This is a genomic window from Marinicella gelatinilytica (assembly GCF_026410405.1).
In the GTDB taxonomy this organism is placed as follows: Bacteria; Pseudomonadota; Gammaproteobacteria; order Xanthomonadales; family Marinicellaceae; genus Marinicella; species Marinicella gelatinilytica.
Genome location: NZ_JAPMLN010000011.1, coordinates 1 through 103,626, shown reverse-complemented (window position 1 = coordinate 103,626; position 103,626 = coordinate 1). Strand labels below are relative to the sequence as shown.

At 42.2% G+C, this 103,626-nt stretch carries 95 protein-coding genes and 1 tRNA gene; 54 read left to right on the top strand and 42 right to left on the bottom strand.

Features of this window, described 5'->3' with window-relative positions; all coding sequences use genetic code 11:
* Positions 1 to 257: 257 nt before the first annotated feature.
* Both OS173_RS08680 and OS173_RS08675 read right to left on the bottom strand, forming a co-directional pair.
* Positions 258 to 776 carry a response regulator transcription factor gene (locus OS173_RS08680; protein WP_267183885.1) on the bottom strand — a complete coding sequence of 173 codons (519 nt, stop codon included), beginning with the start codon at positions 774 to 776 and terminating at the stop codon, positions 258 to 260.
* Positions 773 to 1,927 carry a sensor histidine kinase gene (locus OS173_RS08675; protein WP_267183884.1) on the bottom strand — a complete coding sequence of 385 codons (1,155 nt, stop codon included), beginning with the start codon at positions 1,925 to 1,927 and terminating at the stop codon, positions 773 to 775. The genes OS173_RS08680 and OS173_RS08675 overlap by 4 nt, the downstream gene beginning before the upstream one ends.
* 574 nt (positions 1,928 to 2,501) lie before the next feature.
* Between OS173_RS08675 and OS173_RS08670 the strand changes: the two genes are divergently transcribed.
* Positions 2,502 to 3,374 (top strand): hypothetical protein, encoded by an 873-nt coding sequence (locus OS173_RS08670; RefSeq protein ID WP_267183883.1) that lies wholly within the window; start codon positions 2,502 to 2,504, stop codon positions 3,372 to 3,374.
* A 304-nt stretch (positions 3,375 to 3,678) separates the two neighbouring features.
* Here the strand turns inward: OS173_RS08670 and OS173_RS08665 are convergent, their stop codons facing one another.
* The 3 genes from OS173_RS08665 to OS173_RS08655 all read right to left on the bottom strand — a co-directional run bounded on the left by OS173_RS08665 (position 3,679) and on the right by OS173_RS08655 (position 9,453).
* On the bottom strand, positions 3,679 to 4,854 hold the full coding sequence (locus OS173_RS08665; protein ID WP_267183882.1) for a ribonucleotide-diphosphate reductase subunit beta: 1,176 nt from the start codon (positions 4,852 to 4,854) through the stop codon (positions 3,679 to 3,681).
* Positions 4,855 to 4,875: 21 nt separating this feature from the next.
* Entirely contained in the window at positions 4,876 to 7,731 is a 2,856-nt protein-coding gene (locus tag OS173_RS08660) for a ribonucleoside-diphosphate reductase subunit alpha (RefSeq protein WP_267183881.1), read from the bottom strand.
* 357 nt (positions 7,732 to 8,088) lie between these two features.
* Positions 8,089 to 9,453: an MATE family efflux transporter gene (locus OS173_RS08655; RefSeq protein ID WP_267183880.1), complete on the bottom strand. Its 1,365-nt coding sequence runs from the start codon at positions 9,451 to 9,453 to the stop codon at positions 8,089 to 8,091.
* 55 nt (positions 9,454 to 9,508) lie between these two features.
* Between OS173_RS08655 and OS173_RS08650 the strand changes: the two genes are divergently transcribed.
* Positions 9,509 to 10,495 (top strand): NAD-dependent epimerase/dehydratase family protein, encoded by a 987-nt coding sequence (locus OS173_RS08650; protein ID WP_267183879.1) that lies wholly within the window; start codon positions 9,509 to 9,511, stop codon positions 10,493 to 10,495.
* A gap of 21 nt (positions 10,496 to 10,516) precedes the next feature.
* On the opposite strand, the gene OS173_RS08645 is transcribed toward OS173_RS08650, so the two are convergent.
* The 6 genes from OS173_RS08645 to kynU all read right to left on the bottom strand — a co-directional run bounded on the left by OS173_RS08645 (position 10,517) and on the right by kynU (position 16,960).
* Positions 10,517 to 11,056 (bottom strand): hypothetical protein, encoded by a 540-nt coding sequence (locus OS173_RS08645; RefSeq protein WP_267183878.1) that lies wholly within the window; start codon positions 11,054 to 11,056, stop codon positions 10,517 to 10,519.
* Positions 11,057 to 11,067: 11 nt separating this feature from the next.
* The gene (locus OS173_RS08640) at positions 11,068 to 12,804 is read right to left on the bottom strand and encodes an OPT family oligopeptide transporter (protein ID WP_267183877.1); all 1,737 of its coding nucleotides are present in this window, start codon (positions 12,802 to 12,804) and stop codon (positions 11,068 to 11,070) included.
* Between the two features lie 104 nt (positions 12,805 to 12,908).
* Entirely contained in the window at positions 12,909 to 13,637 is a 729-nt protein-coding gene (locus OS173_RS08635; RefSeq protein ID WP_267183876.1) for an SGNH/GDSL hydrolase family protein, read from the bottom strand.
* A gap of 6 nt (positions 13,638 to 13,643) precedes the next feature.
* Positions 13,644 to 14,276: a uracil phosphoribosyltransferase gene (upp, locus tag OS173_RS08630; protein WP_267183875.1), complete on the bottom strand. Its 633-nt coding sequence runs from the start codon at positions 14,274 to 14,276 to the stop codon at positions 13,644 to 13,646.
* A gap of 48 nt (positions 14,277 to 14,324) precedes the next feature.
* Positions 14,325 to 15,692 (bottom strand): FAD-dependent oxidoreductase, encoded by a 1,368-nt coding sequence (locus OS173_RS08625; RefSeq protein WP_267183874.1) that lies wholly within the window; start codon positions 15,690 to 15,692, stop codon positions 14,325 to 14,327.
* The gene (kynU, locus tag OS173_RS08620; protein WP_267183873.1) at positions 15,689 to 16,960 is read right to left on the bottom strand and encodes a kynureninase; all 1,272 of its coding nucleotides are present in this window, start codon (positions 16,958 to 16,960) and stop codon (positions 15,689 to 15,691) included. Before kynU ends, OS173_RS08625 begins: the two co-directional genes overlap by 4 nt.
* Before the next feature lie 188 nt (positions 16,961 to 17,148).
* On the opposite strand from kynU, the gene OS173_RS08615 reads away from it, so the two are divergent.
* Complete coding sequence (locus tag OS173_RS08615) at positions 17,149 to 19,431, top strand: carboxypeptidase regulatory-like domain-containing protein (RefSeq protein ID WP_267183872.1); 2,283 nt, start codon at positions 17,149 to 17,151, stop codon at positions 19,429 to 19,431.
* Positions 19,432 to 19,478: 47 nt separating this feature from the next.
* Here OS173_RS08615 and OS173_RS08610 read toward each other — a convergent pair whose 3' ends face one another.
* Genes OS173_RS08610 through OS173_RS08590 form a run of 5 tightly spaced genes read right to left on the bottom strand, consistent with a single transcriptional unit; the run spans position 19,479 to position 23,405 of the window.
* Positions 19,479 to 20,594 carry a DUF748 domain-containing protein gene (locus OS173_RS08610; protein WP_267183871.1) on the bottom strand — a complete coding sequence of 372 codons (1,116 nt, stop codon included), beginning with the start codon at positions 20,592 to 20,594 and terminating at the stop codon, positions 19,479 to 19,481.
* Positions 20,595 to 20,629: 35 nt separating this feature from the next.
* On the bottom strand, positions 20,630 to 21,445 hold the full coding sequence (locus OS173_RS08605) for a cyclase family protein (protein ID WP_267183870.1): 816 nt from the start codon (positions 21,443 to 21,445) through the stop codon (positions 20,630 to 20,632).
* Positions 21,438 to 22,451, bottom strand: coding sequence for an amidohydrolase family protein (locus OS173_RS08600; protein ID WP_267183869.1), 1,014 nt, complete (start codon positions 22,449 to 22,451; stop codon positions 21,438 to 21,440). The genes OS173_RS08605 and OS173_RS08600 overlap by 8 nt, the downstream gene beginning before the upstream one ends.
* Positions 22,451 to 22,981: a 3-hydroxyanthranilate 3,4-dioxygenase gene (locus OS173_RS08595; RefSeq protein WP_267183868.1), complete on the bottom strand. Its 531-nt coding sequence runs from the start codon at positions 22,979 to 22,981 to the stop codon at positions 22,451 to 22,453. The genes OS173_RS08600 and OS173_RS08595 overlap by 1 nt, the downstream gene beginning before the upstream one ends.
* A complete protein-coding gene (locus OS173_RS08590; protein ID WP_267183867.1) occupies positions 22,974 to 23,405 on the bottom strand; it encodes a RidA family protein in 432 nt (143 codons plus the stop codon). The genes OS173_RS08595 and OS173_RS08590 overlap by 8 nt, the downstream gene beginning before the upstream one ends.
* Before the next feature lie 155 nt (positions 23,406 to 23,560).
* Here OS173_RS08590 and OS173_RS08585 point away from each other — a divergent pair, with 155 nt between their 5' ends.
* From OS173_RS08585 to OS173_RS08575, 3 genes are all read left to right on the top strand, one after another.
* Entirely contained in the window at positions 23,561 to 25,378 is a 1,818-nt protein-coding gene (locus OS173_RS08585; RefSeq protein ID WP_267183866.1) for a DUF885 domain-containing protein, read from the top strand.
* A 191-nt stretch (positions 25,379 to 25,569) separates the two neighbouring features.
* Positions 25,570 to 25,827: a hypothetical protein gene (locus OS173_RS08580; protein WP_267183865.1), complete on the top strand. Its 258-nt coding sequence runs from the start codon at positions 25,570 to 25,572 to the stop codon at positions 25,825 to 25,827.
* Between the two features lie 139 nt (positions 25,828 to 25,966).
* Complete coding sequence (locus OS173_RS08575) at positions 25,967 to 26,278, top strand: EthD family reductase (protein ID WP_267183864.1); 312 nt, start codon at positions 25,967 to 25,969, stop codon at positions 26,276 to 26,278.
* 63 nt (positions 26,279 to 26,341) lie between these two features.
* Here the strand turns inward: OS173_RS08575 and OS173_RS08570 are convergent, their stop codons facing one another.
* Entirely contained in the window at positions 26,342 to 26,668 is a 327-nt protein-coding gene (locus tag OS173_RS08570; RefSeq protein ID WP_267183887.1) for a SpoIIAA family protein, read from the bottom strand.
* Positions 26,669 to 27,143: 475 nt separating this feature from the next.
* Here OS173_RS08570 and OS173_RS08565 point away from each other — a divergent pair, with 475 nt between their 5' ends.
* On the top strand, positions 27,144 to 27,560 hold the full coding sequence (locus OS173_RS08565) for a hypothetical protein (RefSeq protein ID WP_267183863.1): 417 nt from the start codon (positions 27,144 to 27,146) through the stop codon (positions 27,558 to 27,560).
* 59 nt (positions 27,561 to 27,619) lie between these two features.
* Here the strand turns inward: OS173_RS08565 and OS173_RS08560 are convergent, their stop codons facing one another.
* Positions 27,620 to 29,032 carry an NHL repeat-containing protein gene (locus OS173_RS08560; protein WP_267183862.1) on the bottom strand — a complete coding sequence of 471 codons (1,413 nt, stop codon included), beginning with the start codon at positions 29,030 to 29,032 and terminating at the stop codon, positions 27,620 to 27,622.
* A gap of 394 nt (positions 29,033 to 29,426) precedes the next feature.
* On the opposite strand from OS173_RS08560, the gene hemE reads away from it, so the two are divergent.
* Genes hemE through OS173_RS08545 form a run of 3 tightly spaced genes read left to right on the top strand, consistent with a single transcriptional unit; the run spans position 29,427 to position 31,190 of the window.
* Positions 29,427 to 30,473 (top strand): uroporphyrinogen decarboxylase, encoded by a 1,047-nt coding sequence (gene hemE, locus OS173_RS08555; RefSeq protein WP_267183861.1) that lies wholly within the window; start codon positions 29,427 to 29,429, stop codon positions 30,471 to 30,473.
* Complete coding sequence (locus OS173_RS08550) at positions 30,473 to 30,808, top strand: Rieske (2Fe-2S) protein (RefSeq protein WP_267183860.1); 336 nt, start codon at positions 30,473 to 30,475, stop codon at positions 30,806 to 30,808. Before hemE ends, OS173_RS08550 begins: the two co-directional genes overlap by 1 nt.
* Positions 30,798 to 31,190 (top strand): GtrA family protein, encoded by a 393-nt coding sequence (locus OS173_RS08545; protein WP_267183859.1) that lies wholly within the window; start codon positions 30,798 to 30,800, stop codon positions 31,188 to 31,190. Before OS173_RS08550 ends, OS173_RS08545 begins: the two co-directional genes overlap by 11 nt.
* 304 nt (positions 31,191 to 31,494) lie before the next feature.
* On the opposite strand, the gene OS173_RS08540 is transcribed toward OS173_RS08545, so the two are convergent.
* The 9 genes from OS173_RS08540 to rpmH form a co-directional block, all read right to left on the bottom strand.
* The gene (locus tag OS173_RS08540; protein WP_267183858.1) at positions 31,495 to 32,049 is read right to left on the bottom strand and encodes a hypothetical protein; all 555 of its coding nucleotides are present in this window, start codon (positions 32,047 to 32,049) and stop codon (positions 31,495 to 31,497) included.
* Positions 32,049 to 32,633: a DNA-3-methyladenine glycosylase I gene (locus tag OS173_RS08535; protein WP_267183857.1), complete on the bottom strand. Its 585-nt coding sequence runs from the start codon at positions 32,631 to 32,633 to the stop codon at positions 32,049 to 32,051. The genes OS173_RS08540 and OS173_RS08535 overlap by 1 nt, the downstream gene beginning before the upstream one ends.
* Positions 32,634 to 32,732: 99 nt before the next feature.
* A complete protein-coding gene (locus OS173_RS08530) occupies positions 32,733 to 33,083 on the bottom strand; it encodes a hypothetical protein (RefSeq protein WP_267183856.1) in 351 nt (116 codons plus the stop codon).
* A gap of 67 nt (positions 33,084 to 33,150) precedes the next feature.
* A complete protein-coding gene (locus tag OS173_RS08525; RefSeq protein WP_267183855.1) occupies positions 33,151 to 33,813 on the bottom strand; it encodes a response regulator in 663 nt (220 codons plus the stop codon).
* The gene (locus OS173_RS08520) at positions 33,806 to 35,155 is read right to left on the bottom strand and encodes an ATP-binding protein (RefSeq protein WP_267183854.1); all 1,350 of its coding nucleotides are present in this window, start codon (positions 35,153 to 35,155) and stop codon (positions 33,806 to 33,808) included. The genes OS173_RS08525 and OS173_RS08520 overlap by 8 nt, the downstream gene beginning before the upstream one ends.
* Before the next feature lie 171 nt (positions 35,156 to 35,326).
* Positions 35,327 to 36,646 (bottom strand): tRNA uridine-5-carboxymethylaminomethyl(34) synthesis GTPase MnmE, encoded by a 1,320-nt coding sequence (gene mnmE, locus OS173_RS08515; RefSeq protein WP_267183853.1) that lies wholly within the window; start codon positions 36,644 to 36,646, stop codon positions 35,327 to 35,329.
* 2 nt (positions 36,647 to 36,648) lie between these two features.
* Positions 36,649 to 38,382, bottom strand: coding sequence for a membrane protein insertase YidC (yidC, locus tag OS173_RS08510; protein ID WP_267183852.1), 1,734 nt, complete (start codon positions 38,380 to 38,382; stop codon positions 36,649 to 36,651).
* 9 nt (positions 38,383 to 38,391) lie between these two features.
* Positions 38,392 to 38,724: a ribonuclease P protein component gene (gene rnpA / locus OS173_RS08505; protein WP_267183851.1), complete on the bottom strand. Its 333-nt coding sequence runs from the start codon at positions 38,722 to 38,724 to the stop codon at positions 38,392 to 38,394.
* A 60-nt stretch (positions 38,725 to 38,784) separates the two neighbouring features.
* Positions 38,785 to 38,919 (bottom strand): 50S ribosomal protein L34, encoded by a 135-nt coding sequence (rpmH, locus tag OS173_RS08500; RefSeq protein WP_267183850.1) that lies wholly within the window; start codon positions 38,917 to 38,919, stop codon positions 38,785 to 38,787.
* 291 nt (positions 38,920 to 39,210) lie between these two features.
* Here rpmH and dnaA point away from each other — a divergent pair, with 291 nt between their 5' ends.
* From dnaA to OS173_RS08465, 7 genes are all read left to right on the top strand, one after another.
* Positions 39,211 to 40,521, top strand: a complete 1,311-nt coding sequence (gene dnaA / locus OS173_RS08495) for a chromosomal replication initiator protein DnaA (protein WP_267183849.1) — start codon at positions 39,211 to 39,213, stop codon at positions 40,519 to 40,521.
* Positions 40,522 to 40,697: 176 nt separating this feature from the next.
* The gene (gene dnaN / locus OS173_RS08490) at positions 40,698 to 41,798 is read left to right on the top strand and encodes a DNA polymerase III subunit beta (RefSeq protein WP_267183848.1); all 1,101 of its coding nucleotides are present in this window, start codon (positions 40,698 to 40,700) and stop codon (positions 41,796 to 41,798) included.
* Between the two features lie 3 nt (positions 41,799 to 41,801).
* Positions 41,802 to 42,887: a DNA replication/repair protein RecF gene (gene recF / locus OS173_RS08485; RefSeq protein ID WP_267183847.1), complete on the top strand. Its 1,086-nt coding sequence runs from the start codon at positions 41,802 to 41,804 to the stop codon at positions 42,885 to 42,887.
* A 99-nt stretch (positions 42,888 to 42,986) separates the two neighbouring features.
* Positions 42,987 to 45,368, top strand: coding sequence for a DNA topoisomerase (ATP-hydrolyzing) subunit B (gene gyrB / locus OS173_RS08480; protein WP_267183846.1), 2,382 nt, complete (start codon positions 42,987 to 42,989; stop codon positions 45,366 to 45,368).
* Positions 45,361 to 46,272, top strand: coding sequence for a Grx4 family monothiol glutaredoxin (gene grxD, locus OS173_RS08475; protein ID WP_267183845.1), 912 nt, complete (start codon positions 45,361 to 45,363; stop codon positions 46,270 to 46,272). Before gyrB ends, grxD begins: the two co-directional genes overlap by 8 nt.
* A complete protein-coding gene (locus OS173_RS08470; RefSeq protein ID WP_267183844.1) occupies positions 46,265 to 46,696 on the top strand; it encodes a DUF3465 domain-containing protein in 432 nt (143 codons plus the stop codon). The genes grxD and OS173_RS08470 overlap by 8 nt, the downstream gene beginning before the upstream one ends.
* Before the next feature lie 116 nt (positions 46,697 to 46,812).
* Positions 46,813 to 46,888: transfer RNA gene (locus OS173_RS08465), tRNA-Lys, on the top strand.
* Between the two features lie 266 nt (positions 46,889 to 47,154).
* On the opposite strand, the gene OS173_RS08460 is transcribed toward OS173_RS08465, so the two are convergent.
* The 3 genes from OS173_RS08460 to xth are packed head-to-tail and all read right to left on the bottom strand — an operon-like array spanning position 47,155 to position 49,069.
* The gene (locus OS173_RS08460; RefSeq protein WP_267183843.1) at positions 47,155 to 47,718 is read right to left on the bottom strand and encodes a YceI family protein; all 564 of its coding nucleotides are present in this window, start codon (positions 47,716 to 47,718) and stop codon (positions 47,155 to 47,157) included.
* Between the two features lie 12 nt (positions 47,719 to 47,730).
* Entirely contained in the window at positions 47,731 to 48,252 is a 522-nt protein-coding gene (locus OS173_RS08455) for a cytochrome b (RefSeq protein WP_267183842.1), read from the bottom strand.
* Positions 48,253 to 48,301: 49 nt separating this feature from the next.
* Positions 48,302 to 49,069 (bottom strand): exodeoxyribonuclease III, encoded by a 768-nt coding sequence (gene xth, locus OS173_RS08450; protein WP_267183841.1) that lies wholly within the window; start codon positions 49,067 to 49,069, stop codon positions 48,302 to 48,304.
* A 164-nt stretch (positions 49,070 to 49,233) separates the two neighbouring features.
* Between xth and ruvC the strand changes: the two genes are divergently transcribed.
* From ruvC to OS173_RS08395, 11 genes are all read left to right on the top strand, one after another.
* On the top strand, positions 49,234 to 49,749 hold the full coding sequence (gene ruvC, locus OS173_RS08445; RefSeq protein ID WP_267183840.1) for a crossover junction endodeoxyribonuclease RuvC: 516 nt from the start codon (positions 49,234 to 49,236) through the stop codon (positions 49,747 to 49,749).
* A complete protein-coding gene (ruvA, locus tag OS173_RS08440) occupies positions 49,746 to 50,348 on the top strand; it encodes a Holliday junction branch migration protein RuvA (RefSeq protein WP_267183839.1) in 603 nt (200 codons plus the stop codon). Before ruvC ends, ruvA begins: the two co-directional genes overlap by 4 nt.
* 30 nt (positions 50,349 to 50,378) lie before the next feature.
* Complete coding sequence (gene ruvB / locus OS173_RS08435) at positions 50,379 to 51,392, top strand: Holliday junction branch migration DNA helicase RuvB (RefSeq protein ID WP_456085710.1); 1,014 nt, start codon at positions 50,379 to 50,381, stop codon at positions 51,390 to 51,392.
* A gap of 1 nt (position 51,393) precedes the next feature.
* Complete coding sequence (ybgC, locus tag OS173_RS08430) at positions 51,394 to 51,795, top strand: tol-pal system-associated acyl-CoA thioesterase (RefSeq protein WP_267183886.1); 402 nt, start codon at positions 51,394 to 51,396, stop codon at positions 51,793 to 51,795.
* Positions 51,796 to 51,870: 75 nt separating this feature from the next.
* On the top strand, positions 51,871 to 52,539 hold the full coding sequence (gene tolQ / locus OS173_RS08425; protein ID WP_267183837.1) for a protein TolQ: 669 nt from the start codon (positions 51,871 to 51,873) through the stop codon (positions 52,537 to 52,539).
* Positions 52,540 to 52,541: 2 nt separating this feature from the next.
* Positions 52,542 to 52,955, top strand: coding sequence for an ExbD/TolR family protein (locus OS173_RS08420; protein WP_267183836.1), 414 nt, complete (start codon positions 52,542 to 52,544; stop codon positions 52,953 to 52,955).
* A 6-nt stretch (positions 52,956 to 52,961) separates the two neighbouring features.
* Positions 52,962 to 53,834, top strand: a complete 873-nt coding sequence (locus tag OS173_RS08415) for a hypothetical protein (RefSeq protein ID WP_267183835.1) — start codon at positions 52,962 to 52,964, stop codon at positions 53,832 to 53,834.
* Between the two features lie 5 nt (positions 53,835 to 53,839).
* On the top strand, positions 53,840 to 54,238 hold the full coding sequence (locus tag OS173_RS08410) for a cell envelope integrity protein TolA (RefSeq protein ID WP_267183834.1): 399 nt from the start codon (positions 53,840 to 53,842) through the stop codon (positions 54,236 to 54,238).
* 5 nt (positions 54,239 to 54,243) lie between these two features.
* Positions 54,244 to 55,524, top strand: coding sequence for a Tol-Pal system beta propeller repeat protein TolB (tolB, locus tag OS173_RS08405; protein ID WP_267183833.1), 1,281 nt, complete (start codon positions 54,244 to 54,246; stop codon positions 55,522 to 55,524).
* Between the two features lie 9 nt (positions 55,525 to 55,533).
* Positions 55,534 to 55,962, top strand: coding sequence for an OsmC family protein (locus OS173_RS08400; protein WP_267183832.1), 429 nt, complete (start codon positions 55,534 to 55,536; stop codon positions 55,960 to 55,962).
* Between the two features lie 146 nt (positions 55,963 to 56,108).
* Complete coding sequence (locus OS173_RS08395; protein WP_267183831.1) at positions 56,109 to 57,950, top strand: GGDEF domain-containing protein; 1,842 nt, start codon at positions 56,109 to 56,111, stop codon at positions 57,948 to 57,950.
* Here the strand turns inward: OS173_RS08395 and OS173_RS08390 are convergent.
* The gene (locus tag OS173_RS08390; RefSeq protein ID WP_267183830.1) at positions 57,917 to 59,719 is read right to left on the bottom strand and encodes an ABC transporter transmembrane domain-containing protein; all 1,803 of its coding nucleotides are present in this window, start codon (positions 59,717 to 59,719) and stop codon (positions 57,917 to 57,919) included. The two genes, OS173_RS08395 and OS173_RS08390, sit on opposite strands and share 34 nt — an antisense overlap.
* Positions 59,720 to 59,878: 159 nt before the next feature.
* On the opposite strand from OS173_RS08390, the gene OS173_RS08385 reads away from it, so the two are divergent.
* The 6 genes from OS173_RS08385 to OS173_RS08360 all read left to right on the top strand — a co-directional run bounded on the left by OS173_RS08385 (position 59,879) and on the right by OS173_RS08360 (position 64,560).
* Positions 59,879 to 60,724: an alpha/beta fold hydrolase gene (locus OS173_RS08385; RefSeq protein WP_267183829.1), complete on the top strand. Its 846-nt coding sequence runs from the start codon at positions 59,879 to 59,881 to the stop codon at positions 60,722 to 60,724.
* A 7-nt stretch (positions 60,725 to 60,731) separates the two neighbouring features.
* On the top strand, positions 60,732 to 62,258 hold the full coding sequence (locus tag OS173_RS08380; RefSeq protein WP_267183828.1) for a B12-binding domain-containing radical SAM protein: 1,527 nt from the start codon (positions 60,732 to 60,734) through the stop codon (positions 62,256 to 62,258).
* On the top strand, positions 62,251 to 63,150 hold the full coding sequence (locus tag OS173_RS08375; RefSeq protein ID WP_267183827.1) for a 1-aminocyclopropane-1-carboxylate deaminase/D-cysteine desulfhydrase: 900 nt from the start codon (positions 62,251 to 62,253) through the stop codon (positions 63,148 to 63,150). Before OS173_RS08380 ends, OS173_RS08375 begins: the two co-directional genes overlap by 8 nt.
* A gap of 257 nt (positions 63,151 to 63,407) precedes the next feature.
* Complete coding sequence (locus OS173_RS08370) at positions 63,408 to 63,758, top strand: DUF4870 family protein (RefSeq protein ID WP_267183826.1); 351 nt, start codon at positions 63,408 to 63,410, stop codon at positions 63,756 to 63,758.
* On the top strand, positions 63,758 to 64,243 hold the full coding sequence (locus tag OS173_RS08365) for a methylated-DNA--[protein]-cysteine S-methyltransferase (RefSeq protein ID WP_267183825.1): 486 nt from the start codon (positions 63,758 to 63,760) through the stop codon (positions 64,241 to 64,243). The genes OS173_RS08370 and OS173_RS08365 overlap by 1 nt, the downstream gene beginning before the upstream one ends.
* Positions 64,240 to 64,560, top strand: coding sequence for a DMT family transporter (locus OS173_RS08360; protein WP_407659814.1), 321 nt, complete (start codon positions 64,240 to 64,242; stop codon positions 64,558 to 64,560). Before OS173_RS08365 ends, OS173_RS08360 begins: the two co-directional genes overlap by 4 nt.
* 12 nt (positions 64,561 to 64,572) lie before the next feature.
* Here the strand turns inward: OS173_RS08360 and OS173_RS08355 are convergent, their stop codons facing one another.
* Positions 64,573 to 67,134: a serine/threonine-protein kinase gene (locus tag OS173_RS08355; protein ID WP_267183823.1), complete on the bottom strand. Its 2,562-nt coding sequence runs from the start codon at positions 67,132 to 67,134 to the stop codon at positions 64,573 to 64,575.
* Positions 67,135 to 67,289: 155 nt separating this feature from the next.
* On the opposite strand from OS173_RS08355, the gene OS173_RS08350 reads away from it, so the two are divergent.
* From OS173_RS08350 to tnpC, 11 genes are all read left to right on the top strand, one after another.
* On the top strand, positions 67,290 to 67,673 hold the full coding sequence (locus OS173_RS08350; RefSeq protein WP_267183822.1) for a DUF302 domain-containing protein: 384 nt from the start codon (positions 67,290 to 67,292) through the stop codon (positions 67,671 to 67,673).
* Between the two features lie 227 nt (positions 67,674 to 67,900).
* Positions 67,901 to 70,399, top strand: coding sequence for a heavy metal translocating P-type ATPase (locus OS173_RS08345; protein ID WP_267183821.1), 2,499 nt, complete (start codon positions 67,901 to 67,903; stop codon positions 70,397 to 70,399).
* Between the two features lie 129 nt (positions 70,400 to 70,528).
* A complete protein-coding gene (locus OS173_RS08340) occupies positions 70,529 to 70,687 on the top strand; it encodes a hypothetical protein (protein WP_267183820.1) in 159 nt (52 codons plus the stop codon).
* A gap of 253 nt (positions 70,688 to 70,940) precedes the next feature.
* A complete protein-coding gene (locus OS173_RS08335; protein ID WP_267183819.1) occupies positions 70,941 to 71,312 on the top strand; it encodes a helix-turn-helix transcriptional regulator in 372 nt (123 codons plus the stop codon).
* Between the two features lie 609 nt (positions 71,313 to 71,921).
* Positions 71,922 to 72,368: a single-stranded DNA-binding protein gene (gene ssb / locus OS173_RS08330; RefSeq protein WP_267183818.1), complete on the top strand. Its 447-nt coding sequence runs from the start codon at positions 71,922 to 71,924 to the stop codon at positions 72,366 to 72,368.
* Between the two features lie 247 nt (positions 72,369 to 72,615).
* The gene (locus tag OS173_RS08325; protein WP_267183817.1) at positions 72,616 to 74,100 is read left to right on the top strand and encodes a 3'-5' exonuclease; all 1,485 of its coding nucleotides are present in this window, start codon (positions 72,616 to 72,618) and stop codon (positions 74,098 to 74,100) included.
* The gene (locus OS173_RS08320; protein WP_267183816.1) at positions 74,097 to 74,780 is read left to right on the top strand and encodes a DarT ssDNA thymidine ADP-ribosyltransferase family protein; all 684 of its coding nucleotides are present in this window, start codon (positions 74,097 to 74,099) and stop codon (positions 74,778 to 74,780) included. The genes OS173_RS08325 and OS173_RS08320 overlap by 4 nt, the downstream gene beginning before the upstream one ends.
* On the top strand, positions 74,777 to 76,312 hold the full coding sequence (locus OS173_RS08315; RefSeq protein WP_267183815.1) for an ADP-ribosylglycohydrolase family protein: 1,536 nt from the start codon (positions 74,777 to 74,779) through the stop codon (positions 76,310 to 76,312). The genes OS173_RS08320 and OS173_RS08315 overlap by 4 nt, the downstream gene beginning before the upstream one ends.
* A 230-nt stretch (positions 76,313 to 76,542) precedes the next feature.
* Complete coding sequence (gene tnpA, locus OS173_RS08310; protein ID WP_267183814.1) at positions 76,543 to 76,839, top strand: IS66 family insertion sequence element accessory protein TnpA; 297 nt, start codon at positions 76,543 to 76,545, stop codon at positions 76,837 to 76,839.
* The gene (gene tnpB / locus OS173_RS08305; protein WP_267183813.1) at positions 76,836 to 77,186 is read left to right on the top strand and encodes an IS66 family insertion sequence element accessory protein TnpB; all 351 of its coding nucleotides are present in this window, start codon (positions 76,836 to 76,838) and stop codon (positions 77,184 to 77,186) included. The genes tnpA and tnpB overlap by 4 nt, the downstream gene beginning before the upstream one ends.
* A 47-nt stretch (positions 77,187 to 77,233) precedes the next feature.
* Positions 77,234 to 78,757 carry an IS66 family transposase gene (gene tnpC, locus OS173_RS08300; protein WP_267183812.1) on the top strand — a complete coding sequence of 508 codons (1,524 nt, stop codon included), beginning with the start codon at positions 77,234 to 77,236 and terminating at the stop codon, positions 78,755 to 78,757.
* Between the two features lie 163 nt (positions 78,758 to 78,920).
* Here tnpC and OS173_RS08295 read toward each other — a convergent pair whose 3' ends face one another.
* Together OS173_RS08295 and OS173_RS08290 are read right to left on the bottom strand one after the other, a co-directional pair.
* A complete protein-coding gene (locus OS173_RS08295; protein ID WP_267183811.1) occupies positions 78,921 to 80,162 on the bottom strand; it encodes a PD-(D/E)XK nuclease family protein in 1,242 nt (413 codons plus the stop codon).
* Between the two features lie 40 nt (positions 80,163 to 80,202).
* Entirely contained in the window at positions 80,203 to 80,754 is a 552-nt protein-coding gene (locus OS173_RS08290; RefSeq protein WP_267183810.1) for a hypothetical protein, read from the bottom strand.
* Between the two features lie 294 nt (positions 80,755 to 81,048).
* Between OS173_RS08290 and OS173_RS08285 the strand changes: the two genes are divergently transcribed.
* The 6 genes from OS173_RS08285 to OS173_RS08260 all read left to right on the top strand — a co-directional run bounded on the left by OS173_RS08285 (position 81,049) and on the right by OS173_RS08260 (position 87,802).
* The gene (locus OS173_RS08285) at positions 81,049 to 81,390 is read left to right on the top strand and encodes a hypothetical protein (RefSeq protein ID WP_267183809.1); all 342 of its coding nucleotides are present in this window, start codon (positions 81,049 to 81,051) and stop codon (positions 81,388 to 81,390) included.
* Between the two features lie 306 nt (positions 81,391 to 81,696).
* On the top strand, positions 81,697 to 82,401 hold the full coding sequence (locus tag OS173_RS08280) for an ion transporter (protein WP_267183808.1): 705 nt from the start codon (positions 81,697 to 81,699) through the stop codon (positions 82,399 to 82,401).
* A gap of 63 nt (positions 82,402 to 82,464) precedes the next feature.
* Entirely contained in the window at positions 82,465 to 83,208 is a 744-nt protein-coding gene (locus tag OS173_RS08275; RefSeq protein ID WP_267183807.1) for a hypothetical protein, read from the top strand.
* A 133-nt stretch (positions 83,209 to 83,341) separates the two neighbouring features.
* Complete coding sequence (locus OS173_RS08270; RefSeq protein ID WP_267183806.1) at positions 83,342 to 85,261, top strand: KAP family P-loop NTPase fold protein; 1,920 nt, start codon at positions 83,342 to 83,344, stop codon at positions 85,259 to 85,261.
* Positions 85,262 to 85,305: 44 nt separating this feature from the next.
* A complete protein-coding gene (locus tag OS173_RS08265; RefSeq protein WP_267183805.1) occupies positions 85,306 to 85,644 on the top strand; it encodes a hypothetical protein in 339 nt (112 codons plus the stop codon).
* Between the two features lie 172 nt (positions 85,645 to 85,816).
* Positions 85,817 to 87,802 (top strand): alpha/beta hydrolase family protein, encoded by a 1,986-nt coding sequence (locus OS173_RS08260; RefSeq protein ID WP_267183804.1) that lies wholly within the window; start codon positions 85,817 to 85,819, stop codon positions 87,800 to 87,802.
* Positions 87,803 to 87,927: 125 nt separating this feature from the next.
* On the opposite strand, the gene OS173_RS08255 is transcribed toward OS173_RS08260, so the two are convergent.
* The gene (locus OS173_RS08255; protein ID WP_267183803.1) at positions 87,928 to 89,460 is read right to left on the bottom strand and encodes a hypothetical protein; all 1,533 of its coding nucleotides are present in this window, start codon (positions 89,458 to 89,460) and stop codon (positions 87,928 to 87,930) included.
* A 215-nt stretch (positions 89,461 to 89,675) separates the two neighbouring features.
* Between OS173_RS08255 and OS173_RS08250 the strand changes: the two genes are divergently transcribed.
* Positions 89,676 to 91,760 carry a sensor domain-containing protein gene (locus OS173_RS08250; RefSeq protein ID WP_267183802.1) on the top strand — a complete coding sequence of 695 codons (2,085 nt, stop codon included), beginning with the start codon at positions 89,676 to 89,678 and terminating at the stop codon, positions 91,758 to 91,760.
* Between the two features lie 194 nt (positions 91,761 to 91,954).
* Here the strand turns inward: OS173_RS08250 and arfB are convergent, their stop codons facing one another.
* Positions 91,955 to 92,374, bottom strand: a complete 420-nt coding sequence (arfB, locus tag OS173_RS08245) for an alternative ribosome rescue aminoacyl-tRNA hydrolase ArfB (RefSeq protein WP_267183801.1) — start codon at positions 92,372 to 92,374, stop codon at positions 91,955 to 91,957.
* A gap of 188 nt (positions 92,375 to 92,562) precedes the next feature.
* On the opposite strand from arfB, the gene OS173_RS08240 reads away from it, so the two are divergent.
* Together OS173_RS08240 and OS173_RS08235 are read left to right on the top strand one after the other, a co-directional pair.
* A complete protein-coding gene (locus tag OS173_RS08240) occupies positions 92,563 to 93,144 on the top strand; it encodes a biotin transporter BioY (RefSeq protein ID WP_267183800.1) in 582 nt (193 codons plus the stop codon).
* A gap of 134 nt (positions 93,145 to 93,278) precedes the next feature.
* Positions 93,279 to 95,516: a winged helix-turn-helix transcriptional regulator gene (locus tag OS173_RS08235; protein WP_267183799.1), complete on the top strand. Its 2,238-nt coding sequence runs from the start codon at positions 93,279 to 93,281 to the stop codon at positions 95,514 to 95,516.
* 58 nt (positions 95,517 to 95,574) lie between these two features.
* Here the strand turns inward: OS173_RS08235 and OS173_RS08230 are convergent, their stop codons facing one another.
* The 6 genes from OS173_RS08230 to tehB all read right to left on the bottom strand — a co-directional run bounded on the left by OS173_RS08230 (position 95,575) and on the right by tehB (position 103,353).
* A complete protein-coding gene (locus OS173_RS08230) occupies positions 95,575 to 96,903 on the bottom strand; it encodes a hypothetical protein (protein ID WP_267183798.1) in 1,329 nt (442 codons plus the stop codon).
* Between the two features lie 277 nt (positions 96,904 to 97,180).
* Positions 97,181 to 98,842 (bottom strand): acetolactate synthase large subunit, encoded by a 1,662-nt coding sequence (locus tag OS173_RS08225; protein ID WP_267183797.1) that lies wholly within the window; start codon positions 98,840 to 98,842, stop codon positions 97,181 to 97,183.
* Complete coding sequence (locus OS173_RS08220; protein ID WP_267183796.1) at positions 98,839 to 99,999, bottom strand: L-lactate dehydrogenase; 1,161 nt, start codon at positions 99,997 to 99,999, stop codon at positions 98,839 to 98,841. The genes OS173_RS08225 and OS173_RS08220 overlap by 4 nt, the downstream gene beginning before the upstream one ends.
* The gene (locus tag OS173_RS08215; RefSeq protein ID WP_267183795.1) at positions 99,996 to 101,624 is read right to left on the bottom strand and encodes an FAD-dependent oxidoreductase; all 1,629 of its coding nucleotides are present in this window, start codon (positions 101,622 to 101,624) and stop codon (positions 99,996 to 99,998) included. Before OS173_RS08215 ends, OS173_RS08220 begins: the two co-directional genes overlap by 4 nt.
* A gap of 3 nt (positions 101,625 to 101,627) precedes the next feature.
* Complete coding sequence (locus tag OS173_RS08210) at positions 101,628 to 102,758, bottom strand: NAD(P)/FAD-dependent oxidoreductase (RefSeq protein ID WP_267183794.1); 1,131 nt, start codon at positions 102,756 to 102,758, stop codon at positions 101,628 to 101,630.
* A 22-nt stretch (positions 102,759 to 102,780) separates the two neighbouring features.
* A complete protein-coding gene (tehB, locus tag OS173_RS08205) occupies positions 102,781 to 103,353 on the bottom strand; it encodes a tellurite resistance methyltransferase TehB (protein ID WP_267183793.1) in 573 nt (190 codons plus the stop codon).
* Positions 103,354 to 103,626 lie beyond the last annotated feature (273 nt).

Genomic DNA, 103,626 nt, shown 5'->3' with positions numbered 1-103,626 from the left:
AGCCGCTGCCTTCAACTTTGCTAAGTTGTTGAAGGCTTTTTATTGGGCCTTGAATAAATTCACTACAAATACCCGCCAATGTCTAATTTATTCACCAAGTTCATTGGTGCTGAAGTGAATTCTTCAGGTTCGACTATTTATTATTAGGATCGCTGCTGTTATTGACCGGCGGTATTTTCCAAAAACGTGCTTTCCATACACAGCGATTAAAGAACAAGCCTTAACCACTCCAACAAGATAAATCCCAAAAATAGCAGTTATTCTGATACCGGTTTTTTTTGTAATTTTCTTTGTAGGGTTCGGCGGTGCATATTCAGGGCCTTGGCGGTTTGGGTTATGTTGCCGTTATGGTCTTGCAGAACCCGTTGAATATGCTCCCATTCGAGGCGTTTTGGGGACATGGTTTGGTTGTCAATGTCGGTGCCGGGTCTGGTTTCGTTGAAGGCATAGAGAATCTCTTCGGTGCTGACCGGTTTAGTGAGGTAATTGATTGCGCCCAATTTAATGGCATTAATGGCGGTGGCAATAGAGGCGTAACCGGTCATCACCACAATATGCATGGTCGGGTCATGATTTAACAAATCCGCGGTTAACACCAAGCCCGATTCCTCACCCAGTTTTAAGTCCACCAAAGCCCGATGAATACGGTGCTGTTTACAGATTGCGAGTGCACTGTGACTGTCGGCGGCTTCATAAACATGATGATAACGGCTCATAACCCGTTTTAACGTGGCTCTCAGCACCTGATCATCATCGACAATCAACAGGGTTTTCATGACGGCATCCGAGCTAAAGTGATGGTGGTTTCTGCACCGCTTGGGTGCCGTTGAAAACGTAAACTGCCACCCGCTGAGCGCAAAATTCGGCGACTTAGTTTAAGACCAATACCTAAGCCGGAGGTTGGATTAAACTGCTCTCCGAGACCATTATCACGAATGCTCAACTGTATTTGATTCACCTGTGGTTCGACCCGGATGGTAATGTGCTCAGCCTGTGCCGCAGCTGAATTATTAAGCACATTTAATATCGCCAGTTCCAATAAAGCGTCAGTCATCACAGGCTGCTGGCAATCGCCATCAATCCTGACACGAACTTGCCGATGGTTGTCACAGAAACGGTCTTTAATATCATGCAAAAGTAATCCTAAATCGGTGATGTGGGAATTTAAATAATTCGGATCATTGGCCAACTCAACCATTTCACGGATGATGCCCTGACAGCGTTGTACTTGCTCATCAATCACCTTTAAATCGGCCTGTCTGTCCTTCGCTGTAAGATCCGGCGAAGCCAATTCAGCGGCCAGTAATTTTATGCTGTTCAGCGGTGTGCCCAGTTCATGAGCCAGTCCGGTGGCCATGGTGGCCATGGTCATGATGTGCTGATCTTCAGCACGCTGTTGTTCAATGGTCAATAATTGGTGGTTTTTATCATGAATGGTTTTCATCATTTGAGTGGTGATATAAGTCAACAAACTCGAAATCAAAACAAAACCAACCCACATACCCAAAACATGGGCATTAAACGGCTCATGTGCGCTGTGCATACCGGTATTGGTCATCGGGGTCAGCGCCCATAGCACCACATAACTGAGGTTGCTCAATAAAGTGATGACCCAGGTAAAGCCGATGCTTTGACTGATGCCCGATAACATAATCGGCAACATTAAACACCAAATCAACGGATTTGAAATGCCATTCAATATCGCAAAAAACACAACCCAGACCAACAAATCAATCAGTAAAAGCCACTTGCCCCGGTGCTTGGCCAACAACCAAAAATGCCCGCCATAAACCAGCAAAACATAAACCACCGGCACCAACCAAACCCAGGGATTTTCAATTGAAAACCCCAACCAATCACCAAGCCACAACAGAATTAACTGACCCAGGCCGGTGAGGCTGCGGAATATGAGTAATTGGTTGAGCATAACTATCTTGGCGACTTGACTGAAAATCCTTCATTATAATCAAAACAGCCCACCACCTCATCCACTGCGACACGATGTCGCATTAATGTGCGCTTATAGGGATATATTTTTAGACTTTACTCAGAGAAATGGATGTGTCGCATTAAACAACGAACAACGACTTCGATAGCTGCGGTTTTAGCAAGTTAGGTTGGGCTGAGCAAAAACAAGTTTTCCTACGTACATTGGCAACCACCTAAAATCTAAAATATACTGAGATTTTAGGTGGTTTAAGACAATTCAAGTCGATGCCCTTGCTAAATCGAGGGTTTTTGTTATGAATACAGTGACTTACAGGAGTTTATTTTGTTAACGTTGGGACAGAAGTGGTATTGGGCTTCGCGTTACTCAGCCCAACCTACCTTGTTGACACGATACATAAAATAAGAATATGGATTAATAAAATCACATTTATTAATTTTGCTTTTGTTAAACTTGTTGAGATTCTAAAGTTAACATTTAAGTGAAAAAGTCAGTTTTAATTATTTCGAGCATATTGTTGTTTGTCATTTTCACATTGATAAGTGAGCACTATGTGAGTAATAAAACTCAGACTTGGCCAACGGAAATAGATAGAACAACAAATAAACCAATCAGCTCCTTCTTTAATGATTTTTACAAAGCCGCTACAAGTGATTACAGCCCGCCAAATGATGGATTAAAAAGAGTTGGTTCAGCTTTTCCTGATGCTAACCGAAGTAAATGTAAAGGCGTTACTAAATCATCAAATGATTTCATGACTGTCAACTTTGCGGGCTATGTTTTCGAATTTCCTTGCACTGTAAAACCCACAGGCTCATACAAGGTGGGGTATAACCCAGATGATTCAATTAACTTTCAGGAGTACAGCTTATATTTTGGAGTTAACTTAGGTCAAAAAAACTACGATGGAATCTGGTGGCAAGGTGATTTTAAAGACCGAGGAACAATAGGATTTCATGTTAATTTACACAGTAATGGCTTACCTGTTTCCAGAGATCCAATTAAAAAATGGTTAGATAATGCCGAACAAATCAACGACATCCCTAAACAAAACCTGATTATTTTTTACAACAAAGATCGAAGAAGAGTTCGCGGATTTATAAAAAACAAATTCGAAAATGATGAATATATCAGCATTAGTTGTGATTTGTACGGCAATCCTGATCCTCATGAAATTTTTATGCCCTTACATAATATTGGCGATAAATCCATATGTAACGCTTATTGGAGCTTAACTGACACTATTAAAGTCAGATTACTTAACATCAAATCAAAAAACGCTTATCACTTCGATTTATTTTACAAGGCTATTAATAAGGGCTTAAAAGAAGCCATAATAAAAATACCAGAAGTAACTATAAACCAACCAACGACCCACGAAATTAACTCAGGAGAAGATGGCGTTTCAACCTCAATAAGGGAATAACCTACATTCAAGGCGAGCGCCATTGGAATAGAAGGTTCACTGATTTTGGCAATACAACTGTGGTCTATGAAATGTTAGCGAGGTAGGTTAGCGCTGAGCTTGCGAAGCCCAACATCAATGGTTGATTTAACGAAATTATTTGTTTTTAGGGCTGATTGTTGATTCTATAAATTGAACATTATGGTGTAATTGAAGCTTGTGGTGTTGGGCAGCGCGATACTCAGTCCAACCTACCTTGCTTTTAAAATCTGAAAGACAAAAAGGCCGTTATCGGATATAACGGCCTTGAATTTTTATGTGCTTTTTAATCCCAACTCAACGCCCCACCGGTTTGGTATTCAGTGACCCGGGTTTCGAAGAAATTCTTTTCTTTGCGTAAGTTGGTTTGTTCATCGAGCCAGGGCAGGGTGCATTTTGCACCTGGGAATGGTTCGTCGATGCCTAACGAGCGGGCGCGGCGGTTGGCGATGTATCTGAATTGTTCGCAATGGTCTTCGGCGGTGTAGCCGAGGATGGGGCGTTTGAGAATGTAACCGGCGTAGATTTTTTCGGCGGCTTCGGATTCTTCCCACATATGTTTAACCGCGGCCGGATCGAGTTTAATGTCGTTTTCTTCAATCATTTGCTTAACCACGCGAATACCGAATGAACAGTGCATCACTTCATCGCGCATGATGTACTGGAGCTGTTCGGCGGTGCCTTTCATCAAACCGCGGCGCTGCAACGCGAAAATTGGGCTGAAGCCATTATAAAACCAACAACCTTCAAAAATTGCGGCAAAAAACATATACGACAGGGTAAAGTTGTGTAATTCATCACGGTCGCGTAAGTCAATGTCCGGCCGCATCACGGAATTCAGACGGCGATTGGCCACTTGAATCTTTTGGTTGATTTCCGGCACCACCCGATAGCGGTTATAAATTTCACTTTGGTCGAGGCCAATGGTTTCAATGCAATGCTGATAAGTCCAGGTATGCAGGGCTTCTTCGTACACCTGACGTGCCTGATAAATCTGTAATTCAGGTGCCGCCATTTTTTCCATCACCGCAAGGCCAATGTTGCGCATCGCTAAAATATCGGAGGTGGTCAGATAAGACAACACATTTTGATAAACGTGTTTCTCGTCGTCGGTGAGTTTTTTGTGATAGTCATGGACATCCTGGGTCATATTAATGTCCAGGGGCGTCCAATGATTTTTATTGGCATTTAAAAAATATTTCCATGCCCATGGGTATTTGAAGGGTGCCAGTTGGTTAATATCGGCCATACCGTTGACAATGCGTTTGTCTTCTGCGCGCACCGGTGCAAAGTTATTTTCGCCGATTTCCATCCGATATTCACCGGTGACGCCTTCAATAACGCGGGTATTACTACTTTCTGGCTCTGCGTCGATAGATTCATTTTCAGGCGATGCACTTTCCGGTGGCATCGGCTTTGTGTCATTGTGTTGATTTAATCCTAAGGGATCGTCCCAATTCATTGTTCTCTCCTCATTAAATGTTTACTGACAGGCATCACAATCCGGCTCTAAAATCGAGCAGGCGCTGGGGGCTTGTGAACCCGGTACGGTGTTGGTTGTTTGGTTAGAGCTGGATTCCACACTTTTTTCCATGTGGGTGGCGCCCATGGAGCGTAAGTAGTAGGTGGTTTTTAAACCCCGGACCCAAGCCAGTTTATATAAATCATCCATTTTTTTGCCCGATGGATCGAGCATATAAAGGTTTAAAGACTGGCCCTGATCGATCCATTTCTGGCGACGCGAGGCGGCTTCCACCAACCACCTGGGATCAAGTTCAAAAGCGGTGGCATATTTGCTTTTTAAATTATCCGGAATGCGGTCAATTTGACGCACACTGCCTTCAAAATATTTCAGATCATTGAGCATCACATCATCCCATAAATCCAGGGCTTTTAAATCGTCCACAAGTTGCGCGTTGATGACTGTAAATTCACCGGATAGATTGGATTTAACAAACAGGTTTTGAAACACCGGCTCCACTGATTGTGACACGCCACAAATGTTAGAAATGGTGGCGGTGGGTGCGATGGCCATGGTGTTGGAATTACGCATACCCTGATGTTTAACTTTTTCACGCAATCCATTCCAGTCCATTCGCATGGACTCATCTTGCACCAAGAACTTTCCGCGTTGCTGTTTCAATAAGGCAATGGAATCGATCGGTAAAATACCCTGTGACCACAGTGACCCATCGTAACTGGCATAACTGCCACGTTCTTCGGCCAAATCACTGGAGGCCTGAATGGCGTAATAGGACACGGCTTCCATACTTTCATCGGCGAATTCAATCGCGGCTTCGCTGGCATAGGCCAAATCCATTTTAAACAACGCATCCTGGAAGCCCATTAAACCCAAACCAACCGGCCGGTGCCGTAAATTAGAACGGCGTGCCTGTGGTACAGAATAGAAATTATAATCAATGACATTGTCCAGCATGCGCATCGCCGTGGTAATGGTTTTTTCTAATTTGCTATAATCAATACCATCCGCTGAGATGTGCTGGGGCAGATTAACCGAGCCCAGATTACACACAGCGATTTCCTCATCAGAGGTATTTAAAGTGATTTCTGTACATAAATTTGAGCTGTGCACCACACCGGCATGTTGTTGTGGTGAGCGAATATTACAGGGGTCTTTAAAGGTAATCCATGGATGACCGGTTTCAAACAGCATACCCAACATTTTGCGCCATAAATCCACGGCTCTGACGACTTTAAAGTTATTGATGTGGCCTTGTTCGGCTTGTTGCTCATAATATTGGTAGCGTTCTTTAAAGGCTTGACCGTATAAATCATGTAATTCCGGCACTTCTTCCGGTGAAAACAAGGTCCATGATTCATCCAAGGCCACCCGCTCCATAAACAAGTCCGGCACCCAATTGGCGGTATTCATGTCGTGGGTGCGGCGGCGATCATCACCGGTGTTTTTGCGCAGCTCTAAAAACTCTTCGATGTCCATGTGCCAGCTTTCTAAGTAAGCACACATGGCGCCTTTGCGTTTACCGCCCTGGTTAACGGCAACCGCGGTGTCATTGGCGACTTTTAGAAACGGCACCACCCCCTGGGATTCGCCGTTGGTGCCTTTAATATGCGCACCCAATGCCCGCACCCGGGTCCAGTCATTGCCTAAACCACCGGCATATTTACTCAATAGGGCATCGTCTTTTATGGCGCTAAATATGCCATCCAAATCATCGGGTACGGTGGTTAAGTAACAACTGGATAATTGTGGTCGTAACGTGCCTGAGTTAAATAAAGTCGGTGTTGAACTCATAAAATCAAATGAACTCAGCAAATCATAAAACTCAATGGCGCGCTCTTCACGGTCCACTTCATTAATGGCCAGACCCATGGCCACCCGCATAAAAAAGGCTTGCGGCAATTCAATCCGGGTTTTTCCGACATGAATAAAGTAGCGGTCATACAATGTCTGTAAACCTAAATAGGTAAAGCGTTTATCGCGTTCTGGTTTAAGCGCTGAAACCAGTTTATCTAAATCATATCGTCCCAATTCCGGGTCTATTAAGTTTAAGTCGATGCCGCGTTGTAAATACTTTTTAAAATACACCGGGTAGTCTTCCTGCATGTCTTTTTGGGTGGCTTCATAGGTCTCGCCGTAAATAAACGACAGGGCTTCGCGGCGAATACCATCCATTAATAAACGGGCACTTACGTACGAATAATTCGGATCTTTTTCAATTAAGCCTCGCGCCGTCATCACCAGCGCCGCATTGACATCTTTGGCGGCCATACCATCAAACAAATTACGCCGTAAACCTTTTAAAACTTGTTCCTTTTGTACGCCTTTTAAACCGCGAGTGGCTTCGCTAATTACTGTTTCTAAGCGCGACATATCCAAAGGCTGTTTTTCGCCGCTGTCAGAAATCACATGTAACACATCTTCAACCGCCGGTTTGTTTTTATCTGTTTTGGCGGTGGCTTTGGCGCGTTTTTCTGCTTGCTTCTCACGATACAGAACATAATTTCGTGCCGCTTTATGCTCACCAGCCCGCATCATGGCTAATTCCACCTGATCTTGAATGTCTTCAATATGGACCGTACCACCGTCATCCATGCGTCTAAACAGCGATTCAAAAACCTCTTCGCTGAGTCGTTCAACGGTTTCACGGATACGAGAAGAAGCTGCGGCTTGGCCACCCTCCACCGATAAAAAGGCCTTAGTTACAGCGACTTTGATTTTACTTAAATCAAAGTTGGTGGTTTGACCATTGCGGCGGATAACGCGGTAGCGGCTTGTGGTTTGTGTTTCGCTGGTGGTTTTATCTATATGCTCTGAGTGCGGCGGCATGTTTTGTGGTTGCTGATCGGTATATTCCATTGTTTTTTGGCTCTATAAAAAAATGACAATAATTTAAAAAATAGTATCAAATTGATAATTATTAATAATATTTTGCAAAGAGGATGATACGGATTTTTAAATGTTATGCCAAGCGCTATTTTGTCAAAACCATCAGTAATATTTTTAATGTTATTTAATATCAGTTACTTAATCGCATAATTAGAAATAAAATATAATACAAACATTAAAACAATCGTTTTATACGATGTATTAATATTGTTATATTTTTTTTTAATTTCTAAATTCGCAGTAACTATATTGTTATACGCTTCTTAATGATAATCATCCGCATTTAGGAGCTGTCTGATTTAATTCCTAAACTTAGATTAATTTGATTTATGTGATGGATTCTGGGATTTTATGCTGTTTAAATTGTCTGGTTTTGTACCAAAACCGCAACAGATTCAGCACCGCAGCAGCCGATAATCCGACGATTATGCCAATCCATAAACCCGGCGCCCCCATACCCATGGGGAAACACAGATACCAGGAGGCAACGAAGCCCAACAACCAAAATGAAAACAGATTACTGTTCATGATAAAGGTCATGTCTTTAATGCCACGTAAAGCACCGGCAGCAGCCACCTGAATACCGTCTGACAATTGAAAAACGGCCGCATAAAACAATAAACTGACGGCAATGGCCGCCACTTCACTGTCATCGGTATAAAGATTAACAATATCTCCTGCGAACAGCAATGTCACTGACGCCGAGAACAATTGGGTGAATAACACCAGGCCAACACCTAAAAATCCGGCGTTGGTGATGTCGTTGGTGTTTTTTCGGCCAACGGCATTACCAACTCGAATGGTGATACCCATGGACAAACCCAAAGGCACCATAAATAATAAAGAAGAAAAGTTCAGAGCTATTTGATGCGCGGCCACCACCATCGTCGCTAAGGATGATGACAACAGAGTAATCACCGAGAAAAAACCCACCTCCGCGAACATCGACACACCCACCGGTAAACCCATTTTTAGTAACCGCATAATCACGTTCCAATTGGGTGGATCAAAGCGACTAAAAATTTGGTAACTGCCGATGATTTTATGTTTTTTGATGATTAACACGTACACCAGCATTTGGCTGATGATTACCAGAGCGGAGGCATAGCCGGTACCGGCGGCACCCAATGCCGGAAAACCAAAATGTCCGAACATCAGTATCCAATTCAAAGGAATGTTCAGTAACAAGCCAACAAAGCTCACATACATGGTGGTCTTGGTGATCGATAAGCCATCCGCTAAATAGCGAAAACACACAAAAAACGACAACGGTAAAACACCCCAGCCAATGGCGTTTAGATAAGCAATCGCCTCCGGAATGACCTCTTCTTGGGTTTTAAATAGGGTAAAAATCGGATCGACCATGCGAATCACAACACTAAACAACAAGCCCAATAACAAGGCCAGCCATAAAGCCTGCCTAAAAAAAGGCGCCACCTCGTGATGCATTCGCGCACCATCCTTTTCCGAGACAATCGGTGGAATCACCATTAAGGTGCCAAACACAAATAAAATCACTGTTGACCACACGGAACTGCCCACCGCCACCGCAGCTAAGGTGGTGGCACCTAATTGACCGGCCATCACGGTATCAACAAAGGTCATACCAACCATCATCACCTGACTGATAATTAACGGCAGTGACAGGCGAATGGTTTGTGTCAGGTGGTGTTTAACGGATAAAGATTCCATATTATTAACAAGTAAAGTGTTAAACTGCGTATAGATTTATTGGACTGCTATGTTTATGGACACAAATCACCCACAAAAAGCGTTTGTCACCGGTGCCACCGGTTTTTTAGGCCGTCATTTATGTCGTGAATTGACGCACCAAGGTTGGCAGGTGGTTGCTCTGTGTCGAAGCTTACCAGAAAATCCCTTACCTGAGGTTAACTATGTGAAAGGAAATATTCTTTCACTGGCTTCATTAACAGAAGTCATCCCAAAAGACATTGATGTCCTGTTTCACACCGCTGCTGATACCGGCACCTGGTCAAAAAACAATGCCCGACAAACCCTCACTAACGTTACCGGCACACAACATATTTTACAGTGTTTAAGCGACATGAAAAACACCCGCTTAGTGCATGTTTCTTCGGTAGCCACCTATGGCATTAACCACCGTGATATGGTTACCATCAGCGAAGACACGGCGGCTGAAGGTTTTGTCAGTGATGTCAATTATGTCCGTTCCAAAGCCCAGGCCGAACGCTTAATAGCACAACATCAAAAACTTGATTGGGTGATTGTTCAACCTTCCCACATAATCGGCCCGCACGATCACCACAATTGGATTCGGCTGTTTAAAATGATTATCAATAACAACCTGCCAAGCATTCCACGTGGTGCCGGCTCCTTTGCCGATGTTCGTGATGTGGCAAAAGGTTGTGTGTTAGCGGCCACCAAAGGTCAGTGTCATAACCGCTATATTTTGGCAGGTCATAACCTCAGCTTTGAAGCTTTTATTGCCCATGTGGCGAAAACTTTTGGTGTGAATGTGGACTATAAAAAGAAGCCGCAATGGCTGCTTAAACTGGCAGCAAGAATCCAGAGTTTAATGTCTTACTTTAGTAACCAACCTCCGGATCTCACGCCTGAATCTTTGCAGCTAATTACGCATCGTTATGCCGCAGATTACAGCAAAGCCATCACCGAACTGGGCTATGAAACCACACCCCTGAATGCCAGCTTAGCCGACATAAAACAAGACCTACAAAACAGGGAAATATTGTAGGTCAGCTATCCTCTTAATAAGCTAAACAACTTTAGTTTGCGCTGAATCAAACACTTCTTGGGCGTGTTTAAATTGGGCATTGGCTTTTGACACATACAATAAAACTTCGTCCACATAACCATCGGTTGAGGCCGACCAGATACGGTTAATATAACGCTCACCGGCAGCAAAAGAGCTCATAATATCAGCAAAAGCCTGAATGCCGAACAGGTGTTTCATGCTGTCACGGGCGTCAGCAAACTGCATCAAATCTTCGCGAAATAAACGATCTATTTCAAACCGCATATCATAGGTTGGAATACTGTCTTTACGGCCATCTAATGCTTCTAAATTTGCCACAATTTTGTGCAATGACTGACTCAAAATAACTTGGTTATTTTTTAGGATGTCACCATGGGTGGCCGCTTTTTTGGCTTCTTTAATGTACAAAAAAGCACCAATAAAACCAAGTGTCATAATGGGCACAAAATAAGTCCAATTGACTTCAGTTTCATCCAAAGAAGTGATAAATGCACCGCCTAAAAAGGCCAGCACCACAAAACTAAAAGAAATATTTTTCATCTGTATGCTCCTTATGAGGCTGTTGCAATGACATAAACGGCGTTACCGACACCCACCAGCGCTTCACCGACAATCAGACCGGCGGCAATCGGAATGCCTTTACCTTCTGACCATGATTTACCTTTGGTGCGATCAACGACTTCGCGGATTAAAGTACCGATGGCATAGGTTAGAACAATACTGAATGGCAGATAAAAACCTAAACCGACGGTAATCCCTAAACCCGCTTGTAATAAAGACAAGAGACCACCGAGGACCGCGCCGGCAATGTATTTCGCCGTCGGCACATCACCACCGGTAATACCTTCAACCATCGAGGCCAGAGCCTGGCCTTGCGGTGCCGGGAATTCTTTACCACCGAGACCAAAGGCCTCATGCAACATAAAGATTAGGATAATCACCACAATCGGGCCTAACCAAGCGCCCATAAACTGACCCAGCTGCTGCTGGCGTGGTGTGGCACCGACCAAATAGCCGGTTTTTAAATCCAGCATTAAATCTGTCGCCTGACTCATCGCCACACAAGTCGCTGCCCCCACGGTCACCGCTGCCACAATCGCCGGACCGGTACTCATACCGCCAAACATCTGGGTGATCATAATGAGTAAAGTCACCGCAATTAAAGTCATACCCGATAACGGCGACCAGTTGGTGCGACCAATGGCTTCAGACAATATAATTCCTGCCATCCAAATCCATAAAGTGCCTAATACCGCCATTAAAACACCGCGTGCTAAACCGACTTCCTGAGCAGAAGTCACTGCCATCACACCCAATAATATGGCCGCACCCACCACCGCAAAATACAGTAATTTAATGGGCATTTCATCTTTACTTAAAGCCATGTTATCTTTACCTGATGATTGCATGGATTTAATCGCTGATTTAATCAAAGGCAAGGCAAACAGTACACCAACGATGGCGCCGCCAATTAACATACCAATGCCCGTGGGTCTAAATAACATCAGGCGCAATTGATCAGGGTCGGTAACCGCGACACCATCGACCACCGGGAACATGCCGGTGACATCTAATAACGGCGCCAACACCCAATAACAAACAAAACCACCGATAATAAAGGCCAAGCCACCGCGACCGGCAATAAAAGCAACACCAATGGTCATTAACGACAAGTACCAGGTGCCGTTAAGATATTCGGGTAAACCCAATTGTTCAAACAAAGGCCAATATTCGACCCCTGAGGCCAGAGAAATCACATGTACCACACCGGAAAACACCATGGCACCCACCAATAACATGGCTTTACGGATACCGGCACCGGGTGATTTTAGAATCGACGCCACCGCCACACCGCCGGGATAGGTCAGGCGCTCATAATCAATCATCTGTTTACGCAAGGGGATAATAAAGGCAATCCCCAAAAACGCACCAGCAATGGCACCAAAGGTTAACACATAGGGATTAAAATCCATGCCGTAGCCGAGAATAAATATCGCCGGTACTGAAAACATCATGCCCGATGAAGCACCGTTAACGCCCGAAGCCACAGTTTGTGCGACGTTATTTTCGACGATCGAACGGCGGCGCATCATACCCCGTAAAATACCAAAACCCAATATCGCCGCCAATTCCGAGCCTTCAATCGAAAAGCCCAGTTTCAACGAAGCATAACCAATGGATATCGCTAAAATAACCCCCAGGAAATAACCGACAAGCACCGCATGGGGTGTCAGTTCCGGGTAAGGTCCGCGGGTAATGGGACCGGCGGCGGTTTGCTTTTCAGACATGCTGTTCTCCCGTTTTTTTGATTAAATTAACTGGCCATTGTCTTTAATGACCCAAAAAGGCAAAAATTATAGCATAGCAAAACAACCACCAGTTGACGAATTAATTAACTGAGGTTTTTAATCAAATCCGCCACCGCCTGAGCCCACTTTTGATACGTTTTAGGCCCGGGATGAAAACCGTCATTCGCCACATCTAAGGGTTGCGGTAAATTACGCACAGCTAAAAATGAGGTTTGCGGAAATTTTCCTGACAATGTTTGTAACTCATTATTAAACAACGTTGCCCATGACCCAAGGTATTGGCGCAATGGCGTGGGCAAAGCCGGAAACAAGTGCATCGGCGGTAATCCAGAAATAATGACTAATTTTGGTTTTAGTTTGTTATGAATGGTTTTTATCAGTAACTGTTGTTGCTGACGCCATTTTTTTACACTAATTTGACCGGTCACATCATTAACACCCAAGGCTGTGACCACCACATCAAAAACCCGGTCATCTGTCCATTGCTTGTCGATGGCGTACTGTAAACCCATTAATGCATCACCGGTTTTGGCACCGGTTTTTGCCTGAAGTTGGTAGCTGATTTGAAAATCTGCTTGTAACGTCTGTAGAATCTGACCCAATAAAGCGTGTTGTTGTATATCCACACCGACCCCGGCAGCGGAAGAATCACCCAGAATAAGCAACCGCATAGATTCACCGCTACCAACTTGGCCGTTTCTGGCTCCGGTTGGCTCAGGTAAAATAAGCGTGCGTTTTCTGACTTGTTGCCCTTGTAACCATAAAATCGGGCCTAAGCTATATTTTAAGCACGACAGGCCAACGGCTTTCATCAGGTTTTATTCAGCCACGGTGTTAAAAATCCGATCACCGGCATCACCTAGACCGGGCAGAATATAGCCCACATCATTTAAACGCTCATCCACCGCCGCAACGGTCACTTTAACATCGGGATGTTGGTCGATTAGCTTTTTCAGACCTTCGGGCGCGGCCAATAAAAATACACCATGAATGTGTTCACAGCCCACCGCTTTTAAACGCTCAACTGTGGCCAGAAACGTCCCGCCGGTGGCCAGCATCGGATCAATCACCAAAGCCTTTTTATCGGTCACATTCGGTGCCCACTTTTCATAATACGCATGTGGTTTCAGGGTTTCTTCATCACGTTCAAAACCGACCACCGACACCGAAGCACCCGGCAACAGATCTAAGACGCCATTGAGCATACCTAAACCGGCGCGCAAAATCGGTACCACGGTAATGCCACTGTCATCTAATCGTTGAACCTGGGTTGATCCCGACCAGGTGGTGATGGTTTCCTGTTTAAGGTGATATCCGGAAATCGCTTCATAACACAACAAATAACTGAGTTTATCCACCACCGGACGAAATTGTGCCGGTGAGCGGTTATGCTCTCGAAGCTGGCCGATTAAGTGTTGTACTAAGGGATGTTTTATTTCATTAACTTGCATAAGCCATTAAACGATGAAAACAAGTATTGTAGCAAATGATTGTTCAATTTATGTCTCATTCAATATCGGCGACAAACTACCTTTAATTAATCGCTCAACCCGTTCAAAATCTAATGCATCCACAGTGTCTATATCGTGGCACAAACGATCTAATAAGCGGGCTTGTACCCGACCTCGGGCATAGGCTTCGGCATAGGGTATGCGATGAAACATGACCATTGAATAGCGTGGAATAAAGTAATGAGGCCACCTTTGTTCTAAGGCAAAGGCCACTTGTTTTTTAAAATGAAACTGCGGATCATTCACTGAAGCGCGCATTTCCACATAGTTTTCTAATGACATATCCGCAATGGCGTCGGCATTAGCTTGACGCGCCATTTGCACCGTTGCAAATAAGCCCGACCAATCATGATTGCTGTGCGCGAGTGCTTCCATTACCGCCACACAATCTTCAAATCCGGCATTCATGCCCTGAGCGTGAAAGGGCACCACCGCATGCGCAGCATCACCCAACAATAAGACATGATCCTGATACCATTGTTGACATCTGACAGTACCTAATTTGCCCGTTGGGTTGTTAAAATAATCCTGTTCTAATTTCGGAATAAACGGTTTGATATCCGCAAATTGCTGATCAAACAAGGCATGTAAAGCCGTGGCATTATCAATGGATGCAAAACTTACCGGGCCGGTTTTTGGCATAAATAGGGTCAGAGTGAAATCACCGCCCGGATTGGGCAGGCCAATCATCATATAATCATCGCGCGGCCACACATGCAAAGCGTTTTTGTCCAATTGAAAATCACCCTTTTTATCCGGTGGCAGATACAATTCTTTATAGGCGTGATCGAGCAATTCGCTGTTAAACGCGGTGGCGTTATCGGTATTTTGTTGCATCTGCTGGCGCGTCATACTACCGGCACCATCACAAGCCAGCAAATAATCAAAGTCAATGTGCAAATCGACATCACGGTGACTGAATTGACAGCGGTTACCGTTAAAATCAATGCTGTCGCAACTGTGCTCAAAATAGAAGGTCACCAAACCGGTGGCCTCAGCTTCATCGCGCAGCAAACTCACCAGTCCGGCTCGTGAGACCGAATAAATGGCTTCATGATCACGCGAACCATATTTCTGTAAGGTTTGTTCACCCTGCTGATTGTGCAACATGCGACCACGCATCGGAATCAAGAGAGACTCCGCTTTGTCCAATACATCGGCTTGTTCCAAGGCATGGCGACCACGTGAAGCCAGTGCCAAGTTAATAGAACGACCGGCGGACATTGCCTGTTGACGAATATCGGGTAATTTGTCGTAAACCCGAACACGATAACCTTTCTGTGCCAACAATAAAGCCTGTAAGGACCCCACCAAACCGGCACCCAGGATGACAATGTTTTCAGATCGTTCGCTCATAATTCAGCCACCAATGTTTCGACAAAACGATAGGCGTCAAGAAAGCTGTTATACAACGGTGTCGGTGCCACTCGGATCACATCAGGTTCACGCCAATCCACCACAATACCGGCATCCGTTAAGGCCTGATAAACCGCTTTACCCGGTTTGTCAGATTTGATAACCAATGATAATTGGCAACCCTGGGCGTCTTCGGGGGTTAAGATTTGCACTTTATCACCACAACAATCTTCCAGCATCTGCCGCAAAAAGCTGGTTAACTGCTTCGATTTAGCAGTTAACGTCTTCATTCCGCCGGCTTCTTTAAAAACTTCCAGGGAAGCCCGTACTGCCGCCAGCGATAAAATCGGCGGATTCGATAACTGCCAGGCATCGGCACCCGGTGCCGGTTTAAATTGATTGTCCATATCAAATCGACTGGTTTTTTCATGCCCCCACCAACCCTGTAATCTGGGTAAATCCTTATCATGGTGTTTCTCATGCACAAAAGCACCGGCCACCGCACCAGGCCCACTATTAAGGTATTTATAAGAACACCAGGCGGCAAAATCCACCCCCCAATCATGTAACGCCATGTCAATATTTCCGGCCGCATGGGCCAAATCAAAACCCACAGGAATAGCGTATTGCTGCGCCTTTTTTGTAATGGCTTCCATATCCAGCACCTGACCGGTGTAATATTGCACACCCGGCAGCAAAATCAAGGCCAGTTCATCGGCATTTCGTTCAATGGTTTTGAGAATATCTTCGGTCTGCAAAGTAACTTCACCTTCACGTGGCTTTAGTAACAGCAGGTCAGTTTCGGCATGATAACCATGCCAAGCCACCTGCGAAGCCGCGGCATAATGATCAGAGGGAAACGCATGGTCCTCAATAAGAATTTTTCGCTTTTGGCCTTGCGGTCGATAGAAGCTGGCCATTAAAAAATGTAAATTGGCCGTCAGCGAATTCATATACACCACTTCCGACGGTTTTGCTCCGACTAAATCGGCACCGGTTTCCTGTAAAAACTCATGGTAAGTCATCCAGGGGAAATCCCCACTGAAATGCCCGTTAACTGCATCTTGTTGCCACTTCTGCATCTCCAATTGCATGGCTTCTTCAGTTTTTTTAGGCTGTAAACCCAGGGAATTACCACAAAAATACACCACCGCTTCATCTGCATGTCTGGGAATGTGGAATTGACTTCTGAAACCAGACAGACCGTCTGTGGCATCTAATTGATCGGCCTGTTGTCGGGCTTTTGTCAGGTCTTGAGATAAAGTCATGGCGCATTCAATTTTTAAAAAACTCATTATAAACCATGCGTTTAAAGGGTGCGATAGTTGACTGGTCTTGGAGCTTTGTTTTTTTGTGACAAGACTATTTATAAAAAACATGTCATTTTTTTGTATAAAAACCGTAATATAATAGTAGTAGACCTCAAAAATGAGGCATCACATTTATGGAGAGGACCATGAAGCACATGACAATTTTTCTTATGCTTACACTTTCACTGGTATTTAGTGGCTTACAAGCCAAACAAATACTTTCAGCAGAGCAGCAATTACAAATTTACCAGGATTTAAACGCTGAAAACTTGATTACTGAAGAACAATTTAAGCACAGAGCCAAGCAACTAAAAAACCAATTAGCCAAACAAAAACCTTTTGTAAAAGGTTCAGGTACAGCTAAAATCACCGGTCAAGTATTCAGCAGCGGCTCTTTGGTAAGTGGCTTACTTGTGAGTTTGTATAACGCTGATAGTGAAAGCTTCATTGAATCACAAAACACAGATTCACTTGGCGGTTATTCCTTTGAAAACTTAGTTGCCGGTAATTATTATGTGGGCGCTTTTGATCAAGTTGATAATTTCGTTAATGCCATTTGGACAACAACCGGAACACAATTCCATAATCACTACGACCCACCAGCTGATAGTCATATTTCCTTGGCTTCCGGCGAAAGCTCTGTCGGTCATAATTTAAACTTAACAATTGGTGCAACCTTGACCGGATACATTGTCGATAGTATCACCAATGACCAGGTCGATACCCTGGATCTTGTCATTATTAAACCCAATGATCCATCATTTTATTGGGATTTGGATGGTGCAATTCAATATGATGGATTAGGGAAATATACAATCAGCGGCATTCCTGGAGGTACTTACCAGGTTTTCTTAGATCGCTGGTCACAGAATACCCAGCATATTCCAGAAGTATATAAAGGCATTCAATGTAATAGCTGTTTATACTCAGCTTTAGAAGGTATCGGTGAGCCGGTGACTTTAATCAATGGTGTCACCAAATCTGATATTGATTTTACTTTGGAAATAGGCGCTAAAATACAAGGCTTCGTTTTGGATGCAAGCTCGTCACTACCTTTGGAAGATCCGGGCGTTGTGTTGTTCACTTCTGATAATGGTTATCATGTCCAATATATAGCGGTAGAGGGTACTAATTCAAATCCTTCTGCAACCGGTGCCTATTCAATCGGTGGCTTATTACCCGGCACTTATTTTGCTGAGGGCAGTAACTCTAATCCCAATGCTTTTCATGTAAGAGAGCTTTATGCCGATAGACCTTGTCCTTTTTCGGGTTGTGACCGGATGAGTGGAACACCGATTACTGTAGGCTCAAAAGAGCAACGAGGCGGCATTGACTTTTTGCTGGATCATGGCGGTCTTATTACGGGAACCGTTACTGATGAAATCAGTGGATTGCCAATCACTGGAGAGCGGCCTTTTGTACAATTTTATGATATGAACGGTCATGTGGCCGGTGGCGCTTACGCTAACCCAGTCACTGGTGTCTACACGTCAGCAAAGGCTTTACCTGCAGGCAACTATTCAGCCCGCACAGGTGATATGTTTGCCGGTAACTTTATCTCCGATTATATTATGCAAAAATATGAAACCACCGGCAATATTGACTGCCCGGGTGTGACCTGTGATTTGACCGCGGTTAACATAACCGTTAATGCTTATGACCCTCTGTCGGGATCACCTGATCCGGAAGGGGATGCCACCACCACGGGTATTGATTTTGCGCTCAACACAGGTCTGAGCTTTTCCGGTGCCATCACTGATTTAAGCACCGCAGCACCTTTAGCAGGTGTCCACGTTTTAGTATATGATGACAATGGCTTGTTTGCCCATTGGGCCACCACAAATGTCAATGGCAATTTCACTGTTCCAGGTTTACCAGCCGGTACTTATTACGCCAAAACCAACAATGGTTCGAACTTACCTTTCCCTGGAATTCATCCTGCAGCAGCGGGCTCTTGGGTCGATATACTTTATGACGGCATAAGTTGCCCCGGATCCGGCTGTGATGTCACCACCGGTACGCCCATTGTTTTGGGTGGCAGCCCAGATGCCGGCCAGAAAAGTGGTGCTTATTATTCCTTTGGTTTAGCGCAAGGTGGTAGCCTGGCCGGTCGATTATTTCACAGCGAAACCACAGTCGGCCTTTCCAACATTGATGTCAATGTATATAACAGTCAAGGTGAATTCTACGGCAGCTATGAGTCAAATAATGGTAAATGGAAAACTTCAGGTTTACCCTCGGATACTTACTTTTTGGTCACCCAAGGCCGTGGCGCTCTGGTCGATGTCAAGTACGGTGGCGATTATTGTTTTGATGGACTATGCAATCCATTAACCGCAGATCCTATTGTTCTCAGTGGCAATTATGACATCACCAACATCAATATGATTTTGAAACCGGACTTTATTTTTCGATCCGGATTAGATTAAGTTTTTAATCCCTGTTCACGATAAGCCGCCGAACAAGGCGGCTTTTTTTATGGCTTATCTTGCTGTGCTTCGGCTTCTTCTTTCACATCTGAAAACTCGATGTCTTCATCGATGTTTTCCTGAAACGCTTTAACCCATGCGTTTCTTAAAATATTCACAAAGGTTTGCCAGGCGCCGGCTTCGACATTATTTAAATCACCCTCGAAGGGAATTTTTGTGGCAACTTTGTCGGTGGACTGGTTTTTAAGAATAAATTTAAAAACACCGACCACGCCTTCCCATAAGCGCCTGAAAAAACCATCACCCTGATCAATCAGTTTGGCGTCGGTTAACAGCGGTTTTAAATAGCCTTTCATATAACCATCCGCGATTGCCACTTCACTAAATACATCCAGCTGTCCAGAGGCAAAATCGACATTGGCATAATGCAGGGTCAGGCTGTTTAAGGCAGTTACATTAATCTTCTCAATACTGAGACTGACATCCATATCAGGAACCTGTTTAACGATGTTAACCCGACCTTCTAAGGCGGTTCGGCCTTGACCGATGGTGACAGCCGTGGCTTTAATCGGCGAGGGCAGATTTTGTTCGTCGCTTTTCACCAACTGTAAATTATCCGCCGTTAACTGCAGTTGATCCATGTAAATATCTAAGGTCGGTTCGGCTTTAACTTTAACCAGACCCAGGCGCCCGTTTTCAATGTTTAAATGGTTAATATCAATCGGCACCAAATCATCCAGTGCGTCAGTCCAATCCTTGGTATCGGGTTCTTCTTGGTTGTCTTGAAGCTGGTCTTCAAAGACGTAAATTAATTGCGGTTCATTGAGGTATATTTCACTGACAATTTTACCGTTGAACAGGGCGCGCCATTGAATGGAAATATCGGCCTGTGGGATGGTTAAAAATGGCACGTCAGTTTTGGCATCACGTCGCTGTAAACGTAAATCATTGACCACATAAGCACCACGAATCAGGGCAATATCAATATCCGCCACCGAACCTTGATAACCGGGCAAGTCATTGAGCACCTGATTGACATGGTTTTTAACTAAAGTGGGTAAATACAGCCGAAAACCAATAAACACAACCAACAGCAGCAACAAAAAACCCAACCATCCGGCTTTTCGCTTTTTTTTCTGTTGACTGAACATATTGCGACGCATGTTCAGGATTATAGCAATACTCTGTTAACAATCCATTAACCCAAATCCAGGGTTGAGGCATGAGTTAGTGGCAACAGCACCGGATTGGCCGGTACCGCATTAAGCTGCCAGGCTGCCACTTGCAAGTTTAAACAATACAAACCATCGACCACCTCATCCGGCACATAAATCATTTCTGTGATGGTTTTATGACGTTGATCACCCTTTAACCATCGGCCCTGTTGGTCAATCTGCCAGAACAGGCGATGATTACTGAGCATACCGTCATCATACATTTTATCAATACTGGGCATATCCACCAATAAATGTTCAATATCAGTTTCATTAACCAACCACTGCATCGCTTGGTGGGTAAAAAAGGGCGGTTGCCATTTGTCCCCGTATTGTCGCCATTTTTTACTGTTATCATTAGGTAGGGTTCTGATAATCAAAGCTTTTACGACCTGTAAGTAATTATGGACACCCGACAACATATCTTGACAAATCACCGCATCCCGGTCGCTGATTGCCGGGGTATAGCTTTCACTACCTTGATAATTCTGAGTCGGTTGTACGGTCAAGACATAGGCTTTGACTAAAGGAGACTGAATCACCTGATAAGGCGCGAATTGCTGATTATTATCTTCGATAATATGGCCTATGGTCTCTGTGTGGGTACCATTACAATGTGGATTTAACGTCACTTGCTCCGCGTTACAAGAACCACCTTGTGCGGTATCGCCAATAAATTCACCGCTTTGCATGGCTTGTGCCGTTGCCGGCGGGGCGCCGAAATGGTTTGGCTGTGGCCCATTAAACTGGAGCGGAATGGCCAGAGAAATACCCGATGGCGCCATGGTGTTGTCAGTCATTAAATTGCGTGGCGCTTAAATTGAGCCACTCCAAGGCCGTGCCGGCCAACAAGCGTTGTTTTATGCTGTCATCATACGGCATGGAATGAATCAGTTGCCCCGGTTGTAACTCACCCAAAGGAAACGGGTAATCGGTCCCCAAGGCCAAGCGATCAGGCCCCATTAAATTCACCACATAATCCAGCATCTGAGCTTCATGTACCAGGGTATCCAGATAAATCCGGTCTAAATACTGCTCCGGTGAAATGTTATTATCCACCGCCACCAGATCCGGGCGCACATCAAATCCGTGTTTAATGCGCCCCAAAGTGGCCGGAAACGAACCACCACCATGGGCAAAAGCAATTCGCAAATTCGGCAAACGTTCTAACACGCCGCCAAATATCATCGAACAAATGGCACGCGAGGTTTCTGCCGGCATGCCCACCAACCACGGCAACCAGTAATCGCTCATGTCTTTTTGTCCCATCATATCCCAGGGATGCACGAACACCGCTGCACCCAATTCCTCGGCGGCGGCGAATACTTCGAACAATTCCGGGGCATTGAGATTCCAGTCATTAACATGGCTGCCAATTTGCACACCTGCCAGTCCCAGTTCTTTGACGCAACGAGTCAATTCTTTCACCGCCAAATCCGGCGCTTGCATCGGCAAAGTGCCTAAACCGACAAATCGCCTGGGGTTGCCGGCCACTGTGACAGCCATATCATCGTTTAACAATTGTGATAAATCATGGGTATCGCGGCCTTTGGCCCAATAGGAAAACATCACCGGTACCGTGGATAAAACCTGCACATGAACGCCATGGTCATCGCACTCCTGTAAACGGGTTTTGGGATCCCAGACATTGGGCTCAACATCCCTGAAATGACGGCCATCTTTCAACATCTTCGCACAACCGCAGCCATCGTGCTGTAATTGTACAAAACCGCCATAACCATAACGTTCGGCTAAATCAGGCCATTCTTTGGGTAAAATATGGGTGTGTATATCGATGGTTAACATTATAACTCCAATTGATTGCTGTCCGGCATTACTGTACCGCACTGGTCACAGGCGCGTAATTGTTCATCGGCAAAAAAGCGGTCAAACACCGGCAAAAAGTCTTTTTCAATACTTCGTAAATGAAAATATTCTTCGTACAACTTATGGTTACAGTGTTCGCAGTACCATAACAACCCATCTTGTTCGTCGGCCAGCCGTTTACGCTCAACCACTAAACCGATGGAATCGGCATATCGTACCGGCGAGTGGGGCATTTTCGGCGGCAATAAGAAAATCTCCCCGGCTTTAATGGGATAATCCACCACCTGACCGTTTTGCTGGGTTTTAAGACACATCTCACCTTCGAGCTGATAGAAAAACTCAGGACCTTCATCATAGTGGTAATCCCGTCGACCATTGGGCCCGCCAACCACCATAATAATAAAATCGTCTTGTTCATAGACCTGTTTATTACACACCGGCGGTTTAAGCTGATCACGGTGTTCCTCAATCCAGGCTTTAAAATTAAACGGCGGTAGCGGTTTAAGCATGGTTTGTTCCTCCGGGTTTGTAGGCCATACATTTTAATTCAACAGCAATCGGCGTTGGCAGCTTATTGACCTCAACTGTGGTGCGACAAGGCTTGTTATCGGTGAAGTACTCAGCATAGACACGATTAAAGGTCTTAAAATCATCATCCATATTGGTTAAAAACACCGTAATATCCACCAAATCAGACCACTGGGCTCCGGCGGATGTTAACACCGCATTTAAATTAGTAAATAGTTGACGGGTTTGGGTTTCAATACAATAGTCAGCAATCTGCCCCTGATCATCCAGCGTCACCCCCGGAATGTCTTTTTGCCCCGCAGCCCGTGGCCCCATACCTGATAAAAACAGAAAATCACCCACTTGCCGCGCATGTGGGTAAGGACCAACCGGTTCCGGGGCTTTCTCAGCCATGACTTCTTGCATATTTTGCACCTCATTTAACATTGTTACTGGACTTAAACTTATCAGAAGCAGACAATAAAACGACATTTTTCAGCGACTGTCTTCATAAGCATTGTAAAAGATAGCCCGCTCAAATGCCAAATTAAAGCACACTGACAAAAAAGAGGTCATCAATCATGAAACGCGTTTTTAAATATATTGGGTTTTTTCTACTCACCATGCTGCTGTTGGCAGGCTTGTTCTTTATTCATGTCTGGTATTTTAAACCTTATGACATCAATTTATTCTTTGGTAAAACAGCCATTAAATTTGTTAAGGATAGCCCCGAAACCTTATCCTCGCTAAGGGTACTGGAACCACTTGGCATTGATGGTCACAACGCCAAACTTGATGATGCCAGCATTGAATCCGGTGATAAATTGATGCGTGATCTTCAACAAACTTACGACACCCTCATGTCATATGAAGATGCCGATTTAGATCCCGCTGATAAAATGTCAAAAGACGTCATGGCCTCCTTACTGGGTCTGATGGTGGAAAACCAACGCTTTCGTTTTCATAACTATCCCGTGAATCAATTATTCGGCGTACAAAGTAATTTCCCTTCTTTTATGGAGAGTACCCACCAGATTGAAGACAAAGGTGATGCTGAGGATTATATTGCGCGCTTAAAAGCCGTGGAGTTAAAATTTTCACAAGTGCTCGAAGGCTTGAAACACCGTGAACAACTGGGCATTTTACCACCCCAGTTTGTGGTCACAAAGGTGGTGGATGAAATGCAGGGTTTTGTTGAGACAGCGCCTGAAGACAATATTTTAATGATCAGCCTGTTAAAGAAAATGGAGAAAGCCAAACTGGATGAGTCAGCACAACAAAAATTGGCGCAAGAAGCCAAAAAAGTTATCGAAACCGCTGTTTATCCTGCCTATCAAAATCTAATTGATTACTTTATTCATTTAGATAAAAAGGTTGATGAGAATAATGGTGTTTGGGATTTACCGGACGGTGATGCTTTTTATAAAACAGCCTTAGAATTATTCACCACCACACGAACCTCTGCCGATGAGATTCATCAATACGGACTCAGTGAGGTGGATCGAATTCAGGCCGAAATTCTTGCCGTGCTTGATCAGGAAGGCTGGGACACCACCCGGGGCTTTTCAGCCAGCATCGAAAATCTGGCCAACAGCGAACAATTCTATTATTCAGATTCCAAAGAAGGCCGGATGCAAATTCTGGCCGATTATGAAACCATCTTAGATGACATTCAACCGGAGTTGGCTGCGGTATTTTATGACCTGCCAAAAGCCGACATGGCAGTACAACGCATCCCTGAATTTAAAGAAAAAACCTCACCGGGCGCTTACTACCAAGGACCGGCCATGGATGGTTCACGTCCCGGCATATTTTATGCCAATCTCTACGACATCAAAGCCACACCAAAATACGGTATGATGACTTTAGCCTACCACGAAGGCATTCCCGGTCACCATTTTCAAATTGCCATTCAACAGGAACAAGAAGATTTACCATTTTTCAGACGTCTTATTCCGTTCACCGCTTATTCAGAAGGCTGGGCCCTTTACGCCGAGCGCCTCGCTTATGAAATGGGCTTGTACGAAGGCAAGCCTTACGACAACATCGGCCGTTTACAAGCCGAATTGTTCCGCGCGGTTAGACTGGTGGTCGACACCGGTATCCACGCCAAACGCTGGAGCCGCGAACAAGCCATTGATTATATGCTGACCAACACCGGCATGGCCGAATCCGATGTCATCGCTGAAATTGAACGCTACTTCGTCATGCCCGGCCAGGCAACTGCCTATAAAATGGGCATGCGCCATATCCTGATGCTTCGCGAACGAGCCCACAAAGAACTCGGCGATGAATTCGATATCCGCGACTTCCACCGCGTTATCCTCACCAACGGCGCCGTGCCACTGACCATTATGGAACAGTTGGTGGATGAGTATATTGAAGAGAAAAAAGCGTAAATTTAAAGTCAAGCACAGTGGTTTGTTTGTCAAACCACTGAGATGATTTACACTTAACCACCACAAGCAGCCTGAGCGTGTCGAAGGCGGTGTATTTTTTATTAATAACTTGGGCACCTCTAAATAGTGGCTTCGACAGATTCAGCCAACTGAAATTTTTCCTGAGTCGCCGTCATTATCGGACTGCCTTCATGGCCCCTACTTTTGATGACCCTCACAAGGAGGTGAGAGGTAGAACCGAGACGGGATCAGAGGTCAATACCGATAATCTCATTAAGTTAAACTCTCATTTAAAATTTATAGTCGATATTGATATCAACGCAGAAGCTTCAACACCTTTTTTCGGACTGAATAAAACAACTATCCGTTTTTTAAGCAGCACCGATACAGAAGTTAGTTTTGACCCACATAAAGCAGATACAATGAATTTATTGAATTATCATGAATAACAAATAACATGATTTAAACCCAATTTCATGTATCTGTTAAAACTAAGACTGAGCAAGGACAGACCTTCAAGCAAACAAGTTTATTTATGACACTGTCTAAAAACGTCTATAATAATGTGACTTATCATCGAGCAAAACAATGATGAATCTCACCGTACTGTATCCTCAACCTAACGATGTCGATCAATTTGAATCTGATTACGCGGATCACATAAAACTTTTGCATGAGAAAACAGGTTTACCCAATGACGCTAAACCTTACGCAGTAACCCGGTTTTTATCCGGCCCGGAAGGTAAGCCGCCTTATTATTTGATGTTTTGCATGCCTTTTGATTCGGGCGAAGCGCTGAATGCGGCCATGACCAGCCCCGGAATGCAAACGGTGGCGGCAGACGCCGGACGAATTTCAACAGGTGGTGCACCAATGGTTTTAATCGGTCAGCCAAATTGAGATCAAAAGTCCGGTAAAACAATCAGCCTTGATTGCCAATAGGTGAGTTTTTAGGTTGTAACGCTATGATTCTTGTAACCAATCATAAGCCGCCTCCATATCAGCAAAATGCTTAACTTCGCCGGAGACGAACCAGCTGCCGACTTTGGCGGCCAGTTTTTGCCATTTTTGGTTGCCGACGATGGCGACTTTTGTGAATTCACCGCGGTATTTCATGCCCAGTTTAAAATCATCCCAGGCAGCGCGTAGTTCCCAGCCGTCCATTTGCCGACCGTCGAAAAGAACCTTAATACGGGGTTCTTCAATGCCGGCGAGAGCGGATTCGATCATCGGAGTGATGATCCGGTAATCTTCATGGGTGAGTTTGCCGATGGCTTTAAACCCGAATATTTCATGTAAGAATGGAATTTAGGGATAAAATGGCAAAATAGATTGTTAAATATCGCTTCAAGCATAGTTATTCATATGTTGTAAGCGATTTTATGCAAGATATGAAGCCATTTTTTTCATAAAACCATTCAGGTACAAACTGAAATTTCTCAGAACTACCCAAAGCCTCTGATGTGTCTTCTAATATGGGTTTTTTACCGGTTACATGAAAAATTCGGGTTTAGCGTTAGTAAAAACGTGTTGTTATATTGTTCGATACCAATGGCTAAACCGTGTCGTTCAGCAGTCATGGCGCATTCCTCGTTAAAAATCTTATCTTAGCAGGTAAACTTTAAAAAAATGTAAATGATACAGCTACGAAATTTAGCTGATTTTTAGTTGTGCTTACACTTAATTTGCTCAACAAATTTCGCTTCATGGCCGATTCAGCCATACAGGCTATAATTATCTTATTAGAAATCTAAGGAGATAACCTATGAAAACAATCTTTATGATGGTAATTATTTCGATTCTTTTGATGTTTTCTAATTCGAGTTTTGCTGAGAACTCAGATAAAGCACACATGGTGATGGTTGATTTATCACCCAATAAGCCGGTACAGAAACTGTTTCCACTTACTGTACTGTCCGTTGATGGTGAACCTATTATGCACAAAGATAACACCATCATGTTAGAAGTTGGTGAACATACCTTAACGTTTGCTGCCAATATTGATTTTAACTATTTATCTTCAAATGATAAAATTTTGAGAACTCAAATCAATCAGCGCAAATACAGTGACACTTTAGCGTTAAATGTAGAGGCGGGTAAAACCTATCAATTGGCATTCGACGCCAGACCTGTCAAGGTAGAGGATTGGAAGCCCATTGTATTAGGCGTTTCTGAAAAATAAATTCGAAACATAAAAAAACCGGCCACAATGGGCCGGTTTTTTTGGTACCGTCGAATGAATTATTTTATACCGCGTTTCTTTTTGATTTCTTCCATGCGTTTTTGGCTTTCCATGTGTTCTTCTAATCGATAAGCAAGCGGTGATTTCATTATTTTTAAAGGCTGCCATTGTTCGCCTTCGATTAAATTACCGCCAAGATCCATTTTTTCCCACTGTGAATTGGCGACGTAGTAAATAGAATCATCAGCTATGGTGCCGTTGCCTAATGTGACAAAAGCCTCATGGGAAGCTTCTAAGGGAAAACTCATTTTAATGGCCAGGTCTTGAGCCAAATCAAAACGCATTAAACGTGCCGGAGAAATCCCGCTTTGGATACCGATTAAATCACCATCCACATAAAACAAATCATTGATGCCGGTAAAAAAGCGTTCACCTTGTGGATCCAAGGTTCCGATTTTGGAAGTACTGGTATCAACAATAAACAATCCTTTTTCAAAATCAGCGACATATAAGTAACTGTCATCTGCATTAGATGTGATGGCTTTGACCGCAGAAAGCCCGGGTATTGCAATCACTTTTACCGGCTGTTCACTGTTCGGGTTTAGCTGATAGATGGTTTGATCAAAAACATTGAGAAAATATAAGATGCCTTTTTGACCAACATGCAATGCCGATAATAACTGGGGTGTTTCAATGTTTTTAAATTCATACCGTTTAATTAGTTCACCATCACTCAAGCGATAATGACTCATCATGGCAGCGCCCATGTTTTGTTCGCTGAAACCGTTGTATTGTGGCATCGCTGCTGAAGCAACCCACAGCGACTTATTATCCTGAGATAACACCATGTCCACGGCACCCCAGGGTCCTTTTTCAGCGTTGGCATCCGTGATAAAGGAGCTCAACTTACCTTGTTGATTGATTTGATAAATTTCGCCGCTGCGAATACTGGCCAATAAAAATCGCTGATTATTTTTATCATAAACAATGTTTTCAAATAGCATACCTGAAAAACTGTCATCGACCGTGGCCACCACTTTGCCTTCACCATAATGTGCGGCATTATCCGCCATACCATCGACAATGTAGTCATAGACTTTGGTGCCTTGAATATTGGTAAAAGCATCAACTTCATCCACCTCATAACTTAAACCGGCATTTTGTAGTTTAACCAAGGCATTATAGGCACCGGTTTTATCATCCATCAGGGCGTAGGCTTTGGCCAGCTGATACTGAAATTGGGGGTTATTCGGTTGTAAGGCTGCCAAGCGTTGCCACACCATCAGATGACGTTTGAGTTCATCTTTTTTTAAAGTACCTTCAGCTACTTGTAATAATTGCGGGATGTGATTGGCACGCATGACTTCTTGTTGGAACGTTTTATCGGCTTCGGACAGCTGGTTTTTATCCAAAGCTTGTGCTGTGACTAATTGAGAGAGCAATAACAAGCTCACTAACATTAAATTTTTCATTATTAATTTTTGTTTTATCATGGGCATAGTCTGACCGTTTCGGTTGTGATAGGTTCAAATGAAAGAATGCTCTTGGGACTTAATTCACTTTTGCTATAGTTAAATGTATATGTCAGAAAAGTGAAAGCAGCCACGACGAGCATATCATATTATCTCGCGCTCTTCGCCTCTGATTCGCTTCGCTCACAGCCTTAACGGACATTAGTCATGCTTCTTCGCCTCAGCGTGCCTACTTTTGGAACCTTCGGCAAAACCGCAAGACTGCATTTACTGGCCTAACCGGCTTGGCGGGTCAAGCTGCTTCGCAGTTTTCCGCAGGCATTTTAACAAACATTCGTGTTTATCCTCGAGGTAACTGCTAAAATGGCTGTTTTTTTTGTATTTCTCAAAACCCATGCAATTAAAGAACGATTTATATTTACGGGCGCTGCGCCGTGAACCAACGGAACGCACCCCGGTGTGGCTAATGCGTCAAGCCGGACGCTATTTACCTGAATACCGTGAAGTTCGCGCCAAAGCCGGTGATTTTATGACCTTAGCCGGGACACCCGAAATGGCCTGTGAAGTGACCATTCAACCCTTGGAACGGTTTCCACTGGATGCGGCGATTATCTTTTCGGATATTTTAACCATTCCTGATGCCATGGGTTTGGGTTTACACTTTGTGCAGGGAGAAGGCCCACGGTTTACTGATCCAATCACCGATGCCGCTCAAATTGCGCAATTGCCGGTTCCGGATGCCGAAGATTTACAATACGTGATGGACGCCATTAGTTTGACGGTGAAAACCTTAGACGGCCGAGTACCGTTGATTGGTTTTGCCGGTAGTCCCTGGACTTTATTCACCTACATGATTGAAAATGGTGGCAGCAAGACGTTTGCTAAGTCAAAAGCCATGCTTTACAAAAACCCAGAAGCAGCTCATCAGTTACTGGATAAACTGGCTCAATCAACTGTTAAATACTTAATTGGCCAAATCCAAAGTGGTGCATCTGCCGTTCAAATTTTTGACAGTTGGGGTGGCGCGCTGTCTCCGGCTGATTTTAAAACTTTTTCTTTACGTTATATGCAACAAATTGTCGATGGCATTAAAGACGCTGGCTACAGTGACACACCGGTGGTGCTATTTAGCAAAGGCGCCAATCAAAGTCTCACCGCTTTGTCAGAAACCGGTTGTCATGGTTTAGGTGTTGATTGGACCATTAATTTAGATGATGCTTTGAAATTAACCGGTGGTCAGGTTGCCCTTCAGGGTAATTTAGATCCGGCCACATTGTATGCCCCTGACGATCACATTGATCAAGCGGTTAAACAGATTTTGGACAGTTATGGCAACCAACCCGGTCACATCTTTAATCTCGGACACGGCATGCAGCCGGATATGCAACCTGAAAAAGTGGCGGTACTGGTTGATGCCGTCAGGCGTCATTCACAACGCTAATGTCTGTTTTTCTTTGCAACCTCAGCGACTTAGTTGAAGACAAGTGGATGACTTTTACGGCAGCCGATGGTGATGAAGAGGATACCTATATGGTCAAAAAACAAGGTGAAAGCATCTATGTCTATCGTAACTTTTGTCCCCATCAGGGTCGACGTTTAGATTACGCACCGGGTGAGTTTTTGGAAACGCCGGATAAACAAGTGGTGTGTCCCGCGCATGGCGCCACCTTTAAAACCGAAGATGGCTTTTGTACCGGCGGACCGTGTGCCGGCGATTCTTTAAAAGCCATTGCAGTGACCACACGCGACAACAAACTGTATATTGATGCTAACTAAAGACACCTTCGCGCTATTGTTCCGCTATGGTTTGGTGGGTGTGCTGGCCACCGTGGTTCACTTCAGTGTCGGTTATTTCATGCATGAAATCATCGGCTTGACGCCATTTAATGCCCATGCTTTGGGATTTGTTGGTGGTTTATTCACAGCTTATCTGGGGCATTATCACTTTTCTTTCAAAGACACCGGTGATCACAAAAATCGCTTTCCAAAATTTGTGGTGTCTTCATTAATAACGTTTTGCCTGCATCAAGGCGGTGTATTACTGTTGGTTAATTATTGGCAACTTGATTATTCTTTTCAAGCCCTGCCATTGCTGCTGGTAACCGTGCCTTTGGCCAGTTTTTTAATGGCTCGGTTTTGGGTGTTTGGGGATCGATAAAATTGATATCAAAAGGCACCAGTTCAGCATCTTTTGGTAACTTCTCCAAGTCATCATCCGTTAAAAAATAAAAGGCTTTCATAAATCAATCACTGTTTGAAAACCTTCATTCTAATCACAACTTATGACTTAAATAGGGCGTTTTTAGGATGTTATATGATGGCTGTTTTTGGCAGCAATTTAGCGTCTAAACACATAAACAAGGAAGCCAAACTTACAAGACAAAATAACCGATAATCTGGACTTAGCCGATTATCGGTTTTTAACAATGTAGCTGTTTTTTCTATTGAGTCAGCCTTCGATATTACTCTTTTGGTGTTAACTGAGCCTGATAACGGGGTTCGCTATGACGTTTAAGATCATAGGTTAATACCTTCGATTCAGGGTCATAAGACAGCATCCAAACGTTGGTTGAAGCCTCCGGAATTAATTCAGCGGTTTCTTTATCGGCTTCAAAATATTGTTGAAATGCACTACCGGCTTGATTCGCCCAGCCGCCATAATTGGTGACTTCATCCGGGGTGCCATCGGGGTTGCGATGATCATGTTTCAGTAATAGGCCTTTATCGGATTTTGTGATTACCCAGGTTCTGGAGTGGTCTTCGCCCACAGCAAACTTAATGCGGATTTCAGCATCACTGCAATCGGCGAAATCAGCCACCAGTTTTTTGCCGGCAAAATCATGATCAGGATCATCGGGGTAGGTGCTGGCACCTTCAAAAACTTCTCCGCACAGATTTTTCATGTTATTAAAAAACCCGTCATGGGCGCTTTCTTTACCGACTTCACCAGCCTGGGCGGTAAAAATAAGTGACAGTGAACTTAAGGTTATTAATGAAAGACTACGAAACTTATACATTATTTATCTCCTGGTGGGTTAACCACCTCTTTATAGCAAAAACAATCGGTGGTGTGGTCATTGACCAATCCGGTGGCTTGCATCAGCGCATAACAAATGGTGCTTCCGACAAATTTAAAGCCGCGTTTTTTTAAATCTTGGCTTAAAGCATCGGATTCGCGGGTGGTTACCGGTACTTGCGAGGCCATAGACCACTGATTAATTATCGGCTTGCCGTTAACAAACCGCCAGATATAATCATTAAAGCAACCGAATTCTTTACGCACTTGAATAAAAGCTTGGGCATTGGTTACTGCAGAGGCGATTTTTAATCGATTTCTGACAATCGCCGGATTGTCTTTTAATCTGGCTTGATCGGATTCGCTAAACTCAGCCACCTGGTTAAAATCAAAATCAGCAAAGGCCTGACGATATCCTTCACGCTTATGTAAAATGGTGGACCAACTTAAGCCGGCTTGGGCGCCTTCTAACAATACAAACTCAAACCATTTTTTATCGTCATAAACAGGGTGTCCCCATTCATGATCGTGGTAATCCTGCTCTAATTGACTGGCATTTTCTGCCCACTGACAACGTGTTTTCATGGTCATATTGTAACCAACCAACAACAAAAAGGTGAATCTTTCAGGTATCAACAAAAACGCCGCTAAATAGCGGCGTTTTTGTTGAATCGAGTGATTAATTTAGTCGGTGGTATTTTCCGACTGTTTATCCATCTTGCCTTTCTTATATTGACGTTTGTGCTTCATTTTTTTATGGCGTTTTTGCATGCGCTGTTGTTTTTCTGCTTTCATTTCTTGCCATTGCTGCATTTGCTCTTCGCTAAGAATGTCAGCCAATTTATCGTGGGTTTCGGTTTTCACTTGTTCACGGGCATCGGCCATACGTTTATGATGGTCAGCCATCAATGTTTCAACTTCGGTGCGTTGCTGTTCTGTGAGGTTCAGTTCATCGAACATGGCTTTGCCGCGTTCTGCGCTGGCCATACCGGCGAATAGTAAAAGGCTTAAACTTAATAGTACTAATTTTTTCATGGTTAATCTCCTGTTGGTTTAAAGTCATTTTAACCAATAATCGTGCAAAAATTATGAACCTTTAATTTTATTTGGGTACAAATTGATAACCAAGGCCATATATTGACTGAATATAATCATAATCATCCAGTGATTTTAGTTTTTTGCGTATTTTTTTAATATGACTGTCAATGGTGCGATCGGAAATAATGCGGTAATCCTGGTAAGCCAGATCCATCAACTGATCACGAGTCAAAACTTGACCGGCATGTTGATAGAGTACTTTTAACAGATTAAATTCCACCACCGTTAGTTGCAATGATTGCTGATTAATTTCCACCGAAATCTGGGACTTATTTAAAACAAAATCACCTCTGATTTGTTGCGGATTATTGCGTCGTAACTGAACCTGTACTCTGGCAACCAACTCCCGAGGGCTATAAGGTTTACATACATAATCATCAGCACCAATTTTTAAACCCAATAATCGGTCAATTTCACTGATTTTTGCAGTGGTAATAATAATCGGAACTTCTGAAAATTCACGGATGGCTTTGGTTAGCGATATACCATCTTCTCCGGGCAGCATTAAATCCATCAGTACCACGTCAGGCTGATGTGTTTTAACCCAAGGGATTACTTCGCTGCCATCTTCTATGATGGTGGTCAAAAAATCAGCTTTTCTTAAATATTGTGCCATTAATTCAGCCAAAGCCGGTTCATCTTCAACAATTAAAATATGCTTATTCATGGTATTTATTTATGGCGGGTAAGCTAACTGTTATTTTTAAGCCACCCAAGGATGAATCTGAGGCGTGAATTGTACCTTGGTGTGCCTTGACAATATTTTTTGCAATGGCCAAACCAATCCCAAAGCCGCCAAGACTTTTATTTCTGGCGGTATCGGGGCGAAACAGGCGTTCAAATAATTGCTCATGATATTGTGAGTCCACGCCCGGTGCACTGTCTTCAATATTGATAATGGCTTGTTGCTTGTCTGTTTTCAAACTGACTTTAATAACGCCACCTGTATCAGTATAACGCAATGTATTGTTAATTAAATTAGTCAATAATTGCTGTAGTCGCAATGCATCACCCGATATGAAAACCTGTTCTTTTACTGTTATTTGTAGTGTTAATTCAGCCTTGTTTATTTTTGATGAAAATACACTTATCAGGTCTGTTAATAATTGACTTAAATTGATGTCTTGCATTTTATATTGCATGGCACCCAATTCTGTACCGGCTAAATCTTGAATATCATTAATTAACAACGATAACGTCATGACCTGTTGGTGCAATTGGTTGAGCTGTTTTTCATCGGCTTCTTGAATACCATCTTGTAAGGCTTCAATTTGTGCCTGCAGTACCGCCACGGGTGTTCTGAGCTCATGAGAAACATCGGTAAAAAATGTCCGTTGGTTTTCTGTGTTGGCTTGTAATGTTTGACTGAGGTGATTGATATTATCCGATAATCGTCCCAATTCATCACCGCGATTAATGTTAATTCGATGACCGTATTGACCTTGGCTGAGTTTTTTTACGTGGTTATTTAACTCCCGTATAGGTCGGGTAAAATAAATAGAAATCGGCCAACTGAGTAATAAGGTAAATAACAACGCAACACCAAACAACAGCAAAAACCACTTTTGCATGTTCTGATTGAATTTTTTATCCAGATGATTATTGATTGCTTGTCTATCAGGTATGCGTAAATACCCAACCGTTTGACCTTTGACTTCAATGGCCAACAAATTAAACGGCTTATGGGTTGGTGCCTGCCGACCTGTGACAAGAATTTTATCGGCAGTCAAAAGGGCATGGTATTTAAACATTTTCCAACGGCGTTGATGTCGGTGATTTTCATCGGTATGATCGGTTTTCTCAATAAGGCTGCTTATGAGAAGATCTTGCCACAAAACACGGTCTGTTTTAAACGCCTGCCAATGACCATTTTGTTGATAATAATCGGACAGTTGTGCAACCATATTTTGATTGATGTCGTCGTATAGTGACTGTTTATAACGACTAAAACCACGGTCAAAACCCAGAGAAACTGCAAGCACCAACAATAAAGCCATGCTTAATGTCATGCTCAGTAATAACAAAAATGTTTTGGTTCTAATTGATTTTATCGCCATAGCGATATCATGACATAACAATAAGGAAGAAAAAAGAATCCGGATAGGTTTTGGAATTTATGCTGAGCAGCACGGTCTGGCCAGTGGGTTAGGCCGTGAGCGTAAGTCTCAGGAACACAACTTTTACTTGCCGATGCAAAAACTGGAGAAAATTTCGCCCAATAAATCATCCGATGTGAATTCACCGGTAATGGCATTGAGGCTATTTTGGGCGAGCCGTAATTCTTCGGCCGCCAATTCACCCACATAATTTTTCAGATGTTGCTCTGCGTAATTAACGTGTTGCTGTGTCATATTCAATTGTTCAATATGACGTTGCCGTGCGGTAAAACTGTTTTCATTGATATCACCACCCTTAACACTGTCTACAATGCGTTGTTTTAAGCTCTCTATACCGTCGCCTGTTTTGGCGGACAACCATAAATCCGGCGATAATCTTTCATTATCCGGATGTAATTGATCAATTTTATTAATCACACTCAGTTCTGACTCATCGGTTTTTACGATTTCAGAGATTTTTTCACTGCCGTCATAAACGGTTAGTATCACATCACAACTGGCTTGAATGGCACGGGCTTTTTCAATGCCTTGTTGTTCAATTGGATTATCACTTTCTCTGATGCCGGCGGTGTCCACTAATCGCACCGGAATACCATGAATTAAGACATCGGCTTTGATGACATCTCGGGTGGTGCCGGCAATATCAGAAGTAATGGCGGTGTCTTCTTCGGTCAGGGCATTGAGTAAGGATGATTTGCCGACATTGGGGGCGCCGATAATGGCAATACTGATGCCTTTATTTAACACCACGCCGGATCGGCTTTTTTGGCGTAATTTCTCAATACTAAGTTTTAATTCAGTTAATTGTTGATGAAGTTGTTGGTCTGCCAGAAAATCAATTTCTTCTTCAGGAAAATCAATGGCGGATTCTAACCAAACCCGAATTTCAATTAATTGCGCTAAAATGGCATTCACCTGTTTGGAGAAGTCACCTTGCAAAGACCGCTGTGATGCGAATACAGCTTGTTCAGAACCGCCGGCAATCAAATCTGCAATGGCTTCTGCTTGTAACAAATCAATCTTGTTATTCAAGAAAGCCCGTTCAGAAAATTCACCCGGCCGTGCCATGCGGGCACCTAAACGAATCACTTCTGCCAGTAACATGTGCATCACCACATGACCGCCGTGGGCTTGTATTTCCACCACATCTTCACCGGTGAAGGAGGCGGGATTGGGGAAAAACAGCAATAAGCCGGTATCAATCAGCTGCTTATCAGCATGGTAAAAATGCCTAAAATGAGCGTATCGCGGCTGGAATGACGCGTTGTGAGATAATTTTTTCGCAATATCAAAAGCATCCGAACCCGATATTCGAATGATGCCGACACCACCGGTGCCCGGCGCTGTGGCGATGGCGGCGATGGTGTCGTTATGTGATGCCATAATTATTTTTCGTCGGTTGTGTCTTTACTTTTTTTCGTCATAACCGGCTTATTGTCATCTTGGGCGTCTATACGGCGCGTAATGACCCACTGTTGTGCCAATGACAACACTGAGTTAAGTGCCCAATACAACACCAAACCAGCTTGGAAGAAAGCAAACATCACTGAAAATGCAATCGGCATAAATTTCATGATTTTTTGTTGCATCGGATCCATACCCGGTGTCGGTGATAAGCGTTGGGTCATGACCATGGCGGCGGCATTGATCGCCGGCAAGATAAAGTAGGGATCGGGACTGGATAAATCCTGTATCCATAAAATAAAGGGTGCCTGACGTAACTCCACTGACTCAAGTAATACCCAATACAAGGCAATAAACACCGGAATCTGTATTAATATAGGCAAACAACCGCCCAAAGGATTCACTTTTTCCTTTTGATACAAGGCCATCATTTCCTGATTAAATTTCGGCTTATCGTCTTTATATCGCTCTTTTAACGTGGTAATCCGCGGTTGTAATTTACGCATCCTTGCCATCGATTTATACTGCGCTTCAGACAACTTGAAAAATACAAGTTTGATTAAAATGGTTAATAACACAATGGCCCAACCCCAATTACCAACAAAGCCATGAATCTTTTCCAGTAACCAGAACAAGGGTTTGGATATGGCGGTAAACACACCATAATCGACCGTTAAATCTAAACCTTTGGCAATGGCCGGTAATTCGTCTTGTAATTTTGGCCCCACAAACCATGTGGAATTAAAGACTTCACTGGTGTCTTGAGCGATGTTTTTTGCCGGTGTTATATAACGTATTAGATAGGGGTACTGGCTCCCGGCGGTATATTGTGTTTGAACACTAACCTGACTGGCTTCAGGGACAATACCGGTAAAAAAGTAATGCTGTACCATAGCAATCCAAGCACCCGGTCCCATGGTTTTGTTAATTTTTTCTTCTTCTAAATCGCTAAAATCAAGGGTTTCGTAGCCATTTTCAGTGTCAAAATATCCGGCACCTTTAAATGAATAACGACCCGGGTTGGTGAATGAGGTGGAGACATTTTCCCAAGGGTTGTTGCGTTTTATTTGTTGATAATCACTTAAACTTATGGATTGCCCGGTTTGGTTGGTGACGCGCTGACTAACTTTAATGGCATAACTATCTGGGCTTATTTGATAGGTTTTAGTTAGGGTGGCACCATCTTTACGACTGGTGAATACCAAATCAACCGGTTGTTCTGAAACCGACAGAGCGGCCTGTTCAGTGGTGAAAATATCTTTATGGGTAAAATTAATTTGTGAACCTACTAAACCTGATTCAGCACGGTAGGGTTGATTTCTATAGTCCATCAAAATGACATTTTTCGCTTCATTTTTTTTCAATGGATATTGTTTTAATTCCGCGTACACCAGCGCCCCACCTTCTGCGGAGAATTCCAATTTTAGCAAAGGTGTTTCGACTCGGCTTATAACATCTGTGGTGGCTGCCGGACTGTTATTAACTTGCGGTGTTTCAGTTTGACTGACCGCAGCAGTTGGTTGTGGAATATCCGCATCGTTTGATGCCATCGGAGTTTCATTGGGTAATTGTGGAGTATCTTGGTTTTGCTCATGGGTGGTTTGTACAGTGGTTGTACTTTCATTTGGTTGGGCATAATCTTTTTGCCATTGAACATATAACAAAAACCCTAAAAACATCATGATAATGAGGTAAATATTTTTTTGATTATTCATCACTTACTCTTAAATCCGCTGCCATAAATGTTGTAAACTTTCAAACACTTGCTGGTTTGTTATTTGATTAACCGAAGGCTTTGCTATCACCACATAATCTGCTGATTTGAGCGATTTTAGTCGTCGAAATGATTCTCTCACGAGTCGTTTAATTCGGTTTCTATCCACAGCTTTAGGTGCTGCTTTTTTACTGATAATCAAACCCAATCTCGCCGGTTGGTCTGGTTTAGTCCAGTGAACCAATAATGTAAAATGAGGGGAGTGAATTTTTTTGGATTGATTAAAAACCCGACCATACTCCGGTCGGGTTCTGATTTTTTGGTGTTTTGTTAAACGTTGCAAGGCACACCCTTTAATGTAAAGCCTTTTATTCTGACCCAGATGAAGTCAGATGGCTTAATGTTATGCAGCCAGTCTTTTTCTGCCTTTAGCACGTCGTGCATTAATCACAGCACGGCCACCACGGGTTTTCATGCGTGCTCTGAAACCATGGGTTCTGGCACGTTTAGTGTTGCTTGGTTGGTATGTTCTTTTCATTTTATTTCACCTAAATTATCTTACTTTGAGTACATCACGTACTTGACACTGCACAGCCGAATAGACAAGTCAATTTATCTAGCAGCTAAAAAGGCCGGCAAGTTTAAAGCTTTTTGTCTTGATTTTCAAGCCATTTAAAGCTTTATTTAACAGGTCTTTCACTGCATTTTACCAAGTGTCGCTAAAATAAAGTGAAGTCCAATAAAATATCAATTTTAACCCAATCTTGCTATACTTAGCAGGCTAAACGCGCCTTATTTTTTATTTCTTTTTTTATTTAATAATTAAACCATGTGGGAAAATTGTCTTAAGCGGTTGGAAACTGTTTTACCTAAAGATCAAGTGACTTTATGGATTAGGCCGCTGGATGCCACCATCATGGAAAACACTGTTATTTTAGAAGCATCTAATGATATAGTTCTCAATAAGATTAAAGACCAATTCCTCACTTATATTAAAGCTGTCTTAAAGGAAATATCTGGTCAAAATATGGATGTTGAATTGGCATTAAAAAAAGTTATTAGTGAACAACCCACTCAACAAACCAATCAAAAACCCAAAAAAACAGCACTTAAAATTAACGATCATTTAGATCCCCGTTTTACTTTTCAAAATTTCATTGAAGGTCGCTCAAACACCATCGCTTTAGCGGCATCACTTCAAACCGCGACAGCTTCCCGTGTTGAAGAAAACAACCCTTTACTGATTTATGGCAGTACCGGTTTAGGCAAAACACATTTGCTGCATGCCATCGGTAATGAAATCAAAAAAAGCAATCCCAAGGAAGTGGTTTGTTATTTGCATTCAGAAATTTATGTCAATCAAATGGTGAAAGCCATTCAACAAAAATCCATGGATGCCTTTAAGCAGAAATATCGCTCTGTGACTGCATTATTAATCGACGATATTCAGTTCTTTGCACGCAAAGAACGCTCTCAAGAAGAATTTTTCCATACTTTTAATTATTTATTAGAAGGTCAAAAAAGGGTTATTATTACCTGTGACCGCTACCCAAAAGAAGTCAATGGATTGGAATCTCGGCTTAAATCTCGCTTGGGATGGGGTATATCTGTTCCCATTGATCCACCTGATTATGAAACCAGGGTTGCCATTTTGAAAGAAAAAGCGGCTCTTATTAAAGTTGATATTTGTGATGAAGTGGCCCACTTTATTGCGAAACAATTAAATTCCAATATCAGAGAGCTGGAAGGGGCTTTGAGCACTTTAAAGGCCAATGCCAATTTCACCCGTAAAAAAATTGATTTACAATACACCAAACAAATTTTAAAAGAATTATTCAAAGTTAACCATCAGATTGTTTCTGTTGAAAATATACAAAAATCAACAGCACAGTATTACAATGTAAAACTATCTGAACTTTTAGGCAAAAGCAGGAAACGCTCCATTGTCAGACCAAGACAAATGGCGATGTTTCTGAGTAAAGAATTAACCGATAAAAGTTACCCTGAAATTGGGGAGTTATTTGGTGGTCGTGATCACACCACAGTTTTACATGCATACCGTAAAATGAATGATTTATTAAACCAAGAATCAGAACTATCTGAAGATCGGCAAAAGATTGTGAATATACTCATTGAATAAGTTGTTAACAAGCTGTGGATAAGCTGAGTATAACTTTTTCAAGCCATTTTTAAGCACAGGTTATCCACAGGTTATAAAGATTAATTAGTAATTTTAAATCTATATTAATCAATAACTTAGAAAGGTTAATCAGTAAGTTATTCACTATAATAATAACTATTTTTATATATTATACTATGTTATTTAAAATACAAAGAGAGCAGTTATTGGCACCGTTAAATCAGATTTGTGGTGTTGTTGAAAAGAAAGGCACATTACCCATACTGAGTCATGTTCTTTTTTCAATTAATGAAGATGAGTTACGGTTGACCACCAGTGATTTAGAAGTCGAAATGAACAGCTTCACCAGCGTAGATACTGAGTTTCAGGGAGAAATGACTTTACCGGCTCAAAAATTACTGGAAATTTGTAAATCATTACCTGATGGTTCTATTATGGAATTCAGTCTTGACGACAATCACTGCGTTATTAAATCGGGAGACAGCCGATTTAGTTTAAGCACATTGCCGGCCAATGACTACCCTCTACTAGAGGATGTTGAGACATTCGAAACAGTCACCATTCATAGCACGCATTTATCACGAATGCTCAAACAAACAATTTTTTGTATGGCGAGTCATGACGTTCGCTATTTTCTTAATGGTTTGTTATTTGAAATTCTTAATGACAAAATTCGTTGCGTGTCTGCAGACGGTCACCGATTGGCACTATCAGAAACTGATTATGTTAATCAGGCAGGTATCAGTAAACAAATTTTAATTCCGCGCAAAGGTGTGATGGAATTGAATAAAATGATTCGTGATGTCGATCAAGACATTGCCATTCATTTAGGGAAAAATCATGTCAGTATTGAGGTGGAAGGCACTCAGATGACATCAAAATTGATAGATGGTAAATTTCCTGACTATCAAACAGTTATCCCATTAGACATGGAAAATGATTTTATTGCCGATAAAGTCCAGCTTGAAAGGGCATTACGGCGGGTTGCTATTTTATCCAATGAACAATACAAAGGTGTTAAATTTAAAATCTCAACCAATCACTTGCAAATTCTCGGTCATAACCCTGATCAAGAACAAGCCGAAGATTCCATTGAAGTGCAAACCAGTATTACTGACATGGAGACCGCGTTTAATGTTGGTTACTTATTAGATGCCATAAATGTTATTGAGAGCGATCAAGTTCAGTTTAGTTTTAAAGACCCGTTATCCAGCTGTTTAATTAAACACCCTGATCGACTGGATTGTCGTCTTGTTGTTATGCCGTTGCGTATTTAGTTTGTGTTTCTTAGCAGACTTTTGCTTGAAAATTTTCGCTGCTATGCCGCGTTAAATCAGACATTCAATACACCCATATCGATTATTGATGGCGACAATGGCAGTGGTAAAACGGCTCTTATTGAAGCCATCTACTGGCAATCGACAGGACGATCTTTCCGTCACCATAAAAGCAAACAGTTGATTCAGCATGAACAAAATCAATTGTCAGTTTTTAGTGAGTATATTTCTTCCGATAATGGACAATCGCATAAACTGGGTGTTGGTTATACCCGTGATAATAAAAAAACCATAAAGCTCAATAACCAACAAATAAAAAGCCAAACTGACATTGCCCAGCATTTTCCGGTTGTTAGTATTGATCCAAATGCCTTTCTATGGATTGATCATGCGCCTGGATTTCGAAGGTCTTATTTAGATTGGTTGGTGTTTCACGTGGAACCAAATTATTTGCCCATTTGGAAGAAAACCCAAAAAATCCAGCAACACTTGAATAAACTACTTAAAAATGGGGGCTTGGATGAGTTGCCATTATGGCAAGAAAAATATAGCCAGTTAGCGGAACAAACCCATCAATACCGGTCGGCGGTTGTTGCTAGGATTGAACAAAAGTTTAAACAACTGGCTCAATATTTTTTACCTCATGTAAATGGGTTGACCATTTCATATAACAAAGGTTGGTCAAGTTCTGATTTGTTTGCAGAATTAATTCAAAAACAAAACATTCATTTAAAACAGGGGTTTGTTGGTTTGGGTGTCAATAAAGCTGATTTGATTTGTTTAAACAATAATAAATCCGCGCATGTGATTTTATCCAGAGGCCAAAAGAAATTATTAGCCATCATTATGTATCTTGTTTATATTGAAATATATGAAGATAAAAACAATAAGTCACCTGTTATTTGTATCGATGATATTGATTCAGAATTAGACGCACACGCTTTAGCACTTCTGGCTAAATACATACAAAATAAACAACGACAAATTTTTATCACGACCGTTAATGCATATTCAATCAAACCATATTTCAACGAAAGTGAAACGTTCCACGTGAAACAAGATAATTCCAATCATGCGGTTTTAAGCTAACAAAGCAATCCTATTTAAACTGAGAAGCCATCATGAGACGGCCTCGTTAATGGTTCTTATTAATGGTATAATTGTCTTTTTATTTAGGTGTTGACAAAAATGTCAGAAAAGTACGACTCGTCGAATATTAAAGTACTTAAGGGGCTGGATGCGGTACGTAAAAGACCCGGTATGTATATTGGAGATACCGATGATGGAACAGGGCTTCATCATATGGTTTTTGAGGTGGTTGATAACTCAATCGATGAAGCTTTAGCGGGTCATTGTGATACCATTGAAGTGGAAATTAAATCTGATGGATCGATTGTGGTGTCTGATAATGGACGCGGCATTCCAACAGACATCCATGAAGAAGGAAAATCAGCTGCGGAAGTCATTATGACCGTACTTCATGCCGGTGGTAAGTTTGATGACAACTCTTATAAGGTTTCAGGTGGTCTTCACGGTGTGGGTGTTTCCGTGGTCAATGCCTTAAGTGAACGCTTAGACTTAGAAATTAGACGTAATGGTAAAATATATCAACAAGTTTACCGAATGGGTGTTCCCGATACTGACTTAAATGTAGTGGGTGATACCGATGAAACTGGCACGAAAATAACCTTTAAACCATCCAAAGATATATTTACGGATGTTGATTATCATTTTGATATTTTGGCAAAACGTCTACGTGAATTGTCATTCTTAAATTCAGGGGTGCGGATTGTTCTTAAGGATGAACGCGAAGCCATTGAAAAAGTATTTGAATATGAAGGTGGTATTGCATCCTTTGTTAATCATTTAGCGGAAAGTAAAACACCACTTCATGAAACTGTTATCCATTTCATTAGAGAACAAGAGGATGGGACTTCTGTGGAAGTTGCCATGCAATGGACAGATTCCTACCGTGAGTCGGTATTTTGTTTTACCAATAACATTCCGCAAAAGGATGGTGGTACGCATTTAGCAGGGTTTCGTGGCGCTTTAACCCGAACCATGAATAATTTCATTAACGAAGGTGCTAAGAAAAAAATATCCTTACAAGGTGATGATTGTCGCGAAGGTTTGATAGCCGTTATTTCCGTTAAATCACCGGATCCTAAGTTCTCCTCACAAACCAAAGATAAGTTGGTTTCATCTGAAATTAAAGCGGTTGTTGAAAGTACGGTTGGCGAACAATTAAGCGACTTTTTGTTGGAAAATCCACAAGAAGCTAAAGTCTTAATGGAAAAGGTTTTAGATGCTTCCAGAGCCAGAGAAGCAGCGCGTAAAGCCCGAGACATGACACGACGCAAGGATGCCCTGGATATTGCCGGTTTACCCGGTAAATTAGCCGATTGTCAGGAAAAAGATCCGGTCTTTTCAGAAATATTCCTGGTGGAGGGTGATTCTGCCGGAGGTTCAGCTAAACAAGGCCGAAACCGCAAAAATCAGGCGATTCTGCCACTGAAAGGAAAAATCCTGAATGTCGAAAAAGCCCGTTTTGATAAGATGTTATCTTCTGTTGAAGTGGGTACACTAATCACAGCATTAGGTTGTGGTATTGGTCCGCAAGAATTTGATGCTGATAAGTTACGCTATCATAAAATCATTATTATGACGGATGCTGACGTGGATGGCTCACACATACGAACATTATTGTTAACGTTCTTTTACCGACAAACACCGGAATTAATTGAACGCGGCCATGTTTATATTGGTCAACCACCTTTATACAAAGTCAAAAAAGGTAAACAAGAACACTATATGAAAGATGATGATGAGATGAACGAATATTTATTAAATCGTTCGCTTGATAATATTGAGCTTTATCATCATCAAGATCAAGCACCCATTAAGGACGATGTCTTGTATCGTTTGGTTAAAGAGCAAACTGAGGTTAGATTAATCACGGAAAAATTGTCTTTAGTTTACGATGACAAAGTCATTAACGAGCTCATGAATTTACCTCGACTGAGGACCAGCCAAGAAGCACCGAGTCAAGAATGGATTGACAAGGCTGTGACCTTATTAAATCGAGATAATCGCATTGGTATTGAATGGACTGTGCATCACAATGAACAAGATAAAACCATCGTTTTAGTTAAAAACAGTAACGGTTTAATTGAGGAAACCGTATTGACTGATTTGTTCTTCAAGTCCAAAGATTACAATAAAATGATGTCAGTGGCTGAACAAAACCAAGATTTAATCAGTCAGGATGCTTATTTATTGAAAGAAGATCAGAAAATTCCAGTCAATAGCCTCAATGAGGTACTTAACTATTTACTCAGTACAGCCAAAAAAGGTTTAACCATCAGCCGCTTTAAAGGTTTGGGTGAAATGAACCCAAGTCAATTATGGGAAACCACCATGGATCCGGAAACGCGCCGATTACTTCAAGTTACCATAGAAGATGCGGTCGCTGCGGATAAAGTGTTTTCAACTTTAATGGGTGATGTGGTTGAACCGCGTCGTGAATTTATTGAAAAAAATGCACTTAATGCAGGTAATTTAGATGTCTAATATGAATCAAGCAGTTAAAGAAAGAATTGAAAATTTAATTGAATCACACAAAGTATTTTTATTTATGAAAGGCAACCCGCAAACCCCCATGTGTGGTTTCTCGGGTAATACCATTAAAATAATGAAGAGTTTAGTGGGAAACGATTTTGCCTCATTTAATGTTCTTGAAGATAATGAAATTCGAGAAGGCATTAAAGTTTTTAGTGATTGGCCGACCATTCCACAACTCTATATTGACCAAGAATTTGTGGGTGGTAATGACATTATTTCTGAAATGTTCAACACCGGTGAATTACATGAATTATTGAATTTAGAAAAACCCGACAGAACCCCTCCGACAATGAAGGTCAGTGATGAAGCACTGTCTCACATTAAAGAAGGCATGAAAGATGTGGGTAATAATAAATTGTTTTTATCGATTGATGATGAATTTAATACCCGTTTTAGTTTAGATACTCCAAAAGGCTATGAAGTGGTGTCTAAAGTGGGTGATTTGGATATTTACATGGATATTGGAACAGCTGAACGAGCGCAAAATATCGAAATAACCTGGATAGAAGAGTTACAAGGTTCCGGGTTGCGAATCAAAAACCCAAATGAACCACCTGCTGTCGAAGAACTTAGTGTCGCTGAATTACAAGATTGGTTTGACACGGACACCACAGCTAATCCATATATATTTGATGTGAGACCTGAAGACAAAATTGCTGAAGGTACCGTTCCAACTGCACAAAGACTTGATAAAGAGGCCATAGAGAAAATTGAATCCATGGATAAATCCACACCATTGGTGTTTCTTTGTCAGGTTGGTCAATCATCCATGGCAGCTGCTGAATACTTTCGTAAAAAAGGTTTTACCAAAGTGTTTAATTTAACCGGTGGTTACAACGCCTGGAATGACTAAACAATTCACTGCAAAGCATGTCTTAAAGCGCCTGTTCATGGGCGCTTTTTTTATAGCTGTTATATTTTCATATCTTAACCATTTAACAAACCAGTCAAACATCACTCGGCTTTACGACAATAAGGAAAGTGGCGCCATGGTTGAATTTAAAGCTGAGGTGCTACGATCATTATCGGATGATACCATAGGTAGCCGCCACCAACGTTTCATTGTCAAACACGAGGATATAACGGTATTGGTATCGCATAATATTGATTTATCACATAGAGTTCCTGTAAAGAAAGGCGATATCGTGACAATATATGGTCAGTATGAATGGAATAACCAAGGAGGCGTGGTTCACTGGACCCATGATGATCCACAAGGGCGACATGAAAATGGTTGGATTAAATTAAACGGAGAAAGCTATGGTGGGGTATATTAATATTAAATAAAATTAATGTAAAATATATCAATAAAAACCTTGCCTATTACCGGCAGATAATTTATCATTTCGCACCTTGATGAGGTTCCCCTTATCTCCTAATTCAATTCTTGAATGGGTCGTTAGCTCAGCTGGTAGAGCAGTGGACTTTTAATCCATTGGTCATAGGTTCAAATCCTATACGACCCACCATTTTTTAAATACTTCTTAACTTTAAATAATTTCAATCAATTAGTTTGATTTGGTTAAAATATAACCAAAATACATAGGGTATAATTTTACACTGTGAATCAAATAAAAATCTATAAAATCAATGATTTAAAAAAAACCAGAGAAAAAGTAAAGGCTTTAAATTAAATTGCTGTGGGTAAAGCCTTGAATAAAGTATTTTTAAACAATCTCAGGGCATAAAAAAACCACTGATAGACAGTGGTTTTTTTAATCAGATAAAATTAAAATTATTTTTTAACGCCTTCAACAGAAACTGTTAAATAGAGCTTTTCAGCATCCGGTCCCAAACTGCGTTTAATTTTATAATCACTTAAATTAATTTCAGTGGTGGCTTCATAACCGCGTCGGTGACCGCCCCAAGGATCATCACCGGCTCCGACAAATTCCACATCCAAGTTAACTTCATTGGTGACACCATTAATGGTTAAATTACCTGTCATGGTGCCATGACCGTCAGAAGTGGGTGTAAAGGAAGTACTGACAAATTTTGCGGTGGGATGAGCTGCTACATTTAAAAAGTCATCACTGCGTAAATGCTTATCGCGTTCAGCGTGATTAGAATTTACACTGTTAGTTTGCACGGTCATTTCAATGGATGCTTTTTCCGGTGCATTTTCATCGTAAGAAAATGAACCATCAAAGGTATCAAAACGTCCGTATAACCAGCTGAATCCTAAATGCTGGATTTTAAACTGCACAAAAGCATGTGAGCCTTTAATATCCAAATCATAATCAGCGGATTGTGCCAAAGGTGTTAATGCAAAAAGTAGCAAGATAAATAATTTTTTCATGTTGTCTCCAAATTATAAGATTCTTTTTAGGGTGTCATCTTTGTCGATGAAGTGATGTTTGACAGCACCGATGACGTGAAGTGCCACAAATACCATTAATATATAGGCACCATACTCATGAACCCAACCCATAGTATCCACCACAGGTCCTGAAAACTGCGTAAAAGCGGGAAGATTAATGGATTTAAACAATATTTTAGATTGTCCGTCTGCAGTCATCATTAAATAACCTGTGATAACCAAAGTTACCACAAAAACGTAAAATAAAAATTGTGTCAGTTGCGAGAGTATGCGTTCAAAAGGTTTGACCGGTGGTGGAAGTTTTTTTTGGGTACCGGTCAACAGCCGAATAATTTTAATGAACCAAACAAACATAAGCGCCATGCCAAAAGCGTAGTGTAATTCCGGCAGTCGATTGTACCAGGGACTGTAATAATCCAGTTCAACCATATACCAGCCGCTGATAAACATAAAGAAAATCAACAGGGCACTCAGCCAGTGAATAATTCGGGTTGTTAGGGTGTATTTCTGCATGGCTTTCTCCTGCTGTATGCGTGATTTATGTGTTTTTCAGACGATGATATTACCAATCAAATTCCGCCACCACAGGCGTATGATCAGATGGACGTTCATTTTTTCTGGGTTCAACATCGATATAAGCGGCTTGTAACGTTTCACTGAGTTCATCAGCGGCTAAAATTAAATCAATGCGTAACCCCATACCTCTTGCGAATTTGTTCATGCGGTAGTCCCACCAGCTATAAAAACCACCTTCGTCGTGTAACAGCCGAAAGGTATCTTGAAAACCCAGGTTTAAAATAGCTGAAAGTGCGTTACGTTCTTCTGTGGTACAAAGAATTTTCTCATGCCAATATTCGGGATCATGTACATCACGGTCATCGGGAGCGATATTAAAATCACCTAAAACAATCACGTTTTGGAATTCATCAAGCTGTTGATTCAAGAAATCGGTTACTTTTTCTAGCCAATTTAATTTATAAGCAAATTTTTCAGTGCCCGGTGCTTGACCGTTAACCACATAGAGATTAACAACACGTATGTCTTCGATGGTGGCTGCAATGATGCGACGCTGCGGATCATCAAGACCATCAATATCAGTGATAATATCTTGAGGCTTATTTTTAGCAATAATTGCCACACCGTTATAGGTTTTTTGACCGGAAAACACCACCTGATAACCGGCTTCGGTGATGCCTGCAATTGGAAACACATCGTCAGTTAGTTTAGTTTCCTGTAATGCCAAAACATCAGGTTGTTCTTGTTGTAACCATTCGAGTACCTGAGGCAAACGGACTTTAAGGGAGTTAACATTCCAACTGGCAATTTTCATATAAGAATTTATTGATTTACGTTAAATAGATAATTATAGTCAAAAGCGAACCATCATTCAGCCAATTTACAATAATCACATAACAATTTAACGTGCCATCCTTTAAAATGAGTTTAATTTTAAACAAGTCATCGATTTATGCAGAGTATTGAGTGGATGCAATCATGTTGCGAATTATAGGGATTGATCCGGGATCACGGTTCACGGGTGTGGGTATTATTGATGCCCATAAACAACAAATAAAACACATTCACCATGAAACCATCCGTTGTGGTACCGGTGATTTTCCGGAACGCTTAGGGCTTATTTTTAGTGGTATTAATGACATAATTAAACAATACAATCCCCATGAGATGGCCATAGAAACAGTTTTTATGGCCAAAAATGCTCAATCCGCTATAAAATTAGGGCAGGCACGTGGCGCAGCCATTTGTGCCACCTATGCGCATTCTGTTAAAGTCCACGAGTATGCGCCCAAAGCCATTAAACAAGCAGTGGTCGGAAAGGGAGGTGCAGCCAAAACTCAAGTTCAATACATGGTTGGCTTATTACTTAATTTACAACAAAAAATTCAAGAAGATGCCGCTGATGGCTTGGCTGTGGCCATTTGTCATGCCAATAATCGCTGGACACAGGAACATATTATTGCCGGTCGAACCGGTCATTGGAGAAAATTGTGATTGGACATATTCAAGGGCAATTAATACACACAGAACCACCGGCTCATTTGATTGTTGATGTGCGAGGAATTGGTTATGAAATAGAGGTGCCCACATCTGTTTTTTTTGAATTGCCGGAATTACGTAAAGACATCCATTTAATTATTCATCATTTGGTTAGAGAAGATGCCTCAATCCTGTATGGCTTTCGCAGTTTTTCACAGCGTCAACTGTTTAGAACCTTACTTAAAGTCAATGGTATCGGCGCAAAATCTGCGCTGGCTGTGTTATCCACCATGAGTTCGGCTGAATTTAGTCGAGTAATTAATGATCAAGACATCTCAGCAATCACCCAGGTACCAGGCATTGGTAAAAAAACAGCGCAACGCTTAATGATTGAAATGAAAGACAAAGTTAACTTCAGTGAGTTATCCGATGTAACTAAAGGCGCACAGCCGGCCCGATTGGGGGTACAAGGAGAAGCCGTTAGTGCTTTACAATCACTGGGTTTTAAACCCCAAGATGCCCGACAAATCGTTAATAAAATTTATAAAGAAAACAAAGATTTAGCCGTTGAAGAGATTATTCGTATGAGCCTAAAACAACAAGGAGGACAGTGATTTATGAATGCTGAATTTGAATCAGAACGGATGATGGATGCTGATTTAAGTGATTCACAAGAATCCATCATCGAAGCCACCATCCGCCCCCAAAAAATTGAAGAATATTTAGGTCAGGCAGACGTTAAGGCGCAGATGGCTTTGTTTATCCAAGCCGCCAGAAAACGACAGGAAGCTTTAGATCACGTGCTTATTTTTGGTCCGCCGGGATTGGGAAAAACCACTTTAGCACATATTGTGGCGCATGAAATGGGCGTACAATTAAGACAGACATCGGGGCCGGTATTGGAAAAGGCCGGTGATTTAGCGGCTTTATTAACTAATTTACAGCCTTATGATGTGTTGTTTATTGATGAAATTCACCGTTTGTCGCCGGTGGTCGAAGAGATTTTATACCCGGCCATGGAAGATTTTCAAATTGACATTATGATTGGTGAAGGTCCGGCGGCGCGTTCAATTAAATTGGATTTACCACCGTTTACATTGGTTGGGGCGACCACGCGTGCCGGTTTACTAACCTCACCGCTGCGGGATCGTTTTGGTATTGTACAACGCTTACAATTCTACGCCGTGGAAGATTTAGCCCATATTGTGGCGCGTTCTGCGGATATTTTAAATATTGAAGCAGACAAAGATGGATGTCATGAAGTGGCGAAACGTTCACGAGGTACCCCAAGAATTGCCAACCGGTTATTACGGCGTGTCAGGGATTACGCAGAAGTTAAAGGAGATGGCGTTATTACACAACAATTAGCAGCAGATGCCATGAATATGTTGCAAGTTGATCAACGTGGCTTAGATGAAATGGACCGCAAACTGTTGGAAGTCATTACCGTGCAATTTGAAGGTGGACCGGTGGGAATTAATTCATTGGCGGCGGCTTTAAGTGAAGAGCGTGGTACTGTTGAAGATGTCATTGAACCTTATTTAATTCAACAAGGTTTAATGGCGCGTACCGCACGCGGCAGAATAGCCACAGCCAAAACTTGGCAAATAATGGGACTTGAACAACCGCGTCAGAAAAATAGAGATTTATTTGAATAAAATGACACCATTTAATTACCAAACCCGAGTTTATTATGAACACACCGACGCCGGTGGTGTCGTATATCATGGCCGTTATGTTAATTTTTTTGACCAAGCGCGCACAGAATGGTTGCGCCATCAAGGTTTACAACAAAGTGAACTACGACAACATGACCATATATTACTGGTGGTTCATGGCATAGAAATCACTTACTTGAAGCCGGCATTTTTGGATGATGTTTTAAAAATTACCTGTGAAATTGATAGCCACACATCAGTTCGAATGGTGATCAATCAACAGATGACAGTGGCAGATAAATTGATTGCCACCGCCAAAGTTACCGTGGTATGCGTTCATGATGAACGTTTTAAACCCATGCGATTTCCACAGAAATACTTGAATCGCTTAATTACACAATAAAAACCTGAAGATTCAATCGATTGACGATTAATTCAAAGGTTCTAACACTATTTAACTAACTATCAGGAGCGTCTTGTGAACGACAGCGGACAATTTTATTTAGACATCATCGTGAGTGCCTCACTACCGGTAAAAGTGGTGATGATTATCCTTATTTTGGCCTCAATCTGGTCATGGTTAATTATATTCAGTAAAGGTAAAGTATTAACTGAAGCACAAAAAAATGCCAAAAAATTTGAAGAGCATTTCTGGTCAGGCGTTGATTTAAATAAATTACACCAACAAATCAACAGCAAAAAAGTTACCGGTATAGCCCGAATATTTACTGCCGGCTTCACAGATTTCCAACGCAAAAAAAGCAGCGGTCAAATCACCATAAACTCAGTAGAAAGTGCTGATCGTGCCATGCGTGTGGCCTTAAATCGAGAAATAGAAAGTCTCGAATCACAACTACCGACTTTGGCGACCATTGGTTCCACCAGTCCTTATATCGGTTTATTTGGTACCGTGATTGGTATTATGTTGTCGTTTCATGCTTTATCAGACGTTACCCAAGCCACCATTGCTTTAGTGGCACCGGGTATTTCTGAAGCTTTGATTGCCACCGCCATGGGATTGTTCGCTGCCATTCCGGCAGTTATTTTCTATAACCGATTCAGTGATAAGGTTGAGAGAATATACACCCAATATGATGCGTTTAAAGATGAGTTTTCTGCCATTTTACATCGTCAAATCGGTGATTAAAGATGCGACGTCAACGTAAACTCAATGCTGAAATCAATGTCGTGCCTTATATCGACGTCACCTTGGTGTTATTAATCATTTTTATGATCACCACGCCGCTCATGAACTTAGGTGTGGATGTTAATTTACCTGAATCTAAAGCAAACACCATTGATATAGACTCAGAACCGGTGGTCATTAACGTTACGGATAAAGGTGATTTATATTTAAGTATCGCTGGTGAATACGAACTATTGGACAGCCAAACGTTACTTAAGAAACTAGCCGCCTTTGTTAAAGTTAATCCCGATGTGCCGATTATGATTGGTGCTGATAAAGCGGTGTCTTACGGACAAGTGTACCAAGCCATGGCAGTGGCGCAACAAGCCGGTGCTAAAAAAGTTGGGTTAATCAGCGAACCGATTAAACCGGATTAATCATCGATGGCTATGCATAAGGAACAAAAAAAAGCCTTAATCTATTCGGTGGGTTTGCATGTTTTGCTGGTTGTGTTGTTGTTTATGTCAGCGCAACAAAACGTTATCACATTACCAAAAGGCTCTGCCATTGAGGCGGAAATTGTTGATTTGACAAAACCCTTGCCTGCACCAAAAGCCAATAAAAAACCAATAACAGAACCCAAGCCCGAACCCAAACCCGAGCCTGAACCAGAACCAGAACCAGAACCTGAGCCTGAACCAGAACCAGAACCGGAACCGGAACCAGAACCAGAACCAGAACCTGAGCCTGAACCAGAACCGGAACCGGAACCGGAACCAGAACCAGAACCGGAACCAGAACCTAAGCCCGAACCGGTTAAGCCTGATCCTGCGGTATTAAAAAGACAGCAAGAACAGGCAGAGCGTTTAAAAAAACTTCAGGAAATTAGACAACAGCGCCAAGCCGCGGAACAAGCGGCCGCAGAACAAAAAGTCGCGACAGAAACTAAAATCGATGAAGAAGTTGAAGACAAATCCGAAGAAACAGCCAGTGGGCCATTGGGTGAAGCCACCGGTGACGCTAATCAAGAGCGAACCTTGTTGACTCAATATATAACCGCCATTAAAAATAAAGTGAATAGATCTTGGTCACGACCGGTCGGTACAGAAGCCGGTCTATCGTGTCAGGTACATGTTGATCAATCGGTCGGTGGTTTAGTTGTTGATGTCAGCATAGGTTCACCTTGTAACGCCAATGAGGTGGTAAAAAATTCAATTATAAATGCCGTTAAGATTGCGAACCCGCTGCCTTATAAAGGTTTTGAATCGGTCTATCAACGTAAGATTAATTTTAAATTTGAATATAATGGGGAATGATTAACGTGCGAGTATTTCTACTTGTAGTATCTGCCGGCTTGTCGGGTTGTTCTTCATTATCTGTTAAAACCAATCAGAACACTCGAAACGTGCTGCCATTGCCTGAGGCAGAGAAAGAAAGCCGACTGTTAAGTCAGTACGCCCAAGTCATTCAATCAGCCGTGACAAATCAGTGGCTGAGACCAGAGGGAACTGATGCGGGTTTAAAATGTCTGATTAATGTCCAACAATTACCCGGTGGTCATGTGATTGATATCACCACTAACTCACCCTGTAACGCCAATACAGAAGAAAAAGACTCACTCATTAATGCGGTCAGAAAAGCCGACCTCTTACCGTACACTGGATACGAATCGGTTTTTACGAGACGTCTTAACTTTACTTTTCAGTACCAAGGAGACTGATTGTTATGCGAAAAATTTTTGCTTTTATTTTTTTAATCGGCAGCCACAATGCCTTTTCCCAGTTAAACATTACCATTGATGGTGGTAGCGCCACAGCCATACCCATTGCCATCACTGATTTTGTCTATGCCGATGGCCCTTTAAGTACTGATATCAGTGAAGTCATTCGTAATGATTTGGCCCGTTCCGGTCAGTTTAAACCCTTAAATAAAGATTTATTGGTAGAACATCCTGGTGCCGATGATGACATCAACATCGGTACTTGGCGGATGTTAAAAGCAGATTATTTGGCGTATGCCTCGATTCAGTCAGTGGGTGTTGAGCGCATTGAAATACGCTTTAGATTGACATCAGTGGCCGAACAAAAACAATTATTGGCGTTAACCTTGCCCATTAAAACCGATCAGTTACGTGCCGGCGCACATTTTATTGCCGATAAAATATACCAAGAAATTTTAGGCATACCGGGTGCTTTTTCCACCAAACTGGCGTATGTCACTGTCAGTGAGAATTCAAGCGGCATTCATTATCAATTAATGGTGGCTGATGCTGATGGATATAACCCTCAATCCCTGGTGACTTCAAAAGAACCATTAATGTCACCGGCTTGGTCTCCGGATCGCCAAAAACTGGCTTATGTCTCTTTTGAACAAGGTGGTTCGGCGATTTATCTACAAAATTTAAAAACCGGAGAAAGAACGCTGATGGCCAGCTTTAAAGGTATTAATAGCGCGCCTAAATTTTCACCGGATGGCCGTCACTTGGCCGTGACATTGTCAAAAGGCGGTAACCCGGATATCTATAGTATAGACTTGGCCAGCAAAGCCGTTACTCAACTAACCACCCATTGGGCCATTGATACAGAACCCGAATGGTCACAAGATGGCCGTCAGATATTTTTCACTTCTGACCGGGGTGGAAAACCACATATTTATCAAATCGAAGTCGCTTCAAAAGATGTCAGCCGTGTGACCTTCGAGGGTGATTATAATGCCCGCGCCAGTTTATCACCGGATCAAACCTATATCGCCTTAGTGCACGGTAATAACAATAACTTCAAAATTGGTTTATTACATCGGCCGTCAGGAACTCTACAATTGTTATCAAAAGGTTCCCAAGATGAATCACCGACCTTTGCCCCCAATGGTTCCATGGTGCTTTACGCCACCAAGAACAATAAAAACCAAGGGGTATTAAGGGCAGTGTCATTGGATGGTCAGACCACCAACGATTTAATACTATCAGATGGCAGTGTTCGGGAACCTGCCTGGTCACCATTAAATTAGGAAGCGATTATGTCAGAAGTTAATATACAAACCAACTGGGTTGATAAGCACACTTTTATCAGTACAAATGCCGACAATCAAAGTCTCATTATGGATGCCCAAGTCGATGCACAAGATTTTAAAAAGGCACCGACGCCCATGGAAGTGGTGTTAATGGGTCTCACCGGCTGTGCCGGAATCGATGTCAAAATGATTCTCAGCAAAGCCCGTCAACAGGTGCGTGCCATCCGTATTGAGGCCACCGGTGAACGCGCTGATGCAGTGCCCTCGGTGTACACTAAAATTCACTTACATTTTACTGTAACAGGTAAAGATTTAACCGATAAGCAGGTCGCCAGAGCGGTACAACTATCTGCAGAAAAGTACTGTTCAGTGTCGAAAATGCTGGAAAACAGTGTTGCCATTAGTCACGATTATGAGGTGCTGCAAACAGATTAAAACGTTGATTGACTTCCGGTTATTCTAAAACGTAACCAGGATTTAAACACAACACGGGAATTTATCGTATACTTATTACCATTCAAGTGGCTTGAGTTGATAGATTGATGGTTTTAAACAGTTATTCCCGACAGCGTATCAGGCTTATGGTTGTTATGTGTATCATCAGCATAACAACGTCTGCCGCTGATTTTGAAACAGCTGATGCGCAATTTCAAAATTTAAAATCGGATCAAGACAAATTAGCTTGGGTTAAAAAATATGAACCTGAGGTGACTCAATGGCCGACTATTGATCAGGCCTATTTTTATCACCGTAAAGGACTCACCTTAGAAGTTAACGATGACATTGACGGTGCCAAGGAACAATTCGTCAAATCCATTCAACTCTTCAAAAGTTTAGATGAAATCGATCCCGGCTTAGTGGCCAGCCTCATCGATTTATCATACATGAAATATCTACAAACTAATGAAGCCAAAGTTTATTGTCCAGACAGACAAGAGGCAGTGACAGTTGCTAGACAGATAGATGCCCCAATAAAATTGGCAGATGCATTGATACAACTATCATATTGTTATCAGTTTGGATTTGAAAATTTAGCCAAGGGTTTGGCGGTTTTAGAAGAAGCAGCTTCCGTGGTTCATGAAAACAACCTCGCAAAGGGAGGTCTGGCAATGATTTACAATGCCACAGGTAATTTATACCGAAATAATCAAGTTCATCAACAAGCCTATGATTATTACCAACAAGCTCACCAATTATGGGTGGATGTGGATGACACCCAAGATGTCTTTAATATGTTACACAACATGAATAGTGAAGCCATAGAGCTGGGAAAATGGCAACAAGCTGAAGCGCATGTAAATGACTTATTTGCAATGGCTGAGAAATACACGGATTTTAGTGACTTTCGGTTTTTCGCTGAATTTAATGCCGGTCGTCTGGCATTTGAACAACAGAACTTTAGCCAAGCAGTGGAATCATATGAAGCTGCATTGGCATTACAAGACACCACGCCGGAAGTTTATTTTGTAAACATTGCTCGCCGCAATTTAGCCACAGCATATTTTCGACTGGGCCACCATGATGAAGCCTTTCAAATGGCCAAGAATTACTTAGACAATGATATTTCACAAACCGATACCGAGTTACCCAGGATTATTCTGTTATTCGCTGAAAATAACCACGAACAAGCGTTAGAAGTGTTTTGGAAACTTTTTGATAACACCCGTGCCAATAACCGTGAATTTGTAAAAAATGCGGTGGCTTTACAAGCCCTTAATTTTGGTGAAACCATTGATAAGCTACAAAATCAGGCCTCTCAGCAACAACTCGCCATAAAAGAACTTGAACTTGAGCAACAGCAAAAACAATCACGCATTAATCAATTAACCGCGGTGGTGGTGGGCTTATTTGCCATGGTGGCTGTGATAACTGCGTGGTTTTTATATCGCAGCAAAAAACACCACCAAAGCCGCGCCCGAACCGATTACCTGACCCACATTGCTAACCGAAGACACATTATCCAGGAAGGCCGACGAATGTTACTTCAATGCCAAAGCAAACAGCAGGATTTTTCGGTTATTATCATCGATATTGATGATTTTAAACCCATTAATGATGAATATGGCCATGCCACTGGTGATGTTGTTATAAAACAAGTGGTTAACAGCATGCGAGCCGGTCTCAGCGACGGTCAAATGCTGGGTCGAATCGGTGGTGAAGAATTTCTTATGCTGCTTCCAAACATCAATAAAGGTCGCGCTCATGCCATCGCAGAGCATGTTCGTCAGCATGTTGCCGATACCTTGATTGCAGTGGATGAAATACAGTTATCCATAACTGTCAGTTTAGGGGTGGCGGTCAACCAGCCACCGGTGGCCAACTTTGAAGAACTGTTACGACGTGCCGATGAAGCCTTATACCGTGCCAAAACTGCTGGCAAAAATCAGGTTCAGCCGGCGTTGTCAGCTTCGGCTTCGCTGTGAATAAACTGTAATTTCGCCAGGCGTGCATACAGCGGATTATTATTGAGCAATTCCTGATGGGTTCCGGACGCCACCAATTCACCCTCATCCATCACCAGAATTTTGTCTGCTTTTTTTATGGTGGCCAGACGATGGGCAATGACTAAAGTGGTGCGTTTTTGCATCAGTTTAGTGAGTGCTTGTTGCACCATTTGCTCACTTTCGGCATCCAGGGCACTGGTGGCTTCGTCCAATAACAACACCGGTGGATCGGTCATAATGGCACGCGCAATTGATAATCTTTGTGCCTGGCCACCGGATAAACGCACCCCGCGTTCACCTAAAAATGTCTCATAGTGATCTTCCAGGGCCTCGATAAAAATATTGGCATGAGCCGCTTTGGCGGCTTTTTGAATAATGGTCATGTCGGCATCGGGTCGACCGTAGGCGATGTTTTCTGCCGCCGATGTTGAGAACATCGTGGCATCCTGCGCCACCAGGGCAAATTGTCGCCTTAAATCATGTAAGTCGTATTGATTGATGTTCACGCCATCTATGCGAATATCACCCTGTTGCGGCTCATAAAAGCGCATTAATAACTGAAATAAGGTGGATTTTCCGGCACCCGATGGGCCCACCACCGCCACCGTCTGCCCGGGAATAATTTCAAATGAAATGTCTTTAAGTACCGGCTTATCCGGCCGGCTGGGATACGCAAATGTGACCTGGTCGAATAGTAAATGACCCAAAACCGTGGCTTGAAAACGTTTGGGTTCAGCCGGTGATTGAATTGGGTTTTCGGTGTGCATTAATTCAACAATACGCTCTAAAGCACCGGCCGCTTTCTTCAACTCACTCCACACCGTGGTCAGGGCACCGGTTGAGGTGGCCGCCATCACCGCATACATCACAAACTGACTTAAGGTGCCGGCAGTCATGGCGCCACTGATGACATCTTTGGCGCCTAACCACAACACCAAAACAATCCCACCAAAGACAACACCACCGACCAATACAGTCAATAGGGTGGTCATGCGAATGGAATTCACCGCGGCAGTAAAAGCACGATTAACGGCCACGAAGAAACGTTCACGTTCCCGGGTTTCCTGCCCGTAAGCCTGGACCGTATGAATGGCGTTGATTGTTTCTGTGGCCAATGCCGAAGAATCTGCGATCCGGTCTTGTTCAATACGGGAAAGCTTTTGAATACGGCGACCGGTAATCACCAAAGGGATCACCACCACCGGAATGAGAAAACCGATGTACATCGCCAGTTTTGGGCTGGACACAATCATCATTAACACGGCACCGATAAAGGTGACAAAAGACCGCAAAGCAATGGAAAAAGTACTACCGACCACCGTTTCCACCAAAGTGGTGTCGGTATTAATCCGTGATAAGATTTCACCGGTTTTGGTGGTCTCAAAGAATTCTGCCGACTGTCCGATGACTTTACCATAGACCTGTTTGCGTAAATCGGTCACCACCCGTTGACCAATCCAACTGACCCAATAATAGCGCAGAGAAGTGAAGATAATCATGGCAATTGAGACCGCGAACACCAAAATAAAGTATTGGCTTAAACGGTCCTGATTTTCGGCGGAAAATCCTAAATCAATCATTAACTTAAAGGCCACCGGAATCGCCAGATTCGCCGCCGCACCTAAAATCAGAAACAACAGCGCAGTGAGAATGGCTTTTTTATAAGGTCGCAGTAAAGGCAGCACCAGTTTTAACTGGGACAGGGCGGCCTTTTCAGGGGTTTTCGATTGTTGTTCAGCTTGAGCCATATTGTGAAACGATGGGCAAAAGCCAATTATACGTTGTCAATCGATCAGCTGTTAGGTCATTTCTTGGCAAATATGCGATAATCTGCGATCACTGATAAACCAATGATTCACCATGTGGCTTGTAATGGGCCGTTAGGTTGAATAAAAGATTACTCAAAAATGTCACAATACCCATTCCAATTTTGGCCGGCAATAGACCGTTCTCACAACAACAGAGCGGCGATTTACTTTGCCCATGCCAACGCCTATCCGCCGGCCAGTTACCAGGCCATTGTTGATGGCTTGCGACAACAAGCGCCGGTGATTAGTTACTTGCAACGGCCCTTATGGCCGCACCCACCGGATTTATCGTCGGTGAAATCCTGGCATGATTTTGCCGATGATGTCATTGGTTTTTTTGAACAAGAAAAAATTACCAATGTCATGGCGGTGGGCCATTCCATGGGTGCGGTGTCGGCTTTTTTAGCCGCCACCAAGCGACCTGATTTATTTAAAGCCCTGGTGATGATTGAGCCGGTGGTGTTTAGTCGGGGTTTTTGTTGGTTGAATCGAATTTTACCGAGATTTATTCGCCATCAAGTGCCAATGATTAAAAAAACCCTGAATCGACCGAATCAATGGCCGAGTTTGCAAGCCGCCTTTGATTTTCATCGCCGTACCCGGGCTTTTAAGCGGGTCAATGATGAGCAGCTGTGGCAGTTTATAAACGCCGGGGTGAAAGCCGATGACAATGGCACATTTCAATTGGTTTTTGATAAACACTGGGAAGCCCATATTTATCAAACGGTGACGCCGTTTAGAAAACAGTTATTACAAAGCACCTTGCCGGTGCTGGCCTTACGGGGTGCCGAAACGGACACCATTCCGGCCGCTTTTTGGCAGCGTTGGCACAGCAATAAAAATCACCAACTCATTGAAATTCCCGACAGTAGTCATTTATTGCCCTTAGAAAGACCCGAACAGGTGCTTTCCCATGTGATACCCTTTGTAGAGAAGCATCAATAAAAAAACCATGAATACCGCGCTTAAAACACAAACTGCCACACCGGACATTTTGCTGAGCACTCTGAACAGTAAGTACATCCACGCGGCTTTTGGTTTGCGTTATCTCATGGCCAATTTGGGTGAATTACAGTCGCAAGCACAATTGCTGGAGTTCACCATCCACGATCGACCCATTGATATGGTGGAAAAAATCATCGAAACCGGTGCCAAAATTGTCGGCTTTAGTGTTTATATCTGGAATGTCACCGAAACCAATGAAGTGGTGCAACTGCTCAAAACCGCCCAGCCGGACATCACTGTGGTGTTGGGTGGCCCCGAAGTCAGTCATGTGCCGGATCAACCGATGGTGGTGTCCTGGGCTGATTATGTCATTAAAGGACCGGGTGAGCGCAGTTTTCAAAAGCTCTGTGAGCAGTTGCTCAATAAGCAAAAGCCGGCCCAATCAGTAATTCAGGGCGAATCCGTACCCTTAGAGCAACTGATTATGCCCTATGATTGGTACAGCGAAGAAGATTTGAAAAACCGCATCATTTATGTGGAGGCCTCGCGTGGTTGTCCCTTTAAATGCCAGTTTTGCTTGTCGGCTTTAGACATCACCGCGAAAGCCTTTACTTTAGATCGGTTTTTAGCCGAAATGGATCGCTTGTATCAACAAGGCGCGCGAAACTTTAAGTTTATTGATCGTACCTTTAATTTAAAAATCACCGATGCAGTGGCCATCATGGAATTCTTTTTAGAACGCATGGATGATGATTTGACGGTGCATTTTGAGGTGATTCCCGATCGCTTACCGGATAAACTCAAAGACGTTATTCTGAAATTCCCGCCACACAGTTTACAGTTTGAAGTGGGCGTACAAACTTTTGATCCCAAAGTACAAAAACTTATACAGCGGCGTCAGGATAATGACCGTTCGAAAGACAATATCCGCTGGATTTGTGAACACAGTCGCGCACACATGCATGCAGATTTAATTTTTGGTTTGCCCGGTGATACTTTGGCCGGATTTGGTGACAGTTTTAATCAACTGTATGCCTTAAATCCACAGGAAATTCAGGTGGGTATTTTGAAACGCCTGCGCGGTGCGCCGATAAATGCACTGACCCAGGAATACAACATGGTGTATTCACCGCTACCGCCCTATACGGTTCTACGCACCCGAGACATCAGTTTTGAGGAATTACAACGGGTTGGCCGTTTTGCCCGTTATTGGGATATATTCGCCAATTCCGGCCGTTTTAAAAACACCTTGCCCTTGTTATTAAAAGACAACGCCTTTAAACACTTTATGGCATTTTCTGACACCCTGTTTCAGGTGGAACAAAGCACCTGGAAAATCTCCCAACGTCGACAATTTACCCTCATGTACACGCTGTTACGTGATTATTTCGCGGTTCCGGACAAAGACTTATTGGCTGCTTTACAACTGGATTTTGATTTAACCGGTGAAAAAGGGCGTTTGGATGTGTTGTTACAACAAACTAAACAAGACAAAAACTTCGTGCCCAATAAACGCCAACAGCAGCATGGCTGACGCCACACCGATTCAAACCATAAACATGCATGGTGTTCAAGTTTGGGTGAAACGAGAAGATCTTAACCACCCGATTGTTCAGGGCAATAAATTACATAAACTGAAACACAATCTTAGCGCGGCCGGCCGACAGCAGGCGAAAACGCTGATTACCTTTGGCGGCGCTTACTCCAATCATCTTGTGGCCACTGCCTATGCGGCACAGAAGTCGGGGTTTAAATCGATTGGAATCGTTCGTGGGGATGAACTAAAAAACGCCGAAGACCAATGGTCAGATACCTTACAGCAATGCCGTCAATTCGGCATGCAGCTTGAATTTGTCAGTCGTGCAGATTACCGATTAAAACAACTGAGTAAACCAGTTCAGGATATATTAAGTCGTTTGGATTCGGCTTTTGTTATCCCCGAAGGTGGCAGTAATGCAGCTGCCATTGAAGGGGTGGCCGAATGGGTTGTTGCGATGGGCAAGCAATTAAAGACCGAACCCAGCCATGTTTTTTGCCCGGTGGGCACCGGCGGCACACTGGCGGGTGTTATCGTCGGTTGTGCCTTTAATCAATGGCGTTGTCAAGTTATCGGTATCAGTGTATTAAAAGGTTTACAGGGTGTAAAGGGCGATATAAATCAATGGCTTAGCGAATTTAATCAAGATGTTAAATTTCCCAACTGGCAGATTAACCATGCATTTCACGGCGGTGGTTATGCTAAATTAACACCTGAGATGGTAACATTCGGACAGCAATTTAACGCATCTCATAACATACCATTGGATAAAATCTATAACGTCAAATCCTTTTATGCCCTCGACACGCTGATGCAACAAGGTGTGATTACAGCCGATGATCGGCCATTGATTATTCACACCGGTGGTTTACAAGGCGGTGTCATTTGAATAGTTAGCTGCAACTCGGTAGAATGGTAATTCATTGTCTTAAAAGGAAATTAATATGCAGTCAGATGATCAAAGTGAATTCACGATGCGCCTTATTTACGTTCTAATCGTTATCAGTCTATTACCGTCGATACCACCTTTATTACCCATTTAAATCATTGTTTCTAAGAATAGATTCTTGGAAACAGGTCGTGACTTTCAGCATTTTAAAGCCACCGGTGATAATGCTAAAATAATGGTTATTTCATGCGAGAACAATGATGAATACAGAAATAACACCACAAGGTGATGTCAGCACCGTTCGCTTAATTTATATTCTCTATCTGGTGAGTTTTATTGCCGGTATTACCGCGATTATCGGCGTAATCATGGCTTATGTTAATCAGGATGATGCAGAACCCTGGTTACAGACGCATTATCAGTTTTTGATACACACCTTCTGGAAGGCGCTGATATTGTCTTTAATCAGCATGGCTTTAATGGTGGTCGTGATTGGTTTTATAACCATCATTCTGGTGATGTTGTGGATTATTGTACGTTGTGTCAAAGGCTTAAAATACATTGATGCCCGCGAGGCGCATCCTGACCCCACCGGCTGGGGCTTCTGATGACAGTAAAGCAAAAACCACTGGCTAAGCAAGTGGTTAAAGCCCCTTTTGGAAATTTATATTTATATGCGGACGATAGCCATTTAACAGGCATTGCTTTTCGTGAAATCAATTCTTTAAATGCAAAACGCGATGGAAACCACCCAATTTTGCAAAAAACTGTACAACAACTCAGTGAATACTTTTCCGGCCAACGTCAGCGCTTCGATTTACCGATAAAGTTCAAAGGTACAGATTTTCAACAACAGGTCTGGCAACAATTGAAAAAAATTGATTACGGCCACACCGAAACCTACGGGCAAGTCGCTGATGCCATTAAAAACCCCAAAGCGGTTAGAGCTGTGGGTAATGCCAACAATAAAAACCCGATTGTGATTGTGGTACCCTGTCATCGCGTTATTGGTGCCAACGGCAATATGGTAGGCTATGGTGGTGGCTTGCCTGTCAAAGAATGGCTGCTTAAACACGAACAAAGACATTCCTGATGGCGTGGTTCTATTTGGCGATGGCCATCGTATCGGAAGTTGTTGGCACCTCTTTTCTTAAACTGTCTGCCGGCTTCACTAAGTTATTGCCAAGTGTACTTGTGGTTGTTTGTTATGCACTGGCTTTTTATTTATTGGCCTTAAGTTTAAAAACCATGAAGGTGGGTATTGCTTATGCCATCTGGGCGGGACTGGGCGTGGCTTTGTTGGCTGTTATCGGCCGATTATTCTTTCATGAAGCGATGAATGGTGCCGCGGTTTTCGGAATTATTTTGATTATTACCGGTGTGGTACTCGTTAGTCTGAATCAGGGATAATAATAAAATCTATTATTGTTCTTCAATGGTTTTTAAATGTTCCTTTAATAGTTTGCTATAAATCGGATGATTTTCAATAATCGGATGTTCCAACAATTGTTCCGCCATCTGCTTGGCTTGCGGCCATTGTTGCAGATTAAACAGGCTTTCTTCTAACGCCAAACCACAACCCGCGGTCAACATGCTGTTGGCATCAATGGCCAGTGATTGTTGGTAGCAGTTATCCGCATTGTCCCGGGCTTTTTGAAATTGACCCAGACCGTTAAAAGCACGGGCTAACACCATCTGCGCGTAACGCGTGGCGCGATGCTCGTCACCCAGTATACGACGCTGTTGTTGAAAAATATCCTGCGCCATATCGTGGGCTTCCCGGAAGTGTTTTTGTTGTAACAAGATGGCCGCTAAAGAGGTCTTGTGTTGTAGCGTTTCATTGTGGTTTTCACCGTAAAACCGTCGGTAGCTGTCCACCGCAGATCGGCTGTAATTTAAGGCTTGTTGCTGTTTTCCCTGAGATAATAACACCCGTGCCATGGCCATATAAATGCGTCCGGTCAGGGCATGATTCTCACCGAGTGAACTTAATGCGATTTCAAGTGCCTCTTGTGCCTGCTGCTCGGCCTCAGGCAAATTGCCCAGAGCCTGATTACCACTGGATTGGAATAACTTCATCTTGGCAACCAGCGGATGATCCTGGTGATAAAATTGTTGTAAACGCGGAATCAGGTCATTCAATTCTGAAATACTGTCGGCAATATCATCTGCCGCTAAGCTCTGTAAGGTTTCAATCCGTGCCATACGCAAGCCCAAGGTGGCCGAGTGATTATCGCCCCAAATATCACGGGCATCATCGATGGCTTCGGTTAATCGTTGCAGCGCTTCTTTATTACGGTCTTGAATATTCAGCGAATTGACTTGCTCTTGGATAATTCGCGCCATTAACAGCGGTTGGTTGAGCTTTTGAGCCTGTTCTTTGGCCAACTGATAATGTTGTTCAGCGGCTTTAAAATCTGCCTGAAAATTCGCCAAATTACCCTTTAATTCGTGAAAATTAAACAAAGCCGTGGCATTGTCCTTGGCCTGTTCGGGGTTGATTTGATTGAGCTGTTGCTCAGCCTGGGGATAGTTCTGCTGTTTATAATAGGCTTCCGCTAAAGCCAGTCTATTGCTGACATCACGGGGGCTTAAATCCTGCGCGGCTGCCAATTGGGAGATGGCATTGCTGTAATCACCGGCTTTTAACAGCGCCGTACCCAATAAATGATTAAACTCAAAAGCCAGCTGCGGATCATGAATGGGGTTTTCACGCACATTGCGTAACGCCTGTTGCAGCATTTGTTCCACGGTAATGGAGTGACCTTGGCGGATATCAGGATCGGTTTGTTCAATGGCATTAAAAAACAAGTTTCGCACTTGTTCGGTTTTGGCGGTTTGATTTTTTAGTCGATCCAACTGCCAAAATGTAAAAGCCAATCCACCGGACAATAAAATGAAACTCAGAATTAACAAACTGCCGGCAAAAGGCTGGCGCCGAAAAAACTTTTTGGTATTATCCCAAAGTGAACCGGGAAACGAGGCCAAGGGTAATTGCTGTTGCCATAAGGCCAAATCAGTGACCAATTGATCGAAATCCTGATAGCGGTCTTGGGGCAGAAACTGCAGACCTTTATGAATGATTTTTTTAAGGTCACCATCCAAAGGAGATTGTTTTAAGCAACGCTTTTGCCAACCCGGGCGGAAGTCATTATTATCAGGACACAAACACTCCAACAAAACAGAACAAAAGCCATAAATATCCGTGGCAAAAGACACCGGGCTATGATTGTCCTGAATTTGTTCGGGTGGAGAATATGCCTGGGTATAAGCCTGTGTTTCTGCAGTCTGACGGGCAATGGCGGCAATCCCAAAATCAACCACCTTCAGATGACCAAAACCATCCACCAGAATATTATTGGGTTTTAAATCCCGATGAATGATGTGGTTTTTATGGGCATAATCCAGGGTTTTGGCCAGGGTAATAAATAAATCGATGATGGCTTGTTGAGATAAGCCATTGTCCTCAGTGTACTCAGTAATGGGTCTGGCTTCATGCACCAACTCCATAACAAAATACGGAATGCCCTGATCGCTCACGCCACCATGGTGCAAATCAACAATATGCGGGTGATGTAAATAGGACAGGGTTTCTAATTCATCAATAAACAAACGCCTGAGTTTTGACGTCAGTAAATGTGGCGGAATTAACTTAATGGCGACATCTTTTTGTGCCTGGCTGTCGATTTTATGGGCACGATAAACTGCTGACATACCGCCTTCAGCAATCAACTCGGTGATTTGATAACTGTCGATGGTGAACGATTCAAACACCTCATTTCTCAGCACGGTTTGCTGACCCATGTTGGCTTGGGTGCGTTGTCGACTGCGACTATCCAATACGGTATTGATGTGCTCAATGACGCTATCAGATGCATTTTGTAACCTGGCTCGACTAATGATGTCTTCACGATGTAAATGAAAATAGCGCTCAACAAATCGTTGCGCCTGTTCTTGTTCAGCTTGTTGGTTAGTTGGCTTCATCGATGATTGTCAGTGGTACTTGAATAAATGCTTAATCACCCCACCTCTATTAATGGCTGTATCGTATAAACATTATAGTTTAACTTAAGTCATTGATTAATTGATAGAGCCCTTTGCATGAGTTAGTTCACAAATGCCATTCACAGGAGATTAGTATGTATTATCAGAAAACCACCACAAAACCTTTTAAACAAGCCTCAGAAGACTTACAAGAGATCGTCGTTAAACACAAATTCGGCGTCTTGCACGTCCATGATTTGGGCAATACTTTACGCTCCAAAGGCATCGATTTTAAAGAAGACTGCCATGTCCTCGAAGTCTGCAGCCCGGCACAAGCCCACAAAGTCCTGTCCATCGATATGCAACTCAACATGGCCTTACCCTGCCGCATCTCGGTGTGGACCGAAGACGGCGAAACCAAAATCGGCATGATTAAACCGGAAAAAATGTTATCCGATTTGTCCTCCGATCCGCGTTTGGTGGAAGTCGCCAAAGAAGTGGAACAAGCCACCAAAACCATGATTGACGAAGCGGCGTAAGCCGTACCGGCGCAGGCCGGTACCCAGCGTCTTTTGGTATACAATAAAATGTAGGTAGGGTGGGCTCCGCCCACCAAAGCTTTATGACGGCCTATATGTTACACTAATTACCTTAATCGTTGATGGCAAAACTCATCCAGCGATTCTTCAATAAATAGTGTAAACCCGGTTGTAGGATGGGCTCTGCCCATCACAAGCCTATATAGTTGAGTAAAGCAGGTATAACAATGAACAAACAAACCTATCCGGTCACCGGTATGAGCTGCGGCGGTTGTCGCAAGCATGTCACAGAAGCCTTAACAGCGGTTCAAGGCGTCGCCGATGTTGTGGTCGATTTAGACCACAAAACAGTCGACATCACCTGGCAAGACCAGGCCGATTTTGCAGCCTTAGAATCCGCACTCAATGATGATCGTTATCAGATCTACCGACCCGGCGAAACGCCCCCTGAGCCTGAAAAGAAAGAACCGGCGAACGGCAACGGCATTTTTTATTGCCCAATGCACTGCGAAGGCGATAAAACCTATGATGGCCCCGGTGATTGTCCGGTCTGTGGTATGGATTTGGTGGAACAACAGGCGGTGCAATTTGGAGTCAGCGAACAATACACCTGCCCGATGCACCCGGAAATCATCCGCGACGAACCCGGTGATTGCCCGATCTGCGGCATGGACTTGGTGTTAAAAGAACCGGACCTCAGTAGTGAAGAAAAAACCTACAAACGCCTACTGACTAAACTCTGGTGGTCGATACTGTTTACTTTACCGATTTTTATCCTCGAAATGGGCGATATGATTCCTGGTAACCCCATCAGCAAAGCCTTCAGCGCCACCACCCGTAACTGGATGCAGTTTGCCCTGTCGCTGCCGGTGGTGTTTTGGACCACCTGGATGTTCTTTGAACGCGCCTATAAAAGTATTAAAACCTGGAACCTGAATATGTTCACCCTCATCGGTATCGGTGCCGGGGTGGCGTGGTTGTTCAGTGTCTTTGCCTTATTGTTTCCTGATACCTTACCGCCGGAGTTTAAAGCCGACAGTGGAGCGGTGCATGTCTATTTTGAAGCTGCCACCGTGATTCTGACTTTGGTGCTGTTGGGTCAGGTGCTGGAAGCCCGCGCCCACAGTAAAACCAGTGACGCGGTCAAAGAACTGCTGAAACTGGCACCCAATAAAGCCACACTGGTCGATGAAAACGGTGATGAGCACGAAATCAGCATCAACGACGTCAGACAAGGCGACGTCCTGCGCATTAAACCCGGCGGTAAAATTCCGGTGGACGGGATTATTAAACAAGGCGAATCATCGATTGATGAATCGGCCATCACCGGCGAACCGATTCCGGTGGATAAATCCGCAGGTGATAAAGTCACCTCCGGCACCATTAACGGCAACCAATCCTTCACCATGACCGCAGAAAAAGTCGGTGCCGATACCTTATTGGCGCAGATTGTCACCATGGTCAACGAAGCCAGTCGCTCGCAAGCCCCGATGCAAAAACTGGCCGATACAATTGCCGGTTATTTTGTGCCGGTGGTGGTACTGGTATCGATCATCACCTTTATTATCTGGGCGATATTCGGCCCGGAACCGGCCTATGTCTATGCCCTGGTGAATGCCATTGCGGTATTGATTATTGCCTGTCCCTGCGCCTTGGGTCTGGCCACACCGATGTCGATTATGGTGGGCGTCGGTAAAGGCGCCCAAAATGGCGTGCTCATTAAAAACGCCGAAGCACTGGAAAAAATGAGCCACGTTGACACCCTGATTGTCGATAAAACCGGCACCCTAACCGAAGGCAAGCCCACCGTTGAAACCATCGAGACCACTACAGATCAACTCAGTGCCGATGAAGTCACCGCCCTGGTGGCCTCACTTAATCGCAGCAGTGAACACCCCTTAGCCACCGCCACAGTCAACTATGCCCGTGAGCAGAACATTGAATTATCCGAAGCCCATGATTTTGATTCCGTAACCGGCCAGGGCGTGGTCGGTAACGTCAATAACCAATCCCTGGCGCTGGGTAACGATAAACTCATGCACACAGTCGAAGCCAACTTAAGCCCAGACATTATCTCCCAGGCCAAAGCCTACCAACAACAAGGTAAAACCGTGTCTTACCTCGCCGTGGACAAACAAGTCGTCGGCTTTGTGGTCATCGGCGATCGCATCAAAGACACCGCCGCCGAAGCCATCAAAGCCCTGCAAGATGACGGCGTTAATGTCATTATGCTCACCGGCGACAACAAAGACACCGCCAGAACCGTGGCCAAAGCCTTAAACCTCTCCGACTTTAAAGCCGGCATGCTACCGCAAGATAAAATGGAATTCGTCGAGCAATTGCAGAACGAAGGCCACATCGTCGCCATGGCCGGTGACGGCATAAACGACGCCCCGGCACTGGCCAAAAGTAATGTCGGCATCGCCATGGGCACCGGCACCGACGTCGCCATCGAAAGCGCCGAAATCACCCTGGTCAAAGGCGACCTCAAAGGCATCGTCAAAGCCCGCCTCCTCAGCGACGCCGTGATGCGCAACATCAAACAAAACCTATTCTTCGCCCTGGTCTATAACAGCGTTGGTGTACCGGTGGCTGCCGGTGTGCTGTTTCCGTTTTTTGGTTTATTGCTATCGCCGATGATAGCCGCTGCCGCAATGAGTTTGAGTTCGGTTTCGGTGATTGGGAATGCGTTGAGGTTGCGGGGGGTGTCGTTGGATACCAAGTGAATTGAAACGATAAGGGTAGGTTGGGCAGAGCGAAGCGATGCCCAACATTGATAATTGATTGAGGTGTGCGGACAAGAAAGAATAAAATTATTATAGAAAATATACCTAAAAATGGTATAATGCAAAACCATGAAATGGACTGTTAACTTAACGCGAAAAGCCTACAAAAAGCTCATTAAGTTGCCACAAACCATACAGGATTTAGCAGATCTTGCCATCAGTGATCTTGAAGAGCAAGGCATCAACCCGCAAGGTTGGGATACGTTGAAAACTGGTGAAGGTGAATAGAGAAAGAATAATCTTGGGACTTCATTCACTTTTGTTCCAGACAAAAGTGAAAGCGGCCACGGCGATTATCTCGTTTTATATCGCGCTTGCCGCCTCTGATTCGCTTCGCTCACCAACCGGCTCAGCGAATCAAGTTGCAAAGCTACTTTCCATTACGATTAAATTATCGTTATCGTATGCGCTATCGAGCTTTAGAAGATCAGTCTTTGGAAATTGAAATTTTTTATGCCGGACACCGGCGGGATGCTTATAAATGAGTCAAACACTAACGATACATCATGAGCTGGCAGAAGTTGTCATCAAAGCCGGTGACGACGTTAATCAGACTCGCTTAAAAAAACTGATTCGCAACACATTGGATCAATACCAGCAAGAAGACCGCATACCGGCACAGCAAGTCCATGATGATGCCAAAGCCAGGCACGGTGAAAACTACCAAACACCCGGCTACTATCTGCGCTTGTACCGCCTCAGAGCAGACATGACACAAGCAGACCTGGCCAAAAAAACCGGCATCAGGCAGCATCACCTGTCTGAAATGGAAAATAACAAACGGTCATTGGGCAAAGCCAATGCGAAAAAGTTAGCCGTCGAACTCAACTGTGATTATCGCAACCTGATGTAAACCATTCAGAATTGCAGTATCGATTGTTCTTATAACAAATTGACTACAATGAACGCCTGTCCTCGATTATTAGTATCTTTTGGAGGATATTTCACGGATAATCATTCATATGACCAATGACAAGAGTGGAACAGGGTTATAATGAATTTTAGAGTAATAAAGGGGTCAGTACCCTTTAAAGAGATTTATGCTATCATACCAAATTTGAAAGGTATCTTATGCCAAGGAAACCAAGGTTCTTTGTTCCCGATATTGCCAACCATGTTATTCAAAGAGGGAATAACCGTCAGGCTGTGTTTTTGAAGAAGAAGATTATCAAACGTATAAAAATTACTTGCATGAGTCAGCTTAAGGTAGTGGCGTAAAAATTCATGCTTATGTCCTTATGTCCTTATGTCTTGATGACTAACCACATTCATATTCTCGCCACAGCCGAAACAACAGACGGCATCAGTTTTAAGTTAAAGGGTACTGACCCCTTTAGTTTGTAGCGGTTTATTGGGCTGGTCAGGAGGACTTTTCATTGTTTGACTTAAAACAAATAGAAAATACTAACTAATAAATTAGATATGTTATTATTAACATGAATTTAACGAATGTAAACAGGTTATGGCAAGAGGTGTAAACAAAGTTATCTTGGTTGGAAATTTAGGAAATGATCCTGAAACCCGATCAACCGCAAACGGAAATAGTATGACTAATATTTCAGTCGCAACAGCAGAGTCATGGAAAGATAAATCAACCGGTGAAACTAAAGAACGCACAGAATGGCATCGCGTGGTCTTTTTTGGTCGTTTAGCTGACATTGCCGGTCAGTATTTACAGAAAGGCCGACAAGTCTATATCGAAGGTTCAGTCCGAACCCGAAAATGGCAAGATCAGAACGGACAAGACCGCTACACAACAGAAATTATCGGCAATGAATTAGAAATGTTAGGGGCAAATGCCGTTGATAATTTCCCTAAGGGTAAAATGAACCAGCCATCTAGTACTACTGGGCCTGATCAGTCAGATCCATTCGGTGACGGTTCAGATATTGATCATATTCCGTTTTAAATTTGTGGATTATGTTGCTTATTTTTCTATTTCTTAGTAAAAAATAATATAGGTAGATAATTCAATATTAAAATAATAACTATGAATCTAATTATACCAAAATAACAGTCATTTTCTCTATAAGCTTGAATACGATGTTATTTTATAAAAACCATAACATTTATAGCTTTAAGCTACCATTGGTAAACAAATCATCGATTTGGTATTGTTTTTTAAAAGTGATTGCTTAATTTAATTTAAAAATTATATGTTGAAAAAAATTGAGTTAAAAGGAGAGCAGAAAAAAGTATTGTTTCTTCCTTCTGAAAATCCTATTCAAATCAAAGGTGTTGCAGGAAGCGGAAAAACTACGGTGGCTTTGTATCGAGCTATGCATTTGTATGAAACAGCTAAAAACTTATTTAAAGATACAAATATTGCTGTTTTTACATATAACAAAACACTGTCAGCCTATATTGAGGCATTATTGCCCGAAATTCAAAGTGAAACTCAAAAATTAAGAAATGATTTTAAAATAGAAGTTACTAATTTTCACAAATGGGCTTACCATTTTATAGGCTTAAAGTTTAATCAAACCTTGAATGAGGGGACTCAAAACAAATACATAAATGATATTCTTGCTGATTTGAAGTCAAAAGAAAGCACTATACTAAATAAAAGTTCTGAGTTTTTTTTAGATGAAATTTCATGGATTAAAGGAAAATTGTTTAGTGGTTATTCAGAATATTTTGAGGCATCAAGAACAGGAAGAGGAACGGCTGATCGAGTAACTAAGAATGATAAGAAAGTTATTTGGACTGTATTTGAAAATTATCAAAACAAATTGAGAAACTTAAATCAAGTAGATTTTGATGACTATGCAATTTTGGCTCTTAAAAAGATTGAAAGTGACCCGGACTTTAAACCACCATTTACACATATTGTAATTGATGAAGCTCAAGACCTTAATAAGGCTCAAATCATTGTAATTTCAAAATTAGTAGACAGTTTTACTAACAGTCTTTCAATCATTGCCGATGCAGCGCAGCAAATATACAAAAGTGGGTTTGTGTGGAGTGAAGTTGGAATTAATGTTAAAGGTGGCAGGACTATTGAATTTAAGAAAAACTACAGAAACTCTATACATATTGCCAAGGCTGCATTATCTCTTTTAGAAAAGGAGCCTGACAAATCGCAATTCACTGTTGCCGCGTCTGTTTTTAAAGAAGGAGATAAACCCAAAATCGCTAACTACTCAAGTGTGGATGAAGAATATAGTTGCTTAGTTGATCAACTAAATGAGTTGAAAAAAAACAATCGTATTAAAGGTACGGTAGTTCTTCATCGGACAACATTTGGAGTAAGAAAAGTTTATGATTATTTAATTGATTACGGATTTGATGTCGAACTTGTTAAAACATCATCACCCGTTAACTATAACAGTGAAAGTGTAAAAATTTGTACTATGTCTTCAATCAAGGGACTTGAATTTAACAATGTTTTTATTATTGATTTAAATGACAACTTAATTCCAAGTCCACAAGGATTTCTTGAAGAAAACGATGAACACCATATTTCAACAGAACGTAGGTTACTTTATACATGTATGACAAGAGCTTTAGACCAATTATATTTATTTTCAAGTGACAATAATCCTTCACGTTATTTAAATGAAATTGATCCTGACTTACTGCTAAATATTGGGCCTGTAAAATCAGCAATCAGTTTGGATGATTTGCCTTTTTTAAGATGATTAAAAAAACTGATTATAAAAAATTTATAAATGAAATTAATATAAAGGGTATTAAATACCTTATTCACTTTACACCAACAATTAACTTATTCAGTATTCTAGAGAGAAAAGAGTTGATGAGTAGATTAAAGTTGGAAGGATTGGATATAGATCAATTTGATATATTAGACTATGTGCAATTTGCTGATGACGAAAGGTATGATGATAAAAATTATATTAATCTTTCTGTATCAGGCCCTAATACTTTTTTGCTTTCAAAATTTCGGAAAAAATCATTAGAGGATATTGCCATTACTTGGTGTGTGCTAAAAATTAGTCCTAAATATATTTATGAAAAAGAAACACTTTTTTCTGTTACAAATGCGGCATCATACTCTGCAAAAAAACAGTTTGGAATATCGGGAGACTTGGGAAAATTTAAAATGCTTTTTGAAAAACAGATAAATATTAAAACTATTAATGGAGTGCGAGAATTAAACAGAAACAATTTGCATTCAAAATATCCTACAGATGTTCAAGCAGAGATATTAGTTAAAGACTCTATTCCCTCCGAGAGTATTATTGCTGTATGTTTTGAAACAAAAGAGAAGTTAGCAGAAGCTAAAGCCGCTATGTCATCCTTTGATACTAGCAATTTTGTACTTGATAAAGAAATTTTTTCACCAAATCGATCAAAATGAAAATTGAAAAAAAATATAAAGGGAGTTTAAAGCTTGCATCAATTGGAGATGCTTTAGGGTGGATGACTGAATTCCAAAAATCAAAAGAATCTCTGAAGAGAACTTTTGGAGTTGATTATATTGATACTTTTCATGATTGGAAAAAAAATGTTGGTGGACGTTTTCATGGCTATGTTGATGGATTGAAAGCAGGTTCTTACTCAGATGATACTCAATTACTTCTTTCTGTGGCTCGTTCTGTAAAAGATGATGGATCTGTAGATCAGTATTATTTTGCTAAAAGTGAACTTCCAGATTGGTTGCTATATTCTAGAGGAGCGGGCAGAACTATAAAAAATGCAGCACGAAAAATTCAACGAAAATCGGCAAGTTGGAATAGTAATTTTTTTACTTTTAAAGTAGGTAAAACAACAGTTGATTACCGTGAAAGTGGTGCAAATGGGGCAGCTATGAGAGTTTTACCCATAGCATTAGCAAACTTTAGTGATTCTAAAAAGATTCAAGAAGAGATATTTTGTAACAGTATTATTACTCATGGACACCCAAGGGCTATTTTAGGTGCAATGCTATATGGATATTCAATAAATACAATTTTAAAAATCAAACCCGATGACTTTAGCCACAATGTATTCTTAACTGAATTAGGAGAAAATATTCATCAAAAGTTCTCAGTTAACTTTGTAAGCAATGACAAGCTTAGAGACTGGGAAAAACAGTGGAATAAAAATGTAAAAACACCTTTTAAGGATTTATTCAAAAGTATTTTGGATGAAACTCAAGAATACCTAAGAACAATATATAAAGGTTTAATTAATAATGCTTCTGATTTTGATGTGTTAACAAGACTTGGTTGTTATGAAAATGAGACTAAAGGATCCGGAACTTCTACAGTATTAGCAGGCATATATTTTACTTGTAAATATTCAAGTCAGCCATTGAAAGGAATTGAACAGGCAGTTAACTCAATTGGTACTGATACAGATAGCATTGCCGCCTTTGCCGGCGGTTTAATTGGAGCATTGCATGGGGAATCTGTAATTCCATTAAAGTGGTATAAAGTTCAAGATAGTGATTATATAGATCATATGGCAATTCGTTTACTGAATATTTCTCAAAATAGGGCAACTAAAGATAGGCTTTTTCAAAAAGAAGAATCAAAAAATATTTCGAAAGTAAATAGTGATATTTTTGAAATAAATGACAGAGTTTTTTTAAATACGCTTGGCAATGGTAAAGTGAATTCTATTGATATTCAGAAGCCAATTACTAAAGGTAAATATAATCTAATTTTAGATGTTGAATTTGACATAGGACAGTCTTGTAGGTTCGCTAAATTGCTAAATCTTGAAGAAAAAAAGACTGGGCTACTGGAAAAGTATTTTAATGATGAATTGAACCTATTTGCCGACCTTAACTTTAAAAAAGATACTAAAAAGCAAATTGAACAGTTTATGAGTAAATTAACAGAAACTAATCAGAAGGAGTTTTCTGAAATTATTAAAATAATTGTAAACGAAATTAATAATTCTTAGTTCGCCAATAGTTTAGACGTCATTTTAAATCTTTATAAGAATAAAGTGACTATTAGAATTCCCAAGTAAATAAACCCGCCATATTTTAAAACAGAATGAGTCAATAATAGACTATAAACTATTCTGTGTATCTGTCTACTTTTAACATAAATGTAAGCGCCAAGCCAACCCCATTCTATCATTTAGCTAAAGGCTGATGCACACTGTGTGTTTTTATCACAGTGATTTACATGAGCAAAACCTACCGAAGTAAAGACCAATGGATTGCGCTTATTCACGCCCACAAAAAATCCGGATTAACAGCTGCTGCATTCTGCCGGCAACAGGGCATTAATGCCAAGTATTTTTCCAAGCGACAAAAGGATTTTGGGTTTAGGCCATCCACCAAGAATGAGTTTATTCAGGTTAAGGTCGATAAACCGGTGTATCGGACGGTGATGTCATTGAACACAGGGCGTGGCCAAGTAGAATTTAATACCTGGCCTGATCCTGATTACGTTCATCAACTGCTCAAGTCATTGCGATGATTCACTTTGCCGATGTGCCGGTTTATCTGCACCGTGACTATGTGGACTTTCGCAAACAGATAAATGGCTTAAGTCAAATTGTTCAAGACAGCATGGGCATGGATGTGTTTAGCCCGGGTCTGTTTGTGTTTTGTAATAAAGGCCGTGATAAGCTCAAAGTGTTGTACTGGGATCAAACCGGGTTTTGCTTGTGGCAAAAGCGCCTTGAGCAAGATAAGTTTATCTGGCCTAAAAAAGATATCAATGACATTATCCATTGGGATACTGAACAACTTGATTGGTTATTGCGTGGCTTTAATGTGGCGCAGTTAAGGCCGCATAAAACATTGAAATACAATGCAATTTAACCCATAAAAGTGAGCGTTTATGGTTGCTAAATGTTATAATACTTGGCATGAAAACAGCCCAAAAACTACAACAGGAAAACGCCAAACTTCGGGCTGAAATCCAGGCAAAAGATGAGCTGTTAATTCAAAAGTCCAACGACATCCAAGTCAAAGAAAAACAGCTCAAAAATCAAACCGCTGATATCAAAGCCAAAGAACAACAGCTCAAGGACAAGATAGCTTACATCCAAAACCTCGAAGCGGCGTTAATCGAACTTAAAAAGCACCGCTTCGGTGCGTCATCTGAAAAACAGAACGCCAATGACGCCCAGGTTGCTCTGTTCAACGAAGCCGAGGTACTCACTGAACCCAAAGCCAAGAAAGGCAAAAAGAAAAAATCGGGCAAACGAAAACCCTTACCCAAAACCTTAGAACGCGAAGACAAGGTTTACAAACCTGAACAAACAACCTGCCCCCATGATGGTACTGAGTTAACGTATATCGGTGATGAGGTATCTGAACAGCTTCAGTTTATCCCCGCACATGTCAAAGTCATTCGTCACATACGCCATAAATTGGCTTGCCCCAAATGTAAGGGATACATCGTTACTGCCGATAAACCCAAAGACCCCATCCCTAAGTCCATCGCCACGCCGGAATTACTGTCCTACATCACAGTGAGTAAATACGCAGATGGCTTACCACTTTATCGCTTAAGCCAGATGTTTAAACGCCTGGATATCTCAATCAGCCGCACCAACATGGCCGATTGGATGATTAAATGCGCAACATTAGTGCAACCGTTGATTAACTTACTTGAAGACAAGTTACTTGATGAGCCTGTGATGTATATTGATGAGACCACGGTGCAGGTTCTCAATGAACCGGGTAAAAAAGCATCTTCTAAAAGCTATATGTGGGTGCGTCGAAGTGACAACATTATCCTGTTCGATTACTCACCTTCACGATCAAGCCAAGTGGCTAAAAAGCTCACAGCCGACTACAAAGGCACTTTAATGAGCGATGGTTATGATGTATACAAAACTTTGGCCAATAACCAGCTTGGTTGTTGGACACACGCCAGGCGATACTTTATTAAAGTTCTTGATAACACAGAACATGCCGGTGCCAGAAAAATGATCGAACTGATTGCAGAACTTTACCAAGTTGAGAATCAAACCAAAGACGATCCGCAGGATAAAAGTGCAGCGATACTTGAGAAAATAAAGACGCTCAAAGACGAAAGCTTGCTTAGCTGCACACCCACCAGCACCTTCGGCAAAGCATTGGGCTATCTGCATAATCAATGGCCTAAGCTCATCGCCTACATTGAAGATGGTCGTTATCCCATTGATAATAACCCGGCAGAAAATGCCATCAGGCCGTTCGTTATTGGCCGTAAGAACTGGCTGTTTGCCAACTCACAAAACGGTGCCAAAGCCTCAGCCAATCTCTATGGCCTGATCGAAACCGCCAAAGCCCACGGACTCAATCCCGAAAAATACCTCACCAAAATATACCGCCAACTCCCAAACTGTGAAACAGCAGAACAGTTCGAACAGCTGCTGCCTGAAAACATCCAGGTAGATTAAAAACCAATCAACAGCTAAACTATACTGTCAAGTATGGGGTTTGGTTGGCGCTTACAGACCACTTGGCCTCGTGGACCCTGCTTATGGTTACCTGCCAAAAGAAAACAATCTGTCGTAATTATCGATTAGGCTTGTAAGAAATTGTCGATTTTAATGCCTGACCCTAAATATTACTGTGAAAGTTAATTTTTGCCACTTGTAATATTTGATCTTTATTATTTAAAATATAAGCAGTTGCTTTTACAAAACTATCCTCAATTTTGGAGATTAGATTTTGGTCGTCTAAAACATCATATCGATATAAGAAAGCGCCCTTACTGTATTCGCAAAATGTATGACCACTTTTGCTCCTTCCTATACCTTTACCTCTTTTTTCATTTCCATTTCTGTCTTTTTCAATAGATAAATTTGACTTAATCTTATTCGTTTTGAGAAACCACAGATTTTTAACTTCTAAATCTTTTGAAAAATTTATATGGCTTTTAGTTTCTGCTATAGATCCATCGGATGATATCACTTCAGTGTAATATCTAAATTGTTTTGCTTGTAATTGAACTCCAATAAATAGTTTGATTTTTTTATTTTTGTAAATAAGTATCCTCAAACCTGTTAAACCCGATGAGTTTGAAAACCCTGAATAGACTGAAAAATCGAACTCAGACTCGGATTCATTTAGACTGGTGCACCTGAGTTGTGGGTACACTTTCAATTTTGATATAACCTTTTCTGATATTTTATGATGGGCTATTTTTAAAAATATATCATGTAGTTTGATAGTTCTTAAATCATTCATTACAAGATGATTTTTACTGTAGTAATCATAATGTCGTGTTTTTAGAACTGCATTATTCATCAACACTAAAGTGTCAATAAAGCTTTTATATGCTTTCAAAAAATGATTTATTGAAAAAAAATCAATTTCTGTTGAACCAAGATTTTTTGCTTGTATTAAAGCATTTGATAATGTTGAGTAATTTTTAATATTCCACTTATCAGGCTTAACATTAAATTTGGGTTGGACTAAAGTTAGTAAAATAAATTGTATTTCTTTACCGGCATAAACCTTCTTTTTATTTATTGATTCATAATATTTGTCGAGTTGTTCTTTATTTGGAATACTTTTAAGTTTGTTTTCAATAACAACTAACATTTCATTGCTGTCATTTAATTTAATATCAATCAATAAGTCTATGTAATATTTTTCCCTCTCAATTTTGATACTTACAAGCTTTTGTTCTTTAGTTAGCAAACCCCAGTGTTGAAATATAATTTCAGCGATATGAATATTAGATTCCATCAACCAAGCTATTATATTACTGTGAAAAAGCTCTTTGGAACCCAATGACATTTGAAAAAGAGGGTTGCGTTTTAAACGTCCAATACTATTTTTAATTTCATCGTTCATGTATTTAATTTTGCACTAAAAAGTTAGTTAGTTGTTTAAATCATTTCAAACAATACTCATCAAGGTATCGCCAATCATCTTGAGTGGGTCCATTGGATAGTTGGTTAAGCTCAAATTCAAAACCATCTTTAATTTCATGTAACAGAAGATAGAGGTCAATAGATGGTGTTTGTTTAGAAAAAATTATACGAGATATAATATCTTCCCAAATATGCATAAGGGTGTTTGCATTGTTGTCATCACTTTCAGTGTTTAAGTCTATAAATTGTTTAATAAGATAGTCAATAATCATCCTTTTTTCTGGCGGACAAAGCAAAATTACCGTATAAGTTACATCGAATATATATTTACCTGAGTTAAACGGACATCCATCTGGATCAATTATTGCCCAAAGTGAATTAGAAGGCGAATATTCAATCAAATCTCCAGATGACATCTCATAACCATCTTCAAAAGTATCTCTATACAATTCTTGTTTAATTGGGTCTTTAGGAAAAGTATATACAGGAATCAATGCCTGTGCATCAGCTAAGCTTTCTGTAAAGTATATAGCTTCGCCACCTAAGAAGTCATTAATTGTTGCAAATCCCATGTAGGGCGCTTCTAAGTTTTTTATTAGAACAAATTTTGGTTGTTCAATATGTTTTAATTGGTTCTGTAGGTTCAAGATTTTAACTTAAGTACGTTTTGTTTTTATCAGTTATAAAATAAGATGTTCTCAAAAACTGAGAATGTTAAAAAAGTGAATTATTAAAAATGATGAAGTGTCTTCTTTTTATTAAATGGTAAGTGATTATTAGCTGTATGACTTAAAAAATTGGAAGACAATTTAAAAATAGTTTATTATAAGTTTTATTAGCTTGTAATCATTTCAGATTGGAAATCTATGAAAGATAATCTTCCTTATCTTAATGAAGAGCGACTCAATGTCATCTTTGATCATGTTTATAATATTGTTCATCAACAGGAAAGTGATCAAAATTTTGGTTCTGATGAGAAGCTCAATCATTTACTGGATACTTTAAAATCTATGCAGGCATTCAATTACCGACATCGTCCCGATGATACACAATATCTGTTTGGTTTTTTAAACCCGTTATTTAATTTTGAGCTTAATTCTGAGGGTACGACTTTATGGTTGTCATTAATCTTGGCCATTAAAGAACTCTATGGGTTTTCTGAGCAGAAACTTTTTACAGTACTAAAACAAGTCAGCATACGTAAATAAATATTAAGAGACTTATGCAGAAGTCTCATTAAAATAAAAATAAACGATTAAGCTGAGATATACTTCAGCCTGTCCGTAGTTAAAGTCCCTGTCATTAATTACGTCCTCATGCTCAATCAGCTAAACAATAATATTTTGACAATTTTTGTCAATCAAATCGTAATCTTACATAATCGACTTATCTTTATTGCCAATTACAGTCACTTTTGAGTTCGTTCTAATTTATCAAGTTATAAATATTGTGGCTTGTCTAATGCCTGTGTTAAGGTTTTGTTAATAAAGAGGATTGCAGTTTTACATCTTGAGATGAATATAAAACAAATTGTCGAACAGTCAGACACAAAAGCAGGGAAGATTTTTGATTTAACCATTCAGTTTCTGATTTTTGTTTCGTTGATTATGTTTTCTGTTTCAACAATTCCCGATTTGAGTGAACGTTCTTTACAGATTTTTCATATTACCCAAATTATCACGGTAACAATCTTTTCGCTGGAATATTTACTGAGAATTTTTGTAGCGGATAAGAAGCTGGCGTATATATTTAGTTTCTATGGTGTGGTTGATTTACTTGCCATCTTACCGTTTTACTTAAGTTCTACGGTTGATTTACGTTCCATTCGTATTCTTCGGTTATTTCGGTTATTTCGAATTTTCAAAGTCGTTCGTTATAGCAAAGCAGTTAATAAATATAAGGCTGCTTTTTTTGAAATGAAAGAAGAGTTGGTTTTGTTTTCTTTAGCGACCTTATTTGTCATATACATTGCTGCTGTTGGCATTTACTATTTTGAAAATGAAGTCCAGCCGGAAAATTTCAAATCTGTCTTTCACAGTCTTTGGTGGGCTGTAGCCACTTTAACAACAGTTGGTTATGGCGATGTATTTCCCATCACAATTGGCGGTAGGTTATTTACTTTTTTGGTGTTAATGATTGGGTTAAGTATCGTTGCGGTACCTGCCGGCTTACTGGCTTCGGCGCTCCAGAATATTAATAAAGACAAGGATAAAGAATAAATTAATTGAATTAAGTTTACTCATATATTCGGTATGTTAAAAATTTTAAATCGATAAACGCTTATGTCAAATAATAAAAATAGCTTAGGTGGTGTGGTACTAATTGCTATATTAATTTTGATTTTTTTAGTTGTAATAATTACGCCGGTTATCTTGTTTTTGGGTTATGTTTATTATGAGTATTTTGTTTGGAAGAAAAAGAAAACATTAAGTGGTAGTCCATCCGATTTTTGGTTGGATGAAGTAGAAAAGATTAGATTTAAGAAAGAATTGGTTCAATTGGTTGAGGCCGAAAATATGCTTAAAAATGCGTATAGTGAGGCGAATGCTGCTGGTATAAGCAAAAACAAAGACGGAACATATTCTAAAAGAAGTCATCTGGGTAAAAAAGTATCTTCAATTATTAGAAATTATAACTCAAAGAAAAATTGTTTAAGGCGTTCGATAAATGAAATGGTTTTAAAGCCTGAGCGAAGCTGGTCAGATTTTAATTCTTTAGTGATAAAGTCAAGGTCATTTTTATGGTCACTTATTATTTGGTTTTGTTCGTTATTAATTTATGGAAATTTAATAGGCAGAGAATCTCTGTATGAAATTATTTTGCCTTATTTGGGGTTGGTCGTGAATATTTTTCGAGAAACTGAAAATCAGTTGCCATCTGTAGAAGGTGGATTTGTCATGATTTTAATTGTTACGGCAATATCAATCGCGAGTTATTTTTTGTTATTGAAGTTTTTAAAATATCCGGCAATAAAGTATTCACCCATCCCACCACGGGTTTCAGTAGAAAATATCGATATGTATTAAATTATGCAATATTCTTTCAAAATTATTAAAACCACGGGTCGTAAGTTAAGACTCTATTTAAACCCGGTATTGTTTAAGTTGTACAAAAAAATACAGTCTAAAATTTCCAGTTTACGTTTAAAGGTTATCCAAAATGTCTAATAAAATATTTAATAGTTTAATTGATGTTCCACGAAGGGCTGATCAAGATGATTTGTTTGGTATAGATAAGTACACAGATGCTCTGGTTCAATTTATTGAAATGACAAATACACCCATTACTATCGCTATTCAAGGTGAATGGGGCTCCGGTAAAACATCATTGATGAATAAGATAAAAGATCAATTGTGCGACCAGGAAGGTAAGAGATTCTATCCAATTTGGTTAAATACCTGGCAATACAGCTTGATGAAGTCTGAAGCTGAAACTTTAATATCCATCATTAATGGGTTAACCAATGAAATTGCAGATATAGCCACAGCAAAAAACAATAAGTTGGGTCAAATGGCTAAAAGGTCACTTGGCATACTCAACAAAATTGCCGGGGCATCAGTGAAGGTTGCTGTCAATGCTGCGACCGGACAGAATGTTGGAGAAATCGTTGATGCTTTAGGTGATGCCAGAGAAACCACGATTTTAAAATTACGAGATTCTTTGAATGATTTAATTGCAAATGTGGTAGCTGACAGTGATAAAACTGGTTTTTTATTTTTTATCGATGATCTGGACAGAATTGATCCGCCAGTAGCTGTCAATATTTTAGAGTTACTCAAGAATATTTTTGATTTGGATAACTGTATTTTTATTTTGGCCATTGACTATGATGTGGTTGTCAAAGGACTTGAACCTAAATTTGGTAAATTGACAGATAAAAATGAAAGAGAATTCCGTTCGTTTTTCGATAAAATAATACAGCTTCCCTTTAGTATGCCAATTGCTTCATATGAGATTAGTACTTTTTTAAGCAATTCATTAAAAGACATCGGGTATTTGAATGAAGCGGACTTTCATAACAAAGAGATGTTAGATAAATTGTCTGTTTTCACTAACCACTCTTTAGGGAACAATCCCAGATCGCTTAAGCGACTTATGAATACATTGTCACTGATAGAAATTATTAATAAAGTGACAATGAGAAGTGTTGAAAACGAGGACAGTGACAGTGATAAGTTGGTTAACTATGCTTTAGTTTGTACCCAAATAGCCTATCCCGCTATTTACAAAGCATTGTGTGAAGAGCCTGATTTTATCAGCTGGGGTGAAAATACAGCCAATAAGTTCAAATTGAGAAAATTGGAAGACCATGAGATTGAGAATTTAAAAAAATCAGAAGAGTTTGATGAAGAGTGGGAGCAAGTTTTATTCCGGTTATGTGAAAATGATAATTATTTGTCCAAACGTGTTTTCAACATAAGTTCTCTTTTAAATTCAATAAAAAATGAAATACCCGACGGGGAAGATGTGGGTAACTATATCAGCGCAATTTTAGAACTGTCTTCGGTTACTGATGTACAAGCGTTTGTTGGCCCTAAAAAAATTGGCGATAGAGCCGAGGCTCAATTAGGATTCAGAGAATTTGTCGATAGTAATATCGATTCTAAGCTTATAGAGCCATTTAAAGGAGTCAATTTATCATCTGGGGAATTATCAAGAACCCAAAGAATATGGTTTAATGATGAAGATGGGAAACACTTTTGTGAGGTTCGTTTTTTAATTAATTTGTCCAACGGCAATTTGATTTTCTCAATTAATGATCCGGTTTATGTGGTTGATGCCACAAAATGTAATGCAATTGAAGATCCAAAATACCAAGCGCTATTAAGTAACTATGACAGTAAATTTGAGAGTGTTTATGAAAAATACGGGTTTACAGCCAAGAATAAACTTGTGCCGGGACTAAAGCTGAACAGACCTAAAACAGGCTATGTCACAAATTGTAAGGCTGAAAGAAAATACCAAAATGAGTTAGACTTTTATAACCCTGAAAATTTAAATGACATTCTTGAAATCATGGTTTCGTTTGGTCATTGTATGTATGAGTTGCTCGTTGATTTGCGAGAACTTAATCCGTAAGTTGAGATATTAGATAAATTGAATTGAGGAAAGGAGATTAAATAATGGCAAATTTTAAAGACGGTGTTATACGAGACGGATCGTCAATTGGATCGGGCAGAGCCTTAGGTAATATTAAAGATGGAGTCATCAGAGACGGCTCATCAAGAGGTTCAGGGAGATCGCTGGGTAATGTTAAAGATGGGGTCATTCGGGATGGCTCATCCAAAGGAAGCGGAAGAGCTCTTTTTAATGTAAATAATGATGCTGTCAAAAACGGTACATCTGTTGGTTCTGGAAGGTCCATTGGAAAAGTCCGTGATTTCATCATTAAAGGCATGGAAAGAGAACTGGATGCTGACATGGTTGCTGCATATCATTTTCTGGTGAAAAAGATAATATGATAATTTAAACGTGTTGATTTTTTTAATACAAAACAATGAGGAAATAATGAGAAAAATTGATTTAAATAAATCGAAGGGGCGTCATCAGAGCGTCAGCCGTCAGTTTACTTGGGTAGTGCTTGTCGTTTTTGGTTTGTTGGTGAGTTTTGGTGGTTATGCTAAAAAAGAGATCATGACCTTAGAACAAACCGTGACGGCGCATTATGTGGGCAGTTCGGTGGTGTCACCTGACGGTCAGTTGACGGCATACACATTGGTGAAGCCGCGCACGCCTTATGAGGATGAGGACGGGTCACATTATGTCGAACTGCATCTGGTCGATAACCAGGGTAACTCAAGACCTTTTATTACCGGTAAAGTATCTGTTTCTTCACTCCAGTGGAGTCCTGATGGGCAGTCGATTTTTTATCTGGCTAAGCGTAACGATGATGAATACACTTCGATTTACCGGATTCCGGTGGATGGTGGCGAATCGGTTCAAGTGATTTCGCATAAAAATAATATTTCTTCGTTTTCCCTTAATTCAGAAGGTGACAAATTGGTTTTTGTGGCCAAGCCGGAGAAAGACAAGTCGGAGAAAAAGCTGGAAAAGAAAGGTTTCAAAGCTGAAGTCTATGAAGAGGATATTCAATTTAACCATGCCTATCAAGTTAATCTAAACAACTTAGAAGAATCACCGGTTGTAATAGACATTGATGCCCATGTTCTGTCAGCGCAGTTTCATCCCGGTAAAGATCATTTACTCTTGCGTACCACGCCCACACCACATATTGATGATAACTACACGACCTCTGAATATGGCATTTATCGGCTTGACGGTGAGCGTGTTCAAGCGTTTAAAACCGAAGGAAAGCTGGGTGAAGCCGAGTGGTCACCGGATGGCAAATACGTCGCCATGATTGGTGCCGAAGACAAGCATGATCCGGCCAGTGGCCGGTTATTTGTTGCTCACAGTAGCAACGGCAAGATGACTGAGTATGTTAAAGACTATGCTGGTCACGTCAAAGCCATTGAGTGGCTGTCAGATTCTCAACTGGCCTATATCGGACATATTGGTACCAGTAGTGAAGTCAGTGTCATTGACCTCAAATCGGATAAGGTGGAAAGCCGATTGCCGCTTGGCGAAGCTGTTTTACGTGATTTTGATGTCAGTGTAGGGGGAAAAAACATGATTGCGACCCTGAGTCGCGCTGATCATCCGCGCGAAGTCTATTCGATGAATAAAGATCAATTGAAGCGCCTTACCCAATCCAACCCCTGGCTGGAGAATATCGCCATGCCGAAACAGGAGTCGATTAAATATACGGCACGGGATGGTCTTGAGCTTGAGGGCATATTGATTTATCCCATCGACTATAAAAAGAATCAACGTTATCCGCTGATTATGATGGTACATGGCGGTCCGGAAGCCCATATCAGCAATGAGTGGCTGGATCGTTATTCGTACCCGATTAAATATGCTGCCGGTCATGGTTTTGCGGTGTTTCTGCCGAATTATCGTGGCAGTACCGGCCGCGGTGTTGAGTTCAGTAAAAAAGGCCAGGCTGATTATGCCGGTGGTGAATTTAATGATCTGGTGGATGCCATCACCCATTTGGCTGATGAAGGGGTTGTGGATAAAGCGCGGGTCGGTATTACCGGCGGTTCGTACGGTGGTTATGCCTCAGCTTGGGCGGCGACGGCCTTGAGTGAGCACTTTGCGGCCAGTGTCATGTTTGTGGGCATTTCCAATCAGCTGTCGAAGTTCGGCACCACGGATATTCCCAAAGAAATGTACAACGTGCATGCCCGTAAATATCCCTGGGATAACTGGATGTGGATGTTAGAGCGCAGTCCGATTTATCACACCGATAAAGCCCAAACACCACTGCTGATTATGCATGGCAAAAATGATACGCGTGTACATCCGGCCCAATCGATGGAGTTGTACCGTTATATTAAAACCCGCACCGATACACCGGTCCGTCTGGTGTATTATCCTGGCGAAGGTCATGGTAACCGAAAAGCACCGGCTCAACTGGATTATGCCCAGCGCTTAATGCGTTGGATGGACTTTTATCTGAAAGGTGATAATAAGGGTCAGCAGATCCCACCGTATGAACTGAACCATCAAGCGCAGCTCGAAAAAGACGGTAAAGAACAAGACGCTGAAGAATAGTGTTTAACATAACCCAAATACGCATGATGACTTGTGTGCTTTTTAGGTTAATAGACTAAAAAAAGAAGCAGTACAGGCTGAGGTTTGTCTCAGTCTGTACTTGTTTTCCATTTTTGCACATCAATTTAACGACCTCTGTTGAAAAGCGAAGAGCTGTCAACTTGTTGGCTCAAATCAGTACACAAATCAGTTTCAACCTTGGGTAATTCAACGCCATCAATGGCGAGTGTTTTATCGTTTACCCAGTCAAAAGACGCATCACCAAGAGAAACAGGAAAGTTTGAGCTGTTCAAATGAAATTCATTAGCGGCTGAAGAAAATGATTTTGAGATGGCCGACTTAGAGGTGGATGACTGTTCGGTACTTATTTTTATAAACCGCGCCCTTCCATGCAGCTCAATAAACAGCGCTTGGGTGCTGTTTGGGCTTGAAAACAAGTAGCAGCCTTCAATGGTTTGGTCGGCGGGGCCAATATGATAGGAGTCGAGTTGTTTATTTTTGTTAAACCATACATGCATTTTAAGATTGGACGACGCACCACTTAAATCCCAACTGTGTCTGGCGATGCCGCCTGGCAGGTATCGAGAAGTGTCTGGTTTTCTTTGCATGTACGCAGTCAGATCCTCACTGTTCATGTTTAAGCTGTTTGCGTCTAAGGTAGCAATCAAGTTGGGTATTTGATGGTCATCAGCTGAAGCGACATCATTAGCTTCTCGGACACTGAGGGCGACTTGCTTAAATTTTTTGAGGTAGGTTTCAGCCTGTTCTTGCGCGACCATGCCAATAATCAGAAAATAACCTCCATCGATGCGAAATTTAATCAGTTGGTACACTGTTAGTGGCACAGCTGTTTCACTGTCCAACACATGAGCCACAATTTCAACTGATTCTAAACCCGCTTGATTGACTTTATTTGTTTCTAGAATCTTAACGTCCTCCATATATTCCAGTTGATTGAACCTGTGTAAGGCATATTCAGTTTTATCAGACGCATTAACCGGTCCCAATGAAGCCACAATTTGCAAAAAGGGGTCGCCATTTTGTGGGCCTGAGGGTTGTCCGTCACGACTCATTTGTACCATGCTGGCAGAAAATTGAGGGATGTCAATCACGTGTAAACCTTCGACTGAGTTAAATTCAAATGGCCGTTCCAATACGTTGGCTGCCTCTTCGTCAGATATAGGCGTCGCAGACTTAATGGATTGTTCTATCGCGGCGTAAAGGTTCTGATTGCCTTGTGGAAACGTACCATGAATTAATACCAGCTGATGCTCAAGATGCAGCACAGCAATTATGCGGCCTAGCTCTTGATTGCTCACGGTTTGCTCGCCCGTGATAAAGAGTGCCTGAGAATCACCGGCAATTTCTGTTTTTTGACTGGTAATAACTTGAATGCCCTGTGATGCAAGGCCTTTCAATAACACAGTGTCTTTAGTTTGTGCTATGGCTTTGTGTCGCTCCTCAGGGTCTTCAGGCAATGGAAAAGACATCACCAGAATGGATGAATGGGTTTTTTCTTGTTTAAAGCCTTCAAAATCATTCGACTTTTCAAAGCCTTGAGGTTTATCAAGCGCCACGCCTGAAGGGAAAGCAATGCTATCCGCTGAGTAAGATGGTAAAGCAACTAACAAAAGCAATAGTCCGAATAAATGTCGCATAGGTTGTCTGATGATTCTAAAAGGCGGTACTTTAGTTTATTCAAGTAAGCTATTTCAACAAAAAATAGTGGAGCTTCAGATAGATGGTTTTAGATAGCGCTTAGTTATGCTGTAAGAGCAATCTTCTTGATATTGCTCGATTATTTCTTTCAAAAAATGGTGTTTTTATATTAAATCGATGACAAGTTGCTGTGAATTTTGGTATTGTATTTGATATGACTAGCGGCACCTTTGACAATCTTCTACATCGGTTTGTATTAAACGATTCATTGCATCAGCTGTTTGATGCGGTCAATGCCATTTCGGTTCAAGGTTATGATGAGCAACGGCGGGTGATTTATTGGAATAAAGGAAGTGAGCGATTATACGGTTACAGTAAAGAGGAAGCCGAAGGGCAAAAGCTGGAAGATTTGATTATACCGGATGAAATTCGCGACATAGTCATCAAAGGACATAATGCGTGGTTAAAAACCGGTAAAGAAATACCTGCCTCCGAGATCACATTGCGACACAAAAGCGGTAAAAAAGTGTTTGTTTTTTCAAGTCATGTGCTGTTTGTTAATCAATACGGTGTCAGACAGATGTATTGTATTGACATTGATTTGAAAGACTTAAGGCAGGCGCAAGCGCAAGCGAATTTCAAAGAGCACATGCTTGAAAGTATTTTTGATGCCATCCCGGATTTGTTTTTCTTAATGAAATCAGATGGTACAGTGATTGATTATTATTCCAGTAATACGGGTGATTTTTTTTCAAAATCAAATGATTTCATGGGTAAAAATATTTCAACCCTATTTGCTGATGTCAAGGTTAATGGTTTTCAGAAACAGATGGAAAGTGCCTTAAAACACAAATCCAACACCCGCTTTGAATATGAATATAACGTGCATCAAATTCCAAAGCATTTTGAAGCGCGCGTGCGTTTTATTAAGGAATACGATCAGGTCATGGTTATCATACGTGACATCAGTGAACAACATAAAGCAGCAGAACTGATTCGACATCAGGCCTATTATGATAACTTAACATCGTTACCCAATAGATTCCTATCTTTGGAACAACTGTCTCAATTATTAAAAGAAACTCAACGCAGCAACGAAAAAATAGCGGTGTTATTCCTTGATTTGGATGACTTCAAAAAAATTAACGACTCACTGGGCCATGAAGTTGGTGATAAGCTGCTCATAAAATGTGTCAAAAGATTAAAGAGCGCCATTAGAAAACAAGATTTAATTGGTCGCTTGGGTGGTGATGAATTCATTGTTTTACTTAAAGGATACAAGACTCATAAAGCGATAACTCATGCCACAGAGTCATTATTAAAGGCCTTCAGAACTCCTTTTAATTTAGATGGCAGGGAGCTGATATTGACCGTCAGCATTGGGATTGCCATTTCTCCTGATGATGGTGATTCAGCCTCTGATTTATTAAGAAATGCAGATATTGCCATGTACCAAGCCAAAGAGTTGGGCCGAAATACCTATTCATTTTTTACAAAAGAAATGAATGTATTTATGCAGCGTCGATCAGAGCTTGAAGCGCAAATGCATGGTGCCTTAGAGCGTCAAGAGTTCGAAGTTTATTATCAGCCTCAAATTGATGTTAAGAAAAGAAAAGTTATTGGTGCGGAGGCTTTGATACGGTGGAACAACCCCACACTAGGCAATATTTTACCGGACGAATTTATACCTGTGGCTGAACAGACCGGCTTAATTGTGTCCATCGGTGAGTTGGTGATTAGACAGGCAGTACGCTTTTTAAGTGAATGGGAAAAAGAACACAATGTACCCTTTAATATGGCGGTCAATTTATCACCCCGGCAGTTCAGGGATGAGGGTTTATTCACATTCATCCGAGATCAGTTAAAACTTTTGAATGTGGCGCCTGATCAGCTTGAGTTAGAAATTACTGAGGGCTTACTTTTAAGTGGAAAAAGTTACATTAAGGAAACGCTGAATAAAATCAATAAGCTGGGCATCAAATTAGCTATGGATGATTTTGGAACCGGTTATTCCTCTCTTGGTTATTTAAGGGAATTTTCTTTTGATGTTTTGAAAATGGATCGTGCTTTTGTTCAAGGTATTACCACAAACAAATCCGATTACGACTTGGTTAAAGCCACCATAGCCATGTCTCGCAGCTTGGATTTGTTAGTCGTGGCAGAAGGTGTGGAAACCAAAGCCCAGCTACAGATGCTAGAAGATCTTGGTTGTGATATTGTGCAAGGCTTTTATTTCAGTAAACCCTTGAGCAAACAAGCGTTTTTTGGGTTTATAAAATCATTTTGTTACGATAAATAATACGAATATTATTAAACTTCAGAGTTATCATCCGATACTTTTAAAGTTGATTTTTATATAAAGTATTCATTTTGAAGCTTAAGGGCCGTTTGTGAGACAACTTATATCGAACATTTTAAATCCATGATTTTTCAAACAACCAGAGGTATGCTGGCTTAAAGGTCCGACGGTTCAATCTAACTTAAAAACATGTATTATTCATCACCCGAAACCGGTTTGCGCAAATTCTTTATTCTGCCTTTGCGGGTTTTGGCATCCAGGCGCTTTTTGTTCGAGGCTTTTGGTGGGCGTGTCGGTTTGCGTTTTTTGGGCTGAACAACTGCTGATTTGATGAGTTGAGCCAGGCGATTTAAGGCATCTTCCCGGTTTTTTTCTTGAGTTCTGAATTGTTGGGCTTTGATAATGATCACACCATCTTTGGTGATGCGCTGATCGGATAATTTGAGCAGCTGTTCTTTATAAAAATCAGGCAAACTTGAATTCTCAATATCAAAACGCAGGTGTATGGCACTGGCGACTTTATTGACATTCTGACCGCCCGGGCCTTGGGCTCTTATGGCAGTGAGTTCTATTTCAGACTCAGGTATTTCGACGGTGTTGGATAGTTTCAGCATTTGATATTGTATTCACGATTAACGCGTCTACGTCAATATTATTTAAGTCATATTTAGAATATATCACTTAAATTTACTCCAGTAAAACAACCAATACATAATACCGGAACTATTAAAAAACTCAGCTGCTATAACACTCATTTTAATCCCCAATGAATTGTTAATGGTTCGAGTTTCTTGTGTTATATTTGCTTATTTTTAATGGGTTGTCGGTTTTGAAGAGGATAAATAATCAGGATAAGATGCTGAGAATTTTGCAGCTGATTTTGGGGGTTGTTGCACTTGGTTTTGCTGCTCAAATAGCCATTAATTTAGGCAGTTTATATCCCGTTCCCATTACAGCGCAATCGATGGTTGTGTTGATGATTGCTCATCTTTATCAATGGAAATGGGGGAGTGCTTGTATTTTTATTTATTTATTGGTCGGCCTGTTGGGTCTGCCGGTATTTTCAAATTTCTCCGGTGGCTGGGCGGCTTTTAGTGGTAAAAGCATGGGCTTTTTATTGGGCTTCTTTTTCGCAGCTTTGGTGGTCGGAAAAATGGCTGAAAAGCAAGATGTCGGTTTTCTCAAAGTTTCTCAGCAGTTTTTCATCGGCAGTCTTGTTATTTTATTATGTGGATATCTTGGGCTGTTAAGGTTTTTAGATGTAAAAACTGCTTTTATTAAAGGTGTTGTGCCATTTCTCCCCGGAATGATTATCAAGGTTTTCGTTGGTGCCTTGCTTATAATCATTATGCAGCGCTTTCGGTGCTTGATGAAGCAGTCATAAACCTAAAACTGTTTGATTGTTTTTTTAGTGTAGATTTTAGATTTGAGTTGTCTAATAAAGTTTAGCAACTATTGAAGTTGATAAAATTTATATAAGCATGCCAAAATAAGACGATCTTAAACAGGTTGTTGACGTTGCTATATTTTTCCGGGTTTCAGTTAGATTTAAAGCGCAAAGAATTATCGTACGGTAAGCAGATCGTTGATTTGACCAAGAAAACCTATGACTTATTGGTATTTTTAATCCAAAACCCGCAACAGGTTCATACCAAGGATGATTTAATCAGCCATGTTTGGCAGGGGCGTGTGGTCAGTGGAAACACCATTGATCAAACCATTTCGAAATTACGTAAGTTACTTAGCGAATACAGTCAGGATACCTTTATTGAATCGGTGTATGGTCAAGGTATTCAGTGGAATGTGGCTGTCACGAAGCACGCACCGAAACGGTCTAAAATCAATGTTAAAGCGGCTCTGGCTGTGGTCGTTATTGTGAGTCTGCTGTCATCATTGTGGTGGTGGCGAAGTCAGCAAACACCACCCCAAGAACAACAGACGCCACACGTTTTATTGCAATTGTCTGTCGATTCAGTGGACTGGGAAATTAAGTCAGCCGGTCAGTTTTTAAAGCAATTGCTTAGTTTTTCCAGTCAATCGTCCATTAAAAGCACAGACGACAGGCCGTTATTTGTGTTATCGGAAGATTTTGTACGAAATCAACAAAAATTGATTCCGGATTTAACCATTATTCGCATCAAACCGGTATCCCATCAGCAGCAGATGGCCTGGTTAATCGAAGTCAGTCAGGCTCAACAATTACTGGTTCAAACCACGGTCGCCGCTGACAATTTCCAATCACTGATCGTTAAAAGTACTGAATTGCTGGTGGATCAATTGGGGTTATCTGATGCGCTCGTGAGTGGTTTATTGCCCAAAAATGATTATGTCATGGTGCTCTATGTGCGTGGATTGCAGAGTTTGGATCGCAATGAATTTAACACCGCCAAGCAACAATTTCAGTTAGCCATTGAAGAACAACCCAGTTTTCATTTAGCCCGTTTAAAGTTAGCCGAATCTTTAAATAAACTGGGTCAAATTGATGAGGCCGTCAGTAGTTTAGATACCCTGTTACAGTTACCCGTTCCGGCGGCCATTCAAGTGGCGGCAACAACCTTAAAAATGCGTATTGTTAAGGTTAAAGGCGATTACCCGAAAGCCGCTGAAATTTATCAACAGCTGCTGGCGGATCAGGTCAACGCGCCACCGGATATCTGGCAAGCGGCGCGTTATGAGTACGCGGCGATTTTACAATATCTGAATCGCCCCCAAGAAGCACTGGCTATCTATGATGCCTTTATTGATGATGGTGTATCCAGTGAAGATGTGGCCCTATTGGCTGATGTCAGGGCTTCTAAAGCCAGCTTATTACAGCAACAAGGCGATGTCAGTGGTGCGTTGGCTGAGTCTGAGCAAGCATTGCACCTGTATGAACTGAATCAGGATTCAGTGGGCGTCGCCCGCACCTATTCTGTGTTGGCAAGGATTGCCAATCAAAAAGCCCAATATAAACTGGCTGAACAATACCTGCGACAAGCATTAACCGTGACTAAGTCTGTGGGTCATAAGTTGGGCGAAGGGGCTGTTTTGAATGAACTCATTTATGCCCTAATGCAGCAAGGCCAACACCAAGAAGCCTGGCAACTTAATAACCGCTTGTTGGCGATTGGCACAGAATTGGATTATTCAGGTATGCTGATGGCCGCTTATCAGGCCTTTTATGAGATGTCGCGAATTCAGAAAAACTGGGACACAGCCGCTCGTTGGCAGCAAAGCTATCAACAGTTGGCAGAAAATATCCAGGATCAACGCCGTCTGGTTAAAGCCGAACTTTTTCACCTTAATCTTTTATTGGATCAAAAAATTACTGACGGGGTTGCTGATAAAATAGCGGTGGTTCAAGCGCACATTAATGATGTCGAAGAAGCCTTGATGCAACCGGCTTTAAATGTGTTTCGTGGTCGTTATCAATGGCTGATAGGGCAACCCGGTAGTGCCATTGAAACCCTGATTGAGGCTAAAAATTTAGCGGTTGAATTATCAGACTATGAATCCTTGATATCAGCCAATAATTACTTAGCTATGTATTATCTGTCCCAGGAAAAACCACAACAAGCCTTAAATACGTTGGCTCAATCAGAAGCTTATAAACCTTTTGCCATACCTTATTTACGTCTTAAAGCTGAGGCTCAGTTAATGCTCAATAAATATATTGATGCTTTATCCACCATCACGACATGCCAGCAACAAGCCGCACAACTTTGGAGCGATGATGAGCAAGCGGTGTTACAGGCAATCAAACAAGCCATGAATTAAAGGAAAGCTGCTGAGCAGCTTTCCTCTGTATAGTCCGTTGATTGATTGCTGGTGGTGACTATTCAAAGCCATCATTAAAAATTAAATCATTTGATTCAATGGCCATAACTTGAATGTTATCAATAACAAGATTAGTACCTGCCAGTGTCGTTGAGTCAGTACCCAACGTAATTTTACCAATGCCACGCTCTCCACTGTAGCCATAGGATCGGCCTGTAACCAAAGCTACATCATCTAATTCGACAGTATAAGTTCCATTGTCGAGATCAAATGTTAGTCTCAAGTGATGCACTTGGTTTACTTGGTAATCGCCGACGTTAAGTTGAAAACCAGATTCGTCGTATACACTCACTTTACCGCCGGGAGTGAATCGTATCGTAGTAAAATTGATACTACTGGTGGTATTTTCACGAACACTGAACTGGAATGCATCTAAAGCGATAAACTCCAAATCGTATTCAATAACTACCTGACCTGTCGTGACTTCAACATCATCATAGAAGTGCCATCTGGTGGATTTCACCCCATTGGTCTCAGATTCTAAATACAAAGCTTGATCAGAATTAAGGCCTGGCGTAACGATTTCAGTGTATAAGTTGTTTGATATGTTGTAAGGCTCGTCTACTGAAGCACCGCCTTCACCCAAAAAGTCACCGACCATATAATCCTCAAAATCAGCTTCTAAAAGCAGTGTGGTTGGCGCTGGAGTGTAAATATTTATATTATCTAAATAAAAGGGGTGGTTGCTTGAACCGTTCCCAAAACCAGTTAGTAAACGACCCACACCGCGATCAGTGATGTCGTGTTCTCGATCTGAGTAAATTACATTACCATTAATGGTCATTGAGCTGGTTCCAGCATCCATATCAAAGGTTAATACCACGTCTTGAGTTGTGCCCGCTGTATAGGTGTTTTCAATTGTGGTAATGAGACCTAAGGTATCCCGGGCTTGAAATGTACCGTCAGCTTTGTATTCAATTTTTAAAAACAATTTAGAGGAACCGCCACCTTCTCTGACACCAAACTCATGAAGATCCAGTGCCGTTGGGGTGAACTGATATTCAATGACAACCACACCCTCGGTGACTTCACCTCCTTCTAAGAAATCCCAGCGCATACTTCTGGCATTGGTTGTGACAGGGTCCAATAGTACTTCAAGATAATTCTCACCTGGACTTTGTTGAAAAACTTGTCCTGTTATACCACTTGCGAAACTTGGTTCACCGACTGAGGCTCCACCATCACCGATGTAACTGCCTGGGGTTAGATCGTTAAAATCGACATTAAATATTTCTACGTTCGAATTTGAGGCGCTAACCATCCCCAACGATGAAAATACAAGCATTAAAGTAAAAAACAAGTCCTTAAGACTGAAACGAATGAACATATGATAACCTCTGTTAATTAATAAAAACACGAGCAGTAAGTATATGAATACGGTCATTGTCAATTCTGCAAAAGCCCTGAAAAACTCCTGAAAAAGTGATGAATAATATGAAAAGGTAGGCTAAAGGTTGACTTTAATGAAAACGGTTAACGCAATTTAGAATCGTGACTGGCGTATGTTCTAATTGTGCTGAACAAGCATAATTGGTAAGTAAATATAATAAAGGAACCTAGGTGACTGAACTGAGAGCTTATACAAAATGCATAATTCAATGATTTTACGGTGCCAATTTCTTCTTTAGTGCCTTGGAAATCGACAAGGGTAAGCTCGGCATGGAGCGTAGCAGCCAGGGCAGGATTTTACGTTTTGTCTTGTTCAAAGATTCCGGCACGATGGCTTCGATTAAATGCGGGCCGGGTTGGCTTTGGGCGTATTCCAGGGCTTTGGTTATTTCTTCGGCGGTTTGCACGCGGATACCATGGACGCCCATGCTGTTAGCCATTTCGGCAAAGTTGATGTTCGGGCCGGTTAAATCCAGCTGGGATTTGGCTTTATCTCCGGCGTCTTTGGCACCAACCCGGTCGAGTTCAATGTTGAGCACCGAGTAGGCGGCGTTGTTGAATATAATCGAGGTGACGTTTAATTGTTCGCGGGCCATGGTCCACAGTGCCTGGATGGTGTACATCGCGGTGCCATCACCAATCAGGGCAAAAACAGGTCGATCAGGGCAGGCGATGGCCGCACCGACGGCATTCGGTAAACCCTGACCGATGGCGCCACCGGTTAAGGTCAACAAATCATGACGGGGTGCGCCGGCGGTCATGGCAGCCAGCATCAGGGTTGAGGTAATGCCTTCATCAATCAGGATGGCATTGTCCGGCAGCAAGTGGCCAACCGCTTTACAGACTTTCTCGGCGGTTAATTTGCCAACAGGACTGACCGGTTGTTTTTCGGACTGTAGTTTGGGTTGTGCCTGGTCTGCGCCGACGGCAGTGACCAATTTGCTGAGACTGGCCAAACTATCCTGATCAGGTGCGGCCAAGGTGTGCACCTGACAACTGTCGGGCACCAGGTAACTCTTTTTATCGGGGTAGGCGAAGAATGACACCGGTGCTTTGGCATCCACCAGGATTAAATGTTTAATATCACTGAGCTGCACCATGGCCAGTTCCGCCAGGTAAGCAATGCGTTCAATATAAGGTAAACCGGCGCCGCGTTCCATGCGGGTGGGGAAAGTTTCTGCCAATAAAGTGACGCCCTTATGCGCCGCGATTTTGGCGGCGGCCATAATGGTCGGTTCGCGCAAGGCATGGCCGCCCAGTAGTATCGCGCTCTTTTGACCTGAATTAATGGCCGTGGCGATGGCTTCCAATGTGGCCTCATCGGCCGCTTCAGGGGTTGGTGGTGATAGAGGTTCAACGGCGACGCCGCCTTCGCCCCAGGAGACATCGGCGGGTAAAATTAAGGTGGCCACCTGACCGGGTTTTGCGCGGGCAGCGGCAATGGCTTCAGCGACATCCTGGCCCAGTGTTTCGGTGCTGGTGGCGGTGCGACAAAAGCCCGGAGAGACATTGCGCGCCACGGTTTCGATATCCGATTGTAATTGTGCATCGTATTTGACATGGTAGGTGGCGTGGTCACCGACGATGTTGACCACGGGGACCTTACCCTTACGCGCGTTGTGCAGATTGGCCAGTCCGTTGCCTAAGCCACAACCGAGATGCAACAGGGTCACCGCAGGCTTATCGGCCATGCGTGCATAACCATCGGCGGCACCGGTCACCACACCTTCAAAAAGTCCGAGCACAGCGCGCATCTTCGGCTCATTATCGAGTGCCGCCACAAAATGCATTTCGCTGGTGCCGGGGTTGCTAAAACAGACCTCAATACCGGCATCGACCAGGGTTTTCATTAAAGCTTGCGCACCATTCATCATCATTTATCTCCAATACGTTCAAGTTGATCCGTACCAATATCATTAATTCGGGTCACGCCGGTGAGGGTCATGGCCAGTCGCAGTTCCTGTTGCAGACTGGCGAGTAAGTGATTCAAGCCGGTCTCACCGGCACCCGCCAGTGCCCATGCCCAGGGCCGGCCAATCATAACACCCTGTGCGCCCAAAGCCAGGGCACGGAAGATGTCCACACCGCTGCGCACACCGCCATCGACCAGAATCTCAGTTTCTGAGCCCACGGCGGCAACAATTTCCGGTAATTTACTGACGCTCGAGGCCACACCGTCTAACTGCCGGCCACCATGATTCGAGATCACGATGCCGTCGGCGCCGATTTTGACCGCTTGTCGCGCATCATCGGTATCAAGAATACCTTTTAATAGCAATTGACCTTGCCAATGTTGACGCAACCAGGCCATATCTTCCCAGGTGACGGTGGGGTCGAATTGGGCATCAATCCAGGCCTTAATGGCATCAAGATTTCCGGTACCCGGCATGACATCACTGAGGTTGCCGAAGTTGAGCGGGCCGCCGCGTATGGCGACATCCCACAGCCAGCGCGGTCGTGATAATAAGTGTATCATTTTCAAGGTTTTGGCACGCGCACCGGGACTCGATATGCCGTTACGGACATCACGGTGGCGCATGCCCGGCTGCGGTAAATCAACAGTAAAGACTAATGTCCGGCAGCCGGCGGTCCAGGCTTTATCGAGTAATGTCTTAATGCGTTTTCGGTCGCGGATCATGTACAGCTGGAACCAGGTGGCGCGGTTAACGGCCGCCTGCACTTCTTCCACCGGGCAAATGCCAACTGTAGACAATGTGAATGGAATCCCCGCAGCTTCTGCGCTGCGTGCCGCCAGTACCTCGCCACGGCGTGCCATCATACCGGCCAGGCCAAGCGGTGCCAGTACCACGGGCATGGCACAGGATTCTCCGACAATCGTGGTTGCGGTATCGATTTGGTCAACATCCACCAACACCCGTTGCCGCAGTTTTATCTTGTGCCAGTCAGTTTCATTGGCTCTTAGCGTTTGTTCGTCGGTGGCACCGCCATCCAAATAATCGAACAGGAATTTGGGCAATCGGGCACGTGCTCTTTTACGGTAGTCTGCGGCAGTCACCGGAAAGGTCAGTTTCATGGTTTATCTCTCCCCACAATCGAACGCACCGCTGCACGGGCAGTCATAATACAGCCGGGTAAAAAAGTGCCTTCCAGCGAGCGTTTACCGTTGGCGCCGCCACCGCCAAAACCGGCGGCTTCACCCACGCAGTATAGGCCCTCAATCGTTTCGCCGTGGGCATTGAGAACACGACTGTGCAAATCAGTTTGTAAGCCGCCCAGGCTTTTGCGGGTGATTAATTGCATGCGAATGGAAATAAAGGGCCCGGCGCCTTTTTGTTGTAGAGGTGCCGGTTTACAGGTGCGTAAACGATCCGGCTTCCATTGACGGGCATGCTGAATCAGTCGAATTTGAGGGTCATTAAACAGTTGTGTGCCTTTGGCAAAATTGGCATCAAAGGCATCGACTGTGGCCTGCAGTGTGGTCGCACTGATGTCATTAGAGCAGGTCAGGCGATTCATTTTATGGCTCAATTCATGCAAGCTATCGGCCACCAGAAAATCACGGCTTTCACGCTGCATTTGCCGCACCAGTCGATGATTCCCCAGCAGCAGTTCTTTGACGAACTGCGGGAACTGTTTGTCTCTGATTCTGGCATTGTGCTCGGCCCCGGAAATGGCAAATTCTTTGGCGGCAATACGCCAATTCAGCAGGTGCCAGGTCCAGGGTTTTTCTTGTTCAGCCACCCGTTGACAAAGCCAGTGGGTATCAAAACCGGTGACCAATGGTTCCGGACCAATGCGCTCGCCCTGATGATTCAACCACAGTGCAGATTTGCAGGGAATGGTGGATAAGCCGTGGCCGGAAAAATGCGGATAAGGGTGGGCAAAACCGGCGGCATAGTTCCACATTTCACCCGCATGGGTAATCTGTCCATCGAAATAATCAGCAACCCAATGATGCATGCGGCCATCGGCATAGGGGTGGGCACCATTAAGCATGGTTGTCGGCTGTGGTCGGTCGACCGGCCAGTTTTTTCGGCATTCTTGATGGCTGCCGTTAATACCGCCGGTGGCAATCACCACTGTTGAGGCGTTTAAACGAACAGATTCACCACTGGTTTCATTAATGGCCAATGCGCCACTGACTTGTCCGGCTTGTTGTGCTAATTCGGTGACGCGGTGTTGGTGCAGAAGAGTTAATTGGTCGCGGCCACTTTCTCGCCGCAAAGCCGCGATTAAAGTTCGCACCAATTCACGGGAAGTTCCCCAGATTACATGGTATCTGGGAACACTGTTACCGTCTCCGAAACGACCCCGTTCAACCCAATTAACCGCCGGTAAGAATTTTATACCTTCATTCATCAGCCAGTCGTACACCTCAGAACGACAATTCTCGACATAGTGGCGCGCCCATTGCAAAGGCAGCTGATCTTCGGCACTGAGCTCACCAAAACTGAGCCAGTCTTTAAGGGCAATGTCCGGTGAATCGACAATCTTCATTTTTTGTTGCAGTGGCGTATCCACCAGCAGCATACCACCAAACGCCCAGCGTGCCAGCCCGCCAAAACGTTCCGGCGTATCCCGGTCAACCAGCGTGACGGACAGACCTGCGCGTATACTTGCTAAAGCGGTCACGATACCGGCCAGCCCGCCACCAATGACCAAAACATCGGAAGAAATGATGTGTGACGAAGCGGCCATGCCTTAACCCCGATATTGCCGTAAGTAGCGCTTTTCAAAAAAGCGTTTGGCGTAATGCATGATGCGCAAGGGCGGTAAGAAGGTGGCGCCTTTGGCATTACGTTTAATAAAAATTCCATGGCTGAGGGTGTCGATAATGCACAATAGCTCATGATTAATTTTATCGAGTTCAGTGGTGACATTTTGTAGCAGACGCAAGGCGTTGGTGGCCGCCACTTTGGCTTGGATATCAGCGGCATGGGCTTGTTTGGGTTGCCACTGGGGACCCGGAAAACTACCGGCATCACCGGCGACATAGACATGCTTGAAGCCATCTACCTGAGTGTGTTCATTGGCAGCTATCATGCCACCCGGCGACTGCGGCAAATCCGTGTTTGCCAGCCAGGCGGGGCCGGTCATACCCGGCATAAACAGGATTAAGTCAGCGGTAATGTCGCCACCTTCTGTCATGACACTGTTTTCAGTAAAACCTTTAATTTTATGACCAAGGTGGGTTTCCACATCACGTTTACGCATTAACTGCATCAGCTTGTCGGGCACATCAGGACCTAAGCGGACACCGGGTTTGGTATTGGGGTTAAAAAACACCAGTTTAAATTGATCGCGTCGGCCTTGTTTGCGCAATAAGGTTTCGATAATAAAAACAAATTCAAACATCGGGCCGCCGCGCATGGCGGTCGGCTCATTGGGGTTGCCGCCGAAACCCAGGGCAATTGTGCCCGACTTCATGGCCGCGAGCCGATCGCGAATGGTTTCACCGACTTTAATACCTTCGCAAGGGGTCAGCACATGTTCAATACCCGGCAGTTTTTTAATAAAACGACCGCCGCTGGCAATAATCAGGGCATCGTTCTCAACCGTATCGGTCTCGGTGTGAACCTGACGACCGTCATTAGAAATACGGTTTACTTTTCCGGCGATGAAAGAGACGCGCATTTTCTTGAAGTAATGGTTGAGATCAATGCGTAAATCATCCGCTGTTCGCAAGTCCGCCGGTAACCAAATAACACTGGGTAAATAGATAAATTCAGCCCGCGGGGCAATCACGGTAATTTCCACGTTTTTTGATTGTTGACGCAAAGTCTTGACCGCTGTGAGGGCGGCAAAACCGGCACCGATGATGGTTATACGCATAATGACATCTCCTGGTTAATGCTTACCTATGAGGCTTGCGCGCTAAAAGGGTGGCAAATTGTAGTTGGGCACCATTGTGCATGGTGCCAATATCTTCATTATACTTGAGTAACTCCCAGCCTTGGTAGGCATCACTTAACTGGCCTTCATGAAAGGTAAATGGGAAAGGAGCCGGGCAAGGATGTTCGTCCGTATCCATGGCGCAGACAATCAGGTTATAACCACCCGGCAGCGTATGGGCTTGCATATCTGCAATGACAGCAGCAACCCGAGCCGGATGAAGAAACATTAAGGTCACAGTGCAGACAATGAAGCCATAGTCTTCGCTGAGCTCGGCTTGATTAATATCGTACACCTGCGCCTGAATATTGTTGATATTCTCTTCTGCCACAATCTGCTGCAGCCTGTTAATGGCATTGGGATTATTATCCACCGCTGTCACTTGAAAACCTAATTGACTTAGATAGAGCGCATTGCGCCCGGTACCACAGCCCATGTCCAAGACCTTGCATGGCGTGACTGTTTTACAAGCCTCGACCACTTCACTGTGTGCGGGATTTAAGCCATATCGGCTATTGATTGTTTCATCTGACATGTATTTACTTCTCAACGATGTATTAGTTTATACTTCAATTATAGATGATTTCAGAGCAACCATCAGTATAAGTGTTGCACAATTATTGGGTTTGTTGATGGGCAAAGTGTTAATTAAACCCGTGGTGCATTTGGAGCGATAAATGGTAAATAAACATGATTTAATAACCAAAAAGACGACTCGTCATTCCGGCCAATACCACATCCTGTTAACTTGGCACACCTACGTCCTGTAGGCGACTAAGCGAAGCGCATGGACGCCGCCAAGGATGGC

Coding starts and splice junctions, on each gene's coding strand:
- OS173_RS08635 (WP_267183876.1), bottom strand. CDS start 13,637: ATGAAAGCCGTTGGCCTGTCGTGCTTAAAATATAGCTTAGGCCCGATT.
- tnpB (WP_267183813.1), top strand. CDS start 76,836: ATGATTCACTTTGCCGATGTGCCGGTTTATCTGCACCGTGACTATGTG.
- OS173_RS08385 (WP_267183829.1), top strand. CDS start 59,879: ATGTCACAATACCCATTCCAATTTTGGCCGGCAATAGACCGTTCTCAC.
- OS173_RS08350 (WP_267183822.1), top strand. CDS start 67,290: ATGTATTATCAGAAAACCACCACAAAACCTTTTAAACAAGCCTCAGAA.
- OS173_RS08615 (WP_267183872.1), top strand. CDS start 17,149: ATGAAGCACATGACAATTTTTCTTATGCTTACACTTTCACTGGTATTT.
- OS173_RS08655 (WP_267183880.1), bottom strand. CDS start 9,453: ATGGAATCTTTATCCGTTAAACACCACCTGACACAAACCATTCGCCTG.
- OS173_RS08575 (WP_267183864.1), top strand. CDS start 25,967: ATGATGAATCTCACCGTACTGTATCCTCAACCTAACGATGTCGATCAA.
- OS173_RS08215 (WP_267183795.1), bottom strand. CDS start 101,624: ATGGCCGCTTCGTCACACATCATTTCTTCCGATGTTTTGGTCATTGGT.
- grxD (WP_267183845.1), top strand. CDS start 45,361: ATGTCTAATATGAATCAAGCAGTTAAAGAAAGAATTGAAAATTTAATT.
- OS173_RS08275 (WP_267183807.1), top strand. CDS start 82,465: ATGTCAAATAATAAAAATAGCTTAGGTGGTGTGGTACTAATTGCTATA.
- OS173_RS08550 (WP_267183860.1), top strand. CDS start 30,473: ATGTCTGTTTTTCTTTGCAACCTCAGCGACTTAGTTGAAGACAAGTGG.
- OS173_RS08645 (WP_267183878.1), bottom strand. CDS start 11,056: ATGAAAAATATTTCTTTTAGTTTTGTGGTGCTGGCCTTTTTAGGCGGT.
- OS173_RS08260 (WP_267183804.1), top strand. CDS start 85,817: ATGACCTTAGAACAAACCGTGACGGCGCATTATGTGGGCAGTTCGGTG.
- OS173_RS08370 (WP_267183826.1), top strand. CDS start 63,408: ATGATGAATACAGAAATAACACCACAAGGTGATGTCAGCACCGTTCGC.
- arfB (WP_267183801.1), bottom strand. CDS start 92,374: ATGCTGAAACTATCCAACACCGTCGAAATACCTGAGTCTGAAATAGAA.
- OS173_RS08660 (WP_267183881.1), bottom strand. CDS start 7,731: ATGGAATATACCGATCAGCAACCACAAAACATGCCGCCGCACTCAGAG.
- OS173_RS08545 (WP_267183859.1), top strand. CDS start 30,798: ATGCTAACTAAAGACACCTTCGCGCTATTGTTCCGCTATGGTTTGGTG.
- OS173_RS08290 (WP_267183810.1), bottom strand. CDS start 80,754: ATGGGATTTGCAACAATTAATGACTTCTTAGGTGGCGAAGCTATATAC.
- OS173_RS08295 (WP_267183811.1), bottom strand. CDS start 80,162: ATGAACGATGAAATTAAAAATAGTATTGGACGTTTAAAACGCAACCCT.
- tehB (WP_267183793.1), bottom strand. CDS start 103,353: ATGTCAGATGAAACAATCAATAGCCGATATGGCTTAAATCCCGCACAC.
- hemE (WP_267183861.1), top strand. CDS start 29,427: ATGCAATTAAAGAACGATTTATATTTACGGGCGCTGCGCCGTGAACCA.
- OS173_RS08335 (WP_267183819.1), top strand. CDS start 70,941: ATGAGTCAAACACTAACGATACATCATGAGCTGGCAGAAGTTGTCATC.
- ssb (WP_267183818.1), top strand. CDS start 71,922: ATGGCAAGAGGTGTAAACAAAGTTATCTTGGTTGGAAATTTAGGAAAT.
- OS173_RS08255 (WP_267183803.1), bottom strand. CDS start 89,460: ATGCGACATTTATTCGGACTATTGCTTTTGTTAGTTGCTTTACCATCT.
- OS173_RS08390 (WP_267183830.1), bottom strand. CDS start 59,719: ATGGCTCAAGCTGAACAACAATCGAAAACCCCTGAAAAGGCCGCCCTG.
- OS173_RS08585 (WP_267183866.1), top strand. CDS start 23,561: ATGAAACGCGTTTTTAAATATATTGGGTTTTTTCTACTCACCATGCTG.
- dnaA (WP_267183849.1), top strand. CDS start 39,211: ATGTGGGAAAATTGTCTTAAGCGGTTGGAAACTGTTTTACCTAAAGAT.
- OS173_RS08420 (WP_267183836.1), top strand. CDS start 52,542: ATGCGACGTCAACGTAAACTCAATGCTGAAATCAATGTCGTGCCTTAT.
- OS173_RS08565 (WP_267183863.1), top strand. CDS start 27,144: ATGAAAACAATCTTTATGATGGTAATTATTTCGATTCTTTTGATGTTT.
- OS173_RS08400 (WP_267183832.1), top strand. CDS start 55,534: ATGTCAGAAGTTAATATACAAACCAACTGGGTTGATAAGCACACTTTT.
- rpmH (WP_267183850.1), bottom strand. CDS start 38,919: ATGAAAAGAACATACCAACCAAGCAACACTAAACGTGCCAGAACCCAT.
- ruvC (WP_267183840.1), top strand. CDS start 49,234: ATGTTGCGAATTATAGGGATTGATCCGGGATCACGGTTCACGGGTGTG.
- OS173_RS08640 (WP_267183877.1), bottom strand. CDS start 12,804: ATGTCTGAAAAGCAAACCGCCGCCGGTCCCATTACCCGCGGACCTTAC.
- OS173_RS08595 (WP_267183868.1), bottom strand. CDS start 22,981: ATGCTTAAACCGCTACCGCCGTTTAATTTTAAAGCCTGGATTGAGGAA.
- OS173_RS08460 (WP_267183843.1), bottom strand. CDS start 47,718: ATGAAAAAATTATTTATCTTGCTACTTTTTGCATTAACACCTTTGGCA.
- OS173_RS08225 (WP_267183797.1), bottom strand. CDS start 98,842: ATGATGATGAATGGTGCGCAAGCTTTAATGAAAACCCTGGTCGATGCC.
- gyrB (WP_267183846.1), top strand. CDS start 42,987: ATGTCAGAAAAGTACGACTCGTCGAATATTAAAGTACTTAAGGGGCTG.
- OS173_RS08600 (WP_267183869.1), bottom strand. CDS start 22,451: ATGTTAACCATCGATATACACACCCATATTTTACCCAAAGAATGGCCT.
- OS173_RS08320 (WP_267183816.1), top strand. CDS start 74,097: ATGATTAAAAAAACTGATTATAAAAAATTTATAAATGAAATTAATATA.
- OS173_RS08230 (WP_267183798.1), bottom strand. CDS start 96,903: ATGTTCATTCGTTTCAGTCTTAAGGACTTGTTTTTTACTTTAATGCTT.
- OS173_RS08650 (WP_267183879.1), top strand. CDS start 9,509: ATGGACACAAATCACCCACAAAAAGCGTTTGTCACCGGTGCCACCGGT.
- OS173_RS08285 (WP_267183809.1), top strand. CDS start 81,049: ATGAAAGATAATCTTCCTTATCTTAATGAAGAGCGACTCAATGTCATC.
- mnmE (WP_267183853.1), bottom strand. CDS start 36,646: ATGGCATCACATAACGACACCATCGCCGCCATCGCCACAGCGCCGGGC.
- OS173_RS08540 (WP_267183858.1), bottom strand. CDS start 32,049: ATGTATAAGTTTCGTAGTCTTTCATTAATAACCTTAAGTTCACTGTCA.
- OS173_RS08605 (WP_267183870.1), bottom strand. CDS start 21,445: ATGACTGACAACACCATGGCGCCATCGGGTATTTCTCTGGCCATTCCG.
- tnpA (WP_267183814.1), top strand. CDS start 76,543: ATGAGCAAAACCTACCGAAGTAAAGACCAATGGATTGCGCTTATTCAC.
- OS173_RS08610 (WP_267183871.1), bottom strand. CDS start 20,594: ATGCGTCGCAATATGTTCAGTCAACAGAAAAAAAAGCGAAAAGCCGGA.
- OS173_RS08365 (WP_267183825.1), top strand. CDS start 63,758: ATGACAGTAAAGCAAAAACCACTGGCTAAGCAAGTGGTTAAAGCCCCT.
- OS173_RS08665 (WP_267183882.1), bottom strand. CDS start 4,854: ATGAATTGGGACGATCCCTTAGGATTAAATCAACACAATGACACAAAG.
- OS173_RS08530 (WP_267183856.1), bottom strand. CDS start 33,083: ATGAAAAAATTAGTACTATTAAGTTTAAGCCTTTTACTATTCGCCGGT.
- dnaN (WP_267183848.1), top strand. CDS start 40,698: ATGTTATTTAAAATACAAAGAGAGCAGTTATTGGCACCGTTAAATCAG.
- OS173_RS08265 (WP_267183805.1), top strand. CDS start 85,306: ATGGCAAATTTTAAAGACGGTGTTATACGAGACGGATCGTCAATTGGA.
- OS173_RS08250 (WP_267183802.1), top strand. CDS start 89,676: ATGACTAGCGGCACCTTTGACAATCTTCTACATCGGTTTGTATTAAAC.
- yidC (WP_267183852.1), bottom strand. CDS start 38,382: ATGAATAATCAAAAAAATATTTACCTCATTATCATGATGTTTTTAGGG.
- OS173_RS08395 (WP_267183831.1), top strand. CDS start 56,109: ATGGTTGTTATGTGTATCATCAGCATAACAACGTCTGCCGCTGATTTT.
- OS173_RS08580 (WP_267183865.1), top strand. CDS start 25,570: ATGGCCCCTACTTTTGATGACCCTCACAAGGAGGTGAGAGGTAGAACC.
- OS173_RS08340 (WP_267183820.1), top strand. CDS start 70,529: ATGAAATGGACTGTTAACTTAACGCGAAAAGCCTACAAAAAGCTCATT.
- ruvB (WP_456085710.1), top strand. CDS start 50,379: ATGATGGATGCTGATTTAAGTGATTCACAAGAATCCATCATCGAAGCC.
- OS173_RS08325 (WP_267183817.1), top strand. CDS start 72,616: ATGTTGAAAAAAATTGAGTTAAAAGGAGAGCAGAAAAAAGTATTGTTT.
- OS173_RS08520 (WP_267183854.1), bottom strand. CDS start 35,155: ATGACATTAAGCATGGCTTTATTGTTGGTGCTTGCAGTTTCTCTGGGT.
- tnpC (WP_267183812.1), top strand. CDS start 77,234: ATGAAAACAGCCCAAAAACTACAACAGGAAAACGCCAAACTTCGGGCT.
- OS173_RS08345 (WP_267183821.1), top strand. CDS start 67,901: ATGAACAAACAAACCTATCCGGTCACCGGTATGAGCTGCGGCGGTTGT.
- upp (WP_267183875.1), bottom strand. CDS start 14,276: ATGCAAGTTAATGAAATAAAACATCCCTTAGTACAACACTTAATCGGC.
- OS173_RS08455 (WP_267183842.1), bottom strand. CDS start 48,252: ATGCAGAAATACACCCTAACAACCCGAATTATTCACTGGCTGAGTGCC.
- tolB (WP_267183833.1), top strand. CDS start 54,244: ATGCGAAAAATTTTTGCTTTTATTTTTTTAATCGGCAGCCACAATGCC.
- OS173_RS08315 (WP_267183815.1), top strand. CDS start 74,777: ATGAAAATTGAAAAAAAATATAAAGGGAGTTTAAAGCTTGCATCAATT.
- OS173_RS08280 (WP_267183808.1), top strand. CDS start 81,697: ATGAATATAAAACAAATTGTCGAACAGTCAGACACAAAAGCAGGGAAG.
- OS173_RS08675 (WP_267183884.1), bottom strand. CDS start 1,927: ATGCTCAACCAATTACTCATATTCCGCAGCCTCACCGGCCTGGGTCAG.
- OS173_RS08375 (WP_267183827.1), top strand. CDS start 62,251: ATGGCTGACGCCACACCGATTCAAACCATAAACATGCATGGTGTTCAA.
- OS173_RS08535 (WP_267183857.1), bottom strand. CDS start 32,633: ATGAAAACACGTTGTCAGTGGGCAGAAAATGCCAGTCAATTAGAGCAG.
- OS173_RS08355 (WP_267183823.1), bottom strand. CDS start 67,134: ATGAAGCCAACTAACCAACAAGCTGAACAAGAACAGGCGCAACGATTT.
- OS173_RS08680 (WP_267183885.1), bottom strand. CDS start 776: ATGAAAACCCTGTTGATTGTCGATGATGATCAGGTGCTGAGAGCCACG.
- ybgC (WP_267183886.1), top strand. CDS start 51,394: ATGACACCATTTAATTACCAAACCCGAGTTTATTATGAACACACCGAC.
- OS173_RS08525 (WP_267183855.1), bottom strand. CDS start 33,813: ATGAATAAGCATATTTTAATTGTTGAAGATGAACCGGCTTTGGCTGAA.
- OS173_RS08625 (WP_267183874.1), bottom strand. CDS start 15,692: ATGAGCGAACGATCTGAAAACATTGTCATCCTGGGTGCCGGTTTGGTG.
- OS173_RS08270 (WP_267183806.1), top strand. CDS start 83,342: ATGTCTAATAAAATATTTAATAGTTTAATTGATGTTCCACGAAGGGCT.
- OS173_RS08210 (WP_267183794.1), bottom strand. CDS start 102,758: ATGCGTATAACCATCATCGGTGCCGGTTTTGCCGCCCTCACAGCGGTC.
- OS173_RS08470 (WP_267183844.1), top strand. CDS start 46,265: ATGACTAAACAATTCACTGCAAAGCATGTCTTAAAGCGCCTGTTCATG.
- OS173_RS08220 (WP_267183796.1), bottom strand. CDS start 99,999: ATGAAACTGACCTTTCCGGTGACTGCCGCAGACTACCGTAAAAGAGCA.
- OS173_RS08415 (WP_267183835.1), top strand. CDS start 52,962: ATGGCTATGCATAAGGAACAAAAAAAAGCCTTAATCTATTCGGTGGGT.
- OS173_RS08380 (WP_267183828.1), top strand. CDS start 60,732: ATGAATACCGCGCTTAAAACACAAACTGCCACACCGGACATTTTGCTG.
- OS173_RS08590 (WP_267183867.1), bottom strand. CDS start 23,405: ATGCAAGAAGTCATGGCTGAGAAAGCCCCGGAACCGGTTGGTCCTTAC.
- kynU (WP_267183873.1), bottom strand. CDS start 16,960: ATGACTTTATCTCAAGACCTGACAAAAGCCCGACAACAGGCCGATCAA.
- OS173_RS08560 (WP_267183862.1), bottom strand. CDS start 29,032: ATGAAAAATTTAATGTTAGTGAGCTTGTTATTGCTCTCTCAATTAGTC.
- xth (WP_267183841.1), bottom strand. CDS start 49,069: ATGAAAATTGCCAGTTGGAATGTTAACTCCCTTAAAGTCCGTTTGCCT.